Source organism: Pseudomonas pudica (assembly GCF_015680405.1).
Taxonomy (GTDB): domain Bacteria; phylum Pseudomonadota; class Gammaproteobacteria; order Pseudomonadales; family Pseudomonadaceae; genus Aquipseudomonas; species Aquipseudomonas pudica.
In genome coordinates, this window is sequence record NZ_JADLJS010000014.1 from 1 (window position 1) to 112474 (window position 112474).

The 112474-nt window shown below is 63.1% G+C and carries 108 protein-coding genes and 1 tRNA gene (1 of these 109 cut by a window edge); 65 read left to right on the forward strand and 44 right to left on the reverse strand.

Annotated elements, in window-relative coordinates; all coding sequences use genetic code 11:
- The 3 genes from IRZ77_RS12280 to IRZ77_RS12290 form a co-directional block, all read right to left on the reverse strand.
- On the reverse strand, positions 1–955 hold a 955-nt coding region (locus tag IRZ77_RS12280; RefSeq protein ID WP_329603759.1), incomplete at its 3' end, for a bestrophin family protein.
- Positions 956–1155: 200 nt separating this feature from the next.
- Complete coding sequence (locus IRZ77_RS12285) at positions 1156–2058, reverse strand: transporter substrate-binding domain-containing protein (RefSeq protein ID WP_196173584.1); 903 nt, start codon at positions 2056–2058, stop codon at positions 1156–1158.
- 27 nt (positions 2059–2085) lie between these two features.
- Entirely contained in the window at positions 2086–3357 is a 1272-nt protein-coding gene (locus IRZ77_RS12290; RefSeq protein WP_196173585.1) for a D-amino acid dehydrogenase, read from the reverse strand.
- A gap of 107 nt (positions 3358–3464) precedes the next feature.
- Here IRZ77_RS12290 and IRZ77_RS12295 point away from each other — a divergent pair, with 107 nt between their 5' ends.
- Entirely contained in the window at positions 3465–4370 is a 906-nt protein-coding gene (locus tag IRZ77_RS12295; protein WP_196173586.1) for a LysR family transcriptional regulator, read from the forward strand.
- Positions 4371–4638: 268 nt separating this feature from the next.
- On the opposite strand, the gene IRZ77_RS12300 is transcribed toward IRZ77_RS12295, so the two are convergent.
- A tRNA-Leu gene (locus tag IRZ77_RS12300) sits at positions 4639–4723 on the reverse strand.
- A gap of 107 nt (positions 4724–4830) precedes the next feature.
- Between IRZ77_RS12300 and queA the strand changes: the two genes are divergently transcribed.
- The 6 genes from queA (at position 4831) to IRZ77_RS12330 (ending at position 10896) form a co-directional block, all read left to right on the forward strand.
- Positions 4831–5880, forward strand: coding sequence for a tRNA preQ1(34) S-adenosylmethionine ribosyltransferase-isomerase QueA (gene queA / locus IRZ77_RS12305; RefSeq protein WP_085600669.1), 1050 nt, complete (start codon positions 4831–4833; stop codon positions 5878–5880).
- A 14-nt stretch (positions 5881–5894) separates the two neighbouring features.
- On the forward strand, positions 5895–7010 hold the full coding sequence (gene tgt / locus IRZ77_RS12310; protein ID WP_196173604.1) for a tRNA guanosine(34) transglycosylase Tgt: 1116 nt from the start codon (positions 5895–5897) through the stop codon (positions 7008–7010).
- A 42-nt stretch (positions 7011–7052) separates the two neighbouring features.
- The gene (yajC, locus tag IRZ77_RS12315; RefSeq protein WP_003259111.1) at positions 7053–7388 is read left to right on the forward strand and encodes a preprotein translocase subunit YajC; all 336 of its coding nucleotides are present in this window, start codon (positions 7053–7055) and stop codon (positions 7386–7388) included.
- 64 nt (positions 7389–7452) lie between these two features.
- Positions 7453–9315: a protein translocase subunit SecD gene (gene secD / locus IRZ77_RS12320; RefSeq protein WP_046615815.1), complete on the forward strand. Its 1863-nt coding sequence runs from the start codon at positions 7453–7455 to the stop codon at positions 9313–9315.
- A 10-nt stretch (positions 9316–9325) separates the two neighbouring features.
- On the forward strand, positions 9326–10234 hold the full coding sequence (gene secF / locus IRZ77_RS12325; protein WP_046615814.1) for a protein translocase subunit SecF: 909 nt from the start codon (positions 9326–9328) through the stop codon (positions 10232–10234).
- 119 nt (positions 10235–10353) lie between these two features.
- Positions 10354–10896, forward strand: coding sequence for a glycine zipper 2TM domain-containing protein (locus IRZ77_RS12330; protein ID WP_013971012.1), 543 nt, complete (start codon positions 10354–10356; stop codon positions 10894–10896).
- Positions 10897–11064: 168 nt separating this feature from the next.
- On the opposite strand, the gene suhB is transcribed toward IRZ77_RS12330, so the two are convergent.
- Positions 11065–11883, reverse strand: a complete 819-nt coding sequence (gene suhB, locus IRZ77_RS12335) for a type III secretion system regulator SuhB (protein ID WP_025337769.1) — start codon at positions 11881–11883, stop codon at positions 11065–11067.
- Between the two features lie 151 nt (positions 11884–12034).
- Here suhB and trmJ point away from each other — a divergent pair, with 151 nt between their 5' ends.
- The 21 genes from trmJ to IRZ77_RS12440 all read left to right on the forward strand — a co-directional run bounded on the left by trmJ (position 12035) and on the right by IRZ77_RS12440 (position 30772).
- Positions 12035–12790, forward strand: a complete 756-nt coding sequence (gene trmJ / locus IRZ77_RS12340; RefSeq protein ID WP_015269011.1) for a tRNA (cytosine(32)/uridine(32)-2'-O)-methyltransferase TrmJ — start codon at positions 12035–12037, stop codon at positions 12788–12790.
- A gap of 3 nt (positions 12791–12793) precedes the next feature.
- On the forward strand, positions 12794–13579 hold the full coding sequence (cysE, locus tag IRZ77_RS12345) for a serine O-acetyltransferase (protein WP_046615813.1): 786 nt from the start codon (positions 12794–12796) through the stop codon (positions 13577–13579).
- A gap of 179 nt (positions 13580–13758) precedes the next feature.
- Entirely contained in the window at positions 13759–14250 is a 492-nt protein-coding gene (gene iscR / locus IRZ77_RS12350; protein ID WP_008092572.1) for a Fe-S cluster assembly transcriptional regulator IscR, read from the forward strand.
- Between the two features lie 46 nt (positions 14251–14296).
- Positions 14297–15511, forward strand: a complete 1215-nt coding sequence (locus IRZ77_RS12355; RefSeq protein WP_013971017.1) for an IscS subfamily cysteine desulfurase — start codon at positions 14297–14299, stop codon at positions 15509–15511.
- Positions 15512–15557: 46 nt separating this feature from the next.
- Positions 15558–15944: a Fe-S cluster assembly scaffold IscU gene (gene iscU, locus IRZ77_RS12360; protein ID WP_003248539.1), complete on the forward strand. Its 387-nt coding sequence runs from the start codon at positions 15558–15560 to the stop codon at positions 15942–15944.
- Between the two features lie 28 nt (positions 15945–15972).
- The gene (gene iscA, locus IRZ77_RS12365; RefSeq protein ID WP_003257854.1) at positions 15973–16296 is read left to right on the forward strand and encodes an iron-sulfur cluster assembly protein IscA; all 324 of its coding nucleotides are present in this window, start codon (positions 15973–15975) and stop codon (positions 16294–16296) included.
- 8 nt (positions 16297–16304) lie between these two features.
- Positions 16305–16826 (forward strand): co-chaperone HscB, encoded by a 522-nt coding sequence (gene hscB / locus IRZ77_RS12370; protein ID WP_046615812.1) that lies wholly within the window; start codon positions 16305–16307, stop codon positions 16824–16826.
- A gap of 42 nt (positions 16827–16868) precedes the next feature.
- Positions 16869–18731 carry a Fe-S protein assembly chaperone HscA gene (gene hscA / locus IRZ77_RS12375; protein ID WP_046615811.1) on the forward strand — a complete coding sequence of 621 codons (1863 nt, stop codon included), beginning with the start codon at positions 16869–16871 and terminating at the stop codon, positions 18729–18731.
- A 3-nt stretch (positions 18732–18734) separates the two neighbouring features.
- Positions 18735–19076, forward strand: a complete 342-nt coding sequence (fdx, locus tag IRZ77_RS12380; protein WP_013971020.1) for an ISC system 2Fe-2S type ferredoxin — start codon at positions 18735–18737, stop codon at positions 19074–19076.
- Positions 19077–19086: 10 nt separating this feature from the next.
- A complete protein-coding gene (gene iscX, locus IRZ77_RS12385; RefSeq protein WP_003257859.1) occupies positions 19087–19287 on the forward strand; it encodes a Fe-S cluster assembly protein IscX in 201 nt (66 codons plus the stop codon).
- 89 nt (positions 19288–19376) lie between these two features.
- Positions 19377–19808, forward strand: a complete 432-nt coding sequence (gene ndk, locus IRZ77_RS12390) for a nucleoside-diphosphate kinase (RefSeq protein ID WP_023382208.1) — start codon at positions 19377–19379, stop codon at positions 19806–19808.
- Positions 19809–19832: 24 nt separating this feature from the next.
- Complete coding sequence (gene rlmN / locus IRZ77_RS12395; protein WP_046615810.1) at positions 19833–20978, forward strand: 23S rRNA (adenine(2503)-C(2))-methyltransferase RlmN; 1146 nt, start codon at positions 19833–19835, stop codon at positions 20976–20978.
- Between the two features lie 14 nt (positions 20979–20992).
- Positions 20993–21754, forward strand: a complete 762-nt coding sequence (gene pilW / locus IRZ77_RS12400) for a type IV pilus biogenesis/stability protein PilW (RefSeq protein ID WP_046615809.1) — start codon at positions 20993–20995, stop codon at positions 21752–21754.
- On the forward strand, positions 21751–22806 hold the full coding sequence (locus IRZ77_RS12405; RefSeq protein ID WP_046615808.1) for a RodZ domain-containing protein: 1056 nt from the start codon (positions 21751–21753) through the stop codon (positions 22804–22806). The genes pilW and IRZ77_RS12405 overlap by 4 nt, the downstream gene beginning before the upstream one ends.
- Before the next feature lie 2 nt (positions 22807–22808).
- The gene (gene ispG, locus IRZ77_RS12410) at positions 22809–23918 is read left to right on the forward strand and encodes a flavodoxin-dependent (E)-4-hydroxy-3-methylbut-2-enyl-diphosphate synthase (protein WP_038408727.1); all 1110 of its coding nucleotides are present in this window, start codon (positions 22809–22811) and stop codon (positions 23916–23918) included.
- 25 nt (positions 23919–23943) lie between these two features.
- Positions 23944–25233 carry a histidine--tRNA ligase gene (hisS, locus tag IRZ77_RS12415; RefSeq protein WP_085600661.1) on the forward strand — a complete coding sequence of 430 codons (1290 nt, stop codon included), beginning with the start codon at positions 23944–23946 and terminating at the stop codon, positions 25231–25233.
- Between the two features lie 39 nt (positions 25234–25272).
- On the forward strand, positions 25273–25911 hold the full coding sequence (locus tag IRZ77_RS12420; RefSeq protein ID WP_015269019.1) for a tetratricopeptide repeat protein: 639 nt from the start codon (positions 25273–25275) through the stop codon (positions 25909–25911).
- Complete coding sequence (gene bamB, locus IRZ77_RS12425; RefSeq protein WP_108480927.1) at positions 25912–27054, forward strand: outer membrane protein assembly factor BamB; 1143 nt, start codon at positions 25912–25914, stop codon at positions 27052–27054.
- A 117-nt stretch (positions 27055–27171) separates the two neighbouring features.
- On the forward strand, positions 27172–28635 hold the full coding sequence (der, locus tag IRZ77_RS12430; protein WP_025337780.1) for a ribosome biogenesis GTPase Der: 1464 nt from the start codon (positions 27172–27174) through the stop codon (positions 28633–28635).
- A 209-nt stretch (positions 28636–28844) separates the two neighbouring features.
- On the forward strand, positions 28845–29993 hold the full coding sequence (locus tag IRZ77_RS12435) for a pyridoxal phosphate-dependent aminotransferase (RefSeq protein WP_108480928.1): 1149 nt from the start codon (positions 28845–28847) through the stop codon (positions 29991–29993).
- Positions 29981–30772, forward strand: a complete 792-nt coding sequence (locus IRZ77_RS12440) for an amidohydrolase (RefSeq protein WP_196173587.1) — start codon at positions 29981–29983, stop codon at positions 30770–30772. The genes IRZ77_RS12435 and IRZ77_RS12440 overlap by 13 nt, the downstream gene beginning before the upstream one ends.
- A 129-nt stretch (positions 30773–30901) precedes the next feature.
- Here IRZ77_RS12440 and IRZ77_RS12445 read toward each other — a convergent pair whose 3' ends face one another.
- Positions 30902–33457: a PepSY domain-containing protein gene (locus IRZ77_RS12445; protein ID WP_196173588.1), complete on the reverse strand. Its 2556-nt coding sequence runs from the start codon at positions 33455–33457 to the stop codon at positions 30902–30904.
- Between the two features lie 246 nt (positions 33458–33703).
- Complete coding sequence (locus tag IRZ77_RS12450) at positions 33704–36016, reverse strand: TonB-dependent receptor (RefSeq protein ID WP_196173589.1); 2313 nt, start codon at positions 36014–36016, stop codon at positions 33704–33706.
- Positions 36017–36238: 222 nt separating this feature from the next.
- On the opposite strand from IRZ77_RS12450, the gene IRZ77_RS12455 reads away from it, so the two are divergent.
- On the forward strand, positions 36239–36919 hold the full coding sequence (locus tag IRZ77_RS12455) for a Fe2+-dependent dioxygenase (protein ID WP_196173590.1): 681 nt from the start codon (positions 36239–36241) through the stop codon (positions 36917–36919).
- A 3-nt stretch (positions 36920–36922) separates the two neighbouring features.
- Complete coding sequence (locus tag IRZ77_RS12460) at positions 36923–37672, forward strand: tetratricopeptide repeat protein (protein ID WP_196173591.1); 750 nt, start codon at positions 36923–36925, stop codon at positions 37670–37672.
- A gap of 271 nt (positions 37673–37943) precedes the next feature.
- Here the strand turns inward: IRZ77_RS12460 and IRZ77_RS12465 are convergent, their stop codons facing one another.
- Positions 37944–39107: a type III PLP-dependent enzyme gene (locus IRZ77_RS12465; protein ID WP_015269027.1), complete on the reverse strand. Its 1164-nt coding sequence runs from the start codon at positions 39105–39107 to the stop codon at positions 37944–37946.
- A gap of 494 nt (positions 39108–39601) precedes the next feature.
- Here IRZ77_RS12465 and IRZ77_RS12470 point away from each other — a divergent pair, with 494 nt between their 5' ends.
- The 3 genes from IRZ77_RS12470 (at position 39602) to IRZ77_RS12480 (ending at position 43620) form a co-directional block, all read left to right on the forward strand.
- Positions 39602–40099, forward strand: a complete 498-nt coding sequence (locus tag IRZ77_RS12470) for a sigma-70 family RNA polymerase sigma factor (RefSeq protein ID WP_196173593.1) — start codon at positions 39602–39604, stop codon at positions 40097–40099.
- 20 nt (positions 40100–40119) lie between these two features.
- Complete coding sequence (locus IRZ77_RS12475; protein WP_196173595.1) at positions 40120–41082, forward strand: FecR family protein; 963 nt, start codon at positions 40120–40122, stop codon at positions 41080–41082.
- 108 nt (positions 41083–41190) lie between these two features.
- Positions 41191–43620 (forward strand): TonB-dependent siderophore receptor, encoded by a 2430-nt coding sequence (locus IRZ77_RS12480; protein WP_196173596.1) that lies wholly within the window; start codon positions 41191–41193, stop codon positions 43618–43620.
- 138 nt (positions 43621–43758) lie between these two features.
- On the opposite strand, the gene IRZ77_RS12485 is transcribed toward IRZ77_RS12480, so the two are convergent.
- From IRZ77_RS12485 to IRZ77_RS12500, 4 genes are read right to left on the reverse strand one after another with little or no spacing between them, the layout of a single operon-like run.
- A complete protein-coding gene (locus tag IRZ77_RS12485) occupies positions 43759–44916 on the reverse strand; it encodes an osmoprotectant ABC transporter ATP-binding protein OsmV (protein ID WP_085600644.1) in 1158 nt (385 codons plus the stop codon).
- The gene (locus tag IRZ77_RS12490; protein WP_046615795.1) at positions 44913–45566 is read right to left on the reverse strand and encodes an ABC transporter permease; all 654 of its coding nucleotides are present in this window, start codon (positions 45564–45566) and stop codon (positions 44913–44915) included. The genes IRZ77_RS12485 and IRZ77_RS12490 overlap by 4 nt, the downstream gene beginning before the upstream one ends.
- Positions 45563–46477: a glycine betaine ABC transporter substrate-binding protein gene (locus IRZ77_RS12495; protein WP_196173597.1), complete on the reverse strand. Its 915-nt coding sequence runs from the start codon at positions 46475–46477 to the stop codon at positions 45563–45565. Before IRZ77_RS12495 ends, IRZ77_RS12490 begins: the two co-directional genes overlap by 4 nt.
- 13 nt (positions 46478–46490) lie before the next feature.
- Positions 46491–47204 carry an ABC transporter permease gene (locus IRZ77_RS12500; RefSeq protein ID WP_046615793.1) on the reverse strand — a complete coding sequence of 238 codons (714 nt, stop codon included), beginning with the start codon at positions 47202–47204 and terminating at the stop codon, positions 46491–46493.
- A 559-nt stretch (positions 47205–47763) separates the two neighbouring features.
- Here IRZ77_RS12500 and IRZ77_RS12505 point away from each other — a divergent pair.
- The gene (locus IRZ77_RS12505) at positions 47764–49347 is read left to right on the forward strand and encodes a peptide chain release factor 3 (RefSeq protein WP_003257876.1); all 1584 of its coding nucleotides are present in this window, start codon (positions 47764–47766) and stop codon (positions 49345–49347) included.
- 137 nt (positions 49348–49484) lie between these two features.
- Here the strand turns inward: IRZ77_RS12505 and IRZ77_RS12510 are convergent, their stop codons facing one another.
- The 13 genes from IRZ77_RS12510 to IRZ77_RS12570 form a co-directional block, all read right to left on the reverse strand.
- On the reverse strand, positions 49485–50564 hold the full coding sequence (locus IRZ77_RS12510; RefSeq protein WP_046615792.1) for a polyamine ABC transporter substrate-binding protein: 1080 nt from the start codon (positions 50562–50564) through the stop codon (positions 49485–49487).
- Positions 50565–50616: 52 nt separating this feature from the next.
- Positions 50617–50958, reverse strand: coding sequence for a cupin domain-containing protein (locus tag IRZ77_RS12515; RefSeq protein ID WP_046615791.1), 342 nt, complete (start codon positions 50956–50958; stop codon positions 50617–50619).
- Positions 50959–50990: 32 nt separating this feature from the next.
- Positions 50991–52397: an NAD(P)/FAD-dependent oxidoreductase gene (locus IRZ77_RS12520; RefSeq protein WP_196173598.1), complete on the reverse strand. Its 1407-nt coding sequence runs from the start codon at positions 52395–52397 to the stop codon at positions 50991–50993.
- A 63-nt stretch (positions 52398–52460) separates the two neighbouring features.
- Positions 52461–53270, reverse strand: a complete 810-nt coding sequence (locus IRZ77_RS12525) for an AraC family transcriptional regulator (RefSeq protein WP_046615789.1) — start codon at positions 53268–53270, stop codon at positions 52461–52463.
- Between the two features lie 372 nt (positions 53271–53642).
- Positions 53643–54611: a peptide ABC transporter ATP-binding protein gene (locus IRZ77_RS12530; protein ID WP_024086321.1), complete on the reverse strand. Its 969-nt coding sequence runs from the start codon at positions 54609–54611 to the stop codon at positions 53643–53645.
- Complete coding sequence (locus IRZ77_RS12535) at positions 54611–55579, reverse strand: ABC transporter ATP-binding protein (RefSeq protein WP_135002139.1); 969 nt, start codon at positions 55577–55579, stop codon at positions 54611–54613. The genes IRZ77_RS12530 and IRZ77_RS12535 overlap by 1 nt, the downstream gene beginning before the upstream one ends.
- A 10-nt stretch (positions 55580–55589) precedes the next feature.
- Positions 55590–56516, reverse strand: coding sequence for an ABC transporter permease subunit (locus IRZ77_RS12540; RefSeq protein ID WP_025337799.1), 927 nt, complete (start codon positions 56514–56516; stop codon positions 55590–55592).
- Between the two features lie 10 nt (positions 56517–56526).
- The gene (locus IRZ77_RS12545; RefSeq protein WP_012316108.1) at positions 56527–57537 is read right to left on the reverse strand and encodes an ABC transporter permease subunit; all 1011 of its coding nucleotides are present in this window, start codon (positions 57535–57537) and stop codon (positions 56527–56529) included.
- A gap of 91 nt (positions 57538–57628) precedes the next feature.
- On the reverse strand, positions 57629–59239 hold the full coding sequence (locus IRZ77_RS12550) for an ABC transporter substrate-binding protein (RefSeq protein WP_196173599.1): 1611 nt from the start codon (positions 59237–59239) through the stop codon (positions 57629–57631).
- 77 nt (positions 59240–59316) lie between these two features.
- Entirely contained in the window at positions 59317–60696 is a 1380-nt protein-coding gene (locus tag IRZ77_RS12555) for an OprD family porin (RefSeq protein WP_046615787.1), read from the reverse strand.
- A gap of 233 nt (positions 60697–60929) precedes the next feature.
- Entirely contained in the window at positions 60930–62522 is a 1593-nt protein-coding gene (locus tag IRZ77_RS12560; protein WP_046615786.1) for an ABC transporter substrate-binding protein, read from the reverse strand.
- Positions 62523–62668: 146 nt separating this feature from the next.
- A complete protein-coding gene (locus IRZ77_RS12565) occupies positions 62669–64294 on the reverse strand; it encodes an ABC transporter substrate-binding protein (protein ID WP_085600632.1) in 1626 nt (541 codons plus the stop codon).
- A gap of 388 nt (positions 64295–64682) precedes the next feature.
- Positions 64683–65399 (reverse strand): SIMPL domain-containing protein, encoded by a 717-nt coding sequence (locus IRZ77_RS12570; protein ID WP_015269044.1) that lies wholly within the window; start codon positions 65397–65399, stop codon positions 64683–64685.
- A gap of 202 nt (positions 65400–65601) precedes the next feature.
- Between IRZ77_RS12570 and IRZ77_RS12575 the strand changes: the two genes are divergently transcribed.
- From IRZ77_RS12575 to IRZ77_RS12590, 4 genes are all read left to right on the forward strand, one after another.
- Complete coding sequence (locus IRZ77_RS12575) at positions 65602–66858, forward strand: ATP-binding protein (protein WP_025337805.1); 1257 nt, start codon at positions 65602–65604, stop codon at positions 66856–66858.
- Positions 66858–67418, forward strand: a complete 561-nt coding sequence (locus IRZ77_RS12580; protein ID WP_025337806.1) for a response regulator transcription factor — start codon at positions 66858–66860, stop codon at positions 67416–67418. The genes IRZ77_RS12575 and IRZ77_RS12580 overlap by 1 nt, the downstream gene beginning before the upstream one ends.
- A gap of 218 nt (positions 67419–67636) precedes the next feature.
- The gene (locus IRZ77_RS12585; protein ID WP_046615784.1) at positions 67637–68578 is read left to right on the forward strand and encodes an AEC family transporter; all 942 of its coding nucleotides are present in this window, start codon (positions 67637–67639) and stop codon (positions 68576–68578) included.
- Positions 68579–68634: 56 nt separating this feature from the next.
- Entirely contained in the window at positions 68635–69993 is a 1359-nt protein-coding gene (locus tag IRZ77_RS12590; protein WP_046615783.1) for an amino acid permease, read from the forward strand.
- 57 nt (positions 69994–70050) lie between these two features.
- On the opposite strand, the gene IRZ77_RS12595 is transcribed toward IRZ77_RS12590, so the two are convergent.
- The 6 genes from IRZ77_RS12595 to gatC form a co-directional block, all read right to left on the reverse strand.
- The gene (locus IRZ77_RS12595; RefSeq protein WP_046615782.1) at positions 70051–70422 is read right to left on the reverse strand and encodes a carboxymuconolactone decarboxylase family protein; all 372 of its coding nucleotides are present in this window, start codon (positions 70420–70422) and stop codon (positions 70051–70053) included.
- A gap of 10 nt (positions 70423–70432) precedes the next feature.
- Entirely contained in the window at positions 70433–71476 is a 1044-nt protein-coding gene (locus IRZ77_RS12600) for a calcium/sodium antiporter (RefSeq protein ID WP_046615781.1), read from the reverse strand.
- A gap of 60 nt (positions 71477–71536) precedes the next feature.
- Positions 71537–71911, reverse strand: coding sequence for a septal ring lytic transglycosylase RlpA family protein (locus IRZ77_RS12605; protein ID WP_046615780.1), 375 nt, complete (start codon positions 71909–71911; stop codon positions 71537–71539).
- Between the two features lie 125 nt (positions 71912–72036).
- Complete coding sequence (gene gatB / locus IRZ77_RS12610; protein ID WP_013971062.1) at positions 72037–73482, reverse strand: Asp-tRNA(Asn)/Glu-tRNA(Gln) amidotransferase subunit GatB; 1446 nt, start codon at positions 73480–73482, stop codon at positions 72037–72039.
- An 11-nt stretch (positions 73483–73493) separates the two neighbouring features.
- Positions 73494–74945 carry an Asp-tRNA(Asn)/Glu-tRNA(Gln) amidotransferase subunit GatA gene (gene gatA / locus IRZ77_RS12615; RefSeq protein ID WP_024086328.1) on the reverse strand — a complete coding sequence of 484 codons (1452 nt, stop codon included), beginning with the start codon at positions 74943–74945 and terminating at the stop codon, positions 73494–73496.
- Between the two features lie 15 nt (positions 74946–74960).
- Positions 74961–75248: an Asp-tRNA(Asn)/Glu-tRNA(Gln) amidotransferase subunit GatC gene (gene gatC / locus IRZ77_RS12620; protein WP_003255165.1), complete on the reverse strand. Its 288-nt coding sequence runs from the start codon at positions 75246–75248 to the stop codon at positions 74961–74963.
- A 205-nt stretch (positions 75249–75453) separates the two neighbouring features.
- On the opposite strand from gatC, the gene mreB reads away from it, so the two are divergent.
- The 8 genes from mreB to tldD all read left to right on the forward strand — a co-directional run bounded on the left by mreB (position 75454) and on the right by tldD (position 86564).
- Entirely contained in the window at positions 75454–76491 is a 1038-nt protein-coding gene (gene mreB, locus IRZ77_RS12625) for a rod shape-determining protein MreB (protein WP_003255163.1), read from the forward strand.
- 226 nt (positions 76492–76717) lie between these two features.
- Positions 76718–77713 carry a rod shape-determining protein MreC gene (mreC, locus tag IRZ77_RS12630; RefSeq protein ID WP_230385664.1) on the forward strand — a complete coding sequence of 332 codons (996 nt, stop codon included), beginning with the start codon at positions 76718–76720 and terminating at the stop codon, positions 77711–77713.
- The gene (gene mreD, locus IRZ77_RS12635) at positions 77713–78201 is read left to right on the forward strand and encodes a rod shape-determining protein MreD (protein ID WP_015269051.1); all 489 of its coding nucleotides are present in this window, start codon (positions 77713–77715) and stop codon (positions 78199–78201) included. The genes mreC and mreD overlap by 1 nt, the downstream gene beginning before the upstream one ends.
- A 33-nt stretch (positions 78202–78234) precedes the next feature.
- Positions 78235–78846, forward strand: coding sequence for a Maf family protein (locus tag IRZ77_RS12640; protein ID WP_046615777.1), 612 nt, complete (start codon positions 78235–78237; stop codon positions 78844–78846).
- A 54-nt stretch (positions 78847–78900) separates the two neighbouring features.
- On the forward strand, positions 78901–80358 hold the full coding sequence (rng, locus tag IRZ77_RS12645) for a ribonuclease G (RefSeq protein ID WP_013971067.1): 1458 nt from the start codon (positions 78901–78903) through the stop codon (positions 80356–80358).
- Positions 80359–80440: 82 nt separating this feature from the next.
- Complete coding sequence (locus IRZ77_RS12650; RefSeq protein ID WP_196173600.1) at positions 80441–84262, forward strand: YhdP family protein; 3822 nt, start codon at positions 80441–80443, stop codon at positions 84260–84262.
- Positions 84263–84270: 8 nt separating this feature from the next.
- Positions 84271–85122: a carbon-nitrogen hydrolase family protein gene (locus IRZ77_RS12655; protein ID WP_085600624.1), complete on the forward strand. Its 852-nt coding sequence runs from the start codon at positions 84271–84273 to the stop codon at positions 85120–85122.
- Between the two features lie 2 nt (positions 85123–85124).
- The gene (gene tldD / locus IRZ77_RS12660) at positions 85125–86564 is read left to right on the forward strand and encodes a metalloprotease TldD (protein WP_196173601.1); all 1440 of its coding nucleotides are present in this window, start codon (positions 85125–85127) and stop codon (positions 86562–86564) included.
- A gap of 138 nt (positions 86565–86702) precedes the next feature.
- On the opposite strand, the gene yjgA is transcribed toward tldD, so the two are convergent.
- Entirely contained in the window at positions 86703–87224 is a 522-nt protein-coding gene (yjgA, locus tag IRZ77_RS12665; protein WP_003255152.1) for a ribosome biogenesis factor YjgA, read from the reverse strand.
- Positions 87225–87332: 108 nt separating this feature from the next.
- On the opposite strand from yjgA, the gene pmbA reads away from it, so the two are divergent.
- The 5 genes from pmbA to IRZ77_RS12690 all read left to right on the forward strand — a co-directional run bounded on the left by pmbA (position 87333) and on the right by IRZ77_RS12690 (position 92658).
- A complete protein-coding gene (gene pmbA, locus IRZ77_RS12670; RefSeq protein WP_046615774.1) occupies positions 87333–88679 on the forward strand; it encodes a metalloprotease PmbA in 1347 nt (448 codons plus the stop codon).
- A gap of 72 nt (positions 88680–88751) precedes the next feature.
- A complete protein-coding gene (locus IRZ77_RS12675; protein WP_196173602.1) occupies positions 88752–90110 on the forward strand; it encodes a metallopeptidase TldD-related protein in 1359 nt (452 codons plus the stop codon).
- 99 nt (positions 90111–90209) lie between these two features.
- Positions 90210–90602 carry a FagA protein gene (locus tag IRZ77_RS12680; protein ID WP_135001615.1) on the forward strand — a complete coding sequence of 131 codons (393 nt, stop codon included), beginning with the start codon at positions 90210–90212 and terminating at the stop codon, positions 90600–90602.
- Complete coding sequence (locus IRZ77_RS12685) at positions 90595–91971, forward strand: class II fumarate hydratase (RefSeq protein ID WP_135001614.1); 1377 nt, start codon at positions 90595–90597, stop codon at positions 91969–91971. The genes IRZ77_RS12680 and IRZ77_RS12685 overlap by 8 nt, the downstream gene beginning before the upstream one ends.
- 75 nt (positions 91972–92046) lie before the next feature.
- A complete protein-coding gene (locus tag IRZ77_RS12690; protein WP_046615771.1) occupies positions 92047–92658 on the forward strand; it encodes a superoxide dismutase in 612 nt (203 codons plus the stop codon).
- 396 nt (positions 92659–93054) lie between these two features.
- Here the strand turns inward: IRZ77_RS12690 and IRZ77_RS12700 are convergent, their stop codons facing one another.
- The 10 genes from IRZ77_RS12700 to IRZ77_RS12745 all read right to left on the reverse strand — a co-directional run bounded on the left by IRZ77_RS12700 (position 93055) and on the right by IRZ77_RS12745 (position 100068).
- A complete protein-coding gene (locus IRZ77_RS12700) occupies positions 93055–93327 on the reverse strand; it encodes an HPr family phosphocarrier protein (protein WP_013971075.1) in 273 nt (90 codons plus the stop codon).
- 19 nt (positions 93328–93346) lie between these two features.
- Positions 93347–94201 (reverse strand): RNase adapter RapZ, encoded by an 855-nt coding sequence (rapZ, locus tag IRZ77_RS12705; RefSeq protein WP_085587488.1) that lies wholly within the window; start codon positions 94199–94201, stop codon positions 93347–93349.
- Positions 94202–94203: 2 nt separating this feature from the next.
- A complete protein-coding gene (ptsN, locus tag IRZ77_RS12710) occupies positions 94204–94668 on the reverse strand; it encodes a PTS IIA-like nitrogen regulatory protein PtsN (protein WP_046615769.1) in 465 nt (154 codons plus the stop codon).
- 12 nt (positions 94669–94680) lie between these two features.
- Entirely contained in the window at positions 94681–94989 is a 309-nt protein-coding gene (hpf, locus tag IRZ77_RS12715) for a ribosome hibernation-promoting factor, HPF/YfiA family (RefSeq protein WP_003255135.1), read from the reverse strand.
- A gap of 79 nt (positions 94990–95068) precedes the next feature.
- Positions 95069–96562 (reverse strand): RNA polymerase factor sigma-54, encoded by a 1494-nt coding sequence (locus IRZ77_RS12720; protein WP_015269061.1) that lies wholly within the window; start codon positions 96560–96562, stop codon positions 95069–95071.
- Positions 96563–96738: 176 nt separating this feature from the next.
- Complete coding sequence (gene lptB, locus IRZ77_RS12725; RefSeq protein WP_046615767.1) at positions 96739–97464, reverse strand: LPS export ABC transporter ATP-binding protein; 726 nt, start codon at positions 97462–97464, stop codon at positions 96739–96741.
- Positions 97465–97989 carry a lipopolysaccharide transport periplasmic protein LptA gene (gene lptA, locus IRZ77_RS12730; RefSeq protein ID WP_015269063.1) on the reverse strand — a complete coding sequence of 175 codons (525 nt, stop codon included), beginning with the start codon at positions 97987–97989 and terminating at the stop codon, positions 97465–97467.
- On the reverse strand, positions 97976–98548 hold the full coding sequence (gene lptC, locus IRZ77_RS12735) for an LPS export ABC transporter periplasmic protein LptC (RefSeq protein WP_046615766.1): 573 nt from the start codon (positions 98546–98548) through the stop codon (positions 97976–97978). Before lptC ends, lptA begins: the two co-directional genes overlap by 14 nt.
- A gap of 8 nt (positions 98549–98556) precedes the next feature.
- Complete coding sequence (locus IRZ77_RS12740; protein WP_024086339.1) at positions 98557–99081, reverse strand: KdsC family phosphatase; 525 nt, start codon at positions 99079–99081, stop codon at positions 98557–98559.
- A gap of 12 nt (positions 99082–99093) precedes the next feature.
- Positions 99094–100068: a KpsF/GutQ family sugar-phosphate isomerase gene (locus tag IRZ77_RS12745; protein ID WP_003257920.1), complete on the reverse strand. Its 975-nt coding sequence runs from the start codon at positions 100066–100068 to the stop codon at positions 99094–99096.
- Positions 100069–100316: 248 nt separating this feature from the next.
- Here IRZ77_RS12745 and IRZ77_RS12750 point away from each other — a divergent pair, with 248 nt between their 5' ends.
- The 13 genes from IRZ77_RS12750 (at position 100317) to IRZ77_RS12810 (ending at position 111043) form a co-directional block, all read left to right on the forward strand.
- Complete coding sequence (locus IRZ77_RS12750) at positions 100317–101126, forward strand: ATP-binding cassette domain-containing protein (protein WP_012270662.1); 810 nt, start codon at positions 100317–100319, stop codon at positions 101124–101126.
- The gene (mlaE, locus tag IRZ77_RS12755; RefSeq protein ID WP_013971083.1) at positions 101126–101923 is read left to right on the forward strand and encodes a lipid asymmetry maintenance ABC transporter permease subunit MlaE; all 798 of its coding nucleotides are present in this window, start codon (positions 101126–101128) and stop codon (positions 101921–101923) included. The genes IRZ77_RS12750 and mlaE overlap by 1 nt, the downstream gene beginning before the upstream one ends.
- Entirely contained in the window at positions 101923–102408 is a 486-nt protein-coding gene (gene mlaD / locus IRZ77_RS12760; RefSeq protein ID WP_003257921.1) for an outer membrane lipid asymmetry maintenance protein MlaD, read from the forward strand. The genes mlaE and mlaD overlap by 1 nt, the downstream gene beginning before the upstream one ends.
- Positions 102409–102417: 9 nt before the next feature.
- A complete protein-coding gene (locus tag IRZ77_RS12765; protein ID WP_046615765.1) occupies positions 102418–103065 on the forward strand; it encodes an MlaC/ttg2D family ABC transporter substrate-binding protein in 648 nt (215 codons plus the stop codon).
- Positions 103062–103364: an STAS domain-containing protein gene (locus IRZ77_RS12770; protein ID WP_046615764.1), complete on the forward strand. Its 303-nt coding sequence runs from the start codon at positions 103062–103064 to the stop codon at positions 103362–103364. Before IRZ77_RS12765 ends, IRZ77_RS12770 begins: the two co-directional genes overlap by 4 nt.
- A gap of 117 nt (positions 103365–103481) precedes the next feature.
- Positions 103482–103721 carry a BolA family protein gene (locus IRZ77_RS12775; protein ID WP_003255121.1) on the forward strand — a complete coding sequence of 80 codons (240 nt, stop codon included), beginning with the start codon at positions 103482–103484 and terminating at the stop codon, positions 103719–103721.
- A 23-nt stretch (positions 103722–103744) separates the two neighbouring features.
- Positions 103745–105010, forward strand: a complete 1266-nt coding sequence (gene murA / locus IRZ77_RS12780; protein WP_046615763.1) for a UDP-N-acetylglucosamine 1-carboxyvinyltransferase — start codon at positions 103745–103747, stop codon at positions 105008–105010.
- 123 nt (positions 105011–105133) lie between these two features.
- Positions 105134–105769 (forward strand): ATP phosphoribosyltransferase, encoded by a 636-nt coding sequence (hisG, locus tag IRZ77_RS12785; RefSeq protein WP_046615762.1) that lies wholly within the window; start codon positions 105134–105136, stop codon positions 105767–105769.
- A 126-nt stretch (positions 105770–105895) separates the two neighbouring features.
- The gene (gene hisD, locus IRZ77_RS12790; protein WP_108480945.1) at positions 105896–107221 is read left to right on the forward strand and encodes a histidinol dehydrogenase; all 1326 of its coding nucleotides are present in this window, start codon (positions 105896–105898) and stop codon (positions 107219–107221) included.
- A 2-nt stretch (positions 107222–107223) separates the two neighbouring features.
- Positions 107224–108270, forward strand: coding sequence for a histidinol-phosphate transaminase (gene hisC / locus IRZ77_RS12795; RefSeq protein WP_108480946.1), 1047 nt, complete (start codon positions 107224–107226; stop codon positions 108268–108270).
- 163 nt (positions 108271–108433) lie between these two features.
- A complete protein-coding gene (locus IRZ77_RS12800; RefSeq protein WP_108480947.1) occupies positions 108434–109084 on the forward strand; it encodes a FadR/GntR family transcriptional regulator in 651 nt (216 codons plus the stop codon).
- A 13-nt stretch (positions 109085–109097) separates the two neighbouring features.
- Positions 109098–110378: a CynX/NimT family MFS transporter gene (locus IRZ77_RS12805; protein WP_085600615.1), complete on the forward strand. Its 1281-nt coding sequence runs from the start codon at positions 109098–109100 to the stop codon at positions 110376–110378.
- 179 nt (positions 110379–110557) lie between these two features.
- Entirely contained in the window at positions 110558–111043 is a 486-nt protein-coding gene (locus IRZ77_RS12810; RefSeq protein WP_046615757.1) for a nuclear transport factor 2 family protein, read from the forward strand.
- Here the strand turns inward: IRZ77_RS12810 and IRZ77_RS12815 are convergent.
- Positions 111022–111894 (reverse strand): hypothetical protein, encoded by an 873-nt coding sequence (locus IRZ77_RS12815; protein WP_108480949.1) that lies wholly within the window; start codon positions 111892–111894, stop codon positions 111022–111024. The genes IRZ77_RS12810 and IRZ77_RS12815 overlap by 22 nt on opposite strands.
- 37 nt (positions 111895–111931) lie before the next feature.
- Between IRZ77_RS12815 and IRZ77_RS12820 the strand changes: the two genes are divergently transcribed.
- Positions 111932–112246 (forward strand): GIY-YIG nuclease family protein, encoded by a 315-nt coding sequence (locus IRZ77_RS12820; protein WP_108480963.1) that lies wholly within the window; start codon positions 111932–111934, stop codon positions 112244–112246.
- Between the two features lie 23 nt (positions 112247–112269).
- Here the strand turns inward: IRZ77_RS12820 and yejK are convergent, their stop codons facing one another.
- Positions 112270–112474, reverse strand: partial view of a nucleoid-associated protein YejK gene (yejK, locus tag IRZ77_RS12825; RefSeq protein ID WP_046615754.1) — the 3' portion only. It continues 803 nt past the right edge of the window; only the last 205 of its 1008 coding nucleotides appear in the window; the start codon falls outside the window, past its right edge; its stop codon occupies positions 112270–112272.

Consider the following 112474-nt stretch of genomic DNA (forward strand, 5'->3'; position numbering starts at 1 on the left):
GTGCCGGTTTTTGGGGGGGCTTTTCGCACCCCGGGGGCTCAACCCCCCCCCGGGTTATGTATCTGCCACCACCAACTTCGGCACACTGCGCTTCCCGCTGCATCGACTCCAGGTTGCGTTCGATCGTCTCGCAAATGCTGTCCATCTGGATCTGGTGTTCACTGAGTCTGAACGGGCTCTGCAAATCCGTCCCGATCCGCTCGATGGCCAGCAGCATGAAGCCCACCACCGTCGAAGCCAGCGGCGTGAACCAGCCCAGCGATTCCACCAGCCCCACCGGTACGATCAGGCAGAACAGAGTGATGAACAGCCGCGGAAAGTACACGTAAGGGTAGGGCAGCGGCGTATTGGCGATCCGTTCCATGCCACCCTGGGCATTGGACAGGTCCACCAGCGTCGATTCCAGCCTTGCCAGGCGAATGCTGTCCAGCCGCCCGGCCTGGTACTCACGCGCCAGCAATGCCGCCGAACCACTCAAAATGTCGTTGGCGAAATTGTTCGAGCGGTTGCGCCGCTCGAATTCCGCAGGCGGGATGAACGCCATCAGTTCATCCGGGCAGCGCTCACCCTTCAAGTGTGCCGCCAGGCAGTTCACATAGGCGATATGCCTGCGCAGCAGGGTAGCCTTGACCGGGTTCAGGCCATCTTCCGGGTCATCGATCAGGGTCAGCGCCTGCCGTGCGAAGCTGCGCGAACTGTTCACCAACGCCCCCCACAAGGTGCGCGCTTCCCACCAGCGGTTGTAGGCGCTGCTGTTGCGAAAGCTCACCAGCACCACCAGCGCCGAGCCCAGCAAGGTCAGCGGAATCAGCGGCAGGGTGAACTTGCTGTTGAAGAACAGCATGAAATCGATGGTGACCAGCACATCCCAGATCAACAGCCAGAACAGCGACCAGCCGATGTAGCCGACGGTCTTCACGACCAGGCGGTACTTGCGGGTGATGATGTCTTTCACGCGGGGTACCTCGAAGCGCGGGTGATGCAGGATCGGACGTCGAGGGATGGGCATGGTTCGGTGTGGTTCGTCAGGGGTTGTTACCAGACGTGTTCACAGAAAGCCCGAGCGTGCGGCGCTCACCCAGTAGCGACGTCTGGCAGTGACGCTTGCAGGTCACTGCCGCCGTGATCCATACGGAGGTGGACGCCGAGCAGAAACTATTGCACCGGATCACTCACCGGCTTGGCAAAGATGGCCTTGAGTTCGCTGGTCATCGGGAACTCCAGGTTCAGGCCTTTAGGCGGAATCGGCTGTTCGAACCAGCGCTGGTAGATCCCGTTGATTTCCCCTGAGCTGTACAGCTCGCCCAGCGACGCGTTCACCAGCGCGAGGAACTGCGGGTCATCCTTGCGCACCATGCAGCCGTAGATTTCCCGTGACTGCTCTTCCCCGACCACCACCCAATTGTGCGGGTCGCGGGCCTTGGCGCGTTCGCCGTAGAGCAATGCATCGTCCATGTAGAACGCCGCCGCCCGACCGGACTGCAACATCTGGAAGGCCTCACCATGGTCCTTGGCGCTGATCACGTACATGTTCATCTTGTTATCGACGTTGTAGCTTTTCAGGTAGCGTTCGTTGGTGGTGCCTGCGGTAGTCACCACATTCTTGCCGCGCAGGTCGGCGAAACTCTTGATCCCGCTGTCCTTGGCCGTCAGCAACTGGCCTTTGACATAGATGAACCCATAGGAAAACGCCACCTGTTTCTGGCGCTCTGCGGTGACGCCGGTCGAGCCGCACTCCAGATCAACGGTACCGTTCTGCACCAGCGGAATGCGGGTTTGCGATGTCACCAGGTTGTATTTCACCCTGAGCTGGGGCAATGCCAGCTTCTGCTTTATCCGCTCGACGATCTTGTTGGCCAGGTCTACCGAGTAGCCCATGGGTTGTCCCGAGTGGTCGCCCACATAAGAGAACGGTACTGAAGCATCGCGATAGCCCAGGGTGATGCTGTTGGCTCTGGCAATCTTGCCCAGGGTAGGCCCCAGCGCTGCTTCGTCAGCATGGGCCTGGGTGCCTAGCAACAGGCCAAGGGTGCAGCCGATCAACGTGATTTTTCGCATTGTTATTCTCCGTTGTAGGTGAGGGGGTCAGAGACATGCTGCAGTACGGCTATTTCCACCAGCCGCACGGGCGGTGAAACCCTGCAGGTCGATGGAGGGGCGGCGCTGGCCGATCAGTTCACTCAGCAGACGTGCGCTGGCGCAGGCCAGGGTAAAGCCCAGAGCACCATGGCCAAGGTTCAGCCACAGGTTGCGATACGCCGTTGCGCCCAGCAGCGGCACGCCGCTAGGCGTGGCCGGACGCATGCCGGCCCATTCGATGGCGTAGTCATAATTACCGGCATTGGCGAAGGTCTCGCGGGCCTGGCGCCTGAGCAAGGCCAGGCGCTTGGGGTCCAGCGTCGGATCGAAACCGACAATGTCGACCATCGCCGCCACCCGCAACTGTTCACCGATCCGGGCGTAGACGATCTTGCGGTCGTAGTCGGTGATGCTCAGGTCCGGCGCCCGGTGCTGGGCGCCGATCGGTACTGTCAGGCTATACCCCTTGAGCGGATACAGCGGCAGGTCGATGCTGGGCAGTGCCAGCAACGCACTGCGATGGCCGGCCGCAACCACCAGGTGCTCCACCGGCAGCACTTCGTCGTCCAGTTCAATCGCATTCACCACGCCATGCGCATGGCGAATTGCGGAAACCGCCTGGCCCAGGCGGAACTTGCAGCGTCCCGACGCCTGCAAGCGCGCCGCCAGCTGCTGGCAAAAGCTGTAGCAATCGCCGACCTCTTCATCCGGGGTATAGATGGCGCCGACAAAGGGCGCCTCCATCAGCGCTGGGTCCAGACGGGCACAGTCGGCGTGCGATAGCACCTGTTGTTGCTGGGGCACGGCAAGGTTCTTGCGCGCATGCTCGAAGCTGCTGGCCTTGCGGAAGGTGACCAGCTTGCCGTTGCGCCGCCAGTTGAAACCACCCAGGCCGTCCTCCTCACGCCAGGCTTGCAAGGTCGACTGGCTCAGCAGGGCGAGGCGCAGCAGATGGCCGGCGTTGGCGCGGTTGACCGAGGAGCGGCAAGCCCCAAGGAATGCTGCCATCCAGCGCCACTGCGCACGATCGAAGCGCGGGCGCAATCGCAGCGGCGATTCACCGCGCAGCATCCAGCCAATGGCCTGCAATGGCACGCCGGCGTCGGCCAGGGGCGCCACGTAGCGATAGGACAGCTGGCCGCCGTTGGCGAAGCTGGTTTCACTGCCCAACGAATCGCGAGCCTCGATCAGCGTCACGTCAAAGCCGTCGCGTACCAGTGCGTAAGCGGTTGACAGGCCAATGACGCCACCGCCGATGATGCATACATGCTGAGCCATGTCAGTCCTTGGTCGTGGTTGGAACGAGGCTGAGGTTAGGGCCAGGTGACAGGTGGCGAAAAATGAATAAAGATCGCTGAGCCATAAAAAAAGGTTATGGACTTGCCATGCGCCTTCGCCATATCGAGATTTTCCAGGCCATCCGCCAGACCGGCTCGGTCAGCGGTGCCGCACAGTTGCTGCACGTTTCCCAACCTGCCGTGACCAAGGTTCTGCAGCACGCCGAGCAGCAACTGGGCTTTCCGTTGTTCCTGCGGGTGCGCGGCAAGCTGCAGCCCACGCCCGAGGCGCTGGAGCTGGAGCGTGAGGTCGACAAGGTAACGGAGAGTCTGCAAGGGGTGCGACGCCTGGCGCAAAGCCTGCGTCGCGCGCCGGGCCACAGCCTGCGGATCGGTGCGACCCCGGCACTGGCCCTGTCGCTGCTGCCGCCGGCCATTCATGAATGGACCCAGCGGTACCCGGAAATCGTCTGCGAGCTGTCCAGCGCCCACAGTCGCGAACTGGTGCAGAACCTGTTGATGCGGGAGATCGACGTCGCCCTGACCCTGCAACCGCCAGATCACCCTGCGCTCAAGGCTCAGGCACTGGCCAGCGGGGTGTTGGTAGCGTTGGCGCCGGCAGGTTATTGGCCACAGGAAGATGAAGGCAAGCCGCTGTCGTTGATGGCATTGGCCGATGCGCCCTTGATCGGGCTGTCCAGCGCCGACCCGCTGTCGGTGCGCCTCGACAGCTACCTCAAGGCTGTGGAGCCGCCGCCACGGGTGAGCATTGCGGTGCAGACCTATTCACTGGCCAGGGCGATGGTCGAATCCGGTGCTGGGCTGGCCGTCATCGACCCCTTCACCGCCCTTGGCGCGGCGCCTGGGGTGACCGCTATTCGTCCGCTGGCCCCGGCGTTGCCGATCACCTTGTATGCGGTGACCCGCGTTGCCGAACCGTCAGCGCATACACTGAGCGAGCTGCTGACGATTTTCAGCTGCCGTGCCCAGGGGCAGCTGGATCGCTGGCGCTGATTGCAGATATGCCCGGAAAGCGCATCAATGTCAGCCCGGACTCTCATGGAACTGCACATAACTAATTGAATTAGCAGGGACACCGTGGGAGCGGCGTGCCCGCGAACACCGGCGGAGCCGGTGCCATACACCGCGTTGGGCGTTTCGCGGGCTCGCCCGCTCCCACAAGGGAATATGACACGCTCTCGAACATTGTTCCCTGTGCGACAGCGCAGCCCAGATCGCAGGCGAAAAAAAACCGACCATAAGGTCGGTTTTTTTCGGATCTTGGTGCCCCGAGGGAGACTCGAACTCCCACTCCTTTCGAAAACGGATTTTGAATCCGCCGCGTCTACCAATTCCGCCATCAGGGCATGTGGCGCGCAGTATAGAGAGCCGCCGCTGGTCGGTCAATCGGCTTTCATGGTCAATTTTCACACATTGGGCTAAACTTCCCGGCCCTGCCGAACCGAACATTATCATGCGCGTCGCCGATTTTTCCTTCGAACTCCCCGATTCCCTGATCGCCCGCCACCCGTTGGCCGAGCGCCATGGCAGCCGTCTGCTGGTGCTCGATGGGCCAACCGGCGCGCTGGCGCACCGGCAATTCCCCGACCTGCTCGAGTACCTGCGCCCGGGTGACCTGATGGTGTTCAACAACACCCGGGTGATTCCGGCGCGCCTGTTCGGCCAGAAAGCTTCCGGCGGCAAGCTGGAAGTGCTGGTCGAGCGCGTCCTCGACAGCCACCGGGTGCTGGCCCATGTCCGTGCCAGCAAGGCGCCGAAGGAAGGCGCGGTGATCCTCATCGATGGCGGCGGCGAGGCCGAAATGGTCGCGCGCCATGACACGCTCTTCGAGCTGCGCTTCACCGAAGAAGTGCTGCCACTGCTCGACCGCGTCGGCCACATGCCGCTGCCGCCCTACATCGACCGCCCGGACGAGGGCGCTGACCGTGAGCGCTATCAGACCGTGTATGCCAAACGTGCCGGTGCGGTCGCCGCGCCCACCGCAGGCCTGCACTTCGACGAAGCGCTGCTGGAAAAGATCGCCGCCAAGGGCGTCGAGCGGGCTTTCGTCACCTTGCACGTGGGCGCGGGCACCTTCCAGCCGGTGCGGGTCGACAAGATCGAAGACCACCACATGCATAAAGAGTGGCTCGAAGTGGGCCAGGATGTGGTCGATGCCATCGAGGCCTGCCGCGCCCGTGGCGGCCGGGTGGTCGCGGTCGGCACCACCAGCGTGCGTTCGCTGGAGAGCGCCGCGCGCGATGGCGTGCTCAAGGCCTTCAGCGGCGACACCGACATCTTCATCTACCCGGGCCGGCCGTTCCATGTGGTCGACGCGCTGGTCACCAATTTCCACCTGCCGGAGTCCACGCTGCTGATGCTGGTCTCGGCCTTCGCCGGCTACCCCGAGACCATGGCCGCCTACGCGGCGGCGGTCGAGCAGGGGTACCGCTTCTTCAGTTACGGTGATGCCATGTTCATCACCCGCAATCCGGCGCCACGCGGGCCCGAGGATCAAGCATGAGTCGCACCTGTCGAATGTCCTTCGAACTGCTGGCCACCGACGGCAAGGCCCGTCGTGGCCGCATCACCTTCCCACGGGGCACCGTGGAAACCCCGGCGTTCATGCCGGTGGGCACCTATGGCACGGTCAAGGGCATGCTGCCGCGCGACATCGAGGCCATCGGCGCCGAGATGATCCTGGGCAACACCTTCCACCTGTGGCTGCGTCCGGGCACCGAGGTGATCAGGAAGCACAACGGCCTGCACGACTTCATGCAGTGGAAAGGCCCGATCCTCACCGACTCCGGTGGCTTCCAGGTGTTCAGCCTGGGCGCCATGCGCAAGATCAAGGAGGAGGGCGTGACCTTCGCCTCGCCGGTTGATGGCGCCAAGGTGTTCATGGGCCCGGAAGAGTCGATGCAGGTGCAGCGTGACCTGGGCTCGGACGTGGTGATGATCTTCGACGAGTGCACCCCGTACCCGGCGGAGCACGACGTGGCGCGCGCGTCCATGGAGCTGTCGCTGCGCTGGGCCCAGCGCTCGAAGAACGCCCACGCCGACAACACCGCGGCGCTGTTCGGTATCGTCCAGGGCGGCATGTACCAGGACCTGCGCATGCGCTCGCTGGAGGGCCTGGAAAACATCGGCTTCGACGGCCTGGCCATCGGCGGCCTGTCGGTGGGCGAACCCAAGCATGAAATGATCAAGGTGCTGGATTATCTGCCAGGCCAGATGCCTGCTGACAAACCTCGTTACCTTATGGGGGTAGGCAAACCGGAAGATCTCGTTGAGGGTGTGCGCCGCGGCGTCGACATGTTCGACTGCGTGATGCCGACGCGTAACGCGCGCAACGGTCATCTGTTCGTCGATACAGGGGTGATCAAGATCCGCAATGCGTTCCATCGCCACGATGATTCGCCGCTGGATCCGACCTGTGACTGCTACACCTGCACCAACTTCTCCCGCGCCTATCTCCATCACCTGGACAAGTGCGGCGAAATGCTGAGCAGCATGCTGAATACCATCCACAACTTGCGCCATTACCAGCGCTTGATGGCCGGTTTACGCGAGGCTATTCAACAGGGTAAATTGGCCGCCTTTGTCGACGCCTTCTACGCCAAGCGCGGGCTTCCTGTGCCGCCTTTGGACTGACTGTCCGCATCCATTATTAGAAAATTACATTAGGAGTGCCCAATGAGCTTCTTGATCCCCGCCGCATACGCGGACGCCGCAGCACCTGCCGCCGGCCCAGCCGGTACCGGCTTCGAGTGGATTTTCCTGGTCGGTTTCCTGGTCATCTTCTACCTGATGATCTGGCGCCCGCAGGCCAAGCGTGCAAAAGAGCAGAAGAACCTGCTGAGCAACTTGCAGAAGGGTGACGAAGTTGTCACCAACGGCGGCATCGCCGGCAAGATCGTCAAGGTTTCCGATGATTTCGTGGTACTGGAAGTTTCCGACAACGTCGAGCTGAAGTTCCAGAAGGGTGCCATCGCGGCCACCCTGCCAAAAGGTACGCTCAAGGCTATCTGAGTTACCGGTTTCATTTTTCCAGTCGGGGCGCGCAAAGCGCCCCGCGTCTTGAACGGGCGGCGTGATGCTGAACAAATACCCTCTGTGGAAATACGCACTGATCGTGCTGGTACTGGCGATCGGTTTTATTTATTCCGCTCCCAACCTCTACCCGGATGATCCGGCGGTACAGATCAGTGGTGCCAGTTCGGCGCTGCAGGTGAACCAGGCTGACCTCGACCGCGTCAGCAAGGCGCTGGGCGATGCCAAGATCGCTGTGAAGGGCGCTAGCCTGGGTGAGAAGGGCAGCGGGCTGATCCGCCTGACCAATCAGGAAGACCAGCTGCCAGCCAAGGATGTAGTGCGCAAGGCACTGGGCGATGATTACGTCGTGGCCCTGAACCTGGCCCAGACTACCCCGCAATGGCTGCGCAACCTGGGCGCAAGCCCGATGAAGCTGGGCCTGGACCTGTCCGGTGGTGTGCACTTCCTGCTGGAAGTGGACATGGACAAGGCCATGAACGCCCGCATGAAAGTCTACGAAGGCGAGGTCAAGACCTTGCTGCGCAAAGAGCGCATCCGCTACCGCAGCCTGCCTCAGCAGGATGGCGGTATCATGCTGGGCTTCGCTGACGATGCTACCCGCGAACAGGCCCGTGCCCTGATCCGCAAGAATTTCAACGACTTCGACCTGACCACCACCGAGCGCAACGAGCTCGCCGTGCTGCGTCTGGCGCTGACCCAGGCGAAAGTCGCCGAGATCCGCGAATACTCGATCAAGCAGAACCTCACTACCGTCCGCAACCGGGTCAACGAGCTGGGTGTAGCCGAGCCGCTGGTACAGCGCCAGGGCGCCAACCGCATCGTGGTCGAGCTGCCAGGCGTGCAGGACACTGCCGAAGCCAAGCGCATCCTGGGTAAAACCGCCAACCTGGAGTTCCGCTTCGGTGCCGAACCGGGCGCGTCCAAGGCCACTACCGAGGTGTTCGAGTTCCGTGAAGGTGGCCGTTCCGCCGCGGTCGAGCGCGGCCTGATCATCACCGGTGACCAGGTGACCGACGCCCAGGCCAGCTTCGACGAGCAAGGTCGCCCGCAGGTGAACATCCGCCTGGATGGCCACGGTGGCGAGCTGATGACCCGTGCTACCCGCAGCAACGTCGGCCGCAGCATGGCGGTGATCTTCATCGAGCAGAAGCCGGTCACCCGCTACGTCAAGCAGACCGTCGACGGCGTCGAGAAGGACGTTGCCGTACAGAGCTTCCAGGAAGAGAAGAAGATCATCAGCCTGGCGACCATCCAGTCGCCGCTGGGCAGCCAGTTCCGCATCACCGGCCTGAACGGCCAGGGCGAATCGTCCGAACTGGCCCTGCTGCTGCGTGCCGGTGGCCTGGCCGCGCCGATGTACTTCGCTGAAGAGCGCACCATCGGCCCAAGCCTGGGGGCCGATAACATCACCAAGGGTATCGATGCGTCGCTGTGGGGCATGCTGTTCGTCTCGCTGTTCATCATCGCCATCTACCGTGCCTTCGGTGTGATCGCCACCATCGCCCTGGCGGGCAACATGGTCCTGCTGCTGGCGCTGATGTCGCTGCTGGGCGCCACCCTGACCCTGCCGGGTATTGCCGGTATCGTGTTGACCATGGGTATGGCGGTGGACGCCAACGTGCTGATCTTCTCGCGTATCCGCGAAGAGCTGAACGCTGGCATGTCGGTGCAGCGCGCCATTCACGAAGGCTTCAATCGCGCCTATACCGCGATCATCGACGCCAACCTGACCAGCCTGCTGGTCGGCGGCATCCTGTTCGCCATGGGTACCGGCCCGGTCAAAGGCTTTGCGGTCACCATGTCCCTCGGGATTTTCACCTCGATGTTCACCGCCGTCATGGTGACCCGTGCAATGGTCAACCTGACCTGCGGCGGGCGTGACATCAAGAAGCTGTGGGTTTGAGGGAGCTGCGATGAAAACCATCAACTTCATGGGCGTGCGCAATGTCGCGTTCGCCGTTACCGTGCTCCTCACCGTGCTGGCGCTGTTCAGCTGGTGGCAGAAGGGCCTTAACTTCGGCCTGGACTTCACCGGCGGTACGCTGATCGAGCTGACCTACGAGCGCCCGGCCGATCTCAAGGCGGTGCGTGCCGAGCTGGTCAATTCCGGCTTCAACGAGGCGGTGGTGCAGAGCTTCGGCGCCACCACCGACCTGCTGGTGCGCATGCCGGGCGATGACCCGCAGCTGGGCAACAAGGTTGCCGAGGCCCTGCAGAAGGCTGGCGGCGACAACCCGGCCAAGGTCAAGCGTGTCGAGTTCGTTGGCCCGCAGGTGGGTGAAGAGCTGCGTGACCAGGGCGGCATGGGTATGCTCCTGGCCTTGGGCGGCATCCTCATCTACCTGGCATTCCGCTTCCAGTGGAAGTTCGCCGTGGGTGCGATCGTCTCGCTGATCCACGACGTGGTGGTGACCCTGGGTATCCTGTCGTTCTTCCAGATCACCTTCGACCTGACGGTACTGGCGGCGGTGCTGGCGATCATTGGCTACTCGCTGAACGACACCATCGTCGTGTTTGACCGGGTGCGCGAAAACTTCCGCGTCATGCGCAAGGCCTCGCTGATCGAGAACATCAACGTTTCCACCACCCAGACCCTGCTGCGTACCATCGCCACTTCGGTTTCCACCTTGTTGGCCATTGCCGCGCTGCTGTTCTTCGGTGGCGACAACCTGTTCGGCTTCTCGCTGGCCCTGTTCATCGGCGTCATGGCCGGTACCTATTCGTCGATCTATATCGCCAACGTGGTGCTGATCTGGCTGAACCTGAGCAGTGAAGACCTGATCCCGCCGGCCAAGACCGACGGTGTGGACGACCGTCCGTAAGGCGTACTCCATGCCGTTTGGCGGCCCAAAAGGCGTGAGTGTTGAACTCGCGCCTTTTTTTTTACTCCAAGGCTGGGAGAAGGCGGGTCGGACCCGCGGGTTATGATCAGGAGGTTCATGTGAACAAATCAATGCTTGTGGGTGCGGTACTGGGTGCTGTCGGTGTGACTGCCGGAGGTGCTGTCGCGACCTACAGCTTGGTCAACAAGGGGCCTGAATATGCACAGGTCACCGACGTGCAACCGATCAAACAACAGGTAAAAACCCCCCGTGAGGTCTGCAAGGACGTCGCCGTGACGCGGCAGGCGCCGGTCAAGGACCAGCACCAGATCGCCGGTACCGTGGTGGGCGCCATTGCCGGTGGCCTGCTGGGTAACCAGATCGGTGGTGGTAGCGGCAAGAAGATCGCCACCGTGGCCGGTGCGGTCGGTGGTGGTTATGCCGGTAACAAGGTGCAGGAGGGCATGCAGGAGCGTGACACCTACACTACCACGCAAACCCGCTGCAATACGGTCAACGACATCAGCGAGAAAGTGGTGGGCTACAACGTGAAGTACACCATTGGCGACAAGGTGGGGCAGGTGAAGATGGATCACGAGCCCGGGTCGACCATTCCGCTGGACAAGAATGGCAAGCTGATCCTCAGCGAAGCCGGGCAGTAATTTGAGTTGCCTGTACCGGCCTCTTCGCGGGTGAACCCGCTCCCACAGTGATCGCACAACCCTGTGGGAGCGGGTTCACCCGCGAAGAGGCCGGCACAGGCAATGCAAAACTGTCAGGCACAAAAAAAGCACCCCGAGGGGTGCTTTTTGTTTGCCGGCAATCCGCGCTTAGCGCTTCATGTTCTCTGGCAGGTGCGGCTGGATAGCAGTCAGCACGGCCTTGAAGCACTTGATGTTGCCCGCAACGATATGGCCCTTGTCGAGGAAGTCATGGCCACCGTTGAAGTCGCTCACCAGTCCGCCCGCTTCCTGGATCAGCAGAACGCCGGCTGCCATGTCCCATTCGGACAGGCCCGACTCCCAGAAGGCGTCGAAACGGCCGGCGGCCACATAGGCCAGGTCCAGGCTGGCGGAGCCCGCGCGGCGGATGCCAGCGGTCTGGCCAGTCAGGGCGCGGAACATGCCCAGATAGTTGTCCAGGTCAGCCATCTGGCTGTCACGGAACGGGAAGCCGGTGCCCAGCAGGGCGCCTTCCAGGCTGGTGCGCGAGCTGACACGCAGGCGGCGGCCGTTGAGCTGGGCGCCACGGCCACGGCTGGCGGTGAATTCTTCCTGGCGAACCGGGTCGACGATCACGGCGTGCTCAAGGCGGCCACGGTATTTGCAGGCGATGCTGACCGCGAAGTGCGGGATACCACGCAGGAAGTTGGTGGTGCCATCCAGCGGGTCGATGATCCACAGGTAATCCTTGCCTTCTTCGCCGCTACCCGCGTGCAGGCCGGTTTCCTCGCCCTGGATGGAGTGGTTCGGGTAGGCCTTGCGCAGGGCGTTGACGATGCTCTGCTCGGCGGCGCGATCGACTTCGGAGACGTAATCCTTGGCCTCTTTCTCATCGACCTTGATGCTATCCAGGCGTTCGATGGAGCGGAAAATCAGTTCACTGGCGCTGCGAGCGGCGCGCAGGGCGATATTCAGCATAGGCTGCATGGGCGGGTCACCTGGAGATGTTAAAGAAGAAAGCCGATCATTCTAGCAGAAAACTTTGGCGGCAGAAGTGTCACATTTGCTTTCGTGGCGTTACGTCTGTCGGTTCTGTAAGATCGAAGGCCCTGATTCCTGCATCTGTGAGCACAACACCTTGCTGCAAAATATTCGTGTTGTTCTGGTCAATACCAGCCACCCCGGCAACATCGGCGGCGCTGCACGTGCCATGAAAAACATGGGCTTGTCGCGTCTGGTGCTGGTGCAGCCGAAAGAATTCCCCGCCGTGGATGCCAGTGCCCGAGCCTCGGGTGCCGACGATGTGCTGGACAACGCCCAGGTGGTCGACAGCCTCGAGCAGGCGCTGGTCGGCTGTAACCTGGTGATGGGCACCAGTGCACGTGAGCGGAGCATCCCCTGGCCGCTGATCGGCCCGCGCGAGTGCGGTGCCAAGGCGGTGGAGCACGCCAACGGTGGCGAGGAAATCGCCCTGGTGTTCGGGCGTGAACACGCCGGCCTGACCAACGAAGAACTGCAGCGATGTCACTTCCACGTGCACATTCCCTCCAACCCCGACTTCAGCTCGCTGAACCTGGCCGCCGCTGTCCAGGTGCTCTCCTACGAGGTGCGCATGGCCTGGCTTGCCGCTGGTGCGGTGCCGGGCAAGGTCGAGAAGGTTGACGCCAGCGAGCTGGCGACCATGGACGAAATGGAGCTGTTCTACGACCACCTGGAGAAGACCTTGGTCGGTATCGGCTTTCTCGACCCCGAAAAGCCCAAGCACCTGATGCCGCGCCTGCGTCGGTTGTATGGGCGGGTGGCGGTCGAACGTTCGGAAATGAGCATTTTGCGCGGCATCCTCACCGAGACCCAGAAAGTGGTCCGGGGCGAGCCGCATAAACGGAAGGACTGACAGATGTTCGAACGCCTGCGTGAAGATATTCAAAGCGTATTCCACCGTGACCCTGCTGCGCGCAACGCCTTCGAGGTGCTGACCTGCTACCCGGGCATGCACGCCATCTGGCTGCACCGGCTGGGCAATGCCCTATGGAAGCGTGATTTCAAGTGGCTGGCCCGCCTGGTGTCCAACTTCGGTCGCTGGCTGACCGGTATCGAGATCCACCCCGGCGCCACCATCGGCCGGCGCTTCTTCATCGACCACGGCATGGGCATCGTAATCGGCGAAACCGCCGAAATCGGCGACGATGTCACCCTTTACCAGGGCGTGACCCTGGGTGGTACCAGCTGGAACAAAGGCAAGCGCCACCCCACCCTGGAAAACGGCGTGGTGGTAGGGGCGGGGGCCAAGGTGCTGGGCCCGTTCACCGTCGGTGCCGGAGCCAAGATCGGTTCCAATGCGGTGGTGACCAAGGCAGTGCCAGCTGGCGCCACTGCGGTCGGCATCCCGGGGCGAATCATCGTCAAGAGCGAAGACAATGAGGTCGAGGCCAAGCGCAAGGCCATGGCCGAGAAGATCGGTTTCGACGCCTATGGTGTCAGTGGCGACATGCCCGACCCGGTGGCTCGTGCCATCGGCCAGATGCTCGACCACCTGCAGGCAGTCGACGAGCGGCTGGAGGGCATGTGCGGCGCCCTGACCAAGATGGGCAGCGATTACTGCGCCAAGGAACTGCCAGCCCTGCCGGAAGATGACTTCACGGAAGTTGCCCAGGTGGCTCAGCGCGACACTCAATCGCATTGATTGCGCCGCGCTGAAATCACGGTGACATACGGGGCGTGTGCTCACGCCCCCTGTCTGCTACAATCGCGCCCGCCTCCCTGATGCAAACCCGACTAAAGCACTAGGTCTAATAGTTGACTTAAATGCTCGGGAATCGCATACTCGCTCACATCCTGTAACTCCCGTGGTACCCAATAGCCATGCGACTGACTACCAAAGGCCGATACGCCGTGACCGCCATGCTCGACCTGGCGTTGCACGCGCAGCATGGGCCGGTGTCTTTGGCCGACATTTCCGAGCGCCAGGGCATTTCCCTCTCTTATCTGGAACAGCTGTTCGCCAAGCTGCGCCGCAGCAGCCTGGTCTCCAGCGTGCGTGGTCCAGGCGGTGGCTACCAGCTGTCGCGAGGCATGGAAACCATCCAGGTGGCCCAGGTCATCGACGCGGTCAACGAATCGGTCGATGCCACCCGTTGCCAGGGCCTCGGGGACTGCCATGCCGGTGACACCTGCCTGACCCACCACCTGTGGTGCGACCTCAGCCAGCAGATCCATGAATTCCTCAGCGGTATAAGCCTGGCCGACCTCGTCATGCGCCGTGAGGTGCAGGAAGTCGCCCAGCGCCAGGACCTGCGTCGTGTCGCAGGCCGAACCGCCCAGCTGGACAAGATTGAGACGTCCGCCGTCGATTGATCCCACCGGGACGACGAGCGACGCCACCGCCTGATAGGAGAGACAAATGAAGTTGCCGATCTACCTCGATTACTCCGCGACCACCCCGGTCGATCCACGCGTGGCCCAGAAGATGGCCGACTGCCTGCTGGTCGACGGGAACTTCGGTAACCCGGCTTCGCGCTCCCACGTCTTTGGCTGGAAAGCCGAGGAAGCGGTCGAGAACGGTCGTCGCCAGGTTGCCGAGCTGATCAACGCCGATCCGCGCGAAATCGTCTGGACCAGTGGTGCCACCGAGTCCGACAACCTCGCACTCAAGGGCGTCGCGCACTTCTATCAGACCAAGGGCAAGCACATCATCACCTCCAAGATCGAGCACAAGGCGGTCCTGGATACCGCTCGCCAGCTGGAGCGTGAAGGTTTCGAAGTCACCTACCTCGAGCCAGGCGAAGACGGCATCGTCACTCCGGCCATGGTCGAGGCGGCGCTGCGCGACGACACCATCCTGGTATCGCTGATGCACGTGAACAACGAAGTCGGCTCGATCAACGATATCGCCGCCATCGGTGAACTGACCCGCTCGCGAGGCGTGCTGTTCCACGTTGACGCCGCGCAGTCGGCCGGCAAGGTCGAAATCGACCTGCAGAAGCTGAAGGTCGACCTGATGTCGTTCTCGGCGCACAAGGTCTACGGCCCGAAAGGCATCGGCGCGCTGTACGTCAGCCGCAAGCCGCGTGTACGCCTGGAAGCCATCATTCACGGCGGTGGCCATGAACGCGGCATGCGTTCGGGCACCCTGCCGACCCACCAGATCGTCGGCATGGGCGAAGCCTTCGCTATCGCCAAGCAGGAAATGGCCGCAGAAAACGTGCGCATCAAGGCCCTGAGCGACCGCTTCTTCAAGCAGGTTTCGGACCTCGAAGAGCTGTACGTCAACGGCAGCAAGACTGCCCGCGTACCACACAACCTGAACCTGAGCTTCAACTACGTCGAAGGCGAATCGCTGCTGATGTCTCTGAAGGACATCGCCGTATCGTCCGGTTCGGCCTGCACCTCCGCGTCGCTCGAGCCGTCCTACGTACTGCGCGCCCTGGGCCGCAACGACGAGCTGGCGCACAGCTCGATCCGCTTCTCTTTCGGCCGCTTCACCACCGAAGAAGAAGTCGACTACGCCGCGCAGAAAGTCTGCGAGGCCGTCAACAAACTGCGTGAGCTGTCGCCGCTGTGGGACATGTACAAAGACGGCGTTGACATCTCCAAGATCGAGTGGGCCGCCCACTAAGCAGTCGCCGGCAAGAGCGGCTCCCTGATGAGGAAGGAATTGCACCATGGCATACAGTGAAAAGGTCATCGACCACTACGAAAACCCGCGCAACGTCGGCAAGATGAACGCCGAAGACCCGGACGTCGGTACCGGCATGGTCGGCGCCCCGGCCTGCGGTGATGTGATGCGCCTGCAAATCAAGGTCAACGAGCAGGGCGTGATCGAAGACGCCAAGTTCAAGACCTACGGCTGCGGTTCGGCCATTGCTTCCAGCTCCCTCGCCACCGAGTGGATGAAGGGCAAGACCCTGGACGAAGCCGAGACCATCAAGAACACCCAGCTGGCCGAAGAACTGGCGTTGCCGCCGGTCAAGATCCACTGCTCGGTACTCGCCGAAGACGCCATCAAGGCAGCCGTACGCGATTACAAGCAGAAGAAAGGCTTGATCTAAGTCGCCTGTTGCGAGGTAAGGAGTCCTGATGGCTATCAGCATGACAGAAGCCGCCGCCAACCACGTGCGGCGTTCCCTGGAAGGGCGCGGTAAGGGCGAAGGTATTCGCCTGGGCGTGCGCACCACCGGTTGCTCGGGCCTGGCCTACGTGCTGGAGTTCGTCGACGAGCTGGCGGACGAAGACCAGGTGTTCGAGAACCATGGCGTCAAGGTGATCATCGATCCCAAGAGCCTGGTCTACCTCGATGGCACCGAACTGGACTTCGTCAAGGAAGGGTTGAACGAAGGCTTCAAGTTCAACAACCCCAACGTGCGCGGTGAGTGTGGCTGCGGCGAAAGCTTCAACGTTTGAGGCTGGCTGTGGGTACTCCTTGTCATTTCGCATTGTTTGACCTCCAGCCAAGTTTCCGCCTGGATCTCGACAAGCTGGCCACTCGCTATCGCGAGCTGGCCCGCGAAGTCCATCCCGACCGCTTTGCCGACGCTTCCGAGCGCGAGCAGCGCGTGGCGCTGGAAAAATCCGCGGCCCTCAACGACGCCTACCAGACACTGCGCAGTGCGCCGCGTCGCGCCCGCTACCTGCTGGCCATCGGCGGCCACGAAGTGCCTCAGGAGGTCACGGTCCACGACCCTGACTTCCTGTTGCAGCAGATGCAATGGCGTGAAGAGCTCGAAGAACTGCAGGACGAAGCTGACCTCGATGGCGTGGCTGTGTTCAAGAAGCGCCTGAAAGCCGCTCAGGACACGCTGAACGAGGACTTCGCCGCCTGCTGGGACGCCCCTGGCGAGCGTGACAAGGCCGAGCGCCTGATGCGCCGCATGCAGTTCCTCGACAAGCTCGCTCAAGAAGTGCGCCAACTGGAAGAGCGCCTCGACGATTAACCCGGTGCTGCCCGTGATGGCACCTAAGGTATTCAGATAAGCATGGCCCTACTGCAGATTGCCGAACCCGGTCAAAGCCCTCAGCCGCATCAGCGCCGCCTGGCGGTGGGGATCGACCTGGGTACCACCAACTCCCTGGTCGCTGCACTGCGCAGCGGCCGTAGCGAGCCCCTGCCCGACGCACAGGGCAACGTCATTCTGCCGTCCGCGGTGCGCTACCTCGAAGGGCGCAGCGAAGTGGGGCAGGCTGCGCGGGATGCCGCTTCCAGCGACCCGCTGAACACAGTGCTGTCGGTCAAGCGCCTGATGGGGCGCGGCCTGGCCGACGTCAAGCAACTGGGCGAGCAGCTGCCGTACCGCTTCGTTGGCGGTGAGTCGCACATGCCGTTCATCGACACCGTACAGGGGCCTAAGAGCCCGGTGGAAGTGTCCGCCGACATCCTCAAGGTGCTGCGCGAGCGTGCCGAAGCCACCCTGGGTGGTGAACTCGTCGGTGCCGTGATCACCGTGCCGGCCTATTTCGACGATGCCCAGCGCCAGGCCACCAAGGACGCTGCGCGCCTGGCCGGCCTGAACGTGCTGCGCCTGCTCAACGAGCCGACCGCCGCAGCCGTGGCCTATGGCCTGGACCAGAATGCCGAAGGTGTGGTGGCCATCTACGACCTGGGCGGCGGTACCTTCGACATTTCCATCCTGCGCCTGACTGCCGGCGTATTCGAAGTGCTGGCCACCGGTGGCGATACCGCCCTGGGTGGTGACGACTTCGACCACGCCATTGCTGGCTGGATCATCGAGCAGGCCGGGCTGTCGTCCGACCTGGACCCGGCCACCCAGCGCGCGCTGTTGCAGACTGCCTGCGCTGCCAAGGAAGCCCTGACCGACGCCGACGTGGTCAGCGTCAGCCATGGCACCTGGCAGGGCGAGCTGAGCCGCGCCGGTTTCGAAGCCATGATCGAGCCCATGGTCGCCCGCAGTCTCAAGGCCTGCCGCCGCGCCGTGCGTGACAGCGGTATCGAGCTGGAAGAAGTCAGCGCCGTGGTCATGGTCGGTGGTTCGACCCGCGTACCGCGTGTGCGTGAAGCTGTCGGCGCACTGTTCGGCCGCACTCCGCTGACCTCGATCGACCCCGACCAGGTGGTGGCCATCGGTGCCGCCATCCAGGCCGATACCTTGGCCGGCAACCGCCGCGAAGGTGGCGAACTGCTGCTGTTGGATGTCATCCCGCTGTCGCTTGGCCTCGAGACCATGGGCGGGCTGATGGAGAAGGTTATCCCGCGCAACACCACCATCCCGGTGGCGCGTGCTCAGGAGTTCACCACTTACAAAGATGGCCAGTCGGCCATGATGATCCACGTGCTTCAGGGCGAGCGCGAGCTGATCAGCGACTGCCGCTCGCTGGCGCGCTTCGAGCTGCGTGGCATCCCGGCCATGGTCGCCGGTGCGGCGAAAATCCGCGTCACCTTCCAGGTCGACGCCGACGGCCTGCTCAGCGTCGCCGCCCGCGAGCTGGGCTCGGGCGTGGAAGCCAGCATTCAGGTCAAGCCGTCCTACGGCCTGACCGACGGCGAAATCGCCCGCATGCTCAAGGATTCCTTCGAACACGCAGGTTCCGACAAGCAGGCCCGCCAGCTGCGCGAGCACCAGGTGGACGGCGAGCGCCTGCTCGAAGCGGTACAGGGCGCCCTGGACGCCGACGGTGAGCGCCTGCTCAGCAGTGACGAGCGCGACGCCATCGAATTCCAGATGCAAGAACTACGTGATTTGCTGGCCGGCACCGATGGCGCAGCCATCGAGCAACAGACCAAGCGTCTGTCGCAGGTGACTGACGCATTTGCCGCCCGTCGCCTTGATTCGACGGTCAAAGCCGCACTGGCCGGGCGCAACCTGAATGAGATCGAGGAGTAACCGATGCCGCTGGTGACATTCCTGCCGCATGAGAAGTTCTGCCCCGAAGGGCTGACCGTGGAAGTCGAGACCGGGACCAACATCCTGGAGCTGGCCCACGACCATCACATCGAGATGGAAAGCGCCTGCGGCGGCGTCAAGGCCTGCACCACTTGCCACTGCATCGTGCGCAAGGGCTTCGACTCGCTCGAAGAAGCCGACGAACTGGAAGAGGACATGCTGGACAAGGCCTGGGGCCTGGAGGCTCAATCGCGCCTCGGCTGCCAGGTGGTCGTCGCTGACCAGGACCTGGTCATCGAGATCCCCAAGTATTCGCTCAACCACGCCGCTGAAGCGCCGCACTGAGGTTTGCCCCATGAGCCTGAAATGGATTGATGTACTTGAGATCGCCATCCAGCTTGCAGAAAGCAAGCCGGAAGTCGATCCTCGTTATGTGAATTTCGTCGATCTGCACCGCTGGGTGCTGGCGTTGCCAGAATTCAGCGACGATCCGTCACGCGGCGGTGAGAAAGTGCTCGAGGCCATCCAGGCGGCCTGGATCGAAGAAGCCGACTGAACGCGTCCTGCAGGTTAGGCAATCCCCTGGAACCCGCGTATAATTCGCGGGTTTAATTTTTCGCAACACTCATTTTTCTGGAGTTTTCCATGGCTGTTCAACGTACTTTCTCCATCATCAAGCCTGACGCCGTTGCCAAGAACGTCATCGGCGAGATCACCACTCGTTTCGAGAAAGCCGGCCTGCGCGTCGTCGCTTCGAAAATGAAGCAACTGTCCAAAGCCGAAGCCGAAGGCTTCTACGCCGAGCACAAAGAGCGCGGCTTCTTCGCTGACCTGGTTGCCTTCATGACTTCCGGCCCGGTCATCGTTCAGGTTCTGGAAGGCGAAAACGCCGTTCTGGCCAACCGCGAGCTGATGGGCGCCACCAACCCGAAAGAAGCTGCTGCCGGCACCATCCGTGCTGACTTCGCCGTTTCCATCGACGAAAACGCTGTTCACGGTTCCGACTCGGAAGCTTCGGCTGCCCGCGAAATCGCTTACTTCTTCTCCGCTACCGAGCTGTGCGACCGCATTCGCTAAGCGAAGCAGGTCTTGGGTGATTCCATGAGTGACATGACTGGCAAGATCAACCTGTTGGGCCTGACCCTGCAGGAAATGGAAAAATTCTTCGAGTCGATCGGAGAGAAGCGTTTTCGTGCCGGTCAGGTCATGAAATGGATTCACCACTTTGGCGTCGACGATTTCGCCGCCATGACCAATGTCGGCAAGGCCTTGCGCGAAAAGCTCGAGGCCGTTGCCGAGATTCGGGGCCCGGAAGTGGTCAGTGAAGACATTTCCGCCGACGGTACCCGCAAGTGGGTGGTCCGCGTTGCCTCCGGCAGCTGCGTCGAGACCGTCTACATCCCCACCGACGATCGCGGCACCCTGTGCGTGTCGTCGCAAGCCGGCTGTGCCCTGGACTGCAGCTTCTGCTCCACCGGCAAGCAAGGCTTCAACAGCAACCTCACCGCCGCCGAAGTGATCGGCCAGGTGTGGCTTGCCAACAAATCCTTCGGGACCGTTCCGGCCAAGATCGACCGCGCCATTACCAACGTGGTCATGATGGGCATGGGCGAACCCCTGCTGAATTTCGATAATGTCATCGCCGCCATGAAGATCATGATGGAAGATCTGGGCTATGGCATTTCCAAGCGTCGCGTCACACTGTCCACCTCGGGCGTGGTGCCGATGATCGACGAGCTGGCCAAGCACATCGACGTGTCGCTGGCCCTGTCGCTGCACGCACCGAACGACGAACTGCGCAACAAGCTGGTACCGATCAACAAGAAGTACCCGCTGAAGATGCTGCTGGAATCGTGCATGGGCTACATGTCCACCCTGGGTGGCAAGCGCGTGCTGACCATCGAGTACACCCTGCTCAAGGACGTAAACGATCAGCCTGAGCATGCTGCGCAAATGATCGAGCTGCTGCGCGACGTACCATGCAAGATCAACCTGATCCCGTTCAACCCGTTCCCGCACTCCGGCTACGAGCGGCCAAGCAACAACGCCATCCGCCGTTTCCAGGATCTGTTGCACCACGGTGGCTTCAACGTCACTACCCGCACCACCCGTGGTGATGACATCGACGCTGCCTGTGGTCAGCTGGTCGGCCAGGTCAACGACCGCACCCGCCGCAGCGAGCGCTACATCGCTGTGCGCCAGCTGTCCGCGGACGCCGAGCTGCAAGACAGCCCCGCCAGCCACTGACCGGGACCTTGCCCATGAGCCTGCGCGCCGCGCTGTCGATCCTTGCGCTTTCGCTGCTGGCCGGCTGCGTGTCGGGCGGTGCGAGCGACCCCCTGGCCAGCCGCCAGGGCAGGGCAGAGGCGGGGCGGGCCTATGTGCAGCTTGGGCTGGGTTATTTGCAACAGGGTTTGACCGAGCAGGCCAAGGCGCCGCTGGGCAAGGCCCTGGCCCTGGATGGCGGAGATGCCGACGCGCACGCCGCCCTGGCGCTGGTCTTCCAGGCCGAAGGCGAGCCGGCGCTGGCCGAAGCTCACTTTCGCAAGGCGCTGCACGCACGCACGGGCGACACGCGAATTCGCAACAATTACGGCAGTTTCCTTTATGCTCAGGGGCGATTTGCCGAGGCCGAGCAGATGTTTCGCCTTGCCAGCGCCGATACCCTGTATCCTGAGCGCTCACGCGTGTACGAGAACCTGGGCCTGACCGCTCTGAAGCTCGAGCGCCGCGACCAGGCCCATGCGTATCTGCTGAAAGCTTTGCAACTCAACCAGCGGCAGCCGAAAGCCTTGCTGGAAATGGCTGAGTTGTCCTACGAAAACAGGCATTATGTGCCGGCCCGGGAATACTACGATCGTTTCAGCCAGTTGAGCGACCACGATGCCCGTAGCCTGCTGCTGGGCAGTCGCCTTGCCAGGGTATTCGACGAGCAGGGCACACTGGCCGAGCTGGGCCAGCAATTACAACGACTTTATCCCGGTACGCCGGAATATCAGCAATACCTGTCGGAGCAACGATGAAAGCCGCGCATCCCGAAGTAGCAGTAGCGCCTGGCCAGAACCCCGGTGAGCTTTTGCGTCAGGCCCGTGAGAACCGGGACTGGTCACAAGCCGAGGTGGCCCGCAAGCTCAACCTCACTGTCAGTTCGTTGAACCACGTGGAAACCGGCGCCTTCGACAAGCTGCCGGGGCATACCTTCGCCCGTGGTTATATCCGCGCCTATGCCAAGCTGATGGACCTGGACCAGGCTGCCCTGGTGGAGGCCTTCGACCGTTACACCGGTACCCACGCCAAAGGCAGCGACGTGCATTCGCTGGGCCGTATCGAAGAGCCGGTGCGGCTGTCTCACAATATCCTGCGCGGCGTCAGCCTGCTGCTGCTGGTGGCCGTGGTCGGTGGCGGCTTTGTCTGGTGGCAGGACCAGGGCAGCCTGCGTGGCAAGGACCTGGCCAAGATCGCCCTGGAGCACGTCGAAGTCGAAAGCGCCGACGGTACCACCCAGATTCACCCGCTCGATGAGCCTGAAGACCAGGCTGTCTCCGCTGGGCAGCAGCCCGAGAGCGCGCCGCTGCCGCTGGAGCAGGGCGCTGCCGAGCAGCCTGCCGCCGCCGAACAGGCACCGGCAAGCCCGGCACCTGCTGCTACCGCTGCCGCGGTGCCAAATCCAGCCCAGCAGGCGCCTGTGCCACCGGTCGCCAGCGCCCCTGCTGCAGCGCCTGCGCCGGTAGCACCGGTTGCCCCGGCTCCGGCCCCGGCGGCTGTTGCACCTGCTACGCCCGTAGCGGCCGTGGCCGCTGCCGAGCCTGCTGCCCCTGCCGTGGTGCCGGCTGGCAGCGCCAAGGTCGCCATCCAGTTCGTCGCCGATTGCTGGACCCAGGTCACCGACGGCAACGGCAAGGTGCTGTTCAGCGCCATCAAGCGCAAGGGGGACAACCTCGAGCTGACCGGCAAGCCGCCGTTCTCGGTACGCCTGGGCTTTGCCCGTGGCGCCCAGGTCAGCTACAACGGCCAGGCCGTCGATGTTGCCCCGTTCACCAGTGGCGAGACAGCTCGCCTGAAGTTGGGACAGTAATCATGCACGGCGAATCTCCGATCAAACGTCGCGAATCCCGCAAAATCTGGGTCGGCAATGTACCGGTGGGTGGTGATGCCCCCATCGCGGTGCAGAGCATGACCAACACCGACACCAACGATGTTGCCGCCACCGTGGCGCAAATCCAGCGCCTGGTCGATGCCGGCGTGGACATCGTGCGCGTCTCGGTACCGGACATGGACGCCGCCGAGGCGTTCGGCCGCATCAAGCAGCAGGTCAGCGTGCCGCTGGTTGCCGATATCCACTTCGACTACAAGATCGCCCTGCGCGTGGCCGAACTGGGCGTCGACTGCCTGCGTATCAACCCGGGCAACATCGGCCGTGAAGACCGTGTGCGTGCGGTGGTCGATGCCGCCCGTGACCGGGGTATCCCGATTCGTATCGGCGTCAACGCCGGCTCGCTTGAAAAGGACCTGCAGAAGAAGTACGGCGAACCGACCCCGGCGGCGCTGGTCGAGTCGGCCCTGCGCCACGTCGAGCACCTCGACCGCCTGGACTTCCAGGACTTCAAGGTCAGCGTCAAGGCCTCCGATGTGTTCATGGCCGTCGAAGCCTACCGCCTGCTGGCCAAGCAGATCGTGCAGCCGCTGCACCTGGGCATCACCGAAGCCGGTGGCCTGCGTTCGGGGACGGTGAAATCCGCTGTCGGCCTCGGTATGCTGCTGGCCGAAGGCATTGGCGATACCATCCGTATCTCGCTGGCGGCCGACCCGGTCGAGGAAGTGAAAGTCGGCTACGACATCCTCAAATCGCTGCACCTGCGCTCGCGTGGCATCAACTTCATCGCCTGCCCGAGCTGCTCGCGGCAGAACTTCGATGTGGTCAAGACCATGAACGAGCTGGAAGGGCGCCTGGAAGACCTGCTGGTGCCGCTGGACGTGGCGGTGATCGGTTGCGTGGTCAACGGCCCGGGCGAAGCCAAGGAGTCCCATGTGGGGCTGACCGGCGGCACGCCGAACCTGGTCTATATCGACGGCAAGCCGGCACAGAAGCTGACCAACGACAACCTGGTCGATGAACTGGAAAAGCTCATCCGCCAGAAAGCGGCCGAAAAGGCCGAAGCCGACGCGGCGCTGATCGTCCGTGGCTGACACACAGAATTCGTAAGGACTTTTCGTGAGCAAATCGCTGCAAGCCATCCGTGGCATGAACGACATCCTGCCAGAACAGTCGCCACTGTGGCGCTACTTCGAAGGCACCGTGGCCGGCCTGCTGGACACCTACGGGTACAGCCAGATCCGCACGCCGATCGTCGAGTTCACCGAGCTGTTCAAGCGCTCCATCGGTGAAGTGACCGACATCGTCGAAAAAGAGATGTACACCTTCGAAGACCGCAACGGCGATTCGCTGACCCTGCGCCCCGAAGGCACCGCTGCCTGCGTGCGTGCCGTGCTCGAGCATGGCATCACCGGCAACGGCCAGGTGCAGAAGCTGTGGTACATCGGCCAGATGTTCCGCCACGAGCGCCCGCAGAAGGGCCGCTACCGCCAGTTCCACCAGATTGGCGTGGAAGTGTTCAACCTGGACGGCCCGGACATCGACGCAGAGCTGATCATGCTGACCTGGCGCTTGTGGGGCCTGCTGGGCATCCAGGACGCAGTCAAGCTGGAGCTCAACAGCCTGGGCACCAGCGAAGCCCGTGCACGCTACCGTGATGCGCTGGTCGAGTTCCTCTCGGCGCGCCTGGAGCAACTGGACGAAGACAGCCAGCGCCGCCTGAAGAGCAACCCGCTGCGCATTCTCGACAGCAAGGACCAGAACACCCAGGCGGTGCTGGTCGGCGCGCCGAAGCTGGAAGACTACCTGGACGAAGAGTCGCGCGTGCACTTCGAGGGCCTCAAGGCCCGCCTGGACGCTGCCGGCATTCCGTTCGTGATCAACACCAAGCTGGTGCGTGGCCTGGACTACTACAGCAAGACCGTGTTCGAGTGGGTCACCGACAAGCTCGGCGCCCAGGGCACCGTCTGCGCCGGCGGCCGTTACGACGGCCTGGTCGAACAGATGGGCGGCAAGCCGACCTCGGGCGTCGGTTTCGCCATGGGCATCGAGCGCCTGATCCTGCTGCTCGAAACCCTGGGCAAGGTGCCCGAGTCCATCAGCCGCCAGATCGACGTCTACCTGTGCGCCTTTGGCGAACAGGCGGAACTGGCCGGCCTGCGCCTGTCCGAAGGCCTGCGCGACCGCCTGCCGGGCCTGCGCCTGGCTGTCAACGCCGGCGGTGGCAGCTTCAAGAGCCAGTTCAAGAAAGCCGACAAGAGCGGTGCGCTGTTCGCGCTGATCCTCGGCGACGACGAACTGGCCAAGCAAGAGATCGGCTTCAAGCCCCTGCGTGGTCAGGGCGAACAACAGAACATTGCCTGGGATGCTCTGGCGGAGCACCTGGAAACCGCGATCGCGCAGGCGTAACGCGGTTCAACAAGCGAATAGGCGAAAAGGAGTATTGGGGTGTCGAGTACCGATGATGAACTGGCAGGGGTCAAGGACTGGTGGAACCGCAACGGCAAGCCGCTGCTGACCGGTGCCCTGCTGGCTGGCGTGGTGGTGTTGGGCTGGAATACCTGGCACAAGTACCAGAACAATCAGTCGCAAGGTGCCTCGCAGCTGTACCAGGCCTTGCTGGAGACCAGCCTGACGCCGACTGGCCAGCCTGACGCGACCAAGGTCGCGGAGCTGGCCGGCAAGCTCAAGAGCGAGTTCGGCGGTACCGCCTACGCCCAGTACGGCAGCCTGTTCGTGGCCAAGGTCGCGGTCGAGACCGGCAAGCTTGACGATGCTGCTGCCGAGTTGAAGAGCGTGCTGGACAAGCCGGCCGATGCCACCCTGGGCGAAATTTCGCGTCAGCGCCTGGCCCGTGTGCTGGCTGCCCAGAACAAGGCCGAGGACGCCCTCAAGCTGCTCGACGGCGACGCCGACAAAGCCTTCCTGGCCAGCCGCGAAGAGTTGAAAGGTGACCTGCTGGTGCAACTGGGTCGCGCCGACGACGCGCACAGCGCTTACGAAAAAGCCAAGGCTGCGTTGTCCGATGAGGCGGCGGTCGGTGGCCTGCAATTGAAGCTGGATGACTTGGCCAAAGGGGACGCGTAAGTGATCGGTTGGAAACATGCAGCAGTGCTGACCCTGGCCGTACTGGCCGCAGGTTGCAGCAGCAACAGCAAGAAGGAACTGCCTCCGGCCGAGCTGACCAAGTTCACCGAGGAAGTGGTGCTGAAGAAGCAGTGGAGCCGTTCGATCGGTGATGGCCAGGGTGAGACCTACAACACCCTGGTACCTGCCATCGAGAACGACCGTATCTACGCCTCCGACGTCAACGGCGAAGTCTTTGCTCTCGACCGCATCACCGGCGACGTGGTGTGGAAGAAGGACCTCGAGCTGCCGGTATCCGGCGCTGTCGGCGTGGGCTACGGCCTGGTCATGATCGGTACCCTCAAGGGTGAAGTCATCGCCCTGGACTCCAGCACCGGTGAGGAGCGCTGGCGCTCCCGCGTGACCAGCGAAGTGCTGGCCCCGCCTGCCAACAACGGTGAGGTGGTGGTGGTGCAGACCCAGGACGATCGCCTGATCGGCCTGGATGCCGCCACTGGCGACCGTCGCTGGATCTACGAAAACACCCCGGCCGTGCTGACCCTGCGTGGCACCGGCGCGCCGATCGCCACCAACCGCCTGGCCGTCGCCGGCCTGTCCACCGGCAAGGTGGTGGCGGTGGATATCAACAACGGCGTGCCGGTTTGGGAGAGCCGCGTGGCGATTCCGCAGGGCCGTTCCGAGCTGGACCGAGTGGTCGATATCGACGGTGGCCTGCTGCTGTCGGGTGGTACCCTGTACGTCAGCACCTACCAGGGCCGCGTTGCGGGCCTGGACCTGGAAAGCGGCCGGGTGCTTTGGCAGCGCGATGCCTCCAGCTATGTGGGTGTCGCCCAAGGCTTCGGCAACGTCTACGTCAGCGAAGCTTCGGGTACAGTCGAAAGTGTCGACGAGCGCTCGTCCAGCGCCCTGTGGACCAACGACACCATGGCTCGCCGCCAGCTGACCGCACCTGAAGTGTTCTCCAGCTACGTGGCGGTGGGCGACTTCGAGGGTTACCTGCACCTGCTGAGCCAGGTCGATGGCCGCTTCGTCGGCCGTGAGCGTATCGACAGTGATGGCCTGCGTGCCCGCCCACTTGTGGTCGGCGACACCATCTACGTCTTCGGCAACAGCGGCAAGCTCGAGGCACTGACCATCCGCTGAAGCTATGCTTGAAGCCTTGGCGGGCTTCAAGCCGCGGCGCAGGACACGCCGCCCGAACTCCGGCCGCTGCTTTGCAGCGGCCTTTGCATTTTCAAGAATTCAAGAGTGGAGAGCCGAATGGTTCCCGTAATCGCCCTGGTGGGCCGCCCGAACGTCGGCAAATCCACCATGTTCAACCGCCTGACCAAAACCCGCGATGCCATCGTCGGTGACCTGTCGGGCCTGACCCGTGACCGCCAGTATGGTGATGCCAGCTGGCAGGGTCGTTCCTTCATCCTGATCGACACCGGCGGTATCACCGGTGACGAAGTGGGCATGGACGAGAAAATGGCCGAGCAGTCGCTCATGGCCATTGAAGAAGCCGACTATGTGCTGTTCCTGGTCGATGCCCGGGCCGGCATGACCGCTGCCGACCAGATGATCGCCGAGCACCTGCGCAAGCGGAACAAGGAAGCGATCCTGGTTGCCAACAAGATCGACAACATCGATGCCGATGTGGCTCGCGCCGAGTTCTCGCCGCTGGGCATGGGCAACGCCATCCCGGTGGCCGGCTCCCAGGGCCGCGGCATCAACGCGCTGATGGAGGCTGTGCTCGGCCACCTGCCACGCGATCAGGTCGAAGAAGCGCTGGACGCCGAAGTCGCCGAAGGCGAAGAGGCGGTGCGCATCCCTGGCCCGAGCGAGAAGGATGGTATCAAGATCGCCATCATCGGCCGCCCCAACGTCGGCAAGTCGACCCTGGTCAACCGCATGCTCGGCGAGGAGCGCGTGGTGGTGTACGACCAGCCGGGCACCACCCGCGACAGTATCTACATCCCGTTCGAGCGCGATGACGAGAAGTACACCTTCATCGACACCGCCGGCGTGCGCAAGCGCGGCAAGATCCACGAGGAAGTCGAGAAGTTCTCGGTGGTGAAGACGCTGCAGGCGATCAAGGACGCCAACGTGGTTATCTTCGTCATGGACGCCCGCGAAGGCGTGGTGGACCACGACCTGAACCTGCTGGGCTTCGCCCTGGAAGCCGGCCGCGCCATCGTCATCGCCCTGAACAAGTGGGACGGCATGGAGCCGGGCGAGCGTGACTACGTGAAGACCGAGCTGGAGCGCCGGCTGTTCTTCGTCGATTTCGCCGACATCCACTTCATTTCCGCCCTGCACGGCACCGGCGTGGGCCACCTGTACAAGTCGGTGCAGGCCGCGTTCAAGTCGGCGGTGACCCGCTGGCCGACCAGCCGCCTGACGCAGATCCTCGAAGATGCCGTGAGCGAGCACCAGCCACCACTGGTCAATGGCCGCCGCATCAAGCTGCGCTATGCCCACCTTGGTGGTGCCAACCCGCCGCTGATCGTGATCCACGGCAACCAGACCGACAAGATTCCCAAGTCGTACTCGCGTTACCTGGAGAACACCTACCGCCGCGTGCTGAAGCTGGTCGGTACGCCTATTCGCATCGAGTACAAGGGCGGTGAGAACCCGTACGAGGGCAAGAAGAACACCCTCACCGACCGCCAGGTCAACAAGAAGCGCCGCCTGATGTCGCACCACAAGAAGGCCGAGAAGAAGCGCCGCGACAAGCGCTGATTCCGCGCCAGCTTCTTCGCGGGTAAACCCGCTCCCAGGTCCCAGACAGTTTTCGAATTCTGTGCAGTACCTGTGGGAGCGGGTTTACCCGCGAAGGGGCCCTTTGATCCAGCGCAATCCCCCTATTGTTTCAACCTTTTTCCTGACCGCTCGATCCGCTATGCTCGGACTCCACCCCGTGCCGGATACACCCCAGGAAAGAGGGCTCCATGATCCGCAGCAAACTGCCGAATGTCGGCACGACCATCTTCACCACCATGTCCCAGCTCGCCGTGCAGACGGGCGCGCTCAACCTGTCGCAAGGTTTCCCCGACTTCAATGGCCCGCAGGCACTGCTCGATGCAGTCGGCCGGCATGTGGCCGCCGGGCATAACCAGTATTCGCCGATGACCGGCTTGCCGGCCCTGCGCCAGCAGGTGGCGGCCAAGGTCGCGCGGCTGTATGGCGGGCAGGTGGATGCCGACCAGGAAGTGACCATCACCCCTGGCGCCACCGAGGCGATATTCTGCGCCATCCAGGCGGTGGTGCATGCTGGTGACGAGGTGATTGTCTTCGACCCTTGCTACGACAGCTACGAGCCGTCCGTGGAACTGGCCGGTGGCCGCTGCGTGCATGTACAGCTGAGCGACGGCGATTTCCGCATCGACTGGCAGAAGTTCAGCGATGCCCTCAGCCCGCGCACGCGCATGGTCATCCTCAATTCGCCGCACAACCCAAGCGGTGCGCTGATCACTCGCGATGACCTCGACCAGCTGGCGCGGCTGATCGCTGACCGCGATATCTACCTGGTCAGCGATGAAGTATACGAACACCTGGTCTACGACGGTGTGCGCCATGCCAGCGTGCTGGCCCACGAGCAACTGTACCAACGCGCCTTCGTGGTCAGCTCGTTCGGCAAGACTTATCACGTTACCGGCTGGAAGACCGGCTACGTTATCGCCCCGCCAGCACTGAGCGCCGAGCTGCGAAAGGTGCACCAGTACGTCAACTTCTGCGGGGTGACCCCGCTGCAGTGCGCCCTGGCCGATTTCATGGCCGAGCACCCCGAGCATATCGATGAACTGCCGGCCTTCTACCAGGCCAAGCGAGACTTGTTCTGCGGCTTGCTGGAAGGCTCGCGGTTCCGTTTCACCCGCACGGCGGGTACCTATTTCCAGCTGGTGGACTATTCGCAGATCCGCCCGGACCTGAACGATGTCGACATGTCGCTGTGGCTGACCCGTGAGCACGGCGTGGCGACCATCCCGGTGTCGGTGTTCTACCAGCAACCCATCCCCGAGCAACGCCTGGTCCGCCTGTGCTTTGCCAAACGAGAGGAGACGCTGCGTCAGGCAGCGGAAAAACTATGCGCGATCTGAGCACACTGCCGAATCTGAAAGTCGCCCTGGTGCAGACCACCCTGGCCTGGCATGACCGCGAGGCCAACTATGCGCACTTCGAGGTGCTGCTGGAGCAGGTGGGCGAGGTGGACCTGGTGATCTTGCCGGAAATGTTCACTACCGGTTTTTCCATGCAATCGGAAAGCCTGTGCGAGCCGGAAAACGGCCCGACCTACAAATGGCTGAAGGCCCAGGCGAAGAAGTACAACACGGTGATTACCGGCAGCGTGATCATCCAGGCCGCTGATGGCAGCCACCGCAACCGCCTGCTGTGGGCCCGGCCGGATGGCGAGATACTGCACTACGACAAGCGCCACCTGTTCCGCATGGCCGGTGAGCACAAGCATTACACCCCGGGCGAACGCCAGGTGCAGTTCGAGCTCAAGGGCTGGCGGATTCGCCCGCTGATCTGCTACGACCTGCGCTTCCCGGTGTGGAGCCGTGATGCCCAGGACACCGACCTGTTGCTGTACACCGCAAACTGGCCGGCTGCGCGCCGCCAGCACTGGAACCGCCTGTTGCCGGCGCGGGGTATCGAGAACCTGTGTTATGTGGCTGCGGTGAACCGGGTGGGCACCGACGGCAAGGGCTTTGCCTATTCTGGTGACAGCCAGGTGCTGGACTTCCAGGGCGAGAGCCTGCTCAGCGCCGGGGAGGCCGACGGGGTGTTTACCGTGGTGTTGAGCGCGGCGGAGCTGGCGGCCTACCGGGCCAAGTTCCCGGCCAACCTGGATGCCGATACCTTCGAGCTGCACTGACAGCCTGTACCGGCCTCTTCGCGGGTAAACCCGCTCCCACAGGTACCGCACAGTATTCAAAATATGTGAGGACCCTGTGGGAGCGGGTTTACCCGCGAAGAGGCCGGTGCGGGTTACATCAGTTTCCGATCAGTACACATCCCGCCGATACCGCCCATCCTCGATCAACTGCTGCACAGCGGCTTCCCCAAGGATACCGTTAAGCGCCGCATCCACCCCCGCCGCCATCCCTTGCAGGCTGCCGCAGACATACACACAAGCGCCATCCGCCACCCAGCGCTTGAACTCTTCAGCCTGCTGCAGCAACACATCCTGCACATACACCTTCTCGGCCTGATCCCGCGAAAATGCCAGGTCCAGGCGTGCCAGGTCGCCGCTTTCCAGCCAGCCTTGCAGCTCGTCACCACACAGCAGGTCATGCGCCCGGTTACGTTCGCCGAACAGTAGCCAGTTGCGCTGCTCGCCGGCATTCACCCGTGCGCGGAGCAGGCTGCGCAGGCCGGCCAGGCCAGTGCCGTTGCCGATCAACACCAGCGGTGCAGCAGTTTCCGGCAGGTGGAAGCTGCTGTTGCGCCGCAAACGCATGCTCAGCGTACCGTCAAGCGGCAGGTACTCGGTCAGCCAGCCGGAACCCAGTCCCAGGTTGCCATCGGCATGGCGTTCCTGGCGCACGATCAGCTCCAGCACGCCATCACTGGCGATCGAGGCAATCGAGTACTCGCGGCTGCCGATCGGTACCAGTGCGTCGACCAGAGCTTGCGGCTGCAGGCCGATCAGGTGATCGCGACGGGTCGGCAACTGGCGGCCGGCCAGGGCCTGGGCGAGGGTTTCGCCCAGGCCATTCACTTGCACCTTGGCCCCGGTGTCCAGCGCCATGCCATCGAGGAAGGCGTCGATCCTCGGCTGGCCATTGAGCGGCAGGATCTCCACCAGGTCACCGGCTTCCCAGCTGGCAGGCTGTTCCGGTCGCAGGCCCAGCAGGTACACCGGCTGGCCTTGGCTGCCCGGGTTGAGCAGTTCACGGCGCACCAGCGACCAGCTGCCGAAACTCGGCGGCTGCCAGGCAGCCACTGGCTGGGCGCCAGTCAGTTGCGCCAGCTCCTGCTGCCACTGCTGCAGCGCGGCCTGGTCGGCGTTGTCCACTTCCACCGGGCTGAATGCACTGGTGGCACCGCGTTCACCCAGCCATGCCTGCAGGCGGCGGGCGAAGCCGCAGAAGTGCGGATACTGGCGGTCACCGAGGGCGAGCAGGGCATAGCTGAGGTTCTCCAGCGCCCAAGGTTGGCCGAGCACCTTGCGTTCGAAGGCGCGGGCGCTGTCGGGGGCTTCGCCGTCGCCGAAGGTGCTGACCACGAACAGTGCACGGCGGGCCTGGCTCAGGTCGCTTTCATCCAGTTCTGCCAGGGCGCGTACCTGCACTGGCAGGCCGGCGGCCTGAAGCTGCCCGGCGCTCTGCCAGGCCAGTTGTTCGGCAAGCCCGCTCTGGCTGGCAAAGCTGATCAGCCAGCTGTCGCCGCTGGTAGTGTTGCTGGTGACGTTGCCACGGGCGGCACGCACCTGGCGCTTCTTGCGCCGGCGGTCGAGGTACAGCAGCCAGCCGGTGACGAAGAACAGCGGCATGGTCAGGCTGGCGATGGTGACGATGATGCGCCCCGGCAGCCCGAAGTATTCGCCCACGTGCAGGGCGTAGACGCTCTGCAGCAACTGGGCCTTGAAGGACTTGTCGGTGTAGCGGTCATGTCTTTTCACTTGGCCGCTGGCCGGGTCCAGCACCAGGGTGTTGAAGGCACGTGGGTGGTCGGCGTTGTCCAGCAGGTAGAACAGGTTGGCCGGCTGGCCGCCTACGGGTGGCAGGCGCAGGTTGTACATCGCTAGGCCCGGGCCGGCCGCGTCCTTGAGATTGGCCCATATCGCGTCGTAGTCGACCACCAGTGGTGGGGCGTTCTTGTCGATCTTCTGCGGCCCGTGGCGGCCACGGCCTTCGCCGCGCTTTTGCTGCTGGCCGGCGGCCGGCGCGTCGGCCAGCAGCTTGTTCAGGCCTTCGCGGTACCACTCGTAGGACCAGAAAAGTCCGGTCAGGGCGAACAGCAGGTAGAACAGCAGGCACCAGGTGCCGGCCACCGCGTGCAGGTCCCAGTTGAAGGCGCGGCCTTTCTTGGCCCAGTCGAGGGTCAGCCAGGTGCGCCAGTCCAGCGCCTTGCGCGGCCAGCGCAGGTACAGGCCGGAGAGGCAGAAGAACACCAGCATCAAGGTGCAGGCACCGGTGATCTGCCGGCCGCTGTCGCCCATGGCCAGGAAGCGGTGCAGGTTGAGCATGAGGTTGAAGAAGCCTTGCCCGGCCACTTCTCCCTTGAGTTCGCCGGTGTATGGGTCTGCGTAGCGCAGCGGGCCACGGCGCTCGCCTGGTGGCGGGGTGAAGGAGACGCGTGCGGCGTTGCCTTCGCGCACATCGACCCACAGCATCGCTACCTTGTCGTGCTGCTGGGCCTCGACCCGCTGGACCAGTTCGGCCGGTGGCAGCACGCCCTCCGGGCGTACCTGGACCTTCAGGACATCGGCATTCAGCGCGCGCAGCAGCTCTTCCTGAAACGAGTACAAGGCCCCGGTGATACCCATCAAGGCCAGCACCAGGCCAGCGGTGATGCCAAAGAACCAGTGCAATTGGAACAGCGTCTTCTTCACCACATGATCACCTTGTGTTTCTGCCGCACACCGCGCGGCGTGCATTATGCCTTGATACGCAAAAGCCCCGCTCACGGGAATGAACGGGGCAGGGTGGGCTAGTCAGTCAGGCTTGTTGGCTGTACCGGCCTCTTCGCGGGTGAACCCGCTCCCACAGGTACTGCACTGACCTCAGGTCCAGGGATATCTCTTTGGGAGCGGGGGCCGGCACAGGCGCAGCCCATTCAACAGATCAACCCAATCCCGACATCAGAAATGGACGCTGGTAGTCAACAGAGCCGTCCGCCCCGCCGCCTGGTTGGCGAAGTGGGTGGAAAAGGCCTTGTCGTAGTACACCTCGTTGGTCAGGTTCTGCACGTTCAGCTGCAGGTCGACGTTCTTGGTCAGCTTGTAGGCGGCCATGGCGTCATAGCGCACGTAGCTGTCGACCATTGTGGTGTTGGCCACGCTGCCGTACACGTCATCCACGTAGAAGGCACCACCCCCCACGGTCAGCTTCGGTGTAATGGAGTAGGTGGTCCACAGGCTGGCGCTGTTGTTTGGCGTGTTCGGCAATTGGTTACCGTCGTTGGCCTTGTTCACTGCGCCGCCGTCGATCTGGCGGGCTTCCATGTAGGTATAACCGGCAAATACCTGCCACTTGTCGGTGATCTTGCCGCTGGCTGACAGTTCGATGCCCTGCACACGGGTTTCGCCGACGTTTTCGTAGGTGGTGGTGTCAACCTGAACGCGGGCGTTTTCTTTCTCGGTGCGGAACAGCGCGGCGGCCAGGGACAGGCGCTGATCGAGCAGGTCCCATTTGGTGCCGATTTCGTAGTTCGTGGTCTCTTCCGGCTCCAGATCACTGCTCAGCAAGTTGCCGGCGCGATCGGTGGTGTTGCCCAGCGGGTTGCCTTCAGTACCTTCGCCCAGCATCGCCCCGGGTGGCGTTGCGGAGGTGGCGTAGGAAACATAGATGCTGCCATTCTCGGCCGGCTTCCACACCAGGCCCAGCTGGCCGGTGACGAATTCGCTTGTATCCTTGCCTTTGGAAACAACGCCCTTGCTGTTCACCACGGTGGCTCCTGTGGCGTCGTAGGTGCGGTACTGGGTGTCGAAGTGGTCGTAACGCAGGCCCATGTTCAACAACCACTCGGGCGTCAGCTCGAGCGTGTCGAAGACATAGATTGCGCGGGTGTTGCTCTTGGTATCGGTGCCCGCGTAGTTGCGTGCGATGCTGCCGTTCCATGGATCGTCCGGGTTCGGGTTGCTCAGCGAGGTGCAGTTGTAACCGCTGGTGGCGCCGATCATGCCGGGGGTGCAGTTGGTATTGGCGGAGCCGCCCGGGACGGTGTCGGTATCGACGGTATAGCTCGAGCGCTTGCTCTCTTCACGGCTCAGTTCTATACCGGTCGAGAAGCTGTTCTTCATGCCACCCAGGTAGAACTCGCCGAACAGGTCGGTCTGGTTGGTGGTGGTGGCAGTGTTGCCCACACGGGTGTTGGCGCGGCGCCAGACGCTGCCGTTGTTGACGTTACCCTTACTGTCGTCAGGCTGGGTCAGGATGTAGTCCTGCATGCTGTTGCCGTGGCGCAGGGTGTTCTTGATGGTCAGCGAGTCGGTCAAGTCGTGTTCGATGGCGAAGGTGGCGATGTCCACGCGGCTTTTGCGGAAGTCACGACCGGTCAGGCCATAGAAGTTGTCGCTGTCACCGCCGTCGTACGGTTTGCTCGGGTGTGCCGAGGTTCGGGCAGTACTACCAGCGGTCGGAATGGTGTACGGAATGCCCGAGTCCGGCAGGTCGTCGCTTTCCAGGTGGTAGTAGTCGAGGTTGACCCGGGTCGGGGTGCCCAGACCGAAGGCCAGAGACGGGGCGATACCCCAACGGTCGTAGTTGACCTTGTCGCGGCCGGCGACGTTGCTTTCGTGGGTCATCAGGTTCAGACGCCCGGCAACGGTGTCGCTGAACTGGTAGTTGCCATCGAAGGTATAGCGCTGGGTCTGGTCGCTGCCCCAGGTCCAGGCGCCGTCAAGCGAGTTGCCCAGGTGGGCGCGCTTGCTCACCAGGTTGATGCTGCCGCCGGCGGCGCCACGGCCGCCGATGGCCGAGTTCGGGCCCTTGGCCACTTCCACCGATTCGATGGCGAAGATTTCACGGGTTTGCGCACCTGTGTCACGCACCCCGTCCAGGTATGTGTCGCCCTGGGCGTCAAAGCCGCGTATGAACGGGCGGTCGCCTTGCGGGTTGCCGCCTTCGCCGGCACCAAAGGTGATGCCGGGTACGGTGCGCAGTGCATCCTGCAACGATAGAGCGTTGGTGTCCTTGATAACTTGCTGCGGGATCACGGTGACCGAGCGCGGGGTGTCTACCAGCGGCGCGGTGTACTTCTGCGAGGAGGCCTTGTCGACCTTGTAATCGGTGCTGGCCTGTTCAGCCTTGCCGTTGACGCTGGTGGCGTCGAGGGTGATTGCGCTGCTGGCGGCCGGGTCGGCTGCATAGGCAGAGGAGGCACTGAGGGCAACGCCGATGGCAGACACGATCAGGCGTGGTGAACTCACTGCAGATGGTACGGATTGGCGCATTGCTAAGGACCTTCCCCAAGGTGGTAAGGCCGCGGATCTTAATGTAAGCAATTGTGAGTCACAATTGAGAGTAGTTACCATTCGTGAAGAATTTACAATCTTTACAATTTCCGTTTACGGTTTCATCAAGCTGAAACGTCTTAAGCGGCGAATGGGGCTTGTGAAGCGCAAAAGGGAATCAATATCATTGGCACCTTTACAATTTCCAACGGTGGCGCCGCCATGCTGCTTCACATCCCCGGCCTGTTCGACGCCGATGAACTGGCCCGTATCCGCGAGGCGCTGGAGCAGGCCGACTGGGCCGACGGCAAGATCACGGCCGGCTATCAGTCGGCCAAGGCCAAGCACAACCTGCAGTTGCCGGAAGGCCACCCGTTGGCCAAGGAGATCGGCACTGCACTGATCGACCGCCTGTGGCAAACCCCGCGCTTCATGTCCGCAGCCTTGCCGCACAAGGTGTTCCCGCCGCTGATCAACTGCTACCGCGAAGGCGGCAATTTCGGCTTCCACATCGACAATGCCCTGCGCCAGCCCAAGGGCAGCCCGGAGCGGGTGCGTACCGACCTGTCTTCCACGCTGTTCCTCAGCGAGCCGAACAGCTACGACGGCGGCGAGCTGGTGATCCAGGACACCTATGGCGTGCAGCAGGTCAAGCTGGCTGCCGGTGACCTGGTGCTGTACCCCGGCACCAGCCTGCACAAGGTCAACCCTGTTACCCGAGGCCAGCGTTACGCCGCGTTCTTCTGGATCCAGAGCCTGGTGCGCGAGGACAGCCAGCGGGCGTTGCTGTTCGAGATGGACAATGCCATCCAGCAACTGACTGCCGATGTGCCGGACCATCCATCATTGCTGCAACTGACCGGCACCTACCACAACCTGCTGCGCCGCTGGGCCGAGGTCTGAATCGTGTCCTATCAGTTGCGGCGTGAGGAAGTGGTCGATGTGGCCGGTTTGCAGGCCATGCTGGAAGAAAGCCCTGGCAAGGCCGCCCAGGCGATCCTGGCGGCGGCCGGGCAGGGCGCGGTGGAGGCACAGTTGCTGCTGGGGCAGATTCTGCTGGACGGGCGCGGCATTCAGGCGGACGCTGCCGTCGCCAGGCGCTGGTTCGGCATCGCCGCGCAGGGCGGCAGTGCCATGGCGCACAACATGCTGGGGCGTTGCCTGGAGCATGGTTGGGGTGGTGAACCAAGCCAGGCGCAGGCAGCCATCCACTATGCGCGTGCGGCCGATGCCGGGCTGGACTGGGGGCTTTACAACCTGGGCAACCTGCTGGCTACCGGGCGCGGCATACCGGCCAACCAGGCGCAGGCGCTGATGTGCTACGAGAAGGCCGCGCACATGGGGCATGCCAAGTCGATGAACCTGTACGGGCGTTACCTGGAGCAAGGCATCGCCACGGCGCCCAACCCGGCACGGGCGGTGCGCTGGTATCGGCGCTCGGCCGAGGCGGGGGACTTTCGTGGCATGTTCAGCCTGGGGCTGGTGCTGGTCGAGCGTGGGCAGGTGGCGGAAGCCGGGCCCTGGTTGGAGCGGGCGCGGGTCGAGGGGAACATGAATTTCCTGCGCAGTGCGCTGGTGACCTTGCAGGGTGCCGGGCCGGTGTTGATGGCCGTTGCGGCGCGGTATGCCGAGGAGATCGAACGGCGAGGGAACTGAGGTTGCCTGTGCTGGCCCTATCGCCGGCAAGCCAGCTCCCACAGGGATATCACTGCCCTCCAGACCTGTGCAGGAGCTGGCTTGCCGGCTCCCACAGAGATATCACTGTCCTCCAGACCTGTGCTGTACCTGTAGGAGCTGGCTTGCCGGCTCTCACAGGGATATCACTGTCCTCCAAGCCTGTGCTGTACCTGTGGGAGCCGGCTTGCCGGCGATAGGGCCGGTACAGGAAAGCACAAGTGAAAACGGGGCCTTGCGGCCCCGTTTTGCATTACAGGTAGTAAGCCTTCAGCGGCGGGAAGCCGTTGAACTCCACTGCGCTGTAGCTGGTGGTATAGGCACCGGTCGACAGCCAGTACAGGCGGTCGCCGATGGCCAGGTTCAAGGGCAGGCCATACTTGTAGTGCTCGTACATGATGTCGGCGCTGTCGCAGGTAGGGCCGGCGATGACCACTTCTTCGGTCTCGCCTTTCTTCTCGGTCCAGATCGGGAACTTGATGGATTCGTCCATGGTTTCGATCAGGCCAGAGAACTTGCCCACGTCGGTGTAGATCCAGCGCTCGACGGCGGTGCGCGACTTGCGTGCAACCAGGACCACTTCGCTGACCAGGATACCGGCGTTGGCAATCAGCGAACGGCCCGGCTCGAGGATGATTTCCGGCAGGTCGTCACCGAAGTCTTCCTTCAGGAAGCGGATGATCTCTTCGGCGTAGGTTTCCAGGCTGTTGGTGCGGGTGATGTAGTTGGCCGGGAAGCCGCCACCCATGTTGATAAGCTTCAGCTCGATGCCGTCTTCTTCCTTCAGGCGCTCGAAGATCACCTTGACCTTGGCGATGGCAGCATCCCACACGCTGATGTCGCGCTGCTGCGAGCCGACATGGAAGGAAATGCCGTAAGGCACCAGGCCCAGGTCGCGGGCGAGGATCAGCAGGTCCATGGCCATGTCGGTCTGGCAGCCGAACTTGCGCGACAGCGGCCAGTCGGCAGTGGTCGAGCCTTCGGTGAGGATACGCACGTACACCTTCGAACCCGGTGCGGCCTTGGCGATGTTGCGCAGGTCGGCTTCCGAGTCGGTGGCATACAGGCGCACGCCCTTCTCGTAGAAGTAGCGGATGTCCTTGGACTTCTTGATGGTGTTGCCGTAGCTGATACGGTCAGCGCTGACGCCGCGGCCCAGCACCTTGTCCAGTTCGTAGATCGAGGCGATGTCGAAGCTCGAACCTTTCTCTTTGAGCAGGTCGATGATTTCCACGGCCGGGTTGGCCTTGACCGCGTAGTACACCTTGGCGAATTCGAAACCAGCACGCAGGTCGTCGTAGGCCTGGCTGATCATCTGGGTATCGATGAGTACGAACGGGGTTTCCTGCTTGTCGGCGAACGCCTTCATTTTCTGGAAGGTGTCACGCGCGAAATAGTCTTCGACCTGGATCGACATGCTCAGGGACTCCATGGGCAAACTGAAAATTTAAGTGGCTGCAAACTGAACGTCCTCCGTATCCCCACTTTGGTTCGCCTACTCAGTACTTGAGCCGGATGGATCGTTTCCAGCATGGACGTTCGGCGCGCACTTTAGGGCGTGAAGAATGCAGAATCAACAGGCAATCCGGGCGTGATCGACGCGGATCGACGACCTGCCATTTGAATAACCGACCCATGTGACCGGCTGATGTTCCCGGCGAGGTTTCAAGCGTAAAAAATTGTGGAATGGGTGGTGTTGCGGCCGTCGCGGGTAAACCCGCTCCCACAGGGTTTCCCCTATCGCCGTGGCAGCGGGTTTGCCCGCCAAAGGGTCTCAGGTGTTCATATTTATGGCCACATTTTCCTGGCACCGCCGTGCATGAAAAAGACGATAAATTTTTTGTTACCGACTGGCGGAATTGCCGTGTTGGATGAGAAACATTACTATTCGCACCCTTGTCTGCCTCCCTGATGACCCCGACCGTGTCCGGACCCAAAGGCTTCCTCGACCACTACCACGAGCTGATCGGCACCTGGACGCGCAAGTTGCGCAGTCGACAGCAGGCCGAGGACCTCACCCACGATGCCTTTGTCCGGGTACTGGAAAACCCGCGCGAGCAGGTCGAGCAGCCACGCGCCTACCTGCACCAGACCGCACGCAACATTGCCGTGGATGGTTTCCGGCGTGAGGACCGCCGCCAGGCCCTGGAGCTGCAAACCTTCGACGAAGGCGTGGCCGGCAGTGATGACCCCGAAGCCTACGTGCATGCGCTGGAGCTGGCCGACAGTGTCGAGCGGGCGCTGGCCGAACTGCCGCTCAATTGCCGGCAGGTGTTCATCTGGCAGAAGCTCGAAGGCCTGACCCAGGCCGAGATCGCCGAGCGCATGGGGTTGAGCAAGAACATGGTCGAAAAGTATATGATCCGCACGCTCCGGCATCTGCGTGAGCACCTGGATGCGTCGGCATGATGAGTCAGGAGACCTTTTCGATGAAACAGCACGGTACCGATACCGTCCGCGAACAGGCGGCGGCGTGGTTCGCCCGGGTGCAGGATGCGCCGCGCGATGCCGGGCTGCAGGCGCAGCTGCATGCCTGGCTGGAAGGCGATGCACGGCACCGTGATGAGTACCAGCAGCTCGCCCGCCTGTGGCAGGCCGCCGACTTCATCCCGCGCCAGCGCCTTGAAGCGCTGTGTCAGCCGGCCCCGGTACGCCAGTTGCCACGTCGGCGCTTCGCGCGCCAGGCCTTGGCCGCCAGCCTGGCCGCACTGGCGTTGGGCCTGGGCTGGGGCGGCTGGCATTACCAGCAACTGAATCATCAGGGCAGCTTGCAGACCGCCTTCAACGAACGCCGCCAGGTCGAACTGCCGGATGGTTCGCACCTTGAGCTCAATGGGAGCACGCGAGTGCAGGTCGCTTTCAGCGCCGGCCAGCGGCATGTCCGGCTGATGGCGGGTGAAGTGATGTTCACCGTCGCCCATGACAGTGGCAGGCCGTTCGTGGTCGACACCGCGCAGGGTAGCGTGACTGTCACCGGTACCCGTTTCGACGTCCGTCTGGACCCAGCCAGCACCCGTGTGGCGGTGGAGCAGGGCTCGGTGCGTGTGCAGGGCAAGGGCGCCTCGCTGGCGCAGCTCACGGCGGGCCAGGGCTCGCATATAGATGCACAAGGCCAGGTGGCCGCGCCCTATGCGGTGAATACCGGCGCCCTGACTGCCTGGCGCCAAGGCCGGCTGGTGTTCGACAACGCCACCCTGGCCGAGGTGGTGGCCGAAGCTTCGCGCTACCGCAGCCAGCCGCTGCGGGTCGCCCCCGGCAAAGTCGCGCAGTTGCGGCTGTCCAGCACCTTCAGCACCGATGACACCGACGCGCTGCTGCGTGCCCTGCCGAGCATCCTGCCGGTGGCCGTCAAGGCCAACGGAGATGGCTCGCGCGAAATAATCGCGAAATAGATTCAGGTTTTTTTCCGCTCGTTCGTCTTCCCCGCCAGCTGCAACTGCCAAGCATTTCCATTTGCATGCAGTTGGCGTTTATTCCGTACTCCAGGAAGTCTCGACGACGTGAACAACAACAAGCCCTTCCCACGCTTCCGCGCCCTGGCGCTGGCCCTGGCGGTCAGCGCCGTGGCCGTCAACAGCCAGGCCGCAGAGGCCGGCAGCACTATCCAGATTCAAGCCCAACCCTTGGCATCGGCGCTGAACCAACTGGGCCAGCAGACCAACCTGCAGCTGTTCTTCAGCCCCGAGCTGGTGGCCGGCAAGCAGGCCCCGGCGGTTTCCGGCCAGCTGGCGCCCGAGCAGGCGCTGCAGCAGTTGTTGCAAGGCAGCGGCCTGACCTACGAGATGTCCCAGGGCACCGTGGTGGTGAAGCCGGCTCAGGCCGATGGCATCCTCACCACCGGCAGCCTGGAGCTGGCGCCCACCGACATCAAGGTGGTGGGTGACTGGCTGGGAGACGCCCAGCAGAGCGTGGTGCAGAACCACCCCGGCGCGCGCACCGTGGTACGCCGCGAGGCGATGGTGGAGAAGGGCGCAATGAACGTGCGCGACGTGCTGCGCGGCATCCCGGGTGTGCAGGTGCAGGATTCCAACGGCACCGGCGGCAGCGACCTGTCGCTGAACGTGGGTGTTCGCGGCCTCACTTCGCGCCTGTCGCCACGCTCCACGGTGCTGATCGACGGCATCCCGGCCGCCTTCGCGCCCTATGGGCAGCCGCAGTTGTCGATGGCGCCGATTTCCTCGGGCAATCTCGACAGCATCGACGTGGTGCGTGGCGCCGGTTCCGTGCGTTATGGCCCGCAGAACGTCGGTGGGGTGATCAACTTCGTTACCCGGGCGATCCCGGAGAAGGCCTCGGCGGAGCTGTCCACCACCCTGGAAACCTCCCAGCACGGAGGCTGGAAGCATACCGAGTCGGCCTTCGTCGGCGGCACGGCGGACAACGGCATGGGCGTGGCGCTGCTGTACACCGGGGTGAATGGCAACGGCTACCGTGAAAGCAACAACGGCAACGACATCGACGACGTCATCCTCAAGACCCACTGGGCGCCGACCGACGTTGACGAGTTCTGGCTCAACTTCCACTACTACGACGGCCGCGCCGACATGCCTGGCGGTCTGACCCAGGCGCAGTACGACAGCAACCCTTACCAGTCGCTGCGCGACTACGACTACTTTGCCGGTCGGCGCAAGGACGTGTCGTTCAAGTGGCAGCGCCAGCTCGACGACGCCACCCAGTTCGAAGTGCTGACCTACTACACCGACAGCTTCCGCGGCAGCGCCATTGCCTCGCGCGACATGAAGACCCTGTCGTCGTACCCGCGCAACTACCACACCTTCGCCATCGAACCGCGGCTGTCGCGGATCTTCTTCGCCGGCCCGACCACCCAGGAAGTCAGCGTGGGCTACCGCTACCTGAAGGAAGCGATGCGTGAACAGTCGACCCGCCTGGCGCTGAGCGACAACGTGCCGACGCCAACCCCGACCTCCGACGGCCATGTATTCCAGGACCGCAGTGGCGGTACCGAGGCAAGTGCCTACTACATCGACGACAAGATCGACGTGGGTAACTGGACCATCACCCCGGGTATCCGTTTCGAGCACATCAACACCGATTGGCGCGACCGCCCGGTGCTCGGTGCCAACGGCCAGCCGGTGCCGGAGAAGAAACGCAGCATCACCAGCAACGAGCCGCTACCGGCCCTGAGCGTGATGTACCACCTCTCCGATGCGTGGAAGTTGTTCGCCAACTACGAGACCTCGTTCGGCAGCCTGCAGTACTTCCAGCTGGGCCAGGGTGGTACTGGCAACAGCACGGCCAATGGCCTGGAGCCGGAAAAGGCCAAGACCTACGAGCTCGGTACCCGCTATGACAATGGTGGCTTTGCCGGTGAGCTGACGGCGTTCTACATCGACTTCGACGACGAACTGCAGTACATCAGCAACGATGTGGGTTGGACCAACCTCGGCGCGACCAAGCACCAGGGTATCGAGGCTTCGGTGCGCTATGACCTGGACGGGCTGGACCCGCGCCTGGAAGGGCTGTCGGTGAGCGGTGGCTACACCTATACCCGCGCTACTTATGAAGGTGACATTCCTGGCTTCAAGGGCCGTGACCTGCCGTTCTATTCACGCCAGGTGGCCACTGCCGGGGTGCGTTACGCAGTCAACCACTGGACCTGGAACCTGGATGCCTACGCCCAATCCAAGCAGCGCGCGCCGGGTACCGGGATCAATGCCGATGGCAGCTTCAACGGCGACTACATCACCGAGCCGAGTGCGGACGGGCAGTACGGCGATATTCCGGGTTACGTGACCTGGCATGCCCGTGGCGGCTATGAGTTCGGGCCCCAGATGTCCAACCTGAAGTTGGCGGCGGGGGTGAAGAACCTGTTCGACAAGCAGTACTTCACCCGCTCCAGCGACAACAATGCCGGCATCTATGTGGGTGAACCGCGCACCTTCTATGTGCAGGCCAGTGTAGGGTTCTGAGCCGAGATCGCCGGGGCCGCTGTGCGGCCCATCGCGACACAAGGCCGCTCCCACAGGTACCGCGTCAAGCCCGAGGCTGATGCTGTACTTGTGGGAGCGGCCTTGTGTCGCGAAAGGGGCGCACAGCGCCCCCAGGGATTAAGAAACCACCGCCTCGGCCGGCGAGACAATGCAGGTCTTTGCTCCGCGCGAACGCCCCGAACTCAGGTAAGCCGCAATCGACTCCTGCGTCACCTCGCCCAGGAACACCTGCTCGGCATCCAGCACCGGCAGCCACGCCCGGTTGAACTCGTACATCCGCGACAACAGGATGCGCAAATGTTCATCATGCGACGCCGTGGCATTGAACGGCCGCAGGAAGTCGCCACAAGTCCCTTGCTGGCGATGCATATCACGGCGGCGCACGTAACCCAGCGCCTTGTTCTGTGCATCGGTCACCACCACGTACCGGCGGTCGTGCTCGTCCAGTAGCTCCAGCGCATCGCTCACCGGCGTCTGCGGGCTTACCGACGGCGCATTGTCTGCCGCATCCTCCGCACGCACCAGCAGCAGGCGTTTCAGGGTGCTGTCCTGGCCTACGAAGTTGCTGACGAATTCATCCGCCGGGTGCGCCAGCAAGGTGTCCGGGTGGTCCAGCTGCAACAACTTGCCGGCGCGGAAGATGGCAATCTTGTCGCCCAGCTTGATCGCTTCGTCAATGTCGTGGCTGACCATGATCACGGTCTTGTTCAACGCCCGCTGCATCTCGAAGAACTCGTTCTGGATCATCTCGCGGTTGATCGGGTCGACCGCGCCGAACGGCTCGTCCATCAGCAGCACCGGCGCTTCCGCCGCCAAGGCGCGGATCACGCCGATACGCTGCTGCTGGCCGCCGGACAGCTCGCGCGGGTAGCGCTGCAGGTACTGCTTGGGCTCCAGCTTGATCATGTGCATCAGCTCGCGGGCGCGTTCATGGCACTTCTGTTTGTCCCAGCCGAGCAAGCGCGGCACCACGGTGATGTTCTCCTCGATGGTCATGTTGGGGAACAGGCCGATCTGCTGGATGACATAGCCGATGTGCCGGCGCAGGGTGACCTCGTCCAGCCCGGTGGTGTCTTCGCCATTGATGAACACCTGGCCGGAAGTGGGCGTGATCAGGCGGTTGATCATTTTCAAGGTAGTGCTCTTGCCGCAGCCCGAGGGGCCGAGGAACACGCAGATTTCACCTTCGTTGACGGTGAGGCTTACCGAGTCGACGGCTTTGACGTCCTTGCCGTTGACGTTGAAGGTTTTGCTGAGGTTCTTCAGTTCGATCATGAGCGCAGTCCTTCTGGAGTCAGGGCACGTTGCAGGGTTTGCAGGAGCAGGTCGGCGATGATCGCCAGCAGGCTGACCAGCACGGCGCCGACCAGCAGCATCGACATGTCGCTGCGGCTGATAGAGGTGAGGATGAGTACGCCGAGGCCGCCAGCGCCGATGGTGGCGGCGATGGTCATGACGCCGATGTTCATCACCACGGCGGTGCGCACGCCGGCAAGGATTACCGGCACGGCGATGGGCAGTTCGACCATGCGCAGGCGCTGGCCGAAGGTCATGCCGATGCCGCGTGCGGCTTCACGGATGCCGGGCTCGACGTTGGTCAGGGCCAGGTAGGTGTTGCGCATGATCGGTAACAACGAATACAGGAACACCGCGGTAATCGCCGGTAGCGGCCCGAGGCCCTGGCCGAACCTGGAGTAGAACGGCAGCAGCAGGCCGAACAGGGCGATGGAAGGGATGGTCAGCAGCACGGTGGCGCTGGCCTGCAGCGGGCCGGCAAAGGCCGGGAAGCGGGTCATGAGGATGCCCAGCGGCACCCCGACCAGAATCGCCAGGCCCACGGCGACGCCGACCAGCATGATGTGCTGCCAGGTCAGTTGCAGCACCTGGGCCCAGTCGAGGTGGGCAAACGTGTCGAGCAGGCTCATGGCTGTACCTCGCTAGGCATTGGGTGCTCACGCAGGAAAGCGGCGGCGACCGTGGTCGGGTTCTGGTGTTCGACGTCGACCTTGGCATTGAGCTGGCGCATGGTTTCGTCATCCAGTTGCTCCGCCAGTGGCTTGAGCAGGCTGGCCAGTTTTGGGTTGGCGTCGAGTACCTGTTTGCGCACCACCGGCGCCGCGGTGTAGTCGGGGAAGTAGTGCTTGTCGTCTTCCAGGAGCTTGAGGTTGAACGCGTTCAGGCGACCATCGGTGGTGTACACAAGGCCTGCGAACACCTGGTTGTTGTGCATGGCTGTGTAGACCAGGCCGGCATCCATCTGGCGGATGTTGGCGCGCCCCACTTGCAGGTCGTACATCTGTTTCAGGCCTACCAGGCCGTCCGGGCGGTTGGCGAACTCGGTGTCCAGTGCCACCAGGTGGTTGCGATGGCTTTCGTCGCGCAGTACCTGGTTGAGGTCACTGATCGAATTTATCTGCGGATAAGCCTCGGCGACCTGCTTGGGCAGGCCCAGCGCGTAGGTGTTGCTGAACTTCGACGGGTTCAGCCAGATCAGGTCTTTCTTCGCATCCAGCGCCTTCACCCTGGCGAAGGTGGCCTCGGCACTGGGCATGCGCTCGTCGATATGGTTGTACGACACCAGCGACACGCCGGTGTATTCCCACATCAGGTCGAGCTGGCCGGTTTCCTGGGCCTGGCGCGCGATATTGCTGCCAAGGCCGGTGGTGACGCGAACGTCAAAACCGTTGGCGCGCAAGTATTGCGCGGTGATTTCGGCGAGCACGGTCTGTTCGGTGAATACTCGCGCGCCGATGCGGATCAGCGGTTTGTCTGCCGCCTGGGCGAATCCTGCGAACAGCACGGCGGCGCCAAGCAGCAAGGCGATTTTCTTGTTCATACGTTCCCTATCCTTATTGGGCCAGGCCACGTTCCAGCCAGCGCTTGCTGGAGAAACTCACCGCCGCGTCCAGCGCCAGCGCCAGCAGTGCGGTGCAGGCAGCCCCCAGCAGGAGCTGTGGCTGGTTGTTCAGGGCGATGCCGGGGAAGATCAGGCTGCCCAGGCTGTTGGCGCCAATCAGGAACGCCAGCGGTGCGGTGCCGACGTTCAGCGCCAGGGCCACGCGCACACCGCCAACGATGATCGGCACGGCGTTGGGCAGCTCCACCTGCCACAGTTGCTGGCGCGGGGTCATGCCGATGCCGGTGGCGGCTTCCTTGAGCGAGGTGGGGACGTTTTTCAGGCCCTCGTAGGTGTTGCGCACGATCGGCAGGAGGGAGGCGAGGAACAGCGCGAAGATCGCGGGCCCGGCGCCGATGCCGAGGATACTCAGGGCGATGGCCAGAACGGCCAGGGGAGGGATGGTATTGCCAACGTTGAAGAACTGCATGAAGCGCTCGGCTTTGTCGACCCGGTGCGGTCGACTTAACGCAATGCCGGCGGGGATGCCCACGGCCAGCGCCGCCGCCATCGAAGCCAGCACCAGTACCAGGTGCGCTTGCAGGTAGAACCCAAGATCGTCGCGATAACGCGCGATCGTGTCGATGCCGATCCAGTGGACCAGCAGGGCCAGGATGACGAGCACGGCGGCCCATCCCAACAGCCCTTTTCCGTAGCGTTTAGCCACAGGCGGACTCCTTGTGTTGTCGGCGAGCACACTTCTTGGTTGCCGGCCAGTCCTGGCGGCGGGTGGTGTGTTCGCGAGTAGCAGCGTGACGCACGCCGAAGGCTGCGATCAGGCCATGAGCCGAACCCCGTCGGGCCCGAAAATGCTGATGAAACCAGCTCCCCAACCGAAGCGGGTTGCAGGGGAGTGGACGTCTCCGTGGGCGTAAAGGTTCCCATCTGAGGCGGCATTTGGCCAGTGTTAATCACTGGTTATTCGGAAACTTGACGAGAAAAAGCAGCGGGTTGGTGCGCTGTAGGCGTTGAAATAACTGACCTTTGGCCATTTGTCGTGATAAAGCGGGTGGTTGTTGAATTTGTAATGGCAGTGCCGGCCTCTTCGCGGGCACGCCCGCTCCCACAGGGATCTCCACTGCTGTGCAAGCCTGTGCAGTACCTGTGGGAGCGGGCGTGCCCGCGAAAGGGCCAGAACAGGCACCGCCGGTTCATCAAGTTTTGGTCCCGGCCCAACTTCAGGTATGATATCGCCCCTTTTTAATCCCCCAGTCAGGCGATTTCCCATGACCAACCAGGCCGCCGAAGTCGCGAAGCGCCGCACTTTCGCAATCATTTCCCACCCCGACGCCGGTAAGACCACCATCACCGAGAAGCTGCTGCTGATGGGCAAGGCCATTGCCGTCGCCGGTACCGTGAAGTCGCGCAAGTCCGACCGCCACGCCACCTCCGACTGGATGGAAATGGAGAAGCAGCGCGGCATCTCCATCACCACCTCGGTGATGCAGTTCCCGTACCGCGAGCACATGATCAACCTGCTCGACACCCCCGGCCACGAAGACTTCTCGGAAGACACCTACCGCACCCTGACCGCGGTGGACTCGGCGCTGATGGTGCTCGACGGCGGTAAAGGTGTAGAGCCACGTACCATCGCCCTGATGGACGTGTGCCGCCTGCGCGACACGCCGATCGTCAGCTTCATCAACAAACTCGACCGTGACATCCGCGACCCGATCGAGTTGCTGGACGAGATCGAAGCCGTGCTGAAGATCAAGGCCGCGCCGATCACCTGGCCGATCGGTTGCTACCGCGACTTCAAGGGCGTGTACCACCTGACCGGTGACTACATCGTGGTGTACACCCCGGGCCACGGCCACGAGCGCACCGAAGCCAAGATCATCCAGAAGCTGGACTCGGACGAAGCCCGTGCCCACCTGGGCGACCAGTACGACTCGTTCGTCGAACAGCTGGAGCTGGTGCAGGGCGCCTGCCACGAATTCAACCAGGAAGAGTTCATCAACGGCCAGCTGACCCCGGTGTTCTTCGGTACCGCGCTGGGCAACTTCGGTGTCGACCACGTGCTTGACGCCGTCGTCGACTGGGCGCCGCGCCCGCTGGGTCGGGTTGCCCACGAGCGCACCGTGGAGCCTGTGGAAGAGAAGTTCACCGGTTTCGTGTTCAAGATCCAGGCAAACATGGACCCGAAACACCGCGACCGCATCGCTTTCATGCGCATCTGCTCGGGCAAGTACGAGAAGGGCATGAAGATGCGCCACGTGCGGATCAACAAGGACCTGCGTATCGGCGATGCGCTGACTTTCTTCTCGTCCGAGCGCGAGCAGCTGGAAGAGGCCTATGCCGGCGACATCATCGGGCTGCACAACCACGGCACCATCCAGATCGGCGACACCTTCACCGAAGGCGAGGCGCTGGGCTTCACCGGTATCCCGCACTTCGCCCCTGAGCTGTTCCGCCGGGTGCGCCTGAAGGACCCGCTGAAATCCAAGCAGCTGCGCCAGGGCCTGCAACAGCTGGCCGAAGAGGGTGCTACCCAGGTGTTCTTCCCTGAGCGCAGCAACGACATCATCCTCGGCGCAGTCGGTGTGCTGCAGTTCGACGTGGTCGCCAGTCGCCTGAAGGAAGAGTACAAGGTCGAGTGCGCATACGAGCCGATCACCGTATGGTCGGCCCGCTGGATCGGCTGTGACGACAAGAAGAAGCTCGAGGAATTCCAGAACAAGGCCATGGAGAACCTGGCCATCGACGGTGGCGGGCATCTGACCTACCTGGCGCCGACCCGGGTCAACCTGTCGCTGATGGAAGAACGCTGGCCGGACATCAAGTTCCGCGCTACCCGCGAGCACCACTGATTTCGAGAGCTTGCTCCTGATTTTCAGGGCCTGCTCCTGCCCCTTGTGGGAGCGGGTTTACCCGCGAATGCGTCGGTAAACTCAACATCGCATTCGCGGGTGAACCCGCTCCCACAGGGACCGTGTCAAGGCCGAAATCAATTCCCGGCCTTGATACTGGTCCAGATCCGCGTGCGAATACGGTCGATCTTGGCCGGCATCGCCTCCAGCGCATACAGCTTGCCCATCACTTCCTCGCTCGGGTAAATCATCGTGTTGCCCTTCATCGCAGGCTCCACCAGCCCGTCCGCCGCGAGGTTGCCATTGGCGTACTGCACATGGTTGCTGATGTTGGCCATCACCTCCGGCTGCAGCAGGTAGTTCATGTAGGCATACCCGGCCTTTTCATCCGGTGCATCGGCCGGCATGGCGACCATGTCGAACCACATCGGTGCACCTTCTTTGGGTATCGAGTAGCCCACCTTCACCCCGTTCTTCGCCTCCTCGGCACGATTCTTCGCCTGCAGCACATCCCCGGAAAAACCCACCACCACGCAGATATCGCCGTTGGCCAGGTCGCCGGTGTACTTCGATGAATGGAAGTAGCTGATGTAGGGCCGCACCTGCATCAGCAGCGCCTTGGCCTTGTCGTAGTCCGCCGGGTTCTGGCTGTGGTGCGGCAGGCCCAGGTAGTGCAGGGCGATCGGTAACAGCTCGGGGCCGTTGTCCAGCACCGCGACGCCGCAGCTTTTCAGCTTGCTCATGTACTCGGGCTTGAAGATCAGGTCCCAGGAGTCCACCGGGACATTGTCGCCGAGCACCGCCTTGACCTTGTCGATGTTGTAGCCAATGCCGGTGCTGCCCCACAGGTACGGGAAGCCGTATTGGTTACCCGGGTCATTTACCTCCAGTGCCTTGAGCAACACCGGGTTGAGGTTGTGCCAGTTGGGCAGTTGCGACTTGTCCAGCTGCTTCAGGGCCTTGCCCTGGATTTGCCGGGCCATGAAGTGGTTGGACGGGAACACCACGTCGTAGCCGGAGTTGCCGGTCATCAGCTTGCCGTCGAGGGTTTCGTTGCTGTCGTAAACGTCGTAGGTGGGCACGATACCGCTGGCTTGCTGGAAGTTCTTCAGTGTGTCGGGGGCAACGTAGCTGGACCAGTTGTAGATCTTCACCGTTTCGGCGGCGCCGGCCACGCTGGCGGCCAGCATCAGGGGGGCGAGAAGGAGCGTGCGCATGTCGGGGTTACCTTGCTTTGTCTGTTGTTATCGAAGGCAGGCGATCAGCGGATCAGAAAATCAGAACGTAAGTCTTGCGAACGGTCTCCTGGATATCCCAGGTGCCCGTGCTGTTGGCCGGTAGCATCAGTGCGTCTCCGGCTTCTATGAACAAGGGCTCTCCACCGTCAGGGGTGAAGGTGCAGCGGCCCTTGGTGAAATGGCAGAACTCCTGCTGCACGATCTGCCGCCGCCAGCGCCCGGGGGTGCACTCCCAGATGCCGGTTTCGACGCCGTCGCTGCGCTCCACGCAGGTGATCGACGCTACCGCCACGGGCTCGCCAAGCGGTACCGCAACGGGGCTGGAGTTATCAAGCACGACGCTGTCGGTGTTCTTGAAATGGGTGATGCTCATGACCGGTAAATCCTGTGTCGGGGAAAGGGAAGTCAGTGCATGAAGCCTTCCATGAAGTCCGCAAGATTGCTGGCAAGGCGCCGCCTCCACGGCGCGCTGGCGGGGTTGGCGAGGGTCCGGTCCTCGTGGACGAAGCTCTGGATGATTGCGTTGTAGCCCAGCCAGCGGCAGGGCTCGGGTGGCCAACTGGCCAGGCTTGAAAGCGGGCGGTTGTCGAGCACCCAGGGTTGCGCGGTCAGTTCGTTGTGCTGGTCGAGGATCAGCGCCGCCAGGGTTCGCCCGCCCAGGTTGGTGGCACCGACGCCTTCGCCGCCGTAGCCGCCGGCCAGGGCGATGCCGCGCTGGCGGTCGCAGAGCATGTGTGGGCGGAAGCGCCGTGCCATGCCCAGGTTGCCGCCCCAGGAGTGTGTGATGCGCACGTGCTTCAGCTGCGGGAACAGTTCGCCGAACAGGTAGCGGCGCAGCTCGATTTCCTGTTCAGTGAGGTTGAAGTTTTCGCGCAGGCGGCCGCCGAAGCGGTAGCCGCCACGGGCGCCGAATACCAGGCGGTTGTCGGCCGTGCGCTGGCCGTAGGTGACCTGGCGGCTGCTCTCGCTGAAGGCCTGGCCCTGGTTCAGGCCGATCTGTTCCCAGGTGGCTTCCGGCAGGGGCTCGGTGGCTACCAGCAGGCTCTGTACCGGCAGCTGATGCTTGCCCAGTGGCGGCAGGCTGACGGCGTAGCCTTCCACGGCGGGTACCAGCCATTGGCAGCGAATGCGCGCCAGCGGGGTGCGCACCTCACCCGGCTGCCAGTCGATGGCTGGGGTGTTCTCGTAGATGGGGACGCCCAGCGCTTCTACCGCCCGGGCCAGACCACGCGCCAGTTTGGCGGGTTGGATGGTCGCGGTATGCGGGCTGTAGATCGCGCCATAGGCATTGCTGACCCGCAACTGGGCGTCAAGCTGTTCGGGGCGCAGCCAGCGGTAGTCGTCCTCGGTCATGCCCTGGCGATAAAGGTTGTCGAGGTAGGTGCGCAGGCTGCGCTCCTGTTCCGGGTAGCGTGCGGCGCAGTACAGCACGCCGCCTTTGCGGTAGTCGCAGTCGATGCCTTCGCGTTGCAGCACGCCATGTACTTCATCGGGGATGGCATGCAGCAAGTCGATGCTGGCGCGGCGCTGCTGCGGCGACAGGGCGGCCAGCAGGCGGTCTTCGCCGAGCAGGTTGCCCATCAGCCACCCGCCGTTGCGCCCCGAGGCGCCATAACCGGCGATGTAGGCGTCGATTACTGCAATGTTCAGCTGCGGCGCCTGGCGCTTGAGGTAGTAGGCGGTCCACAGGCCAGTGTAGCCAGCGCCGATAATGCATACGTCCGCGTCCAGGTCCTCGCGCAGGGCCGGGCGGGCGCACAACGGCTCGTCTAGCTGGTCCATCCACAGGCTGAGCGTGCGCAGGGGTTGCATCGGGTTCGGCTCCACATCCGTCAGGTCTGTGGGCGATCCTAGTGGTGTCTACGGGCGGCTGTCTTACGTGCGTGCACGCAGGGAAATTTGCTTCAGGTATGCCTTGGGCGTAAGCCCGGTGTGCTCGCGGAAACACTTGTAGAACGCCGACAGGGAGTTGAAGCCGGCATTGAAGGCCAGCTCGTCGATCGTGGCCTCGATGCTGTCGTCATCGAGGCTGGCCATCAGGTGCTGCAGGCGGGCCTGGTTGACGTAGCGGTAGAAGCTTTGCCCGAGCACCTGGTTGAGCAGGTAGGAGATCTGGTTGCGGCTGTAGCCGCTGGCGTGTGCCACCTGCTGCAGGTCCAGCTCCGGGTCCAGGTAGGGGCGCTGGCGCTGGAAGTAGTGTTCCAGGTCCTGGGCCATGGTCGACAGTTGACGGGGCGACAGGCCCAGGCGGCTGGTGGCCGGGCGCGGGCCGTTAGTGGCATGGCCACTGCCGTTCCGGCGGACCAGCGTGGCGTATTCGTTGACCCGCCAGATCAGGCCGTCCTTGACGGTAATCGCCTCGCTGGACTGGAACGCAACCAGGCCGTCGCCGCCTTGGACCGTGACCTGGTACTGAATGAATGCTGTGCAGCCGTCCACGCGGATGCGGTCGCTGTGCACGATATCTTCGCCAGCTTCGTGAGGCAGGCAGGCGCGCACGTAGTCACGCAGTTCCTGATAGCCGAGCACGCGGTTCTGGAAGAAGTCGTGGTACTGAATGTCCGGGTGGTAGAGCGCAATGACACCGTCGAGATCGCGGTGCTTCCAGCACAGGTGGTAGCGAAGCACGGTGTCGGCGGTAAGCGGGGTCTGCTCGGGGCCGTCAGGGAGGGTGTGGGCGGTCATGAGCCTGATAGTGCATTGCAGAACACCCAGCTGCAAGGGTGCGGATCCGGCATATTGCACGGTTTTGCCAAGCGGCTTGGGGAGTAAACCGTTGATTCGGCTGAGTATGATTTTTTGACCGTGATGGCATGGCGCGTGCACCTGTCTGTTCAACATCGAACAAGGAGAAAGGCCATGCGCTCGATACTGCTCTGGATGATTGGGGTGCCGATTCCGGTGATTATTCTGATCTGGTTCTTCATGCATTGAGGATTTTAGGGGCCGCTTTGCGGCCCATCGCGACACAAGGCCGCTCTTACAGGAGATCGCAGTCCCTTGTAGGAGCGGCCTTGTGTCGCGATGGGCTGCAAAGCAGCCCCGGCTATCTAGAGCCTAAAGAAACTGCTCGGCATAGTGGCAAGCCACCTGCCGGGTACTCACCTGCCTGAGCGCTGGCACCTCCTTGGCACACCGCTCGGTCGCATACGGGCAGCGCTTGTGAAACGCACAGCCATCCGGCGGGTTCAGCGGGTTGGGCAACTCCCCGGCAATGCGGATCTTCGGCTTCAAAGGGTCTGGGTGAATCGCCGGCGTCGCCGACAGCAGCGCCTGGGTATAAGGGTGCAACGGCCTTTCGTAGATATCTTCTTTCGGCCCCATCTCCGCCGGCCGCCCCAGGTACATCACCAGCACCTGATCGGCTACATGCCGCACCACCGCCAGGTTGTGCGAGATGAACACATAGGCAGTGTTGAACTCCTTCTGCAAATCCATGAACAGGTTCAGTACCTGAGCCTGGATCGATACGTCCAGCGCCGAGGTCGGCTCGTCCGCCACCAGCACCTTGGGTTGCAGCATCATTGCCCGGGCCAGGGCGATACGCTGGCGCTGGCCACCGGAGAACATGTGCGGGTAGCGCTGGTAATGCTCGGGGCGCAGGCCGACCTGTTCCATCATCTTCTGCACTTTTTCTCGCCGCTCGGCCTTGCTCAGCGAAGTATTGATCAGCAGCGGCTCGGCCAGCTGGTCACCAATCTTCTGCCGTGGGTTGAGCGAGGCGTAGGGGCTCTGGAACACCATCTGCACGTCGCGGCGCAGTTGTTTGCGCTCGCTCTTGCTGGCGCCTTTCACTTCGGTGCCGGCAATTTGCAGCGAACCGGACGACGGCTCTTCGATCAGGGTCAGCGCGCGGGCCAGGGTCGACTTGCCGCAGCCGGACTCGCCGACCACGGCCAAGGTCTTGCCGGCCTCCAGTTCGAACGACACGCCATTCAGCGCGCGGACCAGGGCGTGGCCCTTGAACAGCCCGCGGGAGACTTCGTAATGCCGGGTCAGCTCCCGGGCGGATAGAACGACGGCCATCACGCCACCTCCTGGTTCAACGGGTAGTAGCAACGCACCAGGCCATGGGCCTGGGGATCGAGGGGCGGGCGCTGGTGCCGGCAGTTGTCCTGCACGTACGGGCAGCGCGGTGACAGCAGGCAACCTACGGGGCGGTCGTAGCGACCGGGGACGATGCCGGGCAGGGTGGCAAGGCGTTCGGCACCGATGCTGTGCTCGGGGATCGCCGCCAGCAACGCTTCGCTGTAAGGGTGGGCGGGCACATCGAACAGCTCCGGCACCTGGCCCACTTCCACGGCCTGGCCGGCATACATCACGCACACCCGCCTGGCAGTTTCGGCGACCACGGCGAGGTCGTGGGTGATCAGGATGAGCGCCATGTTGCGCTCCTTCTGCAGGTTGACCAGCAGCTCCATGATCTGCGCCTGGATGGTCACGTCCAGCGCAGTGGTGGGTTCGTCGGCGATCAGCAGCTTGGGCTCGCCGGCAATCGCCATGGCAATCGCCACGCGCTGGCTCATGCCGCCGGACAGCTGGTGCGGGTAGGCGTCCAGGCGGCTTTCCGCAGCCGGGATCTCGACCTTTTTCAGCAGTTCCAGGGCACGCTGGCGCGCGGCCTTGCCCTTCAGGCCCAGGTGCTGGCGCAGCACTTCCTCGATCTGGTAACCCACGGTGTAGCTGGGGTTGAGCGCGGTCATCGGGTCCTGGAAGACCATGGCGATGTCCTTGCCCACCACCTTGCGTCGCTGGCGACCGCTGAGCTTGAGCATGTCGGTGCCATCGAACGTGAGCGAGTCCGCGGTGATGCGCCCGGGGGCGTCGATCAGGCCCATCAGGGCCATCATGGTCACGGACTTGCCCGAGCCGGATTCGCCGACGATGGCCAGGATCTCGCCGGCTTCCACCGTCAGGTCCAGGCCATCGACCACCGGTACTGCATTGGCGTCGCCGAAGCGCACGTTCAGGTTGTTGATCTGCAACAGTGACATGGCGTTCTCCTCAGGCGGCGTTCTTGAGTTTCGGGTCCAGCGCATCGCGCAGGCCGTCGCCCATCAGGTTGATTGCCAGCACACTGAGCAGAATGGTCAGGCCGGGCAGGCTCACCACCCACCAGGCGCGCTCGATGTAGTCACGGGCCGAAGCCAGCATGGTGCCCCACTCCGGGGTCGGCGGCTGTACACCAAGGCCGAGGAAGCCCAGGGCGGCGGCGTCAAGGATGGCCGAGGAGAAGCTGAGGGTGGCCTGCACGATCAGCGGCGCCATGCAGTTGGGCAGCACGGTGACGAACATCAGCCGTGGCAGCCCTGCACCAGCCAGGCGTGCGGCGGTAACGTAGTCGCGGTTCAGCTCACCCATCACGGCGGCGCGGGTCAGGCGCACGTAGGATGGCAACGACACGATGGCGATGGCGATCACGGTGTTGATCAGGCCTGGCCCGAGGATGGCGACGATGGCCACCGCCAGCAGCAGCGAGGGCAGGGCCAGCATCACGTCCATCAGGCGCATGATCGACGGGCCGAGCAGTTGCGGGAAGAAACCGGCCAGCAGGCCCAGCAGGATGCCAGGGATCAGCGACATCACCACCGACGACAGGCCGATCAGCAGCGACAGCCGCGCGCCCTGGATCAGCCGTGAGAGCAGATCGCGGCCCAGTTCGTCGGTACCGAGAATGAACTGCCAGCTGCCACCTTCGAGCCACACCGGGGGGGTCAGCAGGAATTCGCGATATTGCTCGCTCGGGTCGTGCGGGGCGACCCACGGCGCGAACAGCGCGCAGAACACCACCAGGCACATGAAGGCCAGGCCCATCACCGCGCCTTTGTTGCGGGCGAAGGCTTGCCAGAATTCTTTGTATGGCGAGGGGTAGAGCAGGCTCTGGTCCACCGGGCTGACCGGTGTGACGGATTTCGGAATCGGGCTAGTCATGGCGAAGGCCTCAGCGCTGATGACGGATGCGTGGGTTGGCCAGGCCGTAGAGGATATCCACGACGAAGTTGACCAGGATCACCAGGCAGGCGATCAACAGGATGCCGTTCTGGACCACGGGGTAGTCACGGGCACCGATGGCTTCGATCAGCCACTTGCCGATGCCCGGCCAGGAAAAGATGGTTTCGGTCAGCACCGCACCGGCCAGCAACGTGCCGACCTGCAGGCCGAATACGGTCAGTACCGGGATCAGCGCGTTGCGCAGGCCGTGCACGAACACCACGCGGGCCGGCGACAGGCCTTTGGCGCGGGCGGTGCGGATGTAGTCCTCGCGCAGCACTTCGAGCATCGACGAGCGGGTCATGCGGGCAATCACCGCCAGCGGGATGGTGCCAAGCACGATGGCCGGCAAAATCAGGTGCATCACCGCGTCCTTGAACGCACCTTCCTCGTCGCTGAGCAGGGTGTCGATGAGCATGAAGCCGGTCTTCGGCTCGATGTCGTAGAGCAGGTCGATGCGCCCGGAAACCGGGGTCCAGCCCAGGCTTACCGAGAAGAACATGATCAGGATCAGGCCCCACCAGAAGATCGGCATGGAGTAACCGGCCAGGGAAATACCCATCACCCCGTGGTCGAACAGCGATCCGCGCTTGAGCGCAGCGATCACGCCGGCCAGCAGGCCGACGATGCCGGCGAACAACAGGGCGGCGAAGGCCAGTTCGAGGGTGGCCGGGAACAGGGTGAGGAACTCGCTCCACACGCTCTCGCGGGTGCGCAGCGATTCACCGAGGTCACCCTGGGCCAGCTTGCCGACATAGTCCAGGTACTGGACCGGCAGCGGCTTGTTCAGACCCAGGCGCTCCATGGCCTGGGCATGCATTTCGGGGTCGACCCTGCGCTCGCCCATCATCACTTCCACCGGGTCGCCGGGGATCAGGCGTATGAGCGCGAAGGTCAGCAAGGTGATACCGAAAAAGGTCGGTATCAGCAGGCCAAGGCGCCGGGCAATAAAGCTCAACATTGTCGGGGTTACCTCATCAGGCCGTGGGGCGATCAGCCCGCTACGGTGGTGCCGCCGGTTCCCGTGTGGGTTGCCGGCGGTCGTTGTTGTTCTACTTCACCTTGGTGGTGGCGAAGTTGTTATTGGTCAGAGGGTTGATCACGTAGCCCTCCACGTTGTCACGCATGGCGGTGAACATCTTTGGATGGGCCATGCTGATCCAGGGTTGGTCGTCATCGTACACTTTCAATGCCTCGTTATAGAGCCTTGCACGCTCGTCGTTGTCGATCACTTCGCGGGCGCGGCTGATCAACTCCTGGAACTTAGGGTTGCACCAGCGCGCATAGTTCTCGCCGCTTTTGGCGGCATCGCAACTGAGCAGCGGGCTGAGGAAGTTGTCCGGGTCGCCGTTGTCGCCGGCCCAGCCGGTGGACACCAGGTCGGCCTCGCCTTTCTTGGCCCGGCGCAGCATTTCGGCCCACTCCATCACGCGGATGTCCAGCTTCAGGCCGATCTGTTTGAGGTCGGCCTGCAGCATCTCGGCAGACAAACGCGGGTTGGGGTTGGTCGGGCCGCCGCCGTTGCGCGTGAACAGGGTGATTACCGTACCTTCGGGCACGCCCGCCTGCTTGAGCAGATCGCGCGCCTTGGCCAGGTCGCGGGGCGGGTTTCTGTTCTCGTTGTTGTAGCCGATCATGGTCGGCGGGTACGGATTCACGCCGACCAGTGCATTGCCTTTGCCGAACAATTGGTCGACATGGGTCTGGCGGTCGAAGGCCATGTTGATGGCTTTGCGCACGCGAACGTCGCTCAGGTATTTGTGTTCGGTGTTCATCGAGATGTAACCGGTGACCAAGGCCTCGATCTCCTCGACCTTGAGTTTCGGGTCCTGCTTGATCGACGGTACATCATCGGGCTTGGGATAGAGTGCCACCTGGCATTCGTTGGCGCGCAGTTTCTGCAGGCGCACGTTGCTGTCGGTAGCGATAGCGAAGACCAGCGCATCGGCAGGCGGCTTGCCGCGGAAATAGTCCGGGTTGGGCTTGAAGCGAACCTGGGCATCCTTGTTGTAACGCTGGAAGATGAACGGGCCGGTGCCGATTGGCTTGCTGTTCAACTCGGCAGCCTTGCCGGCCTTGAGCAGCTGGTCGCCGTACTCGGCGGAGTAGATCGAGGTGAAGCCCATGGCCATGTCGCGCAGGAATGGCGCTTCCGGTCGGTTAAGGGTAATCACCACGGTGTGCTCGTCGGCTTTGCTGACCGACTTGAGCAGGTCCTTGAAGCCCATGCTCTCGAAGTACGGGTAACCGACGCTGGTCTTGTCATGCCATGGATGGTTCGGATCGAGCTGGCGATTGAGGCTCCACAGGACGTCATCGGCGTTGAAGTTGCGGGTGGGCTTGAAGTAGTCGGTAGTGTGGAACTTCACGCCCTGGCGCAGGTGGAAGGTGTAGGTCAGGCCGTCTGCTGAAATGTCCCAGCGCTCGGCCAAGGCCGGCTGGACTTCGGTGGTACCGGGCTTGAAGTCGACCAGGCGGTTGAATACCGTCTCGGCAGAGGCATCGGCGGTAACCGCAGTGGTGTACTGGACGATGTCGAACCCTTCAGGGCTGGCTTCGGTGCACACCACCAGCGGTTTGGCCGCCAGTTGCGTGGCGCTGCCCAGGATCAGCGCTGCCAGGGCTAGGCGCAGCGGCAGCGATTTCATGAAAGCTTTCTGCATGGGTTGAAACTCCCTGCTTGCATTGATTCCAGCGTAGCCGCCACGGCCCGCAGCGAAGCAGGCCGTGGCGCCGGCGGTCAGAGAATGTTGAATGGAATGGTGGTCACCACCCGGAACTCATCCAGGCTGCCATCGCCCTGGGCCTTGCTGGCGCGGTGCGCGGTGTAGGTAGCACGGATGCTGGTGTCCTTCAGCGGCCCGCTCTGTACCGCGTAGCTGGTGCCGAAGCCCCACTCGTAGTGGGTTTCGCCATCCAGGCCGTTCACGTCATAGGCGGTACCGCGGTAATGGGTACCATCGATGCCCCAGCCGCGGGCGTTGTACAGGTTGAACTTCAGGCCCGGCACGCCGTACGGCGCCATGTTCAGCACGTAGGAGATCTGCAGCGATTTCTCGTTGGGGCCGTTGAAGTCCGACAGCAGCGAGTTGGCCAGGTAGATGCCGTTGGTTTCGTGCAGGTAGTCGAAGTACTCGTTGCCGTTGACCTGCTGCCAGGAGGCGCTGAGGGTGTGGGCCTGGTGGGTAAGGCCGAACGACAGGCTGTAGGTGTCGTTGTCGATATCGCCCATCTTCTTGCTGCCGGCGTCGACGGTCTTGTAGTAGTTCAGGCCAGTGCTCAGGCTGAGCACTGCGCTGTCGCCGAGCACGTGGTTGGCACCGAAGTAGTACTGGTTCCAGAAGTCGTCGACCTTGGTGGCGTACAGGCTGGTGCTAAGGCTCTTGAACGGCTGGTAGTTGATGCCGGCGGTGCTGGCGCGGTCGGTTTCAACGCCAGTGGCACTGTACTCGCTGCGGAACTTGCTGAGGCTTTGTTCGGTACGCGGCGAGACGCGGTCGAAGGTGCCAAGATCGAAGCTCAGGTTGTCGAATTCGGCACTGTGCAAAAACGCGCCCTGGAAGCTCGAGGGCAGGGCACGGTTGCCGATGTAGGCGATCATCGGCGTGTCCACCGATTGGCGGCCGACGGTGAGGGTGGTGTTGGACACCCGCGCCTTCACGTTGGCCAGGCCCATCTTGCTCCACTGGCCAACCGGGTCGCCGTCGCTGTGGGTCAGGGTGCGGTTGTTGGGGCCGGCGACGTCCTCGCGGTTCTGTTGCAGGGCGATGGCATTGTAGCCGGCGGCTTCGACGGCAAAGCCGACGGTGCCCTGGGTGAAGCCGGAGCTGTAGTTGAGGATGGTGCCCTGCACCCAGTTCTCGCGGCTGTGAGTGTCGTGGCGGGTGCCGTCGCTCTTGTAGTACTTCCACAGCGGGGCGCGTGCGGCGCGCTCGCGGGCATACCAGTTGCGGGTGCTGCCGGACAGGCTCTGGCCATCGACGAAGCCGCTGGCCTGTTCCTGCTCGCTGCTGCCTTTGAGGGTGATGGGCACGTATTCCTGGCTTTGCGGGTCGGCCTGGGCCACGGTGGATAAGGCACTGATGGATAACGCCAGTGCGGTCAAGGTGAATAGTCTCAAGGTTAAAGCTCCCTTTCTGTTCTTCTAGTTATTGCCTGGCCTTGTGGGCCGGGCTTCTTGCTGCGGTGTTGCCAGGGTTGCCCGGGGTCACAGGGCTGAATCGGGGAGTTGTGTTGGCTGTGCCGGCCCTTTCGCGGGTAAACCCGCTCCCACAGGGGCACCACAGGTTTCGGCATGTGCGCCGTACCTGTGGGAGCGGGTTTCCCCGCGAAGAGGCCCATGAGGGATAAAGATCAATCAACACTCACACCGGAAAAAACGTTGCGCCCGAAAGGGCTGACCTTGAATTCGGAAACCTTGATGCTGAGCGGTTGGTTGACCGTGGAGTGCGCCACCGGGGTAATCGGCACCTGTTGCTTGAGCCGCTGCTGGGCCTGTTGGTACAGGGCGGTGCGCTGCGCGCGGTCGGTGACCTGCTTGGCCTGCTTGACCAGGCTGTCGTACTGCGGATCGCACCACTGCGAGTAGTTGTTGCTGCCGATGGCATCGCAGTTGTAGAGGGTGCCCAGCCAGTTGTCCGGGTCGCCGTTGTCTCCGGTCCAGCCGATCAGAGCGATATCGTGCTCGCCGCTTTTCATGCGCTTGAGGTACTCGCCCCATTCGTAGCTGACAATGCGCACCTTGAAGCCGAGCTTGCTCCAGTCGGCCTGGAGCATCTCCGCCATCAGCTTGGCGTTGGGGTTGTACGGGCGCTGCACCGGCATGGCCCACAGGGTGATCTCGGTGCCTGGCTTGACCCCGGCCTGCTGCAGTAGCTGCTTGGCCTTTTCAGGGTCGAAGGGCGCGTCCTTGATGCTGTCGTCATAGGACCACTGGGTCGGCGGCATGGCGTTGACTGCCAGCTGGCCGGAATCCTGGTACACGGCCTGGATGATCGCCTGCTTGTTCACTGCCATGTCCATCGCCTGGCGCACTTCCAGGCGGTCGAACGGTGGGTGCTGGGTGTTGTAGGCGATGTAGCCGAGGTTGAAGCCAGGTTGCTGCAGCACTTGCAGTTTGCTGTCGGCCTTGAGTGCAGGCAGGTCGGCGGGGCGCGGGTGCAGGGTGACCTGGCATTCGTTGCGGCGCAGCTTCTGGATGCGCACCGAAGGGTCGATGTTGATCGAGAACACCAGGTTGTCGATCTTCACGTCCTGCGGTGACCAATAGGCCTTGTTGCCCTTGTAGCGGATCTGCGAATCCTTCTGATAACGCTGGAAAACGAACGGGCCGGTGCCGATCGGTTGCTGGTTGATGTCGCTGGGGCGACCGCTGGCCATCAGCTGTTCGGCGTATTCGGCAGAGAGGATGGAAGCAAAGCTCATGGCCAGGTTCTGAATGAACGCGGCATCGACGCTGTTCAGGGTGAACACCACGGTCAGTGGATCGGTCTTTTCGACACGGGCGATGTTCTTGTCCAGGCCCATGCTGATGAAATAGGGGAACTCGGTCGGGTAGGCCAGGCGGAATGGGTGGTTCTTGTCGAGCATGCGGTTGAAGGTGAACAGCACATCGTCGGCGTTGAAGTCGCGGCTCGGCTTGAAGGTCTTGTTGCTGTGGAATTTCACCCCTTCGCGCAGATGGAAGGTATAGCGCAGGCCATCCTCGGACACCTCCCAGCGGGTCGCCAGGGCAGGGTGCACGGCAGTGCCCCCGCGTTCGAACTCGACCAGGCGGTTGTAGATCGGTTCGGCTGCATCGTTGTCGGTGGCGCTGGTGTACTGGGCAGTGTCGAAGCCGGCGGGGCTGCCTTCGGAACAGAACACCAGGTTGTTGGCCAGCAGGGCCGGCGATTGGCTGATCAGGCCCAGGGCCAGCAGGGCGGAAACTCGGGTGGTATGGCGCATGGCAAGTCCTTTTACGTCTGTTTGCGCCGCCTCGGGGTACGAATGGCGGCAACAGGTCGCCGACCCCGCTGCGGATGGCGGCGGGACGACATGAAGAGGTGGCAAGGTTGGCGGGCACCCGCCGCTCAGCGGGTGCCGTAGCTAGGCTATTTGTCCACGCTGACGCCGTAGAAGGAGTTCAGTCCGAATGGGCTGATCTTGAAGTCCTTCACCTTGGCGCTCATGGGCTGGTACACGGTGGAGTGGGCGATCGGGGTGATCGGCACCTGCTCCTTGAGGATGTGCTGCGCCTTTTGATACAGCTCGGTGCGCTTGGCCTGGTCGGAAGTGGCCTTGGCCTGCTTGATCAGGTCGTCGTAGGGCTTGTAGCACCACTTGGAGAAGTTGTTGCCGTTCATGGCATCGCAGCCGTACAGGGTGCCCAGCCAGTTGTCCGGGTCACCGTTGTCACCGCTCCAGCCGATCAGCATGGCGCCCTGTTCGCCGCCTTTGGAGCGCTTGATGTACTCGCCCCATTCATAGCTGACGATCTTCGCCTTGATGCCGACCTTGGCCCAGTCGGATTGCAGCATCTCGGCCATCAGCTTGGCATTGGGGTTGTACGGACGTTGCACGGGCATCGCCCACAAGGTGATTTCGGTGCCTTCCTTGATGCCGGCTTCCTTGAGCAGTTGCTTGGCTTTTTCAGGGTCGAATGGCGCGTCCTTGATGCTGTCGTCATAGGACCACTGAGTCGGGGGCATGGCGTTGACCGCCAGTTGGCCGGCGCCTTGGTAGACCGACTCGATGATCTTTTTCTTGTCCACGGCCATGTCCAGCGCCTCGCGGACTTTCAGCTGGGCCAGCGGGTTGGCCTCGTTGCTGCCCTTGACCTTGTCCATCACGTTGTAGGCGATGTAGCCGAGGTTGAAGCCGGCTTGCTGCGGCATCTGCAGCTTGGGGTCCTGTTTCAGCGGCTGGATGTCGGCGGGGCGAGGGAACAGAGTGACCTGGCACTCGTTCTTCTTCAGTTTCTGCATGCGCACCGACGCATCGGTGGTGATAGCGAAGATCAGGTTGTCGATCTTCACGTCATCGGGTTGCCAGTAGTCCTTGTTGCCCTTGAAGCGGATCTGCGCGTCCTTCTGGTACTTGCTGAACACGAACGGGCCAGTGCCGATCGGCTTCTGGTTGATGTCGGCGGCCTTGCCGTCCTTGAGCAACTGGTCGGCGTATTCGGCGGACTGGATCGAGGCGAAGCTCATGGCCAGGTTCTGGATGAATGCGGCGTCGACTTCGTTGAGGGTGAACTTGACAGTCTGTTCGTCGAGCTTCTCCAGTTTGGCGATGTTCTTGTCCATGCCCATGTCGGTGAAGTACGGGAACTCGGTGGGGTAGGCCTTGCGGAACGGGTGGTCCTTGTCGAGCATGCGGTTGAAGGTGAACAGCACGTCGTCGGCGTTGAAGTTGCGGGTGGGCTTGAAGTAGTCGGTGGTGTGGAACTTGACCCCTTCGCGCAGGTGGAAGGTGTAGGTCTTTCCGTCGTCGGAGACTTCCCACTTGGTTGCCAGACCCGGGATGACGGCAGTACCGCCACGTTCAAACTGGGTCAGGCGGTTGAACACGGTCTCAGCCGAGGCGTCGAAGTCAGTCCCTGTGGTGTATTGCCCCGGGTCGAAGCCGGCCGGGCTGCCTTCGGAGCAGAACACCAGGTTGGACGCGGCGAGGGCCGACGGTGCGCCGGATAGCAAGCCTGCGCCTAGCAGGAACGGAATGACTGCGTGTTTGAGCATGGTGGCCTCATTGTTGTCATTTTTCGATTGAGGTGGCCTCGTGAGCCGACCTGCGGATACTTATGCAGGGGCTGTTCCCAATGCAATATGCCGAGGGATAGTTGACGCCAGAAAAGTGGTACGGTCGTACATGGATGTCGCATTGATATAACTTTCAGCGAAGTTAAACGTTTGCGGGGGCAAAATGATGGCTTTTTGCGGGATGTTGCGGGGGCGGGATTAGTGTAGGAAGCACCTAATTGGTGCGTAGGAAATGTCTGAATCTGCGTTTTTTCGACTGACCTCATCGCCGGCAAGCCAGCTCCCACAGGTACAACACAAGGGCTGAAACCTGTGGTGTATCTGTGGGCGCTGGCTTGCCGGCGGGCGCAATGCGACCCCGGCGAACTCAAGGCATCTGCACTTCGATCAGGCCATCGGCATTCATGCTCACTTCACTGGTCCCGGCCTCGATGTCCGGCGCCGGTGCCGACTCATCAGCTCCCATGGCCTTCATCGCCATCGGCGCACTTCGCAGGTAAGGGCGTGGGTAACCGCTGCTGTTGAGGTTCAGGCTGACCACTTTATAGCCCTTGCCCCCCAGCGCCTCGGTAGCCAGCTGCGCACGCGCCTTGAAGGCATCCACCGCATCCTTGAGCAGTGCATCCTCGCTGGCCTTGCGCGTGGCCGGGGCGATGGAGAAGTCCATGCCACCCATTTTCAGCTCTTGCAGCAGGTCGGCGGTCAGCTGCGACAGGGCCGGGAAGTTGGCGCTTTCCAGGCGCAACTCGGCGCGCTCGCGCCAGCCGGTGATCTTCTGGCCCTTGCTGTCATATACCGGATAGCTGTTGCGGCTCCCCTGGCTGATCTTCACATCCTTGACCTGGCGCGACTGCTGTACTGCCTTGTTCATGGTTTCGGTGATCTGCTTGGCAAGCTTGCCCGGGTCGGTGTTCTGCGCTTCGCTGTACAGGGTAACGACCATCAGGTCACGCGCCACTTCCTTGCTGACCTCGGCACGCAGCGAGACCTGGTTGTAGCGCGGCTCATCGGCAGCCAGCGCCGGCAGACTGGCGAGCAGGCCGCAGGACAGGATCAGGGCGGTGCCGCGACGTGGGATTTGCATGTGGTACTCCTTGGCAATATAAGGCGTGGGTTGTTGTCATCCATTCCACGCATGGCCCATCAGACCGGCAACAGTGTAGTGGGTTCAAAAGTGCCATCATCAACCTGTGACAAAGTGTGGCGCTTTGCCGCATCGCTGCAGCGAGGCGCCCGGCTTCGGTATACTCCAGCCGATTTTTCTGGAGCACTCATCAGGAGAGCTCATGCTCGCCGCCGTACAACCGCTGTCCGCTACCCGCCAGAACCTCTGGCGCCTGACCGTCATTCGGGTCCTGGTCCTGGCTGCCCAGGCCGGCTCCGTGGGCGTCGCCTACTGGACCGAACTGCTGCCCTTGCCCTGGTTGTCGCTGGCCGGCACCTTGGCCTTGTCTTCGCTGCTGTGCGCCTTCACGGCCCTGCGCCTGCGCCTTTCGTTGCCGGTCACCGAGCTGGAGTACGCCCTGCAACTGGCCTGCGACCTGCTGATCCACAGTGCCTTGCTGTATTACTCCGGCGGCTCGACCAACCCGTTCGTGTCGTATTACCTGGTGCCACTGGCGATTGCCGCAGTCACCTTGCCGTGGCTGTATTCGCTGATCCTTTCCGGCATCGCACTGACCGCCTACAGTCTGCTTTTGGTGCAGTTCTACCCGCTTGAAGGCCTGCCGATGGCGCGGGACAAGATGCAGGTGTACGGCATGTGGCTGAGCATTGCCCTGGCAGCGGCAGTGATTACCTTCTTTGCCGCGCGCATGGCCGAAGAGCTGCGCCGCCAGGAGCAGCTGCGTTCAGAGCGGCGTGAAGAAAGCCTGCGTGACGAGCAACTGCTGGCCGTGGCCACCCAGGCCGCCGGTGCCGCCCATGAACTGGGCACGCCGTTGGCGACCATGAGCGTGCTGCTGAACGAGATGCGCCAGGACCACGCCGACCCGCTGCTGCAGGAGGACCTGCAGATCCTTCAGGACCAGGTGAAGCTGTGCAAGGAAACCCTGCAACAGCTGGTGCGCGCCGCCGAAGCCAACCGTCGCCTGGCCGTGGTGGAGCAGGACGTCACGGCCTGGCTGGACGAGGCGCTCAACCGTTGGCACCTGATGCGCCCGGAAGCCAGCTACCGCTTCCAGCGCCTGCGCGACGGCCAGGTGCCACGCCTGACCCCGCCGCCGGACCTGACCCAGGCCCTGTTGAACCTGTTGAACAATGCCGCCGACGCCTGCCCCGATGACCTTGAAGTGCGCCTGGACTGGGACGCCCATGACATCGTCATCAGCATCCGCGACCATGGCCCCGGCGTGCCGCCGGCCATCGCCGAAGCCATCGGCAAACCCTTCATTACCACCAAAGGCAAAGGCTTCGGCCTGGGCCTTTTCTTGAGCAAGGCCAGCGTGACCCGTGCGGGCGGTTCGGTGAAACTCTATAGTCATGAACAGGGTGGCACCCTGACCGAACTGCGCCTGCCTTATGGCAAGCGAGGAGATGAATGATGAGCGAAGAAAACCAGGTCGAAGGCGAAGAGCTGCCGCACCTGCTGCTGGTGGATGACGATGCCACCTTTACCCGGGTCATGGCCCGTGCCATGAGCCGCCGCGGTTTCCGCGTGAGCACCGCCAGCTCTGCCGAGGAAGGGTTGATCCTGGCCCAGCAGGACCTGCCGGACTACGCCACGCTGGACCTGAAGATGGACGGCGACTCCGGGCTGGTGCTGCTGCCAAAGCTGCTGGAGCTGGACCCGGAGATGCGTGTGGTGATCCTGACCGGTTACTCGAGCATTGCCACCGCGGTGGAAGCGGTCAAGCGTGGTGCCTGCAACTACCTGTGCAAGCCGGCGGATGCCGATGATGTGCTGGCGGCGTTGCTGTCGGAGCACACCGACCTGGACACCTTGGTGCCGGAAAACCCGATGTCGGTCGACCGCCTGCAGTGGGAACACATCCAGCGTGTGCTGAACGAGCACGAAGGCAATATCTCGGCCACCGCGCGGGCGCTGGGCATGCACCGGCGGACCTTGCAGCGCAAACTGCAGAAGCGCCCGGTTCGGCGCTGATTCCTGCTGGGCTTGTACCGGCCCTTTCGCGGGCTTGCCCGCTCCCACAGGTACTGCACAGGCCTTGCGGCTTGTGTAATACCTGTGGGAGCGGGCAAGCCCGCGAACAGGCCGGTACTGACAGAAATTTCTCTGTGATACCCCGCGATCCCCGCAAGTCCCGGCCGTTGGCGTATCATTAGCCCCCTAACGGCAACCCCCTCCAGGATCGCTTGCGCATGCTCGCCCTTCTTATCCAGACACTGAACATCACGGCCCCGGTCTTCGCCATGCTGTTCATGGGCGTGCTGCTCAAACGTATCCGCCTGATCGACGACAATTTCAACCGCGTCGCCTCACAGTTGGTGTTCAACGTGTGCATGCCGGCGCTGCTGTTCCTCGGCATCTATCACGCCGACCTGGCCACGGCGGTCAAACCCGGCGTCCTTCTTTATTTCATCGTCGCCACCCTGGCCGGCTTCGCCATAGCCTGGGGCCTGGCCATCTGGCGCAGCCCGCTGGCCGACCGGGGCATCTATACCCAGGGTGCGTTCCGTGGCAACAACGGCGTGATCGGCCTGGCCCTGGCCGCCAGTCTCTACGGCGACTACGGCATCTCCCTGGGTGCGGTGCTCGCCGGCCTGGTCATCCTCATGTACAACTCGCTGTCGGCAGTGGTGCTGGCGGTGTACAGCCCGGACCTGAAGTCCGACCCGTGGAGCATCTGCAAAAGCATCCTCAGCAACCCGCTGATCATCAGTGTGCTGGTGGCCACGCCCATGGCGTACGGCCAGGTGCCGCTGCCCAACTGGCTGCTCACCTCGGGCGACTACCTGGCGCAGATGACCCTGCCGCTGGCGCTGATCTGCATCGGTGGCACGCTGTCGATGGCGGCGCTGCGCGACAGTGGCAGGCTGGCCATCGACGCCAGCCTGGTGAAGATGGTCTGGCTACCGCTGCTCGGTACCCTCGGCGCCTGGCTATGCGGCTTCCGCGGCGCCGAGCTGGGCATCCTGTTCCTGTACATCGGCAGCCCGACCGCAGCGGCCAGCTACGTCATGGCGCGGGCGGCCAACGGCAACCATGAGCTGGCGGCGTCGATCATCGTGATTACCACGCTAATGGCGGCGATCACCACCAACATTGGTATTTTCATCTTGCAGTGGGGCGGATGGATCTAGATCCTTGACTGCAAACAACACAAAAAACACAGCCTCACTGAGCTAAAGGACACTTCATGCAAGACCAGAGCACGCCCGAGCGGTTACAGCGCGGGCTGAAGAATCGCCATATCCAGCTGATCGCGCTGGGTGGGGCCATCGGTACCGGGTTGTTCCTGGGCATTGCCCAGACCATCCAGCTGGCCGGCCCCTCCGTCCTGCTGGGCTACGCCATTGCCGGCCTGATGGCCTTCCTGATCATGCGCCAGCTCGGTGAGATGGTGGTGGAAGAGCCGGTGGCCGGCAGCTTCAGCCACTTCGCCCACCAGTACTGGAGCGAGTTCGCCGGCTTCGTCTCGGGCTGGAACTACTGGGTGGTGTACGTACTGGTCGGCATGGCCGAGCTGACAGCGGTGGGTATCTACGTGCAGTACTGGTGGCCCGGATTCCCAACCTGGGCCACGGCGGCGATCTTCTTCGTGGTGATCAACCTGATCAACCTGACCCAGGTGAAGGTCTACGGCGAGATGGAGTTCTGGTTCGCCCTAGTCAAGGTAGTGGCCATCGTCAGCATGATCGGCTTCGGCGCCTGGCTGCTGGCCAGCGGCCATGGCGGCCCGGACGCCAGCGTGGCAAACCTCTGGCAGTACGGTGGCTTCTTCCCCAACGGCGTCAGCGGCCTGGTGATGGCACTGGCAGTGATCATGTTCTCGTTCGGTGGCCTGGAACTGGTGGGCATCACCGCCGCCGAGGCCGACAACCCGCGTCAGAGCATCCCCAAAGCCACCAACCAGGTGGTGTACCGCATCCTCATCTTCTACATCGGTGCCCTGGCGGTGCTGCTTTCGCTGTACCCGTGGCAGAAGGTGGTGCAGGGTGGCAGCCCGTTCGTGATGATCTTCCACGAACTGGACAGTGACCTGGTGGCGACCATCCTCAATATCGTGGTGCTGACGGCCGCGCTGTCGGTATACAACAGCTGCGTGTACGCCAACAGCCGCATGCTGTTCGGCCTGGCCAGCCAGGGCGACGCACCGCGTCAGTTGCTGAAGGTGAGCCGTAGCGGCGTGCCGCTGACCGCGCTGGGTGTGTCGGCTTTCGCCACCGGGCTGTGCGTGCTGATCAACTACCTGATGCCGGGTGAAGCCTTTGGTTTGCTGATGGCCCTGGCGGTGTCGGCGTTGGTGATCAACTGGGCGAGCATCAGCATCACCCACCTGAAGTTCCGCAAGGCCAAGCTGGCGGCCGGGATCACCCCGTTCTACAAGAGCTGGGGGCACCCGGTCACCAACTACCTGTGCCTGGCGTTCATCGTGCTGATCCTGGTGGTGATGTACCTGACCCCGCCGATTCGCATCTCGGTGATGCTGATTCCGGGGTGGATCCTGGTGCTGTGGGTGGCCTTCAAGATGAAGAAGGCTCGCCAGGCCAGGTAGGTAACACAGTACCGGCCTCTTCGCGGGCACGCCCGCTAAGAGGCCGGTACAGGCTACCTATTGATAACTGTCGATCACTTCCTGTGCCGCACGGAACGCATCAATCGCCGCCGGCACCCCCGCATACACCGCGCAATGCAGCAGCGCTTCGCGAATCTCCTCCACCGTACAGCCATTGTTCAACGCACCGCGCACATGCCCCTTGAGCTCCTGCGGGCACTTGAGTGCGGTCAGCGTAGCCAGGGTAATCAGGCTGCGGGTTTTCAGCGGCAGGCCGTCGCGGGCCCACACGCTGCCCCAGGCATGTTCGTTGACGAAGTCCTGCAGCGGTTGGGTAAAGTCGGTGGCATTGCCCAAGGCGCGGTCGACGAACGCATCGCCCATGACCTGGCGCCGAATCTGTTCGCCGGTTTTCTTGCTGTCAGCCATGTTGTTTTCCTTAGTGTTGGCGGCGCCAGGCTCGTGCGGTGGTGTACAGCAACACCATGGCGAGCACCGGCAGTACGTAGAACAGCATCAACCGCTCCAGGCGGCCGGCCAGTGGCATGCCCATGGTGAACGCCGCCACGTGCAGCCCATAGGCCAGGTACAGGCAAAGGAACACCAGGCCTTCGGCGCGGGTGATGCGGTAACCGGAATAGAACACCGGCAGGCTCAGCGCAGCAACACCCAGCATTACCGGCAGGTCGAAGGCCAAGGCGTTGGGCGAGATCGACAGCGGCTCGGGAGCGACCAGTGCGGTCAGGCCCAGCACCGCCAGCAGGTTCAACAGGTTGCTGCCTATCACTGTTCCCACGGCGATTTCTCGTTCACCGCGCAGGGCGGCGATCAGCGCAGCAGCCAGTTCTGGCAGGGAAGTGCAGATGGCAACGACGGTAAGGCCGATGATGCGCTCGGACAGCCCCAGGTCGGTGGCCACCTCCACGGCGGCTTCAAGCAACAAGTGACCCGCCAGGCTCAGCAGACCCAGGCCGGCCAGCACCTGCAGCAGCGTGCCTGACCAGAAGCGCCCGGTGCTGCTGGTGACAGTGGCCGGTGCGGGGTAGGTGCGGGCGTAGTGGCGCGACTGGTGCCAAAGCATTGCCAGGTAGCCGGCCAGGCCGATCAGCAGCAACACCCCTTCGGCCCGGCCCAGGTGGCCGTTGGCGGATAACGCGTAGACCAGGCCGCTGGCGACGATCATCAGTGGAATGTCCAGGCGCACCAGTTGCCGCGACACGCGCAGCGGGATGATCAGTGCGGCCAGGCCGAGGATGACCAGTACGTTGAAAATGTTGCTGCCGATAACGCTGCCCACCGCCACATCTGGCGCGCCCTGGTAGGCGGCCTGCAGGCTCACGGTCATCTGCGGGGCAGTGCTGCCGAAGGCCACCAGGCTCAGGCCGATGATCAGAGGGCGTACGTGCAGGCGCTGGGCCAGGCGCAGCGCTGCGCGTACCAGCAGTTCGGCGCCGCCGATCAGCAACAGCAGGGCGATGCCCAGTTGCAGGAGGCTGAAGGTGGGAAGGATAGCCAGGTCGAAAATGGTCGGACTCCTGTCGCGTCAGTCGCTAAGCCCTTGTACTCGCACGCGCGCGGTTCCGCTACGGATCATGCCGATTTTTTCTGCGGCGGCACGTGAAAGATCGATCAGGCGGCCGCGGGTATGCGGGCCACGGTCGTTGATGCGCACCACGACGCTGCGCTGGTTGGCCAGGTTGGTCACCCGTACCCGGGTGCCGAAGGGCAGGCTGCGGTGGGCGGCGGTGAGCCCGTGCTGGTTGAATGGTTCGCCGCTGGCGGTGCGTTTGCCGTGGTGACGCGCGCCGTAATAGGAAGCGGTGCCGGTCTTGTCGTAACCGTCGGGGTCGATGTCCTGGCTGGCGCAGCCGGCCAGCAGGGAGAAGAGGGCGAGGGTGCTCAGGGATCGCTTTAGCAATTCGAATGCTCCGGTGCGGCCATTCGCGGCTAAAGCCGCTCCCACAGGTACGGCGCTGTACCTGTGGGAGCGGCTTCAGCCGCGAACGAGGGCGAAGCCCTCGCAGGACTACAGGGGTAAAACAATCACCCTTCGAGCTTGGCCTTGAGCAATTGGTTCACTTGCCCCGGGTTGGCTTTGCCTTTGGAGGCTTTCATCGCCTGGCCGACGAAGAAACCGAACATCTTGCCACGCTTGGCCTCGTCGGCTGCGCGGTACTGTTCGACCTGCTCGGCGTTGGCCGCCAGCACTTCGTCGAGCATCTTGTCGATCGCACCGGTATCGGTGACCTGCTTCAGGCCTTTGCTTTCGATGATGCTATCGGCATCGCCTTCACCGGCGGCCATGGCCTCGAACACGGTCTTGGCGATCTTGCCGCTGATGGTGTTGTCGCGGATGCGCAACAGCATGCCGCCCAGCTGTGCGGCGCTGACCGGCGCCTGGTCGATCTCGATGCCCAGCTTGTTCAGCAGGCTGCCCAGCTCTACCATGACCCAGTTGGCAGCCAGCTTGGCATCGCCACCGATCTTCACCACTTCCTCGAAGTAGTCCGCCTGTTCGCGGCTGGAAGCCAGCACGTTGGCGTCGTAGGCCGACAGGCCGTACTGGTTCTGGAAGCGCTCGACCTTCTGCGTCGGCAGTTCCGGCAAGCCGGCGCGGACGGTTTCGAGGAAGCTGTCCTCGATCACCACTGGCAGCAGGTCCGGGTCGGGGAAGTAACGGTAGTCGTTGGCTTCCTCCTTGCTGCGCATGGAGCGGGTCTCGTCCTTGTTCGGGTCGTACAGGCGGGTTTCCTGTACCACCTTGCCGCCGTCCTCGATCAGGTCGATCTGGCGCTGGATCTCGCTGTTGATCGCGCGCTCGATGAAGCGGAACGAGTTGACGTTCTTGATCTCGCAGCGGGTGCCGAACTCGGCCTGGCCTTTCGGGCGAATCGACACGTTGCAGTCGCAACGCAGCGAGCCTTCGGCCATGTTGCCGTCGCAGATGCCCAGGTAACGCACCAGCGCGTGGATCGCCTTGACGTAGGCCACGGCTTCCTTGGCACTGCGCATGTCAGGCTCGGAGACGATTTCCAGCAGCGGGGTGCCGGCGCGGTTCAGGTCGATGCCGGTGGAGCCGCTGAAGTCTTCGTGCAGGCTCTTGCCGGCGTCTTCTTCCAGGTGCGCGCGGGTTACCCCGATGCGCTTGATGGTGCCGTCTTCCAGGGCGATGTCCAGGTGGCCCTTGCCGACGATCGGCAGGTCCATCTGGCTGATCTGGTAGCCTTTGGGCAGGTCCGGGTAGAAGTAGTTCTTGCGCGCGAACACGTTGCGCTTGCCGATCTCGGCATCGATGGCCAGGCCGAACATGCACGCCATGCGCACGGCTTCCTGGTTCAGTACTGGCAGTACGCCAGGCATGCCCAGGTCAACCAGGCTGGCCTGGGTGTTCGGCTCGGAACCGAAGGTGGTGGCGCTGCCGGAGAAAATCTTCGACTGGGTGGCGAGCTGAGTGTGGATTTCCAGCCCGATCACAACTTCCCATTGCATGTGTGAATTCCTCAGAAGCCGTTGGGGGCGCGGGTGTGCCAGTCGGTCACTTGCTGGTAGCGGTGCGCGACGTTGAGCAGGCGGCCTTCCTGGAAGTATGGCGCCAGCAGCTGCACGCCGACCGGCAGGCCATCGACGAAGCCGGCCGGCATCGACAGGCCCGGCAGGCCCGCCAGGTTGGCGGTGATGGTGTAGACGTCTTCCAGGTACGCGGCGACCGGGTCGCTGCTCTTGGCGCCGAGCTTCCAGGCCGGGTTTGGCGTGGTCGGGCCGAGGATCAGGTCGACGTCGTTGAAGGCGGCCATGAAGTCGTTCTTGATCAGGCGGCGGATCTGCTGCGCCTTCACGTAGTAGGCGTCGTAGTAGCCGGCCGACAGGGCGTAGGTGCCGACCATGATGCGGCGCTGCACTTCGACACCGAAGCCTTCGCCACGCGAACGCTTGTACAGGTCGGTGAGGTCTTTCGGGTTTTCACAGCGGTAGCCGAAGCGCACGCCGTCGAAACGCGACAGGTTTGACGAGGCTTCAGCAGGGGCGATCACGTAGTAGGCCGGGATGGCGTGCTGCATGTTCGGCAGGCTGATTTCCTTGACCACCGCGCCGAGCTTTTCCAGCTCCTTGACGCTGGCCTGGACCAGGTCGGCGATGCGTGGGTCGAGGCCGGCACCGAAGTACTCCTTCGGCAGGCCGATGCGCAGGCCCTGCAGCGAAGCATTCAGGTTGGCGCTGTAGTCAGGCACAGGCTCTTCGATGCTGGTGGAGTCCTTGGCGTCGAAACCGGCCATGCCTTGCAGCAGCAGGGCGCAGTCTTCGGCAGTACGGGCCAGCGGGCCACCCTGGTCGAGGCTGGAGGCGTAGGCGATCATGCCCCAGCGCGACACGCGGCCGTAGGTCGGCTTGAGGCCGGTGAGGTTGGTCAGTGCCGCCGGTTGGCGAATCGAACCGCCGGTGTCGGTGCCGGTGGTGGCTGGCAGCAGGCGTGCAGCCACTGCCGCGGCCGAACCGCCCGACGAGCCGCCCGGGACGTGCTCGAGGTTCCATGGATTCTTCACCGCGCCGTAGTGGCTGGATTCGTTGGCCGAGCCCATGGCGAATTCGTCCATGTTGGTCTTGCCCAGGGTGACCATGCCGGCTTCCGCCAGCTTGGCAACCACGGTGGCGTCATACGGCGCCTTGAAGTTGTCGAGCATCTTCGAGCCGCAGCTGGTGCGTACGCCGTTGGTGCAGAACAGGTCCTTGTGGGCGATCGGTGCACCGAGCAGCGCCCCGGTTTCGCCAGCGGCGCGACGGGCGTCGGCGGCACGCGCCTGGCCCAGGGCCAGGTCCTCGGTGACACTGATGAAGCTGTTGATCTGCGGGTCGAGCTGCTTGATGCGCGCCAGCAGGGCGCCGGTCAGCTCTTCGGAGGAAAACGACTTGTCGGCGAGTCCGCGGGCGATCTCGGCCAGGGTCAATTGATGCATGGCAGGCTCTATCCCTTACTCGATGACTTTGGGAACCAGGTACAGACCGCTTTCGGTCGACGGCGCGATGGCCTGGTAGGCGTCGCGCTGGTTGCTCTCGGTGACCTGGTCGGGACGCAGGCGCTGGCTGGCCTCCAGGGGGTGGGCCAGTGGCTCGATGCCGGTAGTGTCGACCGCTTGCATCTGGTCGACCAGCCCGAGAATGCTGTTCAGTGCGTCAGTAATGCGTGGCAGTTCGCCATCATTCAGGCCCAGACGGGCCAGATGGGCGATCTTTTCCACGTCGCAGCGTTCAAGCGCCATGGGGATCTCCAGGGGAAACAAAGACCGGAATTTGGGTCCGCAGTGAGGAACATGTCAGCTTTCTGGCGGTCTAACGGCCGCGAAATTCTGCTGGCGTGCTCGGAAAAACAGCCAATTTAACATATTGGCTCCTTGCCCAAAATCCCTGCCATTGTTAGAGTTTGCCGCACTTTTTTACCCACGCTTTCCCCAGGGTCACTTTCCCATGTTCAAGAAACTGCGTGGCATGTTTTCCAGCGATCTGTCCATCGACCTGGGTACTGCCAACACCCTTATTTACGTGCGTGAGCGCGGTATCGTCCTGAATGAGCCCTCGGTTGTTGCCATCCGTACCCATGGCAACCAGAAAAGCGTCGTCGCCGTCGGTACCGAAGCCAAGCGCATGCTGGGCCGCACGCCTGGCAACATTGCTGCCATTCGTCCGATGAAGGACGGCGTCATCGCCGACTTCAGCGTCTGCGAAAAAATGTTGCAATATTTTATCAACAAGGTTCACGAGAACAGCTTCCTGCAGCCGAGCCCGCGCGTGCTGATCTGCGTGCCGTGCAAGTCCACCCAGGTAGAGCGCCGCGCCATCCGCGAGTCGGCCTTGGGTGCCGGTGCCCGCGAAGTGTTCCTGATCGAAGAGCCTATGGCTGCCGCCATCGGTGCCGGCCTGCCGGTCGAGGAAGCCCGCGGTTCGATGGTCGTCGATATCGGTGGTGGTACCACTGAAATCGCGCTCATCTCCCTGAACGGCGTGGTCTATGCGGAATCCGTGCGCGTTGGCGGCGACCGCTTCGACGAAGCTATCGTCACCTACGTGCGCCGCAACTACGGCAGCCTGATCGGCGAGTCCACCGCCGAGCGCATCAAGCAGGAGATCGGTACCGCCTACCCGGGTGGCGAAGTGCGTGAAGTCGACGTGCGCGGCCGCAACCTGGCCGAGGGCGTACCGCGTGCCTTCACCCTGAACTCCAACGAAGTGCTCGAAGCGCTGCAGGAATCCCTGGCGACCATCGTCCAGGCGGTCAAGAGTGCGCTGGAGCAATCGCCGCCCGAGCTGGCCTCGGACATCGCCGAGCGTGGCCTGGTGCTGACCGGTGGTGGCGCACTGCTGCGTGACCTGGACAAGCTGCTGGCCCAGGAAACCGGCCTGCCGGTGATCGTCGCCGAAGACCCGCTGACCTGCGTCGCCCGTGGCGGTGGTCGCGCCCTGGAGATGATGGACAAGCACGCGATGGACCTGCTCTCCAGCGAGTGATCCCGCTCGCTGTTCACGAGCGTCCGGTTTACAGGTAGTACGCACAGTGCTACCTGTATGTGCTGGGCTGGCGCCCGTTCGGGGCGCCGTATCCATCAACCCGCAACCAGGCTGGTGCGTTGTCCCATGTCCAATGACCTCCTGAGTCGTCCACGAGGAACGGCCCATTAAACCGCTTTTCTCCAAGGGCCCTTCGCTGGGCGTTCGCCTGCTCGTCCTGGTGGTGATGTCGGTCGCGTTGATGGTTGTCGACGCGCGCTTCGACGTGCTCAAGCCCGTGCGCAGCCAGATGGGCCTGGTACTCATGGAGTCGTACTGGATCACCGACCTGCCGCAACGTGCGTGGCAAGGTGTGGCCGGCCAGTTCGGCAGCCGCACCGAACTGATTGCCGAAAACGAAAAGCTCAAGACCGAAGCCCTGCTGCTGCAGGGGCGCCTGCAGAAGCTGGCGGCCCTGACCGAGCAGAACGTGCGCTTGCGCGAATTGCTCAACTCCTCGGCGCTGGTCAACGAAAAAGTCGAAGTGGCCGAGCTGATCGGTGTCGACCCCAACCCGTTCACCCACCGCATCCTGATCAACAAGGGCGAGCGTGATGGCGTGTTCCTTGGCCAGCCGGTGCTCGATGCCCGTGGCCTGATGGGCCAGGTGGTCGAGCTGATGCCGTACACCTCGCGGGTACTGTTGCTGACCGATACCACCCATAGCATCCCGGTGCAGGTCAACCGCAACGGCCTGCGCGCCATCGCCAGCGGCACCGGCAACCCGGAGCGCCTGGAACTGCGCCATGTGGCCGATACCGCCGACATCAAGGAAGGCGACCTGCTGGTCAGTTCCGGCATGGGTCAACGGTTCCCGGCCGGTTACCCGGTGGCCACGGTCAATGAAGTGATCCACGATTCCGGCCAGCCGTTCGCCATCGTTCGTGCCATCCCCACCGCCGCGCTCAACCGCAGCCGCTACATGCTGTTGGTGTTCAGCGACCGGCGCAGCCCGGAACAGCGCGCCACCGATGCCGCCATCGCGCAGGAAGAGGCTGACCGCAAGGGGACCTCGGCTGCAGGCCAGCCGGCTGCGACGGTCGAGCAAGGCGCACCAGCTGGCAGCGCACCTGCCACGCCGGCTACACCAGCGGCCCCGGCAGCGCAGCCTGCAGCCCCGGCTGCTGCACCTGCCACGCCGGCTACCGCGCCTGCCGCACCCGCTCACACCCGGAGGCAATGATGGCTGCATCACGCCGCAACAACGGCTGGGTCATCTGGCTGACTTTCGCCATCGGCCTGCTGCTCAGCGTCTCGCCCATGCCGCAGTTCATGGAAGTGTTCCGGCCCATGTGGCTGGCCTTGCTGGTGTCGTTCTGGACCCTCGCCGTACCGAACAAGGTCGGCATGACCACCGCGTTCGTGCTGGGCCTGGCCGAGGACGTGCTGTACGGAACCCTGCTGGGGCAGAACGCGCTGATCCTCACCCTTATCACCTTCCTGGTGCTGTCGTTGCAGCAGCGCCTGCGCATGTTCCCCATGTGGCAGCAGAGCCTGGTGATCCTGGTGATCTTCGGCATCGCCCAGCTGATCCAGCTGTGGCTCAGCGCGCTGACCGGCAACCGTCTGCCCACCCTGGCACTGGTCTGGTCGGCGGTGATCAGCGCCTTGCTCTGGCCGTGGATCAGTTTCGCCCTGCGCGATCTGCGCCGACGCTTGCATATCAACTGACGGCGCCGCCGCGACTGACAGGGAGATGTCTGCATGACCCCGCTATACCTGGCCTCAGGCTCGCCTCGTCGTCGTGAACTGCTGACCCAGATCGGGGTGCCGTTCAGCGTCGTCAGTGCCCCCATCGATGAAACTCCGCTGCCCGATGAAAGCGCCCCGGCCTACGTCGAGCGCCTGGCCCGGGCCAAGGCCGCCGCCGGCCTGGCCTGCATCGAAGGCCAGGCTGTGGTGCTGGGCGCAGACACTGCCGTGGTGCTCGATGGTCGTATTCTTGGCAAACCGGAAAACCGCGAAGATGCTCTGGCCATGCTGGCCGACCTTTCGGGCCGCGAGCACCACGTACTGACTGCGGTCGCCCTGAGTGATGGACCGCGCGTGCAAAGCCTGTGCGTCACCAGCAAGGTGCGCTTCCGTGCGATCAGCGCCGAGGAAGCGCAACGCTACTGGGCCAGCGGCGAGCCCGCGGACAAGGCCGGCGGCTATGCCATCCAGGGCTTGGGAGCGGTGTTCGTCACCGGCCTTTCCGGCAGCTACTCGGCGGTGGTCGGCTTGCCCCTCAGTGAAACGGCCGAACTGCTTGGCCAATTCGGCATTGCCTGCTGGCAATCGCCCGCGCATACGCCAGAGGTAACAAACCAGCGGTAGCCAGCACTGCATACGCCATCCATCATTACCAAAGACCTTTGACGAGAGCCTGCCATGAGTGAAGAGATCCTGATCAACATCACCCCGATGGAGTCGCGCGTGGCGGTGGTGGAAAACGGGGTGCTGCAGGAAGTGCATGTGGAGCGCACCCAGCGCCGGGGCATCGTCGGCAATATCTACAAAGGCAAGGTGGTGCGCGTGCTGCCGGGCATGCAGGCGGCTTTCGTCGATATCGGCCTGGAGCGCGCGGCATTCATCCATGCCTCGGAAATATCCCAGCGCGAAGGCTCTGCGGTAGAAAACATTACCGCCCTGGTGCACGAGGGGCAGGCCTTGGTGGTGCAGGTGACCAAGGACCCGATCGGCACCAAGGGCGCGCGTCTGACTACCCAGCTGTCGATCCCGTCGCGCTACCTGGTGTACATGCCCCGCAGCAGCCATGTCGGCATTTCGCTGAAGATCGAGGACGAAGCCGAGCGCGAGCGCCTCAAGCAGGTGGTCAGCGACTGCATGGAAAGCGAGAACATCAAGGACGCCGGTGGCTTCATCCTGCGTACCGCTGCCGAAGGCGCACGCGCTGAAGAGATCCTGCAGGATATTCGCTACCTGCGCCGCCTGTGGGAGCAGATTGGCACCCAGATCAAGACCTGCGGCGCGCCCACGGTCATCTACGAGGACCTGGGCCTGGCCCTGCGCACCCTGCGCGACCTGGTCAACCCGAAGATCGAGAAGATCCGCATCGACTCGCGGGAAACCTTCCAGAAGACCACGCAGTTCGTTGGCGAGCTGATGCCGGAAATTGCCGATCGCCTCGAGCACTACCCGGGCGAACGGCCGATTTTCGACCTGTACGGCGTCGAGGACGAGATCCAGCGTGCGCTGGAACGCAAGGTGCCGCTGAAATCCGGTGGCTACCTGGTGGTCGACCCGGCTGAAGCGATGACCACCATCGATGTGAATACCGGCGCCTTCGTCGGCCATCGGAACCTCGAAGAGACCATCTTCAAGACCAACCTCGAGGCCGCCACCGCCATCGCCCGGCAGCTGCGCCTGCGCAACATCGGCGGCATCATCATCATCGACTTCATCGACATGGAAGACGAAGAGCACCAGCGCCAGGTGCTGCGCACTCTGGAAAAGCAGCTGGAGCGCGATCACGCCAAGACCAACATCATCGGCATCACCGAGCTGGGCCTGGTGCAGATGACCCGCAAGCGCACGCGGGAAAGCCTGGAACAGGTGCTGTGCGAGCCCTGCCTGGCCTGTCAGGGCCGTGGCAAGCTGAAAACCCCCGAGACTATCTGTTACGAAATCTTCCGCGAGATCCTGCGCGAGGCCCGCGCGTACCAGGCCGAAGGCTACCGCGTGCTGGCCAACCAGAAGGTGGTCGACCGGTTGCTGGATGAAGAGTCCGGTAACGTCGCGGAGCTTGAGGCCTTCATCGGCCGAACCATTCGTTTCCAGGTGGAGTCGATGTATTCGCAGGAACAATACGATGTGGTGCTGCTCTGAGGCCTTCTGAAACGCGCCGCAGGTGGGCCGGGCTGGCAAAACCGGCACGACGGGCCATCATGGATAAACGACCTGGAGGGCCATGGCCATGGGACGTCTGACCCGCGTTCTTGTCGCCTTGACCCGCTGGGGGCTGGGCTTTTGCGCCCTGCTGGCGGTGTTGGTGGCGCTGTATGTCAGCCTCGGCCGCGAACTGGTGCCGTTGGTGGCCGAGTACCGCGCCGATGTGGAGAGCAAGGCCGAACAGTCTTTGGGCCTGCCTGTGCACGTTGGTGCCCTGGAAGGCCGCTGGAGCGGCCTGGCACCGGTGCTGCGGGTGCGCGACCTGCAACTGGGCGAGGGGGCCACGGCCCTGCGCCTGGACGACGTCAAGGTAGTACCCGATGTCTGGGCCAGCATCACCGCCCGCGAGGTACGCCTTGCACGCATTCAGTTGGGCGGCCTGCAACTGATCCTGCGCGAGAACGAGCAGGGCGCCTGGAGCCTCGAAGGCCTGCCGAAGAAAGATGATTCGCCGCTCGATCCTGCCGAGTTGTTGCAGCGCCTGCGCCAGTTGGGCCGTATCGATGTGTTCGACAGCCAGGTCACCCTGCACCCCTGGCAGCGCGACCCGTTGACCCTGACTTATGTGAGCGTCGGGCTGCAAGCCGGGGCTTCGCGCCATGCTCTGGACCTGCGCGCGACTCTGCCCGATGGCCAACCCCTGTCGCTGAACCTGCGCGGCCGGGCCACGGCCAACACCTGGCGCGACGGCCAGGTCGAAGCCTACCTGAGCCTGCCACAGAGTGACTGGGCGCGTTGGCTGCCGCCACGCCTGCTGGGCCAGTGGCATGCCGACGCCCTGCGGGCCGGCGGCGAGTTCTGGGTCGATTGGCGCAAGGGGCAGTTGCAGCAGGTCGTCGTACGCCTCAATGCACCGGAGCTGCAGGGCGCCTATGTCGGGCGAAAGGCGGCCAAGCTGACCAACCTGGCGCTGGGTGCCTGGTTCCAGCGACGGGAGCAAGGCTTCGATGTGGTGGTCGACTCCCTGGCCATGGACGTTGGCAAGACCCGTTGGGAGTCGCACCTGCAGTTGCAGCAGCGTGCAGGCGAGGACGCTGCCACGGAAAGCTGGCAAGTGCAGGCCGACCGCCTCGACCTCACGCCGTTGACCCCGCTGATCGATGCTCTTGCGCCGCTGCCGGACAAGGTCATGGCCGTGATCGATGGCCTGAAAGTGACCGGCGCGCTGCGCAATGTGCGCCTGGAGGCGCGGCCCAAGGCCGAAGGTGACCAGCGTCTGCAATTCGAAGCCAATCTGGAGAAGGTCGGTTTCGATGCCTATCACAATGCCCCGGCAGCCGGTAATGTCAGCGGCAGCATCAGCGGTGACCTCGGCCACGGTGAACTGCGCCTTGATACCGATGCGTTCATGCTGCACCTTTACCCGATCTTCGCCAAACCCTGGCACTACCAGAAGGCCAATGCGCGCCTGACCTGGGCCTTGGACAAAGAAGGTTTCACCCTGGTCGCGCCTTACCTCAAGGTACTCGGCGAGGAGGGCAAGATCGCCGGTGACTTCCTCATTCGCCTGTTGTTCGAGGAGGGCCGCGAGGATTACATGGACCTGCGCGTCGGCCTGACCGAAGGCGATGGCCGCTACACCGCCAAGTACCTGCCCGAGGTGCTCAGCCCCGCCCTCGACGAATGGCTGCGCAGTGCGATCGTCAAAGGCACGGTGGACGAAGGCTACTTCCAGTATCAGGGCTCGCTGAACCATGGCGTCGCGCCGGAAGCGCGCAGCATCAGCCTGTTCTTCAAGGTGCGTGATGCCGCCCTGGACTTCCAGCCGGGCTGGCCGCAGGTGCAGCACGTGGATGGCGATGTGTTCATCGAGGACAGTGGCGTGCGCGTCAAGGCCGAGCGGGGCGTACTGCTCGACACCAAAGTCAGCGATGTGAGCGTCGACATCCCGCATGTCGACGAGGGCCAGCAAAGCCACCTGTACCTCGATGGCAACTTCGACGGCAGTCTGGGCGATGGCCTGAAGGTTCTCAAGGAAGCGCCAATCGGCACTGGTGAGATATTCGCAGGCTGGGAGGGCGAGGGGCCGCTCAAGGGCAAGGTCAAGCTCGACATTCCGCTGGCCCACGGGCAGCGGCCGAAAGTGCAGGTGGACTTTGCCACCGACGATGCGCGGCTGAAGGTGGCACCGCCGAATCTGGAGTTGAGCCGCCTGAAGGGCGACTTCAGTTTCGATTTCGACAAGGGCCTGAGCGGCAAGGGCATCAGCCTGCAGGCCTTCGGCAAGCCGGTGACGGCGCAAATCACGGCCGAAGGCCAGCCAGGGCAGATGCAGACCCGCATCAACGCCAATGGCCAGGTCTCGCTCAAGGCGCTGACCGACTGGCTGCAGTTCAAGCAGGCCTTGCCGGCTTCGGGCGACCTGCCCTACCAGTTGCAGGTCAGCCTGGGTAGTCGAGACAACCGACTACGTGTCGACTCCAGTCTCAAGGGCCTGGCCATCGACCTGCCGGCACCGTTCGGCAAGGCTGCGGCGGATGCCCGTGATAGCCGTTTCAGCATGAGCCTGCAAGGCCCTGAGCGGCGCTTCGACGCGGCCTATGGCGACCTTGCCCGCTTTGCCTACGCCGCTCCGGCCGACAAACTGGCCCAGGGCCGTGGCGAGTTGTTGCTGGGCGCAGGTGACGCCCAGCTACCTGCCGGGCAGGGCCTGCGAGTACGCGGCCGCCTGCAGGCACTGGACCTGGCGCCCTGGCAAGAACGGGCGGCGCAATTGGTGGGTGGCGATCCGGGTGGCAGCGCGCGGCAGAACCTGCAAGGAGTCGACCTGAGCATTGGCCAACTGAAAGCCTTCGGCATGGATCTGAACCAGGCCGTGGTGCGTCTTGCCCGTGGTGGCGCTGCCTGGGATCTGCGCCTCGATAGCAGGGAGGTTATCGGCAACGCACGGGTGCCGGATGCCAAGGGCGCGCCCATGGTCGTGCGGATGCAGACCCTGCGCCTGCCCGCTGCCACCGATGCTGAAAAGCAGGCCGAGGAGGGCCCGGACCCATTGGCTTCATTCGACCCGCGCAAGGTGCCGGCGCTGGACCTGAGCATCGACAAGCTCTATCGCGGTGACGACCTGTACGGCAGTGCGTCGCTCAAGTTGCGGCCGACCGCGCGTGGCGTGACCGCCAGCGACATCGACCTCGACTTCAAGGGCCTGCGTATCGATGGTGGCGGCGGCTGGGAAGGCGAGCCGGGCAGCACCAGCAGCTGGTACAAAGGGCGCCTGGACGGCAAGAACCTGGCGGATGTGCTCAAGGCCTGGGGCTTTGCCCCGACCGTGACCAGCCGCGACTTCCGTCTGGATGTGGATGGCCGCTGGCCGGGTTCGCCGGCCTCGGTGAGCCTCAAGCGCTTCTCCGGCAGCATGGATGCAGCGCTGCGCACCGGTCAGTTCGTCGAGGTTGAAGGCAGTGCCCAGGCGCTGCGGGTGTTCGGCCTGCTGAACTTCAACTCCATTGGCCGGCGCTTGCGCCTGGACTTCTCCGACCTGTTCGACAAGGGCTTGGCCTACGACCGGGTCAAAGGCTTGCTGGTGGCCAGTGACGGTGTCTACGTGACCCGCGAGCCAATCGCCGTGACCGGCCCATCGAGCAACTTTGAGCTGGACGGTACCCTGGACCTGGTAAGCGACCGGGTCGATGCCAACCTGCAGGTGAGCCTGCCAGTGACCAACAACCTGCCGCTGGCGGCCCTGATTGTCGGCGCGCCGGCCGTGGGCGGGGCGCTGTTCCTGGTCGACCGGCTGATCGGCGACCGCGTGTCGCGCTTCGCCAGCGTGCACTACCGTGTCGAAGGTCCTGTGAAAGAGCCTAGAATCACATTTGTGAAACCTTTCGAGAAATCCCGCTAGGAGTGCCCATGAAGGCAGCTGTCATCCAGATGGTCAGCCAGGACGATGTGCTGGCTAACCTGCAGCGCGCCGGTGCCCTGCTGGAGCAGGCCGCCATTGGCGGTGCAAGGCTGGCTGTGCTGCCGGAAAACTTCGCCGCCATGGGCCGCAAGGACGCCGCTGCCATCGGCCGCGCCGAAGCGTTGGGTGAAGGTCCGATCCTGCCATGGTTGAAACGCACCGCCCGCGACCTCAAGTTATGGATTGTCGCAGGTACCTTGCCATTGCCACCGGTCGGCCAGCCCGAAGCCAAGGCCCATGCCTGCTCGCTGTTGATCGACGAACACGGTGAAGTGGCGGCACGCTATGACAAGTTGCACCTGTTCGATGTGGACGTTGCTGACAACCGTGGCCGCTACCGCGAGTCCGACGACTACGCCCACGGCGCCCAGGTGGTGGTGGCCGATACGCCGGTGGGGCGGCTGGGGCTGAGCGTGTGCTACGACCTGCGCTTCCCCGAACTGTACAGCGCACTGCGCGCCGCCGGCGCGGAACTAATCACTGCGCCGGCCGCTTTCACTGCGGTAACGGGCGCGGCGCACTGGGAAGTGCTGGTGCGTGCTCGGGCCATCGAGACCCAGTGCTACCTGCTGGCTGCAGCACAAGGCGGAACTCACCCGGGGCCACGGGAAACCCATGGCCATGCGGCGATCGTCGACCCCTGGGGGCGCATCGTCGCGGAACAGGCGCAAGGTGAAGCGGTACTGCTCGCCGAGCGCGACATTGACGAACAAGCGTCCATCCGGGCGCGCATGCCGGTGGTATCGCACCGGCGCTTTTTCTCGCAGGGCGCGTTGCGGCCTGCGCACACCTCGGAGTGACTATGAGCCAGATGTTATCCACCGTCAGCGAGCAGCTCCTGGCCCCAGGCGGCTTGACCCTGGACAGCCTGCAGAGCGTGCTGGGTGAGTTGGCCGGCCCCGGCATCGATGCCGCCGACCTGTATTTCCAGGGTCAGATCTCGGAAACCTGGGCGCTGGAAGACGGCATCGTCAAAGAGGGCAGTTTCAACCTCGACCAAGGCGTGGGCGTGCGTGCCCAGTCCGGTGAAAAGACCGGCTTTGCCTACAGCAACGCAATCAACCTCGAAGCGCTGACCTCGGCAGCCCGTGCCGCCCGTTCAATCTCCCGTGCCGGGCAGAACGGCAAGGTACAGGCCTTCCGCAGCCAGGACGTGGCCGCCCTTTATCCGGCGGACAACCCGCTGGATGTGCTCAGTCGTGCCGAGAAGGTCGAGCTGCTCAAGCGTGTCGACGCCGCCACCCGCGCCCTGGACCCGCGTATCCAGCAGGTCAGTGTGAGCATGGCCGGGGTCTGGGAGCGCATCCTGATCGCTGCGGTCGATGGCAGCCTGGCCGCCGACGTGCGCCCGCTGGTGCGCTTCAACGTCAGCGTCATCGTCGAGCAGAATGGCCGCCGCGAGCGTGGCGGGCAAGGCGGTGGCGGGCGTACCGACTACCGCTTCTTCACCGAAGAGCGGGTCATGGGCTATGCCCGCGAAGCGCTGCGCCAGGCCCTGGTGAACCTGGAGGCGATCCCGGCACCGGCTGGTACCCTGCCGGTGGTGCTGGGTTCGGGCTGGTCGGGCGTGCTGCTGCACGAGGCCGTCGGCCATGGTCTGGAAGGTGACTTCAACCGCAAGGGTAGTTCGGCGTTCAGCGGCCGCATTGGCGAGAAGGTGGCATCGAGCCTGTGCACCATCGTCGACGACGGCACTCTCGAGGGCCGCCGCGGCTCGCTGAGCGTGGATGACGAAGGCACCCCGACCGAGTGCACCACGCTGATCGAGAACGGTGTGCTCAAGGGCTACATGCAGGACAAACTGAACGCGCGCCTGATGGGCATGGCGGTCACCGGCAACGGCCGCCGCGAATCCTACGCGCACCTGCCGATGCCGCGCATGACCAACACCTACATGCGTGCCGGCGAAAGCGACCCGCAGGAAATCATCGCTTCGGTGAAGAAGGGCATCTACTGCGCCAACCTCGGCGGTGGCCAGGTGGACATCACCAGCGGTAAGTTCGTGTTCTCGACCAGTGAGGCCTACCTGATCGAAGACGGCAAGATTACCGCGCCGGTGAAAGGAGCGACCCTGATCGGCAATGGCCCGGAAGCGATGAGCCGGGTGTCGATGGTCGGTAACGACCTGGCGCTGGATAGCGGGGTAGGGACTTGCGGCAAGGACGGGCAGTCGGTGCCGGTCGGGGTCGGGCAGCCGACCCTGAAGCTGGATGCGATTACCGTGGGCGGTACAGGGGCGTGATGGCCATCTGGGACCGCTTTGCGGTCCTTTCGCGACGCAAGGCCGCTCCCACAGGGACCGCGCCGTGCAGAAATGGCAGCGCACTTACTGTGGGAGCGGCCTTGTGTCGCGATTGGGCCGCAAAGCGGCCCCGGCGATTCAGCGCAAGCCGCGCTGCAGCTCGTCGAGATCGCGGATGTACTTGAACACCTTGCGCGCGGCGGCAGGCGGTTTGTTCCGCGCCTTCTCGTGCTGGGCATGGCGCACCAGCGAGCGCAGTTGCTGGCGGTCGGTGTCGGGGTATTCGTTGACGAAGCGCTCGAGGTCTTCGTCGTTACCGTCGATCAACCGGTCACGCCAGCGCTCCAGGCTGTGGAAGCGTTCGTTGTACTGGCGGGTCGAGCTGTCCATCTGTTCGAGCAAGGCGTGGATGGCATCCAGGTCCTGTACGCGCATCAGCTTGCCGACAAACGACATGTGGCGTTTGCGGGCACCGTGAGCGGTGTGCTTGCTGGCTTCGGCCAGGGCCTTGCGCAGCTCGTCGGTCAACGGCAGGCGAGCCAGGGTATCGGCCTTGAGCGTGGTAAGGCGCTCGCCGAGTTCGACCAGCGCATGCAGTTCGCGCTTGATCTGGGTTTTGCTTTTTTCGCCGTCGAAGGCGTCGTCGTTTGAATCAACCATGGTGGCAGTCCGCTAGAAATCGCCGCCATGATAACCAGTCGGGGGCCGCTTGTCCGGCCCGGTCGTAGAATGACCCTCGCCGAACGCAGAATTTGAGTGGAGAGAACCATGAGTGCAGTCCAGAGCGTAGGTCCGAAAGACCTGCCAGCATTGCAGGAGCAGGTCGAGGCGATCATCGCCGAAGCGCGCCGCCAGGGGGCCAGTGCCTGCGAAGTGGCGGTGTCGCTGGAGCAGGGCCTGTCCACCACGGTACGCCAGCGAGAGGTCGAGACGGTCGAGTTCAACCGCGACCAGGGCTTCGGCATCACCCTGTATGTGGGCCAGCGCAAAGGCTCGGCCAGCACTTCGGCCAGTGGCCCGGAAGCAATCCGCGAAACCGTCGCCGCCGCTTTGGCGATTGCCAAGCATACCTCCGAAGATGAATGTTCCGGCCTGGCCGACGCGGCGCTGATGGCTCGCGAGATCCCGGACCTGGACCTGTACCACGACTGGAACCTCGAGCCGGAGAAGGCCATCGAGATGGCCCTGGCCTGCGAGGCGGCGGCATTCGACGCCGACCCGCGTATCCTCAATGCCGACGGCACCACCCTCAATACCCACCAGGGCTGCCGCGTGTATGGCAACAGCCATGGTTTCATCGGCGGCTACGCCTCGACCCGGCACAGCCTTAGCTGCGTGATGATCGCCGAAGGCGACGGCCAGATGCAGCGTGACTACTGGTACGACGTGAACCGCCAGGGTAACTTGCTGGCCGACCCGCGTAGCATCGGCGTGCGCGCTGCCCAGCGGGCCGCCAGCCGCCTGGGGGCGCGGCCGGTGCCGACCTGTGAGGTGCCGGTGCTGTTCTCGGCCGAGCTGGCCGGTGGCCTGTTCGGCAGCTTCCTGTCGGCCATTTCCGGCGGCAACCTGTACCGTAAATCCTCGTTCCTGGAGGGGACCATTGGTCAGCGCCTGTTCCCTGGCTGGCTGACCCTCGACGAGCGCCCGCACATTCCGCGGGCACTTGGCAGTGCCGCGTTCGACGGCGATGGTTTGGCTACCTATGCCAAGCCGTTCGTCGACAAGGGTGAGTTGGTGTCGTACCTGCTGGGTACCTATTCCGGGCGCAAGCTGGGTTTGCCAAGCACGGCCAACGCTGGTGGTGTGCACAACCTGTTCGTCAGCCATGGTGTCGAAGACCAGGCGGCGCTGATCCGGCGCATGGGCCGAGGGTTGCTGGTGACCGAGTTGATGGGGCATGGCCTGAACATGGTGACGGGGGATTATTCCCGTGGCGCGGCGGGGTTCTGGGTCGAGAATGGCGAGATTCAGCACGCGGTGCAGGAAGTGACCATTGCCGGGAACATGAAAGACATGTTCCAGCAGATTGTCGCGATTGGCAGCGATCTTGAGACCCGCAGCAACATTCACACCGGCTCTGTGCTAATCGAAAGGATGACAGTGGCAGGAAGCTGAGGGGCGTTGAATATGTAGCGCCCTGGCTTGCCGCATTGCTTCCATGATGATGCTTTTCATGGAGTGATGCGGATGTTGATTGATGTCGAGAAGCACCGCTTGCAGGCAACCGATCTGGCGCAGATGCAAGGCATGGTGCAGGAGTTGCTGAACATCCTGCAGCTGCGCAGCGCTTGCGAGTGCGAATTGGTGGCCTCAAGACGTTATACAGTCATACAGCCAGGTACCGCAGATAACCTTGGCTTGCTGAAGCTGGAGGAGCAGCATCAACTAGACGTCGTCATGTACCGGCACGGAAAGGTGGCCAGCTACCGGGCCAGATGGGAACATGCCTTCGATGCAGATGCATTCGTAGAAGATGCGCTTGCCTTTTGCTCCCAGTCGCCTCGGCACCCCTGCGCAGGGTTGCCATACGTCCAGGACCTGGCCTGGGAGTACCGCGATCTGGACCTGTTTCATGACTGGCGTAAAGCGTGCGCTTCTAGTGAACATCTAGTCGAGAAAGCCACAACACGCATCCACGATAGCGGTTCCAGCTTCCCGATCAAGGTCCACTTCGGGGCTACAGCCCAGATTCAGGTATTGGGTAACACTCAGGGGTTCATTGGCGGATACCGAGACACCCTCTACGAACTCAACTGCCGTGCAGATGCCTTCCACCGCGGCGTTCGGCCCGGCCGCGGAGTGTCCAGGGTTGCGCGAGACTTGGCTGGCCTGGGTGCAACCGACGACTTTGTGGCATCAGTCGTGAGTCAGTCGAGCATGCCAATGGGCGACCGGCCGCTTCCTCTCGAACGCTGCGCATATGTATTTTCACCTGTCACAAGCGTGCTGCTGCTGAACACCTTCCTCAAGGCTGTCACTGGCCAGGCTGTGGCCGACGGCGACTCCGTGCTATGCGGCTATTTGGACAAACCTCTCTTTGGCCCCGACATCGGCATTGTTGAAATGCCCATGCTCGAGAAGGGCGTTGGCAGTATGCCCTTTGACCGGCAAGGTTGTGTACCGAGTGGCGATCCATTTGTGCAGGACGGTCGTCTTGTGCGCTATGCATTGGATGCCGAATCTGCCAGACGCCTGGGCCTGCAGAATACTGGTAATTCCACGCATGCTTGGGAATCTGCTCGAAACCTCGCGTTCACGCCCGGCCAGCAGCCCTTGAATGAGCTGTTGGCGATCATGGGAAAGGGCGTGTTGGTCAGCGATGTTCGCTTGCTCAAACTGGATGTCGCCTCCGGCCAGATCCGATTGCAACTGATCGGAACCTGGGTGGATGCCGGTGCGCCCCAATATCGCCTCAAACCATTTGCTGTCCAGACTACCTTGCTCGAGCTGTTTCAGCGCATACGAGCCGTCGGCGCTGCGGATGATTTTCCTGGAAGAAGCGTTGGGAGTTCGCTGCTTGTCGAGCTACTGGATGCCGGTCGCTGAGTAACGGCATTACCTGCCACAACAGATAGCACTATTGAAATGCGTAGCATTACCACATAATAATGATTGTCATTAAATTCTGTGGCAAGGTCCTGTTTCATGAAAACCGTGCTTCACGAACTGCCCTATCTCGAGAACTGGCGCTGGTTGAGCCGGCGTATCCGCTGCGCACTCGAACCTGACGAGCCGCGCCTGATCGAGCATTACCTGGCTGAAGGCCGATATCTGGTGTGCTGCACCCAGACCTCGCCATGGACGGTAGCGCTTACCTCCTTCCGCCTGCTGCTGGATACCGCCTGCGACCGCATGCTGCCGTGGCATTGGCGCTGCTTGTGCCTGGACCAGGCATGGCGCCCGCTGCTGGACCTGCGCAACCTCGACCGCGAGGCACAGAACCAGCGCTGGCAGCCCTTCGCCCTGCAGTTGGCCAATTGCCGCCTGCTGCCGTCGATTTCTCCCGATGAACTGATGCAAGGATTTGATGATGAGTGATACCCGTATCGAGCGTGACAGCATGGGCGAGCTGCAGGTGCCGGCCCAGGCGCTGTACGGTGCCCAGACCCAGCGCGCGGTCGACAATTTCCCGATCAGCGGCCAGCGCATGCCGGCCCAGTTCATTCGTGCACTGCTGCTGGCCAAGGCTGCCGCAGCCAAGGCCAACGTCGAACTGGAACAGCTGTCGACCGCGCAGGGCCAAGCCATCGTAACGGCAGTTGAGCAGCTGCTGGCGGGGGACTTCATCCAGCATTTCCCTGTGGATGTGTTCCAGACCGGTTCCGGCACCAGTTCGAACATGAACGCCAACGAGGTTATCGCCACTCTGGCCAGCCGCGTGCTGGGTGAGGCCGTCAACGCCAACGACCACGTCAACTGCGGCCAGAGCAGCAACGACATCATCCCGACCACCATTCACGTCAGCGCCGCGCTGGCCCTGCACGAGCAGCTACTGCCAGCCCTGGCGCACCTGGTGCAGGTGATTGAGGCCAAGTCGGCGCAGGTGCATCAGTACGTGAAGACCGGCCGCACCCACCTGATGGATGCCATGCCAGTGCGCATGAGCCAGGTGCTGGATGGCTGGGCGGCGCAGATCAATGGCGCCAAGGCTCACATCGAAGCGACCCTGCCAAACCTGCAGGCGCTGGCCCAGGGTGGCACCGCCGTGGGTACCGGCATCAACGCCCACCCGCAGTTCGCTGCCGGTTTTGCCCGCCAGCTCAGCAGCCTGACCCAGGTCGAGTTCACTCCCGGGCAGAACCTGTTCGCCCTGATCGGCTCGCAGGACACCGCCGTGGCCCTGTCTGGCCAGCTCAAGACTGCCGCCGTGGCGCTGATGAAGATCGCCAATGACCTGCGCTGGATGAACTCCGGCCCGCTGGCCGGGCTGGGCGAAATCGAGCTGCAAGGCCTGCAGCCGGGCTCTTCGATCATGCCGGGCAAGGTCAACCCGGTGATTCCGGAAGCCACCGCCATGGTCGCCGCCCAAGTGATCGGCAATGACGCCACCATCGCCATCGCTGGCCAGTCCGGCAACTTCGAGCTGAACGTGATGCTGCCGGTGATCGCCCGCAACCTGCTGGAAAGCATCGAGCTGATGGCCAACGTCAGCCGCCTGCTGGCCGACAAGGCCATCGCCAGCTTCAAGGTCAACGAAAGCAAGCTCAAGGAAGCCCTGGCGCGCAACCCGATCCTGGTCACGGCGCTGAACCCGATCATCGGCTACCTGAAGGCCGCCGAAATCGCCAAGACCGCCTACAAGCAGGGTCGCCCGATCATCGACGTGGCGCTGGAGCACACCGACCTGTCGCGTGACCAGCTGGAAGCGTTGCTGAACCCGGAAAAACTCACCGCCGGAGGTATCTGACCCCGAGTCACGGCCCAAGCGCCAGCGGTGACCGCGTTGGTCATCGCTTACCCCATGTCTACGGAATTCAACGATATGCCCCATACCTTGCCTGCACTGCCTTACGCCTACGCTGCGCTGGAACCGCACATCGACGCGCAGACCATGGAAATCCATCACACCAAGCACCACCAGACCTACGTCAATGGCCTCAACGCCGCCATCGAAGGCACCGAGTGGGCTGAGTGGCCGGTGGAGAAACTGCTCGGCGCGGTCGGACAATTACCGGAACTCCTGCGTGGTGCGGTGACCAACCATGGCGGCGGGCACGCCAACCACAGCCTGTTCTGGACCGTGATGTCACCGCAGGGTGGGGGAGAGCCGCAGGGCGCTCTGGCGCAGGCCATCGAGGAACAGCTGGGCGGCTTCGATGCCTTCAAGGAGGCCTTCACCAAGGCTGCGTTGACCCGCTTCGGTAGTGGCTGGGCCTGGCTCAGCGTGACCCCGCAGAAAACCCTCGTAGTGGAAAGCAGCGGCAATCAGGACAGCCCGTTGATGCACGGCAACACGCCAATTCTCGGCCTGGATGTGTGGGAGCATGCGTACTACCTGAAGTACCAGAACCGTCGCCCGGAATACATCGGTGCCTTCTACAACGTGATTTACTGGTCGGAAGTGGAGCGCCGCTACCTCGACAGCCTGAAGTGAGCCTTTCCGGTATGCGCTCCAAGGTGATGACTGTCAGCCGTGTGCGCCTGTTTCGGCTGGCGCTTGGGACTTTGCTGTTGCTGGCAGGCACTGCGCTGCTATTGGCGCGCGGCTTCGCCTGGTTGGACCTTGCCTGGCCAGCTTGGGGCTGTGTATCGGCTTGCGCCGGATGATGATGTTTTCACCGGCTTCGCTGTGGGGAGCGGCACATAACTCATTGAATCAGCGGGGACTTTGTGGGAGCGGCTTTAGCCGCGAACACCGGCGAAGTCGGTGCCATGCACCGCGTTGGATTCTTCGCGGCTAAAGCCGCTCCCACACGGGTACGCGTACCGCTTGCACAGGCGATTTGTGCTGAAAAGCTGTTCCCACACGGACCGTGCAGGCCTGCAAAATTCATTCGCCTTCGTCGAAATAATTGTTGATCAGCTCGACCAGCGCTGCCATCGCATCGTCGTCCTGCTCACCTTCGGTATGAAGGTGCACCTGCGTACCTTTGCCGGCCGCCAGCATCATTACCGCCATGATGCTTTTGCCATCCACCAGCTTGTCCGGCGCACGGCCAACCCTGACCTGGCAGGGGAAGCGGCCGGCAACGCCGACGAACTTGGCTGCCGCCCGGGCATGCAGGCCCAACTTGTTGATGATGGTTATTTCACGGGCGGGCATCGTGGGGCGGATCCTTGGGCTAGAGGTCGCGGTGGCGGACCTGGACGTTTTTCAGGGATTGCTGCAGCAGCTGGCCAAGGCGTTCGGTGATGTACACCGAGCGGTGGTGACCGCCGGTGCAGCCAATGGCAATGGTGACGTAGGCACGGTTGCTGGCGGCGAAGCGGGGCAGCCACTTGAGCAGGTAACTGGAAATGTCGTTGAACATCTCTTCGACATCCGGCTGTGCGGCCAGGTAGTCGATCACCGGTTGGTCGAGGCCGGAGTGCTCACGCAGCTCGGGCTTCCAGTAGGGGTTGGGCAGGCAGCGCACATCGAACACCAGGTCTGCATCGACCGGCATTCCGCGCTTGAAACCGAACGACTCGACCAGGAACGCGGTGCCAGGCTCGGGCTGGTTGAGCAGGCGCAGCTTGATCGAATCACGCAACTGGTACAGGTTCAGGCTGGTGGTGTCGATCTTCAGGTCGGCCAGGTCTGCAATCGGCCCCAGCAATTCGCTTTCCACCCGAATCGCTTCCGCGAGCGAGCGGTTGGCGTTGGTCAGCGGGTGGCGCCGGCGGGTTTCCGAGAAGCGCTTGAGCAGCATGTCTTCGTCGGCATCCAGGTACAGCACGTCGCACTGGATATGCCGAGCGCGGGCTTCTTCGAGCAACTCGGGGAAACGCGTCAGGTGGCTGGGCAGGTTGCGCGCGTCGATCGACACGGCGACCTTGGGTTGCAGCAACTCGGTATTGATCAGCGCATTTTCCGCCAGCTGTGGCAGCAGCCCGGCGGGCAGGTTGTCAATGCAGTAGAAACCGTTGTCTTCCAGGACATCGAGGGCGGTGCTCTTGCCGGAGCCGGACCGGCCGCTGACGATGATCAGGCGCATGTTCAGTGCTCGTTCTGTACGTCCAGGACAACCTGGAACAGGGCCTCGCTGCTGGTGGCCGCACGCAGGCGATCACGGACCTCCTTGCGATCGAGCATGCTGGCAATCTGGCGCAGCAGTTCCAGATGGGCATCGGTGGCGGCCTCTGGCACCAGCAGGACGAACAGCAGGTCCACCGGCGCGCCATCGATGGCGTCGTAGTCGATAGGGGCTTCCAGATGCAGCAGGGCGCTGACCGGAGCGGAACATCCTTCAAGCCGGCAGTGCGGGATGGCGATGCCGTTGCCGAAACCGGTCGAGCCGAGTTTTTCCCGGGCGATCAGTTTTTCGAAGACGTCTTGCATCTCCAGTTCGGGCACTTGATCGGCGATGACGGTGGCGACCTTTTCCAGGGCGCGCTTCTTGCTGCCGCCCGGCACGTTCACGAGGGAACGGCCGGGGGTCAGGATGGTTTCAAGTCGGATCATGGATGAGGGGGATCAGCGGGCAGCTGCACCTTGCAGCAGGCTTTGCTGTTTTTCCTTGTGTTTTTTCAGTTGGCGGTCGAGCTTGTCTGCCAAGGCGTCGATCGCTGCATACATGTCTTCGTGTTCGGCGTTGGCAACCACTTCGCCGCCGGGAATCTGCAAGGTCGCCTCGACCTTCTGCTGCAGCTTCTCGACTTTCATGATGACCTGCACGTTGGTGATCTTGTCGAAGTGACTTTCCACGCGAGCGAGCTTTTCAAGCACGTAATCGCGCAGTGGCTGGGTGACTTCTACATGCTGTCCACTGATATTGACTTGCATACAGCTTCTCCTTTGTTGCCCGTGCATAAAGAGGCAGATCTTGCACCTGCCCCACAAACGCTGTGGCACATCTCAGGGGCTACATCAGTCGCTTGCGCTCGCTCGACGGTGCGATGCCGAGGGACTCGCGGTACTTGGCGACGGTGCGACGGGCTACCTGGATGCCTTGTGCCTCCAGTAAACCAGCGATCTTGCTGTCACTCAATGGCTTTTTCTGATTTTCCGCCGCAACCAGTTTCTTGATGATCGCGCGGATCGCCGTAGACGAGCATTCTCCGCCTTCGGAGGTGCTGACGTGGCTGGAGAAAAAGTATTTCAGTTCGTAGATGCCACGCGGCGTGTGCATGTATTTCTGCGTGGTTACCCGCGAAATGGTCGACTCGTGCATGCCCACCGCTTCGGCAATGTCATGCAGCACCAACGGCTTCATCGCTTCGTCGCCGTGATCGAGGAAGCCGCGCTGGTGCTCGACGATCTGCGTGGCCACCTTCATCAGGGTTTCGTTGCGGCTTTGCAGGCTCTTGATGAACCAGCGCGCTTCCTGCAACTGGTTGCGCATGAAGGTGTTGTCGGCGCTGGTGTCGGCCCGGCGCACAAAACCGGCATATTGCGGGTTGACGCGCAGGCGCGGAATGGCCTCCTGGTTCAGCTCCACCAGCCAGCGGTCGCTGTCCTTGCGCACGATGACGTCGGGCACCACGTACTCAGGCTCGCTGGACTCGATCTGCGAGCCGGGGCGCGGGTTGAGGCTTTGTACCAGCTCGATGACCTGGCGTAGCTCGTCTTCCTTGATTTTCATGCGACGCATCAGCTGGCTGTAATCACGGCTGCCGAGCAGGTCGATGAAGTCGGTGACCAGGCGCTTGGCTTCGGCCATCCACGGCGTGCTGGCGGGCAGCTGGCGCAGTTGCAGCAACAGGCATTCGCCCAGGGTGCGGGCGGCAACACCGGCTGGTTCGAACTGCTGGATGCGGTGCAGTACCGCTTCGACCTCGTCCAGCTCGATATCCAGCTCCGGGTCGAAACCGGCGCAGATCTCCTCGAGGGTGTCTTCCAGGTAACCCTGGCCGTTGATGCTGTCGATCAGGGTGACGGCGATCAGGCGGTCGGTGTCGGACATCGGAGCCAGGTTCAGTTGCCACAGCAGGTGGCTTTGCAGGCTTTCGCCGGCCGATGTGCGGGTGGTGAAGTCCCACTCGTCGTCGTCGTTGCTCGGCAGGCTGCTGGCGCTGGTCTGGTAGATGTCTTCCCAGGCGGTGTCGACCGGCAGTTCGTTGGGGATGCGCTCGCTCCACTCACCGTCTTCCAGGGTGTCGGCACTGGTAGTGCTTTCCTGGAAGCTGTTGTCCTGGACTTCGGCGGCCGGCTTGTTCTCGGCGTTGTCCGCCATCGGGTCGCTATTGTCGAAGTCGTCGCCGTCTTCCTGACGTTCGAGCATCGGGTTCGACTCCAGCGCTTCCTGGATTTCCTGTTGGAGGTCCAGGGTGGAGAGCTGGAGCAGGCGGATGGCCTGTTGCAACTGCGGTGTCATCGTCAGTTGCTGGCCCATTTTTAGGACGAGCGATGGTTTCATGGCTGGGGCTTAATACCTTGTTCGCCGGCGCGCATGCGCCATCCACTACACGAGGGCGCCGGGGCGCCAGATCAAGCAAGTTTTATGCCTTAAATTGTAGCGTTTGCCTAGAGCACTGTAACAACTTTACCCCGGCCTTCAGGGCGATTTGCCAGTACTCCAGGCGCGTGCCGGGGTCAGAGCCGGAACTCGTGGCCCAGGTAAACCTCTTTGACCAGGTCGTTGGCCAGGATGGTTTCGGAGTCGCCTTCAGCGATCAGCCGGCCATCGTTGACGATATAGGCGGTTTCGCAGATATCCAGGGTCTCACGCACGTTGTGGTCGGTGATCAGTACACCGATACCCTTGGCCTTGAGGTGATGGATGATCTGCTTGATGTCGCCGACCGAGATCGGGTCGACACCGGCAAACGGTTCGTCCAGCAGGATGAACTTGGGTGCGGTCGCCAGCGCGCGGGCAATTTCCACGCGGCGGCGCTCACCACCGGACAGGCTCATGCCGAGGTTGTCGCGAATGTGGCTGATGTGGAACTCCTGCAGCAGGCTTTCCAGTTCTTTGCGCCGGCCGTCGCGGTCGAGGTCCTTGCGGGTCTCGAGGATGGCCATGATGTTGTCGGCCACCGACAGCTTGCGGAAGATCGAGGCTTCCTGCGGCAGGTAGCCGATGCCGGCGCGGGCGCGACCGTGCATGGGCTGGTGGCTGACATCGAGGTTGTCGATCAGCACGCGCCCCTGATCGGCCTGGACCAGGCCGACGATCATGTAGAAGCAGGTGGTTTTGCCGGCGCCGTTGGGGCCGAGCAGGCCGACGATCTGGCCGCTGTCGATCGACAGGCTGACGTCGCGTACGACCTGCCGCCCCTTGTAGCTCTTGGCCAGGTGCTGGGCTTTGAGGGTTGCCATTTACTCGGCCTTCTTCTTGGGCTGGATCACCATGTCGATGCGCTGACGCGGCGAGGTCACGTTGCCACCGCGACCGGCGGTTGCCACTTGGGTCTGGGTGTTGTAGACGATCTTCTCGCCTTCGGTGGTGTTGCCTTCGTTCTCGACCTTGGCGCGGTCGGTGAGGATCACCATGTCCTTCTGCGACTGGTACTGGATGGTCACCGCCCAGCCTTTCATCTTGTCCGGTTTGGCTGCGCTCTGCTGCTGCTCGAAGTAGGCCAGGTTGCCCACCGAGGTCACCACGTCGATATCGCCGGAGGCGGAGCGGGTGATGGTCACGGTGTTGCCTTTGATCATCATCGAACCCTGGGTGATGATCACGTCGCCGGTGTAGGTGGCCACGCCCTGCTTGTCGTCCAGGTGGGCGTTGTCGGCCTGGATGCGGATAGGCTGGTCACGGTCGTTCGGCAGGGCGAGGGCGCTCGCGCTTCCCAGTGCTGCGCTCAGGCTGAGCAAAAGGGGGAGGGTTTTAACGAGCCTCATACTGTCCTCTTACGTTAGAGAGCAAGTCCATCTTGCCTTCTTTCAAATACGCTTTCATTCCTTTGCCCGTAGTTGTGCCACCGGCGCCGTCGATTCTAACGGCTTGCTCGGTCTGCGCATATTGCTTCTGCGGGAACACGGTCATGCGTGAGCTGGTAATGATCATTTCGCGCTGCTTTTCGTCGGTGCGGGCGACCCGTACGTTGTCGATCAGTTCGACTTCGCTGCCGTCCGGGTTGACTTCGGCGCGAGTGCTCTGTACGTGCCAGGGGTATTCGGTACCGCGGTAAAGGTGCAGGTCCGGCGTGGTCAGCAGGGTGATTTCGCTGGCCTTGAGGTGTTCGACCTTGTCGGCAGTCATTTCGTACTGCAGCTTGCCATCGGGCAGGAACTGCAGGCTGTGAGCGTTGACCGCGTAGTAGTCGATGGCGCTTTCGTCGACCTGGGCCACCGGCTTGTCGAGGAAGCTTTCCGGGCTGACATTCCAGTAGCCGATCGCCACCAGCAGGGCGGCGATTACCGCGAGCAGCGCAATGTTGCGGGCTTTCTTGCTGAACATGGGCAGCCTTACAGGTAGTTGGCGTTGGCAGCGTCCAGGGTGCCCTGGGCCTGCATGATCAGTTCGCAGAATTCACGGGCCGCGCCTTCGCCGCCACGTGCCTGGGTCACGCCATGGGCGTGTTGGCGCACGAACGGCGCGGCGTTGGCGACCGCCATGCCCAGGGCCACGCGGCGGATTACCGGCAGGTCGGGCAGGTCGTCGCCAAGGTAGGCCACTTGAGCATAGCTCAGGCCCAGTTCGGCGAGCAGGCCGTCCAGCACCACCAGTTTGTCCTCGCGGCCCTGGTACAGGTGCGGGATACCGAGGTTCTTCGCCCGGCGCTCGACCACCGGGGTCTTGCGCCCGCTGATGATCGCGGTGGTCACGCCCGAGGCCATGAGCATCTTGATGCCCTGGCCGTCGAGGGTATTGAACGTCTTGAACTCGCTGCCGTCCTCTAGGAAGTACAGGCGCCCGTCGGTGAGCACGCCGTCCACGTCGAACACTGCCAGCTTGATGTTCTTGCCGCGTTGCATGAGGTCCTGGTTCATTCCATCGCTCCTTTACATCACGCCGGCGCGCAGCAGGTCGTGCATGTTCAGGGCGCCGGTGGGGCGGTCCTCGCGGTCCACCACCACCAAGGCGCCGATCTTGTGGTCTTCCATGATCTTCAGGGCCTCGGCCGCGAGCATTTCGGCGCGGGCCGTCTTGCCGTGCACGGTCATTACCTGGTCGATCAGGGTGGTGTGGACATCGATGTTGCGGTCCAGGCTGCGGCGCAGGTCGCCGTCGGTGAAGATCCCCGCCAGCTTGCCATCGGCTTCGACGATCACGGTCATGCCCAGGCCTTTGCGGGACATTTCAAGGAGTGCGTCCTTGAGCAGGGTGCCGCGGGGCACCTGGGGCAGTTCGTCGCCGGCGTGCATCACGTTCTCCACCTTGAGCAGCAGGCGGCGGCCCAGAGCACCACCCGGGTGCGAGAAGGCAAAGTCTTCCGCGGTGAAGCCGCGAGCTTCGAGCAGGGCAATGGCCAGCGCGTCGCCCAGCACCAGCGATGCGGTGGTGGAGGAGGTGGGTGCCAGGTTCAGCGGGCAGGCCTCTTGCTCGACGCGGGCGTCGAGGTTGACCTCGGCAGCCTGGGCCAGGGGCGAGTCCGGGTTGCCGGTCAGGCTGATCAGCTTGATGCCCAGGCGCTTGATCAGCGGCAGCAGGGTGACGATTTCGGCGGTGCTGCCGGAGTTCGACAGGGCAAGGATGACATCATCGCGGGTGATCATGCCCATGTCGCCATGGCTGGCTTCGGCCGGGTGCACGAAAAACGCCGGCGTGCCGGTGCTGGCCAGGGTGGCGGCGATCTTGTTGCCGATGTGCCCGGACTTGCCCATGCCGACCACGACGACCCGGCCCTTGCTGGCCAGGATCAGTTCGCAGGCCTTGACGAAATTGTCGTCGATGCGCGCCAGCAGGGCCTCTACGGCCTCGAGTTCCAGGCGCAGGGTGCGTTGGGCGGATTGGATCAGCTCGCTGGATTGGCTCATGTCGAAAAAGCAATGCCTGATGAAAAGGCGGCGATTATAGCTGCAATGAAAGAAACCCTCACGCTTTCTATTGCCGTGGTGAATGTCTGGTCAGCCTGTCGCAGGGCTGAACGACTCGTTAGCCGGCCTTGGGGCGGTGCTGTCAGCGGTGCTATAGTTCGCCGCTATTCGGCCTGCCTGGGGCGCTTGTGCCTTCCAGATGGAGGCCGACGTCCATTAGGACGAGGCTGCACTAGCAAGGAGTCTAGATGAGTGTGGATAGCGCCTACGCGGTCGAGTTGAAGGGGGTTACCTTCAAACGCGGTTCGCGCAGCATTTTCAGCAATGTCGACATTCGCATCCCGCGCGGCAAGGTCACCGGTATCATGGGACCATCGGGTTGCGGCAAGACCACATTGCTCCGCCTGATGGGCGCGCAGCTGCGCCCCTCCAGCGGTGAGGTCTGGGTTGCCGGGCAGAACCTGCCGACGCTGTCGCGCAGCGACCTGTTCGACGCCCGCAAGCAAATGGGGGTGCTGTTCCAGAGCGGCGCGCTGTTCACCGATCTCGATGTGTTCGAGAACGTCGCGTTCCCACTGCGCGTGCACACCCAGCTGTCGGACGAGATGATCCGCGATATCGTGTTGATGAAGCTGCAGGCCGTGGGGCTGCGCGGTGCCATCGACCTGATGCCCGACGAGCTGTCCGGTGGCATGAAGCGCCGTGTGGCGTTGGCCCGGGCGATTGCGCTGGACCCGCAGATCCTCATGTACGACGAACCGTTCGTCGGCCAGGACCCGATCGCCATGGGTGTATTGGTGCGTCTGATCCGCCTGCTCAACGACGCCCTGGGTATTACCAGCATCGTCGTTTCCCACGACCTGGCGGAAACCGCCAGCATTGCCGACTACATCTATGTCGTAGGTGATGGCCAGGTGCTGGGCCAGGGGACGCCTGACGAGCTGATGGGCTCGGACAACCCGCGCATTCGCCAGTTCATGAAGGGCGACCCGGACGGCCCGGTGCCTTTCCATTTCCCTGCGCCTGACTACCGCGCCGACCTGCTGGGAGCGCGTTGATGCGCAGAAAATCCTTACTCGAACGTGTCCGCCTGCTGGGGCGCTCGGCCATTGACGTGCTGGCGGTGCTGGGGCGCTCCTGCCTGTTCCTGTTCCATGCACTGATCGGCCGTGGCGGCATCGGTGGCGGCTTCCAGCTGCTGACCAAGCAGCTGTACTCGGTGGGCGTGCTGTCGCTGGCGATCATCGTCGTGTCCGGCGTGTTCATCGGCATGGTGCTGGCGCTGCAGGGCTTCAGCATCCTGACCAAGTACGGCTCGGAGCAGGCGGTGGGGCAGATGGTCGCCCTGACCCTGCTGCGTGAGCTCGGCCCGGTGGTGACGGCATTGCTGTTCGCTGGCCGTGCCGGTTCGGCGCTCACCGCGGAAATCGGCAACATGAAGTCCACCGAGCAGCTGTCGAGCCTTGAAATGATCGGCGTCGACCCTCTCAAGTACATCGTCGCGCCGCGGCTGTGGGCCGGTTTCATTTCGCTGCCGTTGCTGGCGCTGATTTTCAGCGTGGTCGGCATCTGGGGTGGCTCGTGGGTCGCGGTGGACTGGCTGGGCGTCTACGAGGGCTCGTTCTGGGCCAACATGCAGAACAGTGTTTCGTTCACCGACGACGTGCTCAACGGGCTGATCAAGAGCCTGGTATTTGCCTTCGTCACGACCTGGATCGCCGTATTCCAGGGGTACGACTGTGAGCCCACCTCAGAAGGGATCAGCCGTGCCACCACCAAGACCGTGGTCTATGCCTCGTTGGCAGTGCTGGGTCTGGACTTTATTCTGACCGCCTTGATGTTTGGAGATTTCTGATGCAAAACCGCACCCTGGAAATCGGTGTCGGCCTGTTCCTCCTGGCCGGGATCCTGGCGCTGCTGCTGCTCGCCCTGCGTGTCAGCGGGCTGTCGGCCAGCCCGAGCAGCGATACCTATAAAGTTTATGCCTACTTCGACAATATCGCCGGTTTGACGGTCAGAGCTAAAGTGACCATGGCCGGTGTGACCATCGGCAAGGTTACCGCCATCGATCTGGACCGTGACTCCTACACCGGTCGGGTGACGCTGCAACTGGACAAGTCGGTGGACAACCTGCCGACCGACTCCACGGCCTCGATCCTGACGGCCGGGTTGCTTGGCGAGAAGTACATCGGCATCAGCGTGGGCGGTGAGGACCAAGTGCTCAAGGACGGCGGGACCATCCATGACACCCAGTCGGCGCTGGTGCTGGAAGATCTGATTGGCAAGTTCCTGCTCAACTCCGTTGGCAAGGAACCGAAAGAAGCGCAACCGGCTAATTAAGGAGTTTCCATGATTTCGATCCTGCGACGTGGCTTGCTGGTCCTGCTGGCGGCCTTCCCCCTGATGGCGCTGGCCGCGCAGTCTCCGCATGACGTGGTGCAGAGCACCACCACAGAGCTGCTGGGTGAGCTCAAGGCCAACAAGGAGCAGTACAAGTCCAACCCGCAAGCGTTCTACGACGCCCTTGACCGTATCCTCACGCCCGTGGTCGATGCCGACGGTATTTCCAGAAGCATCATGACCGTCAAGTACTCGCGCAAGGCCACGCCCGAGCAGATGCAGCGCTTCCAGGAAAACTTCAAGCGCAGTCTGTTCCAGTTCTACGGTAACGCCCTGCTGGAGTACAACAACCAGGGGATCGTCGTGGACCCGGCCAAGGCCGATGACGGCAAGCGTGCCTCCGTAGGCATGAAGGTCACCGGCAACAATGGCGCCGTGTACCCGGTTCAGTACACTCTGGAAAACCTGGGTGGCGAATGGAAGGTGCGTAACGTGATCGTCAACGGCATCAACATCGGCAAGCTGTTCCGCGACCAGTTCGCCGATGCCATGCAGCGCAATGGCAACGACCTGGACAAGACCATCGACGGCTGGGCCGGCGAAGTGGCCAAGGCCAAGCAGGCCGCCGACAACTCGCCAGAGAAGACCGTCAAATGAGTGAGGCCGGCGTAAGCATGGCCGAGCCGGGCGTGCTGCGCCTGGCCGGCGTGCTGGACTACCGCAGCGGGCCCGCCCTGCGCAAGCAGGGCAGGGCGCTGATCGCGGGCTGCCGCGAGGCGCAGTTGGTGCTCGATTGCTCGGCTGTACAGCGCTCCACCAGTGTCGGCCTGTCGTTGCTGCTGGCCTTCATGCGCGATGCCCAGGCCACCGGCAAGGGTTGCCAGGTGCGCGGTATGCCCGACGACATGCGGGAAATTGCCGAGGTCTATGACCTCGATGAAGTGCTGGCAACCTGATGTTCCGGCACGGATGATGGCCCCTCGGTCAGCGAAACCCTCGTTGGGCTTCGCAGGCGAGGGGCTTTTTTGTATGATGGCCGACCCGTGCGCATCGGGCGCCGATTGAGGTTGAGCATGCAGGCCGTAGAAGTTAAAAGCTTCCTTGAAGAGAAATTGCCGGGTTCCCGGGTCGAAGTTGAAGGCGAAGGCTGCAACTTCCAGTTGAACGTGATCAGCGACGAGTTGGCTGGCCTGAGCCCGGTCAAACGCCAGCAGGCGATCTATGCTCACCTGAATCCGTGGATCGCCAATGGCAGCATCCATGCGGTAACCATGAAATTTTTCAGCAGCGCAGCCTGGGCTGAGCGCACCTGAGCCAACGTGGCGGCGAGATTCCAATGGACAAACTGATTATTACTGGCGGCGCTCGCCTTGATGGCGAGATCCGCATTTCGGGCGCGAAGAACGCAGCCCTGCCGATTCTGGCGGCGACCCTGCTGGCCGACGGCCCGGTCACCGTGGGCAACCTGCCGCACCTGCACGACATCACCACCATGATCGAGCTGTTCGGCCGCATGGGCATCGAGCCGGTGATCGACGAAAAGCTGGCGGTCGAGATCGATCCACGCACCATCAAGACCCTGGTCGCGCCTTACGAGCTGGTCAAGACCATGCGCGCCTCGATCCTGGTGTTGGGCCCGATGGTCGCCCGTTTCGGCGAGGCCGAAGTGGCCCTGCCTGGCGGTTGCGCCATTGGTTCGCGCCCGGTTGACCTGCACATCCGTGGCCTCGAGGCCATGGGCGCGAAGATCGAAGTCGAAGGCGGCTACATCAAGGCCAAGGCGCCTGAGGGTGGCCTGCGCGGTGCGCACTTCTTCTTCGACACCGTCAGCGTGACCGGTACCGAGAACATCATGATGGCCGCTGCCCTGGCCAAGGGCCGCAGCGTGCTGCAGAACGCCGCGCGCGAGCCGGAAGTGGTCGACCTGGCCAACTTCATCAACGCCATGGGCGGTAATGTCCAGGGCGCCGGTACCGACACCATCGTCATCGACGGCGTCGAGCGTCTGGGCTCGGCCAACTACCGCGTGATGCCGGACCGTATCGAGACCGGCACCTACCTGGTTGCCGCTGCCGTGACCGGTGGTCGCGTCAAGGTCAAGGACACCGACCCAACCATCCTTGAAGCAGTACTGGAAAAACTCAAGGAAGCCGGCGCCGACATCAATACCGGCGACGACTGGATCGAGCTGGACATGCACGGCAAGCGGCCGAAAGCCGTCAACCTGCGTACCGCCCCGTACCCTGCTTTCCCGACCGACATGCAGGCGCAGTTCATCTCGCTCAACGCCATTGCCGAAGGCACCGGTGCAGTGATCGAGACAATCTTCGAGAACCGCTTCATGCACGTCTATGAAATGCACCGCATGGGCGCGCAGATCCAGGTCGAAGGCAACACTGCCATCGTCACAGGCGTCAAGGCGCTGAAGGGTGCCCCGGTAATGGCCACCGACCTGCGTGCTTCCGCCAGCCTGGTGCTGTCGGCGCTGGTAGCCGAAGGCGATACCCTGATCGATCGCATCTACCACATCGACCGTGGTTACGAGTGCATCGAAGAAAAACTGCAGATGCTGGGCGCGAAGATCCGTCGCGTGCCGGGCTAATCGTCTGCCTGGTGCATCCTGTGGGAGTGCGGTTTGCCCGCTTTCGCAGGATGCGCCTAACGAATTGAATGCGGTCGGGCTCTACGCCCGGCCGGCAGTAGCCGCTTAAGGACCGACGTTCCAATGTTGACCATCGCGCTTTCCAAAGGCCGTATTCTCGACGATACCCTGCCATTGCTGGCCGAGGCCGGTATCGTGCCGACCGAGAACCCGGACAAGAGCCGCAAACTGATCATCCCCACCACGCAGGACGATGTGCGCCTGCTGATCGTGCGTGCCACCGACGTGCCGACCTATGTCGAGCATGGTGCCGCCGACCTGGGTGTGGCCGGCAAGGATGTGCTGATGGAGTACGGCGGCCAGGGCCTGTACGAGCCCCTGGACCTACAGATTGCCCGCTGCAAGCTGATGACCGCCGGTGTGGTCGGCGCACCTGAGCCCAAGGGCCGTCTGCGCGTGGCTACCAAGTTCGTCAACGTAGCCAAGCGCTACTACGCCGAGCAGGGCCGCCAGGTCGACATCATCAAGCTGTACGGCTCGATGGAGCTGGCACCGCTGATCAATCTCGCCGACAAGATCATCGACGTGGTCGACACCGGCAACACCTTGCGTGCCAACGGCCTGGAGCCCCAGGAACTGATCGCCACGATCAGCTCGCGCCTGGTGGTCAACAAGGCCTCCATGAAAATGCAGCACGCCCGTATCCAGAGCCTGATCGACACGCTGCGCGAAGCGGTCGAATCGCGACACCGCGGTTGATTCCTGCGCGCGACCTTCGCTGTCGCGCCCATCTATCCGCGTCATAGCCATTTTTCTCGGGTGCCCGCGCGGATGGACTGGTAGCTTAGGGCGCCTGAGCATTCGCCAATAATCGAGGCCCTCGCCATGACCGTGTCCACTGCAATTGCCCGTCTCAACGCTGCTGATCCGGATTTCGCCCGACATCTGGATCATCTGCTGAGCTGGGAAAGTGTGTCCGATGACGCGGTCAACCAGCGCGTGCTCGACATCATCAAGGCCGTGCGCGAGCGTGGCGATGCGGCGTTGGTGGAATTCACCCAGCGTTTCGATGGTGTCGATGCCAAGTCGATTGACGACCTGATCCTCAATCGCGAGCGCCTGGAACTGGCCCTGACCCGCATTACCCCGGCCCAGCGCGAAGCCCTGGAAAAGGCCGCCAACCGCGTGCGCATGTACCACGAGCGGCAGAAACAGGACTCCTGGCAGTACACCGAAGCCGACGGCACCGTGCTCGGCCAGAAGGTCACCCCACTGGACCGCGCCGGCCTGTATGTGCCGGGTGGCAAGGCGTCGTACCCGTCGTCGGTGCTGATGAACGCCATCCCGGCCAAGGTTGCTGGCGTGGCCGAAGTGGTGATGGTGGTGCCGACCCCGCGTGGCGAGGTCAACGAACTGGTGCTGGCGGCTGCCTGCATCGCCGGTGTCGACCGTGTGTTCACCGTCGGCGGTGCCCAGGCTGTCGCCGCCCTGGCGTACGGTACCGAAAGCGTGCCGCAGGTGGACAAGATTGTCGGCCCGGGCAACATCTACGTTGCCACCGCAAAGCGCCACGTGTTCGGCCAGGTGGGTATCGACATGATCGCCGGCCCGTCGGAAATCCTCGTGGTGTGCGATGGTCAGACCGACCCGGACTGGATCGCCATGGACCTGTTCTCCCAGGCCGAGCACGACGAAGATGCCCAGGCCATCCTGGTGAGCCCGGACGCCTCCTTCCTCGACTGCGTTGCTGCCAGCATCGACAAGCTGCTGCCGACCATGGAACGTGCCGAGATCATCGAGAAGTCGATCAATGGCCGCGGTGCGCTGATCCAGGTACGTGACATGCAACAGGCCATGGAAGTGGCCAACCGCATTGCACCCGAGCATCTGGAGCTGTCGGTGGCCGACCCGCAGGCCTGGCTGCCGCACATCCGCCACGCTGGCGCGATCTTCATGGGCCGCCACACCAGCGAAGCGCTGGGCGACTACTGCGCCGGCCCCAACCACGTGCTGCCGACTTCCGGCACCGCGCGTTTCTCGTCGCCGCTGGGGGTGTACGACTTCCAGAAGCGCTCGTCGATCATTTTCTGCTCCGAGCAGGGCGCGTCCGAACTGGGCCACACCGCCTCGGTCCTGGCCCGTGGCGAGTCGCTGACTGCCCACGCCCGCAGCGCTGAATACCGCATCCTGACCCAAGAGAAGGGGAACTGAGCATGAGTCGATTCTGGAGCCCCTTCGTCAAGGACCTGGTGCCTTACGTGCCGGGCGAGCAGCCCAAGCTGGCCCGCCTGGTCAAGCTGAACACCAACGAAAACCCCTACGGCCCTTCGCCCAAGGCGCTGGAGGCCATGCGCGGCGAGCTGAACGACAACCTGCGCCTGTACCCTGACCCGAACGGTGACCAGCTGAAGCAGGCGGTGGCCGAATACTATGGCGTGACCCCGGCACAAGTATTCGTCGGCAACGGCTCGGATGAGGTGCTGGCGCACATCTTCCACGGCCTGTTCCAGCATGACGCACCGCTGCTGTTCCCGGACATCAGCTACAGCTTCTACCCGGTCTACTGCGGCCTGTACGGTATTGCCTTCGAGCAGGTGGCGCTGGACGAGCAGTTCCAGATTCGCATCGAGGACTACGACAAGCCCAACGCCGGCATCATCTTCCCCAACCCCAACGCGCCGACCGGTTGCCTGATGCCGCTGCAGGTGGTGGAGCAGTTGCTGCAGGCCAACCGTGATTCGGTGGTGGTGGTTGATGAAGCCTACATCGACTTCGGTGGCGAAACGGCGATCAGCCTGGTGGACCGCTACGACAACCTGCTGGTCACCCAGACCCTGTCGAAGTCGCGTTCGCTGGCCGGGTTGCGGGTTGGGCTGGCGGTGGGGCACCCGGACTTGATCGAGGCGCTGGAGCGGATAAAGAACAGCTTCAACTCCTACCCGCTGGACCGTGCCGCGATCGTTGGCGCGGCGGTGGCGTTCGAGGACCGCGAATACTTCGAGGAAACCTGCCGCAAGGTGATCGACAGCCGCGAGGTGTTGGTCGGGCAGCTGCAGGCCAAGGGCTTCGAAGTGTTGCCGTCGGCAGCCAACTTCATCTTCGCTCGCCATCCGCAACGAGATGCCGGTGAGCTGGCTGCGCGACTGCGCGAACAGGGCGTGATCGTGCGCCACTTCAAGCAGCCGCGCATTGCCCAGTTCCTGCGCATCACCATTGGTACGCCAGAGATGAACCAGGCGCTGCTCGATGCGTTGAACTGACGCCATCCACTGCCCTGCGCGGTCCTTGTAGGAGCGGCCTTGTGTCGCGAAAGGGCGCTCCTACAAAAAATCGCGCCAGGTTTTTAATCGCTGCTCTCTTCAATGACAAACACTTTGCCCACCGGTATGCTGCGCCAATTCATCGGATGATTGGTTGAGTTGAATGAGTAGCGAATTGACCAAGCGTTCACTGGTCGAACTGGCCGTCGAGCGCATGCGCGAACGCATCGTGCTGGGCGACTGGCAGGTTGGCCAGCGTTTGCCGACCGAGCCGGAGCTTGCCCTGCAGTTGGGCATAAGCCGCAATACCGTACGCGAGGCCATGCGTGTGCTGGCGTTCAGTGGCCTGGTGGAGATCCGCCAGGGCGACGGCAGCTACCTGCGTACCGCCCAGGACCCGCTGCTGGCGGTGCAGGCGATGTCACGCTGCACGCCCGAGCAGGCCCGCGAAACCCGGCATATCCTCGAAGCCGAGGCCATTGGCCTGGCCGCACTGCGCCGAACCGACGCCGACCTGCAGGCGCTGCGTGAAGCCCTGGCCAATAGCGCCGGGCATTTTCACGGTGATATCGATGCTTATGTGGCCTGCGACCTGGTGTTTCACCAGCGGCTGGTCGATGCCGCCCATAACCCGGCCTTGAGTGAGCTGTACCGGTACTTTTCCGGGGTGGTGGCTGCCGCGCTGCAGCACAACATGGCGACCGTGCCGCGCTGTCAAGCCACGTTCGACTTGCATGGGCAGATACTTGCCGCCATCGAGCAACGCGATGCGGAGCAGGCCAAGCGCCTGAGCCGTACCCTTATCGCATCCTGACTCCGAGAAGGCCATGGCTGATTCCATCACCCGTAACACCCCACCGAGCGAGCGGGACCTCGAAGAATTGCTGATCGACGCCGAGGCTGACGACGAGCAGGTCCAACAGCAGCCGGTACCGATACAGCGGCCTTGGCTGTTGTTGCTTGGCCTGGTGCTGGTGGCATTGAACCTGCGCCCGGCATTGTCGAGCATGGCGCCGGTGCTGGGCCAGGTGTCCGAAGGCTTGGGGCTGAACGCCTCGCAGGCCGGTTTGCTGACCACCTTGCCAGTGCTGTGCCTGGGGCTGTTCGCCCCTTTGGCGCCGGTGCTGGCGCGGCGCTTTGGCAGCGAGCGGGTGATCCTCGGCATTCTCGCCACCCTGGCGCTTGGCATAGTCGTGCGCAGTAGCCTGGGGGCCACCGGGGTGTTCCTCGGCAGCCTCATGGCGGGTGCCAGCATCGGCATCATTGGCGTGCTGTTGCCGGGCATCGTCAAGCGCGATTTCCCGCAGCACGCTGGCACGCTGACCGGCGTATACACCATGGCGTTGTGCCTGGGCGCCGCCATGGCGGCTGGCGCCACGGTGCCCCTGGCCCAGCACTTCAACGACAGCTGGGCGCTGGGCCTCGGCTTCTGGATGTTGCCGGCCCTGCTGGCCATGCTGGTGTGGCTGCCGCAGGCCCGCCAGGGCCATGGCCTGCACAAGGTAGCTTATCGCGTGCGTGGGTTGTGGCGTGACCCGCTGGCCTGGCAGGTAACCCTGTACATGGGCCTGCAGTCGTCACTGGCCTACATCGTATTTGGCTGGTTGCCATCGATTCTGATCGGTCGCGGCCTGAGCCCGACCGAGGCGGGGCTGGTGCTGTCGGGGTCGGTGATCGTGCAGCTGGTCAGCTCGCTCAGTGCGCCCTGGCTGGCCACTCGCGGCAAGGACCAGCGCCTGGCGATCCTGCTGGTCATGCTGATTACCCTGGCCGGCCTGTTCGGGTGCCTGTATGCGCCGCTGTCCGGGCTGTGGGGTTGGGCGGTTGTGCTGGGCCTGGGGCAGGGTGGTACCTTTGCCCTGGCGCTGACCTTGATCGTGCTGCGCTCGAAGGATGCCCATGTGGCGGCAAACCTGTCGAGCATGGCGCAGGGGGTGGGCTATACCTTGGCGTCGATGGGGCCGTTTGCGGTGGGGCTGGTGCATGACCTGACCGGGGGCTGGGCGGCAGTGGGATGGATCTTTGCCGTGCTGGGGCTGGGTGCCATCGTGTTCGGCCTGGGGGCCGGGCGGGCTTTGCATGTGCAGGTGAGCAGCGAGAAAGTCTGACGTTGATGTTGGCAGTGCCGGCCCTTTCGCGGGTAAACCCGCTCCCACAGCTACTGCACAATTTTCAAGATGTGTGCGATCCCTGTGGGAGCGGGTTCACCCGCGAAGGGGCCGGTACTGGCATAAGCAACCGGGGCAGATTATCGTGCTGCTTTCATCCCCAGGACGGACCAGCCCCCATGAGCGACGCCAACCGCGACCTGATCACCCGCTTCTACCAGGCCTTCCAGCGCCTGGATGCCGAGGCCATGGTCGCCTGCTACAGCGACGATATCGCCTTCAGCGACCCGGTCTTTGGCACCTTGCGTGGCAAGGATGCAGGCGACATGTGGCGAATGCTCACCAGCCGGGCCAAGGACTTTACCCTGACCTTCGACAACGTCCGCGCCGATGAATGCACGGGCGCCGCACATTGGGTGGCCACCTACCTGTTCAGCCAGACCGGCCGCACCGTTGTCAACGATATCCAGGCGCGTTTCGTGGTCCGTGACGGGCTGATCTGCCAGCACGATGACCAATTCGACTTGTGGCGCTGGTCGCGGCAGGCGCTGGGTGTACCTGGCATGCTGCTGGGCTGGTCGCCGCTGGTGCAGAACAAGGTGCGCCAGCAGGCGTTCAAAGGCCTGCGGGCATACCAGCATGCTCAAGGTAGCGCTACCGCCTGATCACTCTTGTGATAGCTGAAGGTGGCGCGTTCATCGAGGTCGTTCGGTAGACGGATGCGAATGACAGGTATGAATGTGCCATTGGTCCTGTACCAATCTCGTTGATCGGCCTGAGCTTGTTGCAATGCGCCATACGCGCCTTCGATATGGAAGAACGACTGGATTGGCAGCCTGTTGGACTGCTCTTCGTCCCACGCACCGATCACCACCTCGTTCCACGGAAACGGTAGTTCAGGCGCAAACAACTGCTTGGCGCGTATGCTCTGGTAGAAGGCTTCAGCCCGCTCGGGAACCCGCGCCCGGCGGATATCGAATGCGCATTGGGCCTTGTAGTCGCCGCTTTGCCGGAACCGCTCCATCCACTGCTCGGCAGTGAGTACTCCCTGTTCATGGCAGGCCGCTTCGGTTGCGGCCGTTTGCCGATTGTCGCCGCAACCGCGTTTGTCACGCTCCCAGGTATCACCGTCAGTGGGCCAGGCGCATAGCATTTCGTAGCGCAAGCTGTCTTTTGGGCGTTGCAGCAGCGGGTACAGGGTAAAGCCGCTACGGCCGTCGGCAGCCAGCTGCGTGGTGGGAATGTCGCTGCGCAGGTATGAAAACGATACGCCGCCCTTGTCCTTGCTGTTCTGGCTATGATGCCAGGAATGATAATGCGGCGAAGGTTTGGTTGACCTTAGCAAGACGCCCGAACAGGCATGGGCAGGTACCGCGTTGCCTGGGCAATGCGCGGGCGTGGAATCGTAGTTTTTCTGCAACTGCTCGGCGGTCCGGGCTCCGATAGAGGCCTGGACGGTTGAAACGCCGGCCAACAGGGCAGCGGCAAGCAATGTGCGGGATACTGAAGTGAGCATGATGAAGCCCTTTTGGGGTGGGCTCACCAAATTAATGATGGAAAGAGCAGGCGTCGTGAGTGAAAAAGTGCCGGATCAGGCAGTAAAACCCTGGTATGTCTACTTGGTAAGGGCTGCCAATGGATCGCTGTATTGCGGTATCAGCGATGACCCGCAACGGCGTTTTCTGGCGCACCAGAAAGGGCAGGGCGCGCGTTACTTCAAGACCAGCCCGGCCCAGGCGCTGGTGTATGTGGAGCAATGGCCGGACAAGGGCGAAGCATTGCGCCAGGAGCGGCTGGTGAAGCGGCTGCGCAAAGCGGCGAAGGAGGCGCTGGTGGCCTCCTATGAGGCTGAGTCTTCCGCTATTTAGGGCCGCTTCGCGCCCCAGGGCCCTCAGTCCTTGCGACGCTTCAACTGATCCACCAAGGTGGTCGGAAGCCCCTTGATGATCAAGGTCCCTGCCGCTTCGTCATACTCGACCTTGTCCCCCAGCAGGTGCGCTTCGAAGCTGATCGACAATCCCTCGGCACGCCCGGTGAAACGGCGGAACTGGTTGAGGGTGCGCTTGTCCGCGGGGATTTCAGGCGACAGGCCGTAG

What these genes read in the sequence shown, in the direction of transcription:
- IRZ77_RS12285 (WP_196173584.1), bottom strand. Translation starts at nt 2,058, where the DNA reads ATGCGAAAAATCACGTTGATCGGCTGCACCCTTGGCCTGTTGCTAGGC.
- IRZ77_RS12290 (WP_196173585.1), bottom strand. Translation starts at nt 3,357, where the DNA reads ATGGCTCAGCATGTATGCATCATCGGCGGTGGCGTCATTGGCCTGTCA.
- IRZ77_RS12295 (WP_196173586.1), top strand. Translation starts at nt 3,465, where the DNA reads ATGCGCCTTCGCCATATCGAGATTTTCCAGGCCATCCGCCAGACCGGC.
- queA (WP_085600669.1), top strand. Translation starts at nt 4,831, where the DNA reads ATGCGCGTCGCCGATTTTTCCTTCGAACTCCCCGATTCCCTGATCGCC.
- tgt (WP_196173604.1), top strand. Translation starts at nt 5,895, where the DNA reads ATGTCCTTCGAACTGCTGGCCACCGACGGCAAGGCCCGTCGTGGCCGC.
- yajC (WP_003259111.1), top strand. Translation starts at nt 7,053, where the DNA reads ATGAGCTTCTTGATCCCCGCCGCATACGCGGACGCCGCAGCACCTGCC.
- secD (WP_046615815.1), top strand. Translation starts at nt 7,453, where the DNA reads ATGCTGAACAAATACCCTCTGTGGAAATACGCACTGATCGTGCTGGTA.
- secF (WP_046615814.1), top strand. Translation starts at nt 9,326, where the DNA reads ATGAAAACCATCAACTTCATGGGCGTGCGCAATGTCGCGTTCGCCGTT.
- suhB (WP_025337769.1), bottom strand. Translation starts at nt 11,883, where the DNA reads ATGCAGCCTATGCTGAATATCGCCCTGCGCGCCGCTCGCAGCGCCAGT.
- cysE (WP_046615813.1), top strand. Translation starts at nt 12,794, where the DNA reads ATGTTCGAACGCCTGCGTGAAGATATTCAAAGCGTATTCCACCGTGAC.
- iscR (WP_008092572.1), top strand. Translation starts at nt 13,759, where the DNA reads ATGCGACTGACTACCAAAGGCCGATACGCCGTGACCGCCATGCTCGAC.
- IRZ77_RS12355 (WP_013971017.1), top strand. Translation starts at nt 14,297, where the DNA reads ATGAAGTTGCCGATCTACCTCGATTACTCCGCGACCACCCCGGTCGAT.
- iscU (WP_003248539.1), top strand. Translation starts at nt 15,558, where the DNA reads ATGGCATACAGTGAAAAGGTCATCGACCACTACGAAAACCCGCGCAAC.
- iscA (WP_003257854.1), top strand. Translation starts at nt 15,973, where the DNA reads ATGGCTATCAGCATGACAGAAGCCGCCGCCAACCACGTGCGGCGTTCC.
- hscA (WP_046615811.1), top strand. Translation starts at nt 16,869, where the DNA reads ATGGCCCTACTGCAGATTGCCGAACCCGGTCAAAGCCCTCAGCCGCAT.
- fdx (WP_013971020.1), top strand. Translation starts at nt 18,735, where the DNA reads ATGCCGCTGGTGACATTCCTGCCGCATGAGAAGTTCTGCCCCGAAGGG.
- iscX (WP_003257859.1), top strand. Translation starts at nt 19,087, where the DNA reads ATGAGCCTGAAATGGATTGATGTACTTGAGATCGCCATCCAGCTTGCA.
- ndk (WP_023382208.1), top strand. Translation starts at nt 19,377, where the DNA reads ATGGCTGTTCAACGTACTTTCTCCATCATCAAGCCTGACGCCGTTGCC.
- rlmN (WP_046615810.1), top strand. Translation starts at nt 19,833, where the DNA reads ATGAGTGACATGACTGGCAAGATCAACCTGTTGGGCCTGACCCTGCAG.
- pilW (WP_046615809.1), top strand. Translation starts at nt 20,993, where the DNA reads ATGAGCCTGCGCGCCGCGCTGTCGATCCTTGCGCTTTCGCTGCTGGCC.
- IRZ77_RS12405 (WP_046615808.1), top strand. Translation starts at nt 21,751, where the DNA reads ATGAAAGCCGCGCATCCCGAAGTAGCAGTAGCGCCTGGCCAGAACCCC.
- ispG (WP_038408727.1), top strand. Translation starts at nt 22,809, where the DNA reads ATGCACGGCGAATCTCCGATCAAACGTCGCGAATCCCGCAAAATCTGG.
- der (WP_025337780.1), top strand. Translation starts at nt 27,172, where the DNA reads ATGGTTCCCGTAATCGCCCTGGTGGGCCGCCCGAACGTCGGCAAATCC.
- IRZ77_RS12435 (WP_108480928.1), top strand. Translation starts at nt 28,845, where the DNA reads ATGATCCGCAGCAAACTGCCGAATGTCGGCACGACCATCTTCACCACC.
- IRZ77_RS12440 (WP_196173587.1), top strand. Translation starts at nt 29,981, where the DNA reads ATGCGCGATCTGAGCACACTGCCGAATCTGAAAGTCGCCCTGGTGCAG.
- IRZ77_RS12450 (WP_196173589.1), bottom strand. Translation starts at nt 36,016, where the DNA reads ATGCGCCAATCCGTACCATCTGCAGTGAGTTCACCACGCCTGATCGTG.
- IRZ77_RS12455 (WP_196173590.1), top strand. Translation starts at nt 36,239, where the DNA reads ATGCTGCTTCACATCCCCGGCCTGTTCGACGCCGATGAACTGGCCCGT.
- IRZ77_RS12465 (WP_015269027.1), bottom strand. Translation starts at nt 39,107, where the DNA reads ATGTCGATCCAGGTCGAAGACTATTTCGCGCGTGACACCTTCCAGAAA.
- IRZ77_RS12470 (WP_196173593.1), top strand. Translation starts at nt 39,602, where the DNA reads ATGACCCCGACCGTGTCCGGACCCAAAGGCTTCCTCGACCACTACCAC.
- IRZ77_RS12475 (WP_196173595.1), top strand. Translation starts at nt 40,120, where the DNA reads ATGAAACAGCACGGTACCGATACCGTCCGCGAACAGGCGGCGGCGTGG.
- IRZ77_RS12485 (WP_085600644.1), bottom strand. Translation starts at nt 44,916, where the DNA reads ATGATCGAACTGAAGAACCTCAGCAAAACCTTCAACGTCAACGGCAAG.
- IRZ77_RS12490 (WP_046615795.1), bottom strand. Translation starts at nt 45,566, where the DNA reads ATGAGCCTGCTCGACACGTTTGCCCACCTCGACTGGGCCCAGGTGCTG.
- IRZ77_RS12495 (WP_196173597.1), bottom strand. Translation starts at nt 46,477, where the DNA reads ATGAACAAGAAAATCGCCTTGCTGCTTGGCGCCGCCGTGCTGTTCGCA.
- IRZ77_RS12505 (WP_003257876.1), top strand. Translation starts at nt 47,764, where the DNA reads ATGACCAACCAGGCCGCCGAAGTCGCGAAGCGCCGCACTTTCGCAATC.
- IRZ77_RS12510 (WP_046615792.1), bottom strand. Translation starts at nt 50,564, where the DNA reads ATGCGCACGCTCCTTCTCGCCCCCCTGATGCTGGCCGCCAGCGTGGCC.
- IRZ77_RS12515 (WP_046615791.1), bottom strand. Translation starts at nt 50,958, where the DNA reads ATGAGCATCACCCATTTCAAGAACACCGACAGCGTCGTGCTTGATAAC.
- IRZ77_RS12520 (WP_196173598.1), bottom strand. Translation starts at nt 52,397, where the DNA reads ATGCAACCCCTGCGCACGCTCAGCCTGTGGATGGACCAGCTAGACGAG.
- IRZ77_RS12525 (WP_046615789.1), bottom strand. Translation starts at nt 53,270, where the DNA reads ATGACCGCCCACACCCTCCCTGACGGCCCCGAGCAGACCCCGCTTACC.
- IRZ77_RS12530 (WP_024086321.1), bottom strand. Translation starts at nt 54,611, where the DNA reads ATGGCCGTCGTTCTATCCGCCCGGGAGCTGACCCGGCATTACGAAGTC.
- IRZ77_RS12535 (WP_135002139.1), bottom strand. Translation starts at nt 55,579, where the DNA reads ATGTCACTGTTGCAGATCAACAACCTGAACGTGCGCTTCGGCGACGCC.
- IRZ77_RS12540 (WP_025337799.1), bottom strand. Translation starts at nt 56,516, where the DNA reads ATGACTAGCCCGATTCCGAAATCCGTCACACCGGTCAGCCCGGTGGAC.
- IRZ77_RS12545 (WP_012316108.1), bottom strand. Translation starts at nt 57,537, where the DNA reads ATGTTGAGCTTTATTGCCCGGCGCCTTGGCCTGCTGATACCGACCTTT.
- IRZ77_RS12550 (WP_196173599.1), bottom strand. Translation starts at nt 59,239, where the DNA reads ATGCAGAAAGCTTTCATGAAATCGCTGCCGCTGCGCCTAGCCCTGGCA.
- IRZ77_RS12560 (WP_046615786.1), bottom strand. Translation starts at nt 62,522, where the DNA reads ATGCGCCATACCACCCGAGTTTCCGCCCTGCTGGCCCTGGGCCTGATC.
- IRZ77_RS12565 (WP_085600632.1), bottom strand. Translation starts at nt 64,294, where the DNA reads ATGCTCAAACACGCAGTCATTCCGTTCCTGCTAGGCGCAGGCTTGCTA.
- IRZ77_RS12570 (WP_015269044.1), bottom strand. Translation starts at nt 65,399, where the DNA reads ATGCAAATCCCACGTCGCGGCACCGCCCTGATCCTGTCCTGCGGCCTG.
- IRZ77_RS12575 (WP_025337805.1), top strand. Translation starts at nt 65,602, where the DNA reads ATGCTCGCCGCCGTACAACCGCTGTCCGCTACCCGCCAGAACCTCTGG.
- IRZ77_RS12580 (WP_025337806.1), top strand. Translation starts at nt 66,858, where the DNA reads ATGAGCGAAGAAAACCAGGTCGAAGGCGAAGAGCTGCCGCACCTGCTG.
- IRZ77_RS12585 (WP_046615784.1), top strand. Translation starts at nt 67,637, where the DNA reads ATGCTCGCCCTTCTTATCCAGACACTGAACATCACGGCCCCGGTCTTC.
- IRZ77_RS12590 (WP_046615783.1), top strand. Translation starts at nt 68,635, where the DNA reads ATGCAAGACCAGAGCACGCCCGAGCGGTTACAGCGCGGGCTGAAGAAT.
- IRZ77_RS12595 (WP_046615782.1), bottom strand. Translation starts at nt 70,422, where the DNA reads ATGGCTGACAGCAAGAAAACCGGCGAACAGATTCGGCGCCAGGTCATG.
- gatB (WP_013971062.1), bottom strand. Translation starts at nt 73,482, where the DNA reads ATGCAATGGGAAGTTGTGATCGGGCTGGAAATCCACACTCAGCTCGCC.
- gatA (WP_024086328.1), bottom strand. Translation starts at nt 74,945, where the DNA reads ATGCATCAATTGACCCTGGCCGAGATCGCCCGCGGACTCGCCGACAAG.
- gatC (WP_003255165.1), bottom strand. Translation starts at nt 75,248, where the DNA reads ATGGCGCTTGAACGCTGCGACGTGGAAAAGATCGCCCATCTGGCCCGT.
- mreB (WP_003255163.1), top strand. Translation starts at nt 75,454, where the DNA reads ATGTTCAAGAAACTGCGTGGCATGTTTTCCAGCGATCTGTCCATCGAC.
- mreC (WP_230385664.1), top strand. Translation starts at nt 76,718, where the DNA reads ATGTCGGTCGCGTTGATGGTTGTCGACGCGCGCTTCGACGTGCTCAAG.
- mreD (WP_015269051.1), top strand. Translation starts at nt 77,713, where the DNA reads ATGGCTGCATCACGCCGCAACAACGGCTGGGTCATCTGGCTGACTTTC.
- IRZ77_RS12640 (WP_046615777.1), top strand. Translation starts at nt 78,235, where the DNA reads ATGACCCCGCTATACCTGGCCTCAGGCTCGCCTCGTCGTCGTGAACTG.
- rng (WP_013971067.1), top strand. Translation starts at nt 78,901, where the DNA reads ATGAGTGAAGAGATCCTGATCAACATCACCCCGATGGAGTCGCGCGTG.
- IRZ77_RS12650 (WP_196173600.1), top strand. Translation starts at nt 80,441, where the DNA reads ATGGCCATGGGACGTCTGACCCGCGTTCTTGTCGCCTTGACCCGCTGG.
- IRZ77_RS12655 (WP_085600624.1), top strand. Translation starts at nt 84,271, where the DNA reads ATGAAGGCAGCTGTCATCCAGATGGTCAGCCAGGACGATGTGCTGGCT.
- tldD (WP_196173601.1), top strand. Translation starts at nt 85,125, where the DNA reads ATGAGCCAGATGTTATCCACCGTCAGCGAGCAGCTCCTGGCCCCAGGC.
- yjgA (WP_003255152.1), bottom strand. Translation starts at nt 87,224, where the DNA reads ATGGTTGATTCAAACGACGACGCCTTCGACGGCGAAAAAAGCAAAACC.
- pmbA (WP_046615774.1), top strand. Translation starts at nt 87,333, where the DNA reads ATGAGTGCAGTCCAGAGCGTAGGTCCGAAAGACCTGCCAGCATTGCAG.
- IRZ77_RS12675 (WP_196173602.1), top strand. Translation starts at nt 88,752, where the DNA reads ATGTTGATTGATGTCGAGAAGCACCGCTTGCAGGCAACCGATCTGGCG.
- IRZ77_RS12680 (WP_135001615.1), top strand. Translation starts at nt 90,210, where the DNA reads ATGAAAACCGTGCTTCACGAACTGCCCTATCTCGAGAACTGGCGCTGG.
- IRZ77_RS12685 (WP_135001614.1), top strand. Translation starts at nt 90,595, where the DNA reads ATGAGTGATACCCGTATCGAGCGTGACAGCATGGGCGAGCTGCAGGTG.
- IRZ77_RS12690 (WP_046615771.1), top strand. Translation starts at nt 92,047, where the DNA reads ATGCCCCATACCTTGCCTGCACTGCCTTACGCCTACGCTGCGCTGGAA.
- IRZ77_RS12700 (WP_013971075.1), bottom strand. Translation starts at nt 93,327, where the DNA reads ATGCCCGCCCGTGAAATAACCATCATCAACAAGTTGGGCCTGCATGCC.
- rapZ (WP_085587488.1), bottom strand. Translation starts at nt 94,201, where the DNA reads ATGCGCCTGATCATCGTCAGCGGCCGGTCCGGCTCCGGCAAGAGCACC.
- ptsN (WP_046615769.1), bottom strand. Translation starts at nt 94,668, where the DNA reads ATGATCCGACTTGAAACCATCCTGACCCCCGGCCGTTCCCTCGTGAAC.
- hpf (WP_003255135.1), bottom strand. Translation starts at nt 94,989, where the DNA reads ATGCAAGTCAATATCAGTGGACAGCATGTAGAAGTCACCCAGCCACTG.
- IRZ77_RS12720 (WP_015269061.1), bottom strand. Translation starts at nt 96,562, where the DNA reads ATGAAACCATCGCTCGTCCTAAAAATGGGCCAGCAACTGACGATGACA.
- lptB (WP_046615767.1), bottom strand. Translation starts at nt 97,464, where the DNA reads ATGGCAACCCTCAAAGCCCAGCACCTGGCCAAGAGCTACAAGGGGCGG.
- lptA (WP_015269063.1), bottom strand. Translation starts at nt 97,989, where the DNA reads ATGAGGCTCGTTAAAACCCTCCCCCTTTTGCTCAGCCTGAGCGCAGCA.
- lptC (WP_046615766.1), bottom strand. Translation starts at nt 98,548, where the DNA reads ATGTTCAGCAAGAAAGCCCGCAACATTGCGCTGCTCGCGGTAATCGCC.
- IRZ77_RS12740 (WP_024086339.1), bottom strand. Translation starts at nt 99,081, where the DNA reads ATGAACCAGGACCTCATGCAACGCGGCAAGAACATCAAGCTGGCAGTG.
- IRZ77_RS12745 (WP_003257920.1), bottom strand. Translation starts at nt 100,068, where the DNA reads ATGAGCCAATCCAGCGAGCTGATCCAATCCGCCCAACGCACCCTGCGC.
- IRZ77_RS12750 (WP_012270662.1), top strand. Translation starts at nt 100,317, where the DNA reads ATGAGTGTGGATAGCGCCTACGCGGTCGAGTTGAAGGGGGTTACCTTC.
- mlaE (WP_013971083.1), top strand. Translation starts at nt 101,126, where the DNA reads ATGCGCAGAAAATCCTTACTCGAACGTGTCCGCCTGCTGGGGCGCTCG.
- mlaD (WP_003257921.1), top strand. Translation starts at nt 101,923, where the DNA reads ATGCAAAACCGCACCCTGGAAATCGGTGTCGGCCTGTTCCTCCTGGCC.
- IRZ77_RS12765 (WP_046615765.1), top strand. Translation starts at nt 102,418, where the DNA reads ATGATTTCGATCCTGCGACGTGGCTTGCTGGTCCTGCTGGCGGCCTTC.
- IRZ77_RS12770 (WP_046615764.1), top strand. Translation starts at nt 103,062, where the DNA reads ATGAGTGAGGCCGGCGTAAGCATGGCCGAGCCGGGCGTGCTGCGCCTG.
- IRZ77_RS12775 (WP_003255121.1), top strand. Translation starts at nt 103,482, where the DNA reads ATGCAGGCCGTAGAAGTTAAAAGCTTCCTTGAAGAGAAATTGCCGGGT.
- murA (WP_046615763.1), top strand. Translation starts at nt 103,745, where the DNA reads ATGGACAAACTGATTATTACTGGCGGCGCTCGCCTTGATGGCGAGATC.
- hisG (WP_046615762.1), top strand. Translation starts at nt 105,134, where the DNA reads ATGTTGACCATCGCGCTTTCCAAAGGCCGTATTCTCGACGATACCCTG.
- hisD (WP_108480945.1), top strand. Translation starts at nt 105,896, where the DNA reads ATGACCGTGTCCACTGCAATTGCCCGTCTCAACGCTGCTGATCCGGAT.
- hisC (WP_108480946.1), top strand. Translation starts at nt 107,224, where the DNA reads ATGAGTCGATTCTGGAGCCCCTTCGTCAAGGACCTGGTGCCTTACGTG.
- IRZ77_RS12800 (WP_108480947.1), top strand. Translation starts at nt 108,434, where the DNA reads ATGAGTAGCGAATTGACCAAGCGTTCACTGGTCGAACTGGCCGTCGAG.
- IRZ77_RS12805 (WP_085600615.1), top strand. Translation starts at nt 109,098, where the DNA reads ATGGCTGATTCCATCACCCGTAACACCCCACCGAGCGAGCGGGACCTC.
- IRZ77_RS12810 (WP_046615757.1), top strand. Translation starts at nt 110,558, where the DNA reads ATGAGCGACGCCAACCGCGACCTGATCACCCGCTTCTACCAGGCCTTC.
- IRZ77_RS12815 (WP_108480949.1), bottom strand. Translation starts at nt 111,894, where the DNA reads ATGCTCACTTCAGTATCCCGCACATTGCTTGCCGCTGCCCTGTTGGCC.
- IRZ77_RS12820 (WP_108480963.1), top strand. Translation starts at nt 111,932, where the DNA reads ATGGAAAGAGCAGGCGTCGTGAGTGAAAAAGTGCCGGATCAGGCAGTA.